Below are 115343 nucleotides of genomic sequence, written 5' to 3'. Positions count from 1 at the left end.
TCTCAGGCCGGCGACCCGCAGCGTTTCCAGGTGGCCAACACCGGGCGAGCGGGGGTGGATGTGGCTGTGACCGCGACATCGCTGGAGCAGCATCCCGACGGGTCGCTGTCCTACCCGCCCGCCGCGCCGTATTCGGCCGCGCACTGGGTCGGCATGGCTCCGCGGCACTTCCACCTGGCCCCGGGTGCCGCGCGCACGGTGACGGTCCGCCTGACCATACCCGCCCAGCCCGAACCCGGCGAGCACGCGGTGGCGTTGCTGTCCCTGGTGCCCGCCGAGCAGCAACAGGGGCACGTGCGGCTCAACCGGGGGGTCGCGGTGCCCTTGCTGGTCACCGTGCCCGGAGCGGTGAGCGACACCGTCACCCTGGCCGGGCTGCACACCCAAGGGTTCAGCCCCGGCGGGCCGATCACCCTCACCGCGGTGGTCAAAGACAGCGGCACCGTGCACCACGACTTCTTCGCCCCCGACCACAACCTGCTCGCCGACGCCGAAGGCCATGCGATCGCCTTCCCGGACTTCACCGTCCTTCGCGGCTCCACCCGCGCCGTGACCACCCAGTGGGCCGACCCGCCGCCGGCATGCATCTGCCACATCACGGTGGCCATCACACGCAAAGGGCTCCCGCCGCACGCCCTGCAGGCCACCGTGGTCCGCTTTCCCGTCTATCCGGTCGGCGGGCTCATCGCGGCGCTGGCCACGCTGTACCTCATGTGGCGCTTCATGGCCTCCCGGTTCACCCTGCAACGCCGCCCACCACGACGACCGGCCTGACTGTGACAGCAGCGGCATCGCGGCCCTGCAGGCGGCGCTCGCCTCCCCCGCGCGGCACCCTGGAGGCCACCTGCGACACCATCATCGCCGCCCTCCCCCGCCAGGACGACGACGTAGCCCTCCTCCTCACCCGCACCGCCCCCGCCCTCCCCTGAACGGAGCCACCTCGCCCCGCCCCCGCCGGCGGCACTGGCCGCCGGTCGTCGCCCCACACTGCGAGATCAGATCCGGCCTAGGCCGGTACGCATGGCGGGCGACTCGCTGTCGAGCGAGGCCCCGGCCGGGTGGAGACGCTCGGCGACGACACGCACCTCGTCGTGGAGGGCACGCAACTCGTCGGCCGTCGGGTTCAGCTCGTAGCCGTGGTAGTGGCAGGCTGCGCTGAGCGCGGCCCACGCTCCGAAGGCACGCCGGGCGGTGGCCCCATCGACATACTGAGCCAGGCACAGCAGTTGCGTCCGCATCCGGCAGCATTCCATCCCCGGCTGGGTGCGACGCCAGAATTCGCGTACGCAGCTCTCCAGTGCCTTGCGAAGCAGGAACGCGCTTGTCCGCGACCACGGCCCCCGGCTCGCGGAGCGAAGCACCGTGTCCGCGTCGTCGAGCAGATGGGTGTAGGCCGTCGTCATCTCAGCCCACCTCCCGCAGGCGCCTGGCCAGCTTGGTCACGTATCCGATCGGGTCGTCCCCGTTGCCGCGCAGGTCGGCCTGGAAGTCCCCCTCTTCATGGGCACCCCTGTTGCAGGCGCGGAACACCTTCCCGGCCCAGCCGCCGAAGTCGCGGTTGAGCCGGCCGACCACCTCACCGGACTCGACTCCGAGGGCCAGCGCGGCGATGTCCGACGACTTGCGCGCCTCGGAGATGCGCCGCTCGACCGTGTCGTGGTCGGTGTCGGCGGTCAGCAGCCGCCGCCGTGCTACCTCGACGAAGGCACTCTCCAGCGCCACCCGGCACATGCCGGGCAGCACGGCCGGCGCCACCCCCGGGGGAAGCCGGATGTCGGCGAGAACGGACCTGGCCTCTTTCAACGCCCGCTCGACCGGGTCGTCGGAGACCTGGACCTCGACCTCGGAACGTTCCTTGCGCAGCAATTCCAGGATCGTCGCCGGGATGCGCAGGCGGCGGACTGCCTCCGCCAGGCGGGTGTCGTGGGTGAAAACGACCACCTGCCGACGCTCCGCCACCGCCTCCAGGACCTGCGCCAGGCCGTCGACCTTGCTGGGGTCCATCGACTGCACCGGGTCGTCGATGACCAGAAACCGGAAGGGGCTCTCGTTCGCCAGCGCCCGCGGCAGGAACAGCGAGAGCGCCAGCGCGTGCAACTCCCCCTGGCTCATCACGCCGAGCGCCGCGCCGGACACATCGTCCACGGTCACGTCGAGCTCGACCTTGCGCTGCGTGCGGTTGCCCGCCAGCCGGACCTCCCCCAGGCTCACGTTGCTCTGCCGGCGCATGATCGCCCAGTACATCCGGGCATCCTGCCCCTGGGCGGACATCCGGGCGGCGCGAAGGTCGTCGTGCACGTCATGCAGCCACGCGTCGGCAGCCTTGATCAGCGGCAGCCGCACCTTGGCCGCCGCGGCCTCGCGCGCCTGCCGGCACCATGCCACCACCGCCCCGGCCGGCTCGCTCCACCGGTCGTCATGGTCGGCGAGGCGCTTGGCGGCCTCCTCCTTGTTCAGCCGGTACTCCTCCGCCAGCCGCAGGCCGACCTCCGCGAACCGCTCGACGTCCGAGCCTTCCCGGCAGGCCTGCCACTCCTGCCACGACGCGGCGAGCGACTCCGGCAGTCCCGCGGGCGGATCTCCGATCAGACGGTGTGCCGCGGCCCAAGCGGACCTCGACTCGTCGCGGGCGGCCTCGGCCGTGGCGGCCTCCCGCCGCAAGCGCGTGACCTCCTCCTGTGCGCGTACGGCCCAGGCCTCATCGAGGCGGTCCGGCGCCTCGCAGACCGGACACGCCCGGTCATCTTGATGGCGCCGATGATGCGTCAACGCCATGTCCAGCAGTTCGGCACGCTCACGGGCGTCCTCCGCCGAACCGCGCCGCACCTCCGCCAGCGCACGCGAGGCCGAACGAACCCGCTCCGCCGCCGCGCGTACGGCCTCCGGATCGGGACCCACCAGCTCCGCCACCCGGCGCAGCGCCCGCAGCGCTCCGTGGGCCTCATCACCGGCGGCGAGGGTCTCCACCCGGGCGAGGTCGGGATCCTTTTCGCTCAGCTCGGTATGAACTGCTCGCGCCCTCGGGTCGTCGAAATCGGCCAGCACGCCGAGCAGCGGGAGAAGGTCCTGGCGGGACGCCGTCACCTTCTTGTCGAGGACGTTCCGCTCATTGCGAAGCGCCGCGCACGCCTCGGCGAGCGGGCCCAGCCCGAGGATCGCGGAGACCTTGTCGTACAGGTCGGAGGGCTTGTCCAGAGCGCTACCGAGTTCGGCGTAGGGCAGGAAGGGGCGGTACGCCGTCAGCGCGTTGACCAGGTTCAAGGAGCTCAGCGGCGCGAGCTCCTGTCCCGGCCGGCGTACGAACGCCGCCGAGTCCTCCACCTTGGCCCCGGTCCATTCCCGGCGGACGATGGTCGGCTCGGACTCACCCGATACCAGCAGGTCCACCTCGATCTCGGGGTTCACCTGGCTGTGGAGATTCCGGAAGCTACTCGTCCAGACCTGCGACCTGGCGTTCCAGCGTGAGTTCTGACCGGTCAGCGCCATCTCGACGGCTTCGGCGAAGCTGGACTTGCCCGAGCCGTTGCGTCCGGTGACGACGACGAGCCCGTTGCCATGAGGCAGCTCAAGCCGGACGGGCCGGCCGATGCCCCGGAAGCCCGCGACCGTGATCGCGCGCAAGTAGATCCCGGCGAGTGAACCGGCCGCCTCCGGCGGCGGGTCGCCAAGGGCCGCCAACACCGCCTCCTGGGCCTCGGCAGGAAGACCGGATTCGGCCAGCCGGGCCTTGACGATGTCGTGGAGCGTTACATGGGCCGGGGAAGAGGCCATGGTGATCTCCTGGAGAAGCGGGGGGAGACCGATCGGATCGCCGGTCGATGAGACCTAGTGAAGCACGCGTGACTGCCATTCACAACCGAATCACGCTCAACTTGGCCACATCAGGTCCCAGGATCGCCTGACGAAGCGAGACCGAATGAGCACCCGCGTCGAGCGAGTCCGTCTCAGGCGATGCCGGCCTCCCAACGGCCGCGCTTCAGGTGGCAGACGCCATCGGGGGTGATGGAGACCCGGGCACCGTGGACAGGGAGGCTGCCGGTCATGACCCAGCGGTGGCGGATCGAGTCGAGAGCATCCCACAGCCGCCGGGGACCTCCTTGGTGGACGATCGGGGCCTCGCCCTTGATGCCGGTGGCCCGGGCCCACGAGCCGTCCTTGTGCGACATCCACGCACTGCGCCGGCCGTCGTCGTACTCCTCATAGTGGTGCTCGATGCCAGGGACGGTCACGTCCAGCATCGAGCGCACCTCCCATGCCTCGACCACGTCCAGCACGGGGTACCGGCCTTCGGAGATGTGGTCACCCTCGCGATCGCGGAGCTCGCCCGGCAACGCGTGCGGGGACGACGGGTAGTCCCCGGCGTCGTGGCGCGCGGCCATGAAGCCCGCCCGATCCCACTCGACGCGGCCGACCGCTCCGCCGTCCTCGCTCTTGTCGGCAGTGATGATCAAGGTGGTGCCGGTGATGGTAGTGACGAGCCGCCCGCCCGGTCGCAGGGCGGCGAGCCAGCTCGCCGGGATGGGACGGACCGACACCGTGGCCACGATCCGGTCGTAGTCACCGGGAAGCGGACCTGTCGCGTCGATCGTCGCCACCTCGGGCCGTAGGCCGGCCTGCTCCAGGCGGTGGACGGCGGCGGCCGTCAGGTACGGATCCACGTCCACGCTGGTCACGTGCTCGCCACCGAGTCGCGCGGCGAGCAGGGCGCAGCCGTACCCGGAACCGGTGCCGACGTCTAGTACGTCAGCCCCGTCGTACACCCGGAGGTGACGCAACATCTGCACCACCAGGCCGGGGAGAGTGGAGGAGGAGGTGGGACGGCCTGCCGGCCGGTCGCTCTCCTGGGCCTGGTCGGCATGCGCCCCCGCCACGCTGGTCACCAGCGTCCGATCGGAGTAGGCCGCCCGCATCCACGTCTCGACGTCGGCCTGGCCATCGTTGAACACCCAACCGTCCTTGGACGGTGACCACCAGCGGGGCACGAACAGATGGCGCGGCGCGGCGGCGACCGGACCACGCCAGCGCGACGACGCATGCGTCACGGCCTCAGAAAGCCGCTCAGCGTGGCGCTCCCAATCCATGGTCATGCCTTTCGGGTATCAGTCGTCGTACGCGGGGTTGCACACCTCGGTGGAGGCCGGGGCGCAGTCGTCACTGTCGCTGCCAGGATTGCACCCAGAGCCGGCACGCCGGGACACCTGCGCAACGGCGCCCTGCCACGTCTCCCCGGTGAGGATCTCGGCGAGAGACCGGTCGCGCAGGTTGCCCGCCGTGATCCACCGCGACATTACACACGGCGTGACGTCCCCCTGTGCGGAGACGGCGAACTGCCTCTGTCCGCAGCGCCCGCACAGCTGCGACACGTCGGGCCGATCCCGGGCGCCCCGGCCGATCCCTCGCAGGTGATCGACGCGCACCCGGGTCACGCCAAGGGCGGCCAGTTGGGTGCGGGCCTCCTCGACGCGCTGCCCGTCCAGGATCTCGACGATGGACGCCCGCATCGGGATGCTGAGGTTCACCGCCCTGATGATGTTGGCCCGCGTGCGGCCATGACCGTCCGGACGGCCGGTGATCCGCGCGTGCTCGGCCGGCCGGTCGCTGTAGTAGCTGGTCGCCAGGGACACACCGGGCCGGGCGAACAGGTCCCACCAGGTGTCACGGACACGGTAGAGGTTGGTGAAGATCTCCACCGTCTGGCCCGCGTCGATCGCGTGGCGCAGGATCTCCTCGAAGTTCGGGTGGAGCGTCGGCTCGCCACCGATGAACTGGACCCTGGTCACGCCCAAGGCGCGCGCGTCGGTGAGGAGGTCGCGCCAGTCGGCCAGGGACATCACGCCGTGGTCGCCCGTCGGGCCGGACTCGGCGTAGCAGTGGGCGCAGGCGAGCTGGCATCGTCCGGTGAGTTCCAGCGCGAGGAACCATCCGGAGAGCAGGGGCGGCGTCGCCGGTACGGCGTGCTGCTCGTGAAGCAGGGTCATCGATCTTCCTTCCGGTTCGGGGCGCCGGCGGCTGTGTTGCCGTCCACGCCGGCATGGAGGTGGGGTGGCCGCCCTGTGGCGGCGGATGCCGGATGCGCCGCCGGTGTGCGGGACGACAGCGGGCGGGCGTTCGACGGGGCCGGGAGGGCGAAGGCGACGGCCTTGCCCGGAGCGCCGGTGGTCGAGGTCGTCACGGAATGGACGTGGCAGTTCCCGCCGGAGAGCCGATGGGCCAGCAGCAGGCCGCGGCCGTTCTCGGCGAGCAACGGCAGGCCGATTTCCCGGACCGAGCGCAGCAGGTCAAGGACGATCGCGACCTCGTGGGTGTCGGGGTCACCATCGACGATCTCGCACCAGATCGGCACGCCGTCCTCGCTGAAGACGCGCAGCTCGTACGGCGGGCGGGCGTGCCACTCGGCGTTGGCCGCCAGTTCGGCCACGATCAGCTCGGCGTCGGCGATGGCCTCGTCGTCCGCGCCGGCCCGCCGGAGCACCTCCCGGATCACTTCTCGGGCACGGCGGGACGCCGAGCCGGGCTGGAGCAGCCTCACCAGCGTCCGCGTGCGGACCGGCCCTGCCACGGCTCTGGACCGCCCTCCCTCGGGCCCGGGCCACAGAGGCAGAGCCGGTGCGGACTCTTCGGGGGTGCCTGGGGGGACGCTGCCGACCGGCCGCATTGGGGCGCTCCATTCGCTGTCGATTGCCGTGACAGCAGGAAACGGCCCGGGGCGATGGATATGAACGCCGATGCCTGTCCGTGCGCGGCGACCTGGATGATCAGCCCACCCAGGTGGTCGCCTGCTGAACGCCCTCCCGATGAGGGCGCCGGGAAGGGCTCGCCGAACGACCGACGGCCGTGCACTCGGACAAGGGAAGGGCAATCGGCTCGGCTGGTCGCTTGCTGGTCGTTTTCCCGGGATGGTGGCGGCGGCAGAGTCGTGATAGTCACAATGTGTAGTCATCCGATCACAAGGAGGCGACCGTGGGCGAGGCGCGGCGGTGTGCGGGGCGGCCGGAACTGGCGCGGGCGCGCAGGCGGCTCGGCATGAGCCAGGAGGAGGCAGCCGAGGCGGTCGGGGTGGCCACGACGACGTGGGCCCGCTGGGAGCGTGGAGAGCAAGGGGTGCGGGCCTGCTACCGGGCCCGCATCGCCACCGCGTTCGGGGTCGAACCGGTGCGCGTCGAGGAGTGGATAGAAGGGTGGGCCTTCGGAGCGACATCATCCTGGCCGGCCGCCGACAGCGCGGGCGAGGCGCTGGTGGCTACCGTGAAGGCCGCCGCGCATCTGTGGAGGTTGGAGATGGACCCGTCCCGGCGCCACCTGCTGGCCGCTCTGCCGTTCGTGCCCTCGGCGCTGGCCGAGTGGCTGGTGTCGTGGAACTACGGCAGCCCGGCGGCGTCGGCCGCACACGAGGGTCCGGGGCGGGCCGTGGGGCTGGCGGACGTGGCGCGCATCAACGAGGCCCGCAAGGCGTTCAGCCAGATGGACCAGCGGTTCGGGGCCGGGCTAGTGCGACCGGTGGTGCTCCGCTACCTGAACGAGAACGTCTCACCGCTGCTGCGCGGGCGGTACGACGACCGGGTGGGCGCGGAGCTGATGAGCGCGGCAGCAGGGATGAGCTGGATGGCCGGGTGGACCGCCTTCGACGTCAACCAGCACGGCCAGGCCCAGCAACACTTCGGCCAGGCGCTCCAGCTGGCCAAGGCGGGCAACGACCCTATGACCGGTGTCTGGGTGCTCGCAACGCTCACCCGGCAAGCGATCCATCTGGAGCAGCACACCTGGGCGGTCTGGCTTGCGCGAGCGGCGGTCGACACCGCGCGCAAGGTTGAGGCGCCACCGCGCGTACTGGCGACGATCCTCGTCAAGGAGGCCTGGGCGACAGCCCTTGAGGCGCGACCGGCAGATACTGCGGACCGACACAGTGCTATCCAGGTCGAGCGTCTAGTCGCCGAGGCCGAGCGCGCCTATGCGCGAGGCACCACCGACCGGGATCCGGAGTGGACCAGCAGGTTCGAGGAAGCGGAGCTCAGCGCCGAGACGGGTAACTGCTGGCGCTTGCTGGGCGAGCACCGGCGCGCGGCAGAGTGCGCGGAGACCGCTGTGACCGCGTTCGGTGACCGTGTTCCCCGGTCAGTTCAGTTCAACCGGATACACGCCGCTGAGGCGTACCTCGAGATGGGCGAACTGGAGCAGGCACTCGCGAGTGCGCGATCCGCCATTCCATTGACAAAGACCCTTACCTCTGCCCGGCCTGTGGATCTCATCCGGCGGTTCACCGGGCGGCTGGAGCCCTATGCCGACAGCGTGATGGTCCGGGAGTTCCGTGACCACCTGAACGCCGAACTCGCCGCCTGACCAAGCGCGAGCCGGGGGGATGATGGATCGCCACTACCCCCGGCGGAGGCGTGAGCCCTCCTTCGGGCGGTCCGCGCTGGTCGCGACCCCAGGGCCAAAGCCGGCCGACCGCTGAGCGGCAGATCGCGTAACAGGTCGGAGGCAGGGGCGAAAGCGGCGAGCGACGCGGCGCTTGGGCAGCTCAGCACGTGTACCAGACACCCAGACACCCACCTCTTCCGGGAGAATGGCGCGATTCGTCCACGATCCTAAGTTGAGGGCACACATGAAACGCTGGATCGCCTTGTTGGCGGCAACCTTGGTCTCCACCTCTCTGCTGACTCCCCCGGCCACCGCGCAGGCCGCGATGGACCCGGTGAAAGCGCTGAAAGCGCAGATCGCCGGTCGCCTGGCGGTGGAGGTGGCCGAGAGCAGCGGCGTGTCCTACAAGGGGCACCCCATCTGGTCGACGGTCCGCCGGGGCGTGCTGCGGCTCGGCGGCTCCGGTGTCGGGGCGGCCGACATCACCCGGACCTTCACCCCCAGCCGTCTGATGCGCGACCAGTTGGACGACGGCCGCTGGGACGCCGACAAGGTGAACGCCGAGACCGGCTCGAACCGCTCGATCAGCGTGAACGGCGTGCTCTACCGTTCGGGGCCGCTCTACCAGCCCGTGCTGCCGGACGGGAAGACGTGGGCCCTGGCGGGCCGAAGCGGCGGCGTCTCAGCGGCGTACGGCGACCAGATCATCAACATCTTCGAGCCCAGCACCCTGAAAGCGCTGGTCACCACGGCGACCAGTAAGAAACCGTCCAAGTACGGCATCAGGAAGAAGGCCACCGAATACGCCGGCGCGATGACCTTCCGCCAGTTGTACGCGGTGTCGCCGACCTTCCGCTCTCTGATCGGCAAGCGCTCCCTCACGCCGGTCGCCGACACGAAGATCACCTGGTGGCTACGACTCAACGACCTGGGTCAGGCCCTCACCCTCGGCACCACCTGGAAGGTCGCCGATGGGTATGTAGCGGGCGTCTTCAGCCAGTACCCGGGGCGTGGCCTCCCCCGGCCCCTCAAGAAGAACGTCCCCACGCCCCGCGCCGCCCTGGTGGCCACGACGTCAGACCTCACCGGCCCCCTGCCCCGCCCGAGCGCTCTCATCGACAGCACGTTCTCCATCGGCTGAGCTGGAACGCGCCGACGTGACCCGCCACTCGACCGGAGCCAAACACACGAGCCCCGCCCCTTGCCCCCTACGCAGAGGCGGGTCTTGCGTTGTCCACTCCAAGGCAACCGAGGACGTGACTGGGATTCACGGACAGAAGGCATAGAAAACCGGCACTCGCAGCTGTAGGGTTGCGGGCGTTCGGGAAGCCTGATGTTCAGGTGTCCCGCGTGGCTAGCCTGAGTCCTTCGGGATCCCCTGTCAGAAAGGCCGCCAGTGGCGAAGCTGACCCTGCCGCAACTCGAACTGCACCTGTTCGGTGCGGCGGACATCCTCCGCGGCAAGATGGACGCCGCCGAGTACGGGCGCTACATCTTCGGGATGCTCTTCCTCAAGCGCTGCTCCGATCAGTTCGACGAGATGCGCGAGCAGGTCGTCGAGGAGCAGCAGGCCAAGGGGAAGACCCGGGAGCAGGCCGAGCAGGCCGCCGAGCTGCCGTTCCTCTACCAGGGCGCCTTCTTCGTGCCCGATCGGGCGCGCTGGACCCACATCAAGAACGAGTCCCGGAAGAAGGCGCCGGGCGATCTCCTCAACAAGGCGCTTGAGGCGCTGGAGGAGGAGAACACCGCGCTGAAGGATGTGCTCGGGCACATCGACTTCACCCGGCGGATCGGCAACACCACGATCCCGGACAAGAAGATCCAGCAGTTCATCGACCACTTCGACCGCTACCGCCTGCGCAACGACGACTTCGAGTTCCCCGACCTGCTCGGTGCCGCCTACGAGTACCTGATCGGCGAGTTCGCCGACGAAGGCGGCAAGAAGGGCGGCCAGTTCTACACCCCGCGCGGCGTGGTCCGCATGATGAACCGCCTGGTGAAGCCGCAGCAGGGCATGCGGATCTACGACCCTTGCTCAGGGTCGGGCGGCATGCTCATCTTCGCCAAGGAGTACATCGCCGAGCACGGCCAGGACGTCCGCGACCTTTCCCTCTACGGGCAGGAGAACGACGGCGGCTCCTGGTCCATCTCGAAGATGAACATGATCCTGCACGGTGTCGCCAACGCCGACATCCGCAACGAGGACACGCTCGCCGCGCCCCAGCATGTCGACGGCGGCGAGTTGATGCGCTTCGACCGGGTACTGACCAACCCGCCGTTCTCGCAGAACTACGACCCGGCGACGCTGGAGCACAAGGAGCGCTTCCACTACGGCTACACGCCGCCCTCGGGCAAGAAGGCGGATCTGATGTTCGCCCAGCACGTGCTGGCCGTACTCACCCCCACCGGGGTCGGCGCCTCCGTCATGCCGCACGGTGTGCTCTTCCGGGGTGGGGACGAGAAGAAGATCCGCCAGGGCATCATCGAGGACGACCGCCTGGAAGCGGTCATCGGCCTCGCCGCCAACCTGTTCTACGGCACCGGCATCCCCGCCTGCATCCTGATCCTGCGGGGTACGGCCCGGCGACCTGAGGAGCGGCGCGGCAAGGTGCTGTTCATCAACGCCGACCGGGAGTACACCTCCGGCCGTGCGCAGAACTACCTCGACCCCCAGCACGCAGAGAAGATCGTCTCCGCCTTCGAGGACTACCGCGACATCCCGGGCTTCGCCCGCGTGGTGGACATCGAGGAGCTGCGGGAGAACGAGTTCAACCTCAACATCCGCCGCTACGTCGACAACACCCCGCCGCCCGAGCCCCAGGACGTACGCGCGCACCTGCACGGTGGCGTCCCCAAGGCCGAAGTCCGCGCGTTCGAGCCGCTGTTCGCCGCCTTCGACGTCGACCCGCACGCGCTTTTCGCCGAGCGGGACGCCGACTACTACGACTTCCTCCCCGAGGGCTGGGAGGCCACCGCCGAGCGCATCCCATCGTTGACCAAGGCGGCGGAAGACCGGCTGCGTGCGGCGTTCGACGAGTGGTGGGAGCGCCACAGCAAGCGCCTCGTCGAACTCCCCGCGACGAAGAAGGTCATGGAAGTCCGGGCCGAGCTGCTGGAGTCGTTCGTCGCCGAGCTGTCACCGCTCGGTCTGCTCGACCGCTTCGAACTGGCCGGCGTGATCGCCGCCTGGTGGGGCGAGGCCCAGTACGACATCCGAACCCTGTCCTACAACCAGTTCAGCGGCGTCGTCAGGGGTTGGCTCTCCACCATCGAGTCCGCCTTCGAGACCGACGTAGAAGACAGCCGCGACAAGGCCCGCCTCGCCACCCAACGCCGCAGGGCCCGCGAACACCGCGTGGTCCCCCTCCTGCTACCCGACTACCTGGCCCAGCTAGAGGAGGCCGAAGCCCGCCGAGCCGAGCTCGACGCCCAGGTCAAGGCGGCCACCCCGACCCCAAGCGATGACGAGGAAATCGACGAGCCGGAGGAGACGCTGAGCCCGGTCGAGCTAAAGAAGCTCAAGGCTGACCTCACCGCAGCCAAGAAGGCCGTCAAGGAGCTGGAACAGGCGTTTCTCTCCAAGTTGCATACGGCCTGTGCCCCCATGCTCAAAGACATCCAGAATGCAGCAGAGGCGGGACAACTGGGCCTACTGCTGGAAGATCCAATATCCTACCTAGTCGACCAGCAACCCGGCGAGACGGCCGATGAACAGACAAAAAGTCTGGTGCTCCGCATCGTCAAGACCGATCTGACTGGCCGACTTGACGAGCAGGTGGCCCTTAATCGCCGAAAAATTACGGTCCGCTACCGCACCTGGATAGACAAATATGCGGTAACTCTTCGCCATCTTGAATCAGAACAGAAGGCTACTGCCACTCGATTTGACTCATTCCTAAAGGAGCTCGGCTATGGTTAGCCCGCCATGGAATACAATTATGTTGCGCACAGACGTCACCCTTTCGAGTGGCCTTCCAGTAAGCCATGACACCGGAAGCTCTTTGCTGGCGGAAATTCCAGTATATGGAGGGAATGGCATAACAGGACGCACAACTAGACCACTGACCAATCGGCCGACTTTTACGATTGGTAGAGTCGGCGAATATTGCGGATCCGTCCATCTTGTCGAGGAAGATGCGTGGGTAACGGATAACGCTCTATGGGCTACCCATATAGCTCCAGGATGGAACCTTCATTTTCTGGTTTACTACCTGAACTGGCTTGGTCTCGGCAGACTCCGAAGCCAAACCGGTCAACCTCTGGTTACACAAGGGGAAATAGGACAACTTAAGCTTCCTAAACCACCTATCGGAGAGCAACGGCGGATTATGGAGATCTTTGACTCCCTCGACGCTCAGCTCACATCTACTGGCCGACTCGCAAATAAGCTTCATCTTCGCCAAATAGGACTGACGGATGCGCTACTACGGTCAGTAACAGTCCAAGAAAGTTCTCTACGAGATTACTTGACTCAGAACCCCAAAAATGGCTACTCGCCGCAAGCGGTCGATTCTTGGACTGGCCTGCTCGCACTCGGATTAGGTTGCCTTACCACTTCGGGGTTTCGGCCATTGCAGCTGAAAAACGTCCCTGTCGGAGCTACGCGAAACGTTTCAGCTATGCTCACGGATGGCGATCTTCTTATGAGCCGAGCAAATACCAGGGATCTTGTCGGTCTAGTAGGCAGGTACCAGGGTGTCGGATGGCCCTGCATCTATCCTGATCTTATGATGCGCCTTTCTCCACGCCCGACATGTAGGGCCGAGTACCTAGAGATTGTCTTGCGAAGCTCTCCACTGCGCCGTCAAATTCAATCGATCTCCCAGGGGACATCGGAGAGTATGGCAAAGATCAGCGGATCCACCGTAGGAAGACTCAGGGTAGCCGTTCCCGATCTCGCCACACAGGATCGAATTGCCAGAATTCTGAAGTGCGGCGATGCCGAATTGCGGGACACCCTTAAGGAACGCGAGAAACTCAAGTCGTTGAAGCATGGCTTGATGGACGACCTGCTTTCTGGGCGGGTTCGGGCGAAAGACGTGGAAGACGCCCTGTAAGGCGCAGTTCGAGGTAATCCTTTGCAGAGAAAGACTAGATCACCAATTTCGCTCGGGGATATTTCTCAGCACGCATCAGTTCGCGCAACGAGCCAACACCTGGCGGTGGTCGGGTGGGACGACGATGAGGGGAGAGGAGTCCGGTGAGTGAGTACAGCGAGGTCGAGGCGCCCCTCATCAACCAGTTTAAAAAGATGGGGTGGACCCACTTACCCGGGGCCGAGGTGGGGGCGTTGGCCGTGCTGGACCCGGAGCGGTCGGAGCGGGGCTCGTTCGACGAGGTCTTTCTGGAGCGTAGGCTTCGGGCGGCTATTCATCGCATCAACCTCGGCCCTGACGGTAAACCATGGCTGGACGAGCATCGGATCAGCCAGGCGGTCAACGCGCTACGCCGGCCCGGTCCATCCAGCCTGCTGGAGGCCAACCAGAAGGCCACCGAGCGCCTGATCAACGGCATCCCCATCGCCGGGCTGGACGGCTGGAACCAGGGCCGTGACCAGCAGATCCACTTCATCGACTGGCACCCGGCCGGTTTACCGGCCAACGACTTCACTGTGGTCAGCCAGTTCCGGGTGAACATCCCCGGCAAGCATGGGCCGAAGAATTACGTCGTCCTAGACCTGGTGCTGTTCGTGAACGGCATCCCACTCGTGGTGGTCGAGTGCAAGCGCCCCGGAAACGACGCCACGGCGCAGGCCGTCAAGCAACTCCGTCGTTACGCCGAGTGCCCGCCGTTCAGCCCCGGGCAGGGCGTGCCGAAGCTCTTCACCACCGTGCAGCTCACCGTCGCCGCCTCCGGAGAGGACGCGCGCCTCGGCACCTTCACCGCCGAGGCTGAGCACTACGTACCGTGGCGGGACCCCTTCCCCCTCTCCAAGGAGGAACTGGCCGACCAGGTGGGTGGCACGGTGCGCGGCCAGGAGATCCTGGCGGGAGTCGTCCTGCACCCGAGAAGGCTGCTCGACATCGCGCACAACTATGTGACGTTCCTGCCCACCAAGGACGGGATCACGGTCAAGGCCGCGCCGCGCTACCAGCAGTACCGCGCGGTGGAGAAGTCGGTCCGGAACCTGCGCACCCAGCCGTCCAGGAAGCGCGATGGCCGGCAGGACCGGCGGGGCGGCATCATCTGGCACACCCAGGGCTCCGGCAAGAGCCTGACCATGACCTTCCTGGTCCGCAAGCTCCGGATGACGCCAGGACTGGACGACATGAAGGTCGTGCTGGTCACCGACCGGACCCAGCTGCAGACCCAGCTCAGCGAGACGATGCGGCTGACCGGCGAAAAGGTTGACATCGCGAAGAGCGTCGAGGAGGCCAAGGCGGACCTCGCCAAGCACGGTCCCGGCGTCGTCTTCGTGATGATCCAGAAGCAGCAGGACGTACGGGGCCGCGGCACCGGCGTGAGCGACCGGAACTCGGCCTTCGGCGGGGAGTTGAACACCGACGAGTCGATCCTGGTGCTCATCGACGAGGCGCACCGCTCGCACGGCTCGGCCCTGCACGCCAACCTCCTGGAAGCGCTCCCCAACTGCGCCCGCATCGGGTTCACCGGCACGCCGATCATCAAGGAGCGCCGGGCGAGGAAGACCACGATGGAGATTTTCGGCGACTTCATCGACAAGTACCGGCTCAAGGAGGCCGAGGAGGACGGCGTCATCGTGCCGATCTTCTACGAGGGGTACGCCACCAAGGGCGCGGTACGCGACGGCCGGGACCTCGACGAGGTCTTCGAGGACATGTTCGACCTCACCGACGAGCAGCGTGAGCAGCTGCAGAAGCGCTACGCGACCAAGGGCGACGTGCTGGAGGCCGAGAAGCTCATCGCGGCCAAGGCCCGGAGCATGCTGCGGCACTACGTCGAGACCGTGCTGCCCGGCGGGTACAAGGCACAGCTGGTGGCCTCCAGTCGGCTCGCCACCCTGCGGTACCGTACGGCGCTGATCGCGGCCAGGGACGAGCTGGTCAGAGAGATCGAGGGCCTGCCCGCCCACCTGCTCAAGGTGGACCCGAACGAGCTGAAGAGTCGCAGAAAGTTCCTGGTCACGGCGGCCAGGCGTCTCGACCTGATCCGGCGGATGGACTTCACGCCGGTGATCTCGGCGGACGGCAACGACACGGCCGACTACCACGAGTGGACCGACCCGGCCGGGCAGGATCGGCGGATCGAGGCGTTCACCCACCCGTTCGGCGAGGATGAGGAACGCCCGATCGCCTTCCTGATCGTCAAGTCGATGCTGCTCACCGGGTTCGACGCCCCGATCGAGCAGGTCATGTACATCGACCGCTCGCTGAGGGAGGCCGAGCTGCTCCAGGCGATCGCCCGGGTCAACCGCGTGGACGGTCCGCAGAAGAAGTGCGGTTACGTGGTCGACTACTTCGGCGTCGCCAACCATCTCAACGAGGCGTTGAAGGCCTACGCGGAGGAGGACATCCGCGGGGCGCTGAAGGACATCACCGACGAGGCCCTCAAGCTGGAACCGCAGCGGGCCAGGCTCCGGATGCTCTTCACCGACCGCGGGATCCGGCTGGCGGACGCCGACGACCCCGGGCTTCGGGACCGCGTAGTCGAGGACTGCGTCGAGCTGCTGGCGGACCTGCAACTGCGCGACCGGTTCGAGGTGGAGCTGAAGGGGTTCCTCACCACGGTCGACGCGGTGCTGCCCAATCCTGAGGCGAAGCCGTACCTGGCGGACGTGAAGCTGTTCGCGCTGATCAAGCTGCGCACCGCGCGCCGGTACCGGGTCGCTGACGGTGAGTTCGACCCGAGCCTGTACGGGGCGAAGATCCGCGACCTGATCGACCAGCATGTGGAGTCGCTCGGCGTGGAGCAGAATCTGCCACCGGTCGCGCTCACCTCCCCCGACTTCGACACCAAAGTGGCGGCCATGGCGGGAGGTTCCCGGGCCAAGGCCTCGGAGATGGAGCACGCGCTCCGGCACCACATCGACGTGCACCTGGCCGAGGACCCGGAGCGCTACCGCAGGCTCAGCGAGCGGCTGGAGCGGATCCTTGAGGAGTTCAAGGAGAACTTCGAGCAGCAGGTGCTCGCCTTCGCCACGCTCATCAGCGAGGCCCGCGACGAGCGTCCGGAGTATCCGCACGGGCTCGGCCCGGTGGAGGGCCCGCTCTACGGGGTGCTGCTGGCCGAGACCCACCACGACGGGGTGCTGCCCGCGGATGCCGGGGCCGCGCTGGCCGACGTGGCGCGGACGGTCCACGGGCTCGCCGTCGAGGTGACGACCCGGCGGGACTTCTGGCACAAGGAGACCGACAAGGAGGCGTTCCGCAACCAGATCGCCCGGGAGTTGCTGGACGTCTGCGGCTACCAGCAGATCGCCGAGCTGGCCGACAAGCTGTTCGACGTCATCGAGCACAACCGGAACAAGATCGTCCGGGGCTGACCTGGATGGCTGGCATGCTGGTGAGCGTGGCAACTCCCGATTCGCTGACCGTTGGAGATCTCGATGTGACCGTCGAGGTCTCCGACCGGCGGCGCTCGGTCCGGCTCACCGTCGAACGGGACGCCTCGGTGACGGCCGTGGTCCCCCCGGAGACCGACCGCGACACCCTGGTCAAGATCATCACCTCCCGCCGTCGCTGGCTGTACGGCAAGCTCGCTGAGCGCAGGTCTCTCGGCGACCCGAGGCCCGAGCGGGAGTACGTCTCCGGCGAGGGCTTCCCCTACCTCGGCCGCTCCTACCGGCTGCTGCTGGTGGACGAGGGGCCGGTGCGGCTCGTACGCGGCCGGCTGGAGCTCGCCAAGGCCAATACGGCTGATGCCCCCCGCCATCTCGTCCGCTGGTACCAAAAGGTCGGCGATCCCTGGCTGCGCCGCCGGATCACCCCATGGGCCGAGCGCGTCGGGGTGGCCGTCTCGGGGCTGCGGGTGATGCCGCTCGGCTACCGCTGGGGCTCCTGCTCGGCGGACGGCCAGGTCAACATCCACTGGGCGACCATGCAGCTGTCTCCCGACCTGATCGACTACGTCCTGCTCCACGAGCTGGCGCACCTCCGCCACCGTGATCACGGTCCGGGGTTCTGGAAGATCGTCTCGCTGGCGATGCCCGGTTACGAGATCCGGCGTGACCGTCTCAAGCGGGCGGGAGTCGACCTGTGGCTCCCCGAGGACACCCGATGAGCGGCGACGATGCCACGGTCAACGTCGGCGACATCGCCCGCCTGGCGAACGTCGGCAGGCCCGCGGTCAGCAACTGGCGAAAACGCTTCGACGACTTCCCCCGGCCTGTCGGCGGGACGGCGTCCAACCCGTTGTTCTCGCTGCGCGACGTCGAAGCCTGGGCCAGGCGGCGCGACAAGGCCTTCACCGCTTCTCCCGCCGACCGGATCTGGCAGCGGCTCCGCGGCACCGGTGACGATCTGCACCTGCTCGAACTGGTCAGCCAGGTCGGCGCCTTCCTGCTGGCTCGCCAGAGTGGAGCGGACCTTTCCGGGCTCGCCGGTGCGGTCGACGCCGATCTGCTCCGGGACATCGGCGCGTGGGCGGATCAGGCCGGCGAGGCGGAGGCTTTCGGCTTCCTGTGCGAGCGCTACATCGAGGCGCATTCACGCCGCCTGCTCGACACCCCGCCGGAAGTCGCCCGGGTGATGGCGGGCCTGGTGGACGGCGACACGGTTCTCGACCCGGCGTGCGGCATCGGCACGCTGCTGCTGGCCTGCGGCGCGACGCGCGTCCTCGGCCAGGACATGGACGTGGCGTCAGCCCGGTTGGGGGCCGCCCGGCTAGGGTTCGCCGGGAAAGAAGCGACCGTCCGGGCCGGAGACGCGTTGCGCGCCGACGCCTTCCCCGAGCGGCAGGTCGACGCGGTGCTGTGCAACCCGCCGTTCGGCGACCGGAACTGGGGCTACGAGGAGCTGGCCGGCGACCATCGCTGGGAGTACGGCCTGCCGCCGCGTGGAGAGTCCGAGCTGGCCTGGGTGCAGCACTGCCTGGCCCATGTCCGGCCCGGCGGCCTGGTCGTCATCATGATGCCTCCCAGCGCGGCCGGACGCCGTTCGGGCCGCCGCGTCCGGAGCAACCTGCTCCGCTCCGGGGCGCTGCGGGCGATCATCACCCTGCCGCCTGGCGCGACTCCCGGCTCCGGCTCGGCTCCGGACCTGTGGGTACTCCGCAGGCCGACGCCAGGGCGGGAACCTCCGTCCAGTGTGCTCATGATGGACGCCACCGACGACCTCTCCCCGATCGAATCGGCCTGGCGGCGTTTCGACAGCGACCCCCAAGCGGAACTTCCCGGCGTCAGCCGTGCCGTCCGCATCATCGATCTGCTCGACCACGAGGTCGATCTGTCCACCCCACGTCATCTCGTGGCGTCCGGCGAGGCCGCTCCAGGCTTCCCCCACGTACGGCAGCAACTCGCCACAACCGTCGAGACGCTCGCCGGGGCGATCCCCGACCTCGCCGTGCCTGCGGATCGCAGGGACCTGCCGATGACCACCGTCGGCGAACTGCTCCGGGCCGGGGTGATCGCGGTGCACCAGGCACCGCTGAGGATGGCGACCGACAATGGTGGTCTTCCGGTGCTGACCGTACGGGACGTCATGAAGGGCAGAGGTCCCACGGGCCGGACGATCCGGGAACCCGGCATGGTCGTCACCGAGCCGGGGGACGTGGTGACCCCGCTGACACCGAGCGGCCCGGCCGCTCGGGTGATGACCACTGCGGGATCGGTGCTCGGCCCTCAACTGTTGCTGTTCCGCGCAGACCCGAAGCGCATCGACCCCTATTTCCTGGCCGGTTTTCTCCGTGTCGCGAGCGGTGCCGGTTCGGCCCGCGCGTCGGCCGCCTCCACCCGGCTGGACGCCCGGCGGGTGCGGATCCCCCGGTTGCCCGTCGACGAGCAGCGGGTCTACGGTGCGGCGTTCCGCAGGCTGATCGAGTTCGAGGAAGCCGCGCGCGAAACGGCCGCCCTGGCGGAGAACGTCGTCCGGCTCGGGTTCGACGGGCTTGTCGACGGCGCGCTTCGTCCGTAGCGTTTCCCCGTGATCAGGGTCATCGGCGACCGTTACCAGCTGGATCCGCTGCCGCTCGGCGCGGGCGGCATGGGCGAGGTCTGGGGCGGTTACGACCGGCAACTGGAGCGGAGGGTGGCGGTCAAGGTCATCCGGTTCCCCGACGGTAAGTACGACGAGCAGTTGCGACGTAGGTTCCTCACCGAGTCGAAGGTACTGGCCCGGCTCGCCCATCCGGGCGCGCCTGTCGTCTACGACGCCGGCACCTTCGAGGATCCGCTCGCCGCCCAGCCACGGCTGTTCATGGTGATGGAGTTCGTCCAGGGCCAGAACGTCGACATCCTCATCGGCGAGCAGCATCCGCTGCCCGTCGGCTGGGCCGCGGGCATCGCGGCCCAGGTGTGCGCCGTGCTCGCCGCCGCCCACGAGCTGTCCATCTATCATCGCGACCTGAAACCGGCGAACCTGCTGTTCTGCGTCGACGGAACCATCAAGGTGATCGACTTCGGGCTCGCGCTGCTCACGGACCCCGGCTACACCCGCCTCACGGTGACAGGGCAGTTGCTGGGCACGGCCGAGTACATGTCGCCGGAGCAGGTCCGGCACGAGCCGATCGACGCCCGCAGCGATCTGTACTCACTGGGCTGCGTCCTGCACGAACTCCTGACCGGCCACCGGCTGTTCGGCGGGGGGAACACGTTCACCGTGATGACCCGGCAGATCCAGGACGCTCCCGAACCGGTGACCCGGTTCCGCCGCGTCCCCCCCGAGCTGGAGCGGCTGGTGCTCCGGCTGCTGGAGAAGCGGCCCGCGGACCGGCCGGGCTCGGCGGAGGAGGTCTACGATGCGCTTCTGCCCTTCGTGACCGGGCTCGGACCGCTGGGTGATTTCCTCCGTGCCGGGTCGAGTCCCACCCGGATGTACGCCGGCGTGGTCAGCCGCGTGCTCGCCCCGCAGACGTCTCCGCCGACGGTGGCGGAGGAGCCGGAGGAGTTCGGTGAGGCGGATCTCGGCCTGGCCAGGAGGCAGGCCGAGTCTTTGATCCGAGAGTCCCGGTTCGACCAGGCCGCCGACATCCTGTCCGGCCTGGTCGAACCGGCGAACGCGATACTCGGCCCGGACAACTCCGAAGTGATCGACCTGCGGTCACGGCTCGCCGGAGCGCGCTACGAAGGCAGGAGATACGCGGACGCCGCCGAGGACTACGCGGGACTCGCGCGCGACCTCGCCAGGTTGCACGGCGCCGACGACGAGCGCGTACTGCACTGCAGGCTCCGGGAGGCCACCTGCCGTGCGCACGCGGACGACCTGGTGACAGCCTTGGAAAAGCTCGGGAACCTGCTCCAGGACGAACTGCGGATCTTCGGCGCCGACGACCCGCGCACGCTGGAACTCCGGCGTCAGATCGGCCTGCTGCAAAGCCGCCGCGGCGATGGCGCCGCGGCCAGGAGGACTCTCACCGAGCTGCATGATGACCTGGTCCAACTCCACGGCGACGACCACCCGGCCCCCGAAGGGATCCGTACTCTGCTCAAGGACATCTGAACTTGGTCCCGCTGTTGGAGACCCACACCGCACTGGTAATAGGGACGTCACCATTGCCGCGGTCCCCGGCAGGACGACGACGTCACCACCCTTACCACCCGCACCCCTGCCCTTCCCTGAACGCCGCCGGATTGTCGGTGGCGGCGGTTAGTGTACGGCGCGTGACGAACGAGACCGAGCAGACGATCACCGTTGAGGATGTGCGCCGGCTGGCGCTGTCGCTGCCGCGCACCGAGGAGGCGCTCGTTCGCGACCGCATCAAGTTCCGGGTCGGGCGCATCGTCTACCTCTCCTTCTCCCCCGACGAGACGCTGATGGGCTTCGGCTTTCCCAAGGAGGAGCGCGCGGCCCTGGTCGCGGCGGAGCCGGAGAAGTTCCTCATGCCCGTCCCGTCCGACGAGCGCTACAACTGGGTGCGCGTCCGCCTCGCGGCGCTCAGCGAGGCGGAGATGCGGGAGCTCGTCGTGGACTCCTGGCGGATGTGCGTCCCCAAACGCGTCGCCGCCGCCTACGCCGAGAGCGTGACAGGCCACTGAAAACGATTCGTCAACCATCGGGTGAGCTGCTTCGATGTGGGCATGGATTCCTCCCGCATGCTCAGCTGCCTCGCAGATGACTTCTCCTTGCTCCGCGGCGCCGTCGCCGCCGCCGGCCCCGACGCGAAGGTGCCCTCCTGCCCCGAGTGGACCGTGGCCGATCTCGCTCGGCACGTCGCCGAGGTCTACCTGCACAAGGCCGAGTGCATCCGGCTCGGCGCCTTTCCCGACGACTGGCCGGAGGCCATCCCCGCGGACCCGTTCACCGCGCTCGACAGGTACTACGACAGGCTGACCTCCACCTTCGCCGCGCACTCTCCCGCCGACCCCGCGGCCACCTGGCATGATCCCGACCAGACGGTGGGCTTCTGGATCCGCCGCATGGCCCAGGAGACCGTCGTCCACCGCGTCGACGCCGAGCTCGCCGCAGGAGTCCCTGTCTCCCCGATCGCGGACGATCTCGCCTTCGACGGGGTGGACGAGGTGCTGAAGCTCTTCCTCGCCTACGGCAGCACCCGCTGGAAGGACGACATCGGCTCCCTGCTGGACGCGCCGGACCAGCGCCCCCTCTCCGTCGCCACCGGCCACCACGCCTGGACCGTCCTGCCCACCCCCTCGGGCGTGGAGGTGCAGGACGCCGCCACGGGCTTCGCCGGTGAGGCCCTGGTGAGCGGTGAGCCCGCGGCGCTGCTGCTGTGGCTGTGGAACCGCGCGGGCGACGACGCCGTACGCCTGTCCGGCGACCAGGCCCTGCTCGGCCAGTTCCGCGCCCTGCGCACCGCCGTCACCCAGTGACGTCCAGGTAGCCCTTGGGGTGGACCGTCTCCTGCGATGCGGGGGCGAGGGCGCGCGGAATTGTCGGTGGCCGCGTTCACACTCGTCGGTGTGACCACCTCATCCCAAGGAGGTTCCCGATGGCGCGACGACGGTCTGCCCGCCGCGGAGGGCGCGGCTCCGGTGGCGAGGGCATCATGTGGGCGGTGGCGGGGCTGGTGGCGGCCGTCCCCCTGGTCAACGCGGCGGTGAAGTTCGTGCAGGCGTCATGGCCGGGGCTGCTGGTCGCGACCGTCAGCGCAGGCGTCGTGATCAGCGGCGTCGCGTTCCTGGCCGCCCGCCGGGCGCGGCGCCACCGCGACCATTATCCTGCTCGGCCACCAGCGCCTCAGCGTCTGAGTGCGGGCGGTCAGAGGGAGTAGGTGGGGAAGAGGTCGGTGGTCGGCCAGGTTTTGACGGCGTCCGCGGCCTTGTGCAGTTGCGGGTCGATGTCGCCGTACGTGAGCCCTGAGGGGTCGTCGCGCTGGTCGAACAGCACGACCCAGCTCAGCCCGTCGTACCTGCGGACCATGAGGGTGGAGGTGCCGGGCAGCGACCCGTCGTGCCAGGTGTTCCTGCCGGTCCCTCCGGTGACCGGGCGGACCATCCAGCCGAGACCGTAGTACCAGCCGGTCGAGTTGACGCCGATGGAGGGCTTCGCGAACACCTTGGAGATGGACGCCGAGGTGAGCACCCCGGCGGCGTCGAAGATCCTGGTGAACTTGGCGAGGTCGACGGCCGAGGAGAGCCAGCCGCCGTGGGCCGCCATGTTCTCGAGGTTGAAGCTCCCGTAGGGGGCGGGCATGGACGTGCCGGAGGTGTCGAGCACGCTCGTCCCGGTCTTGGTGGAGAAGTACGGGGCTTCGGTGGAGCGCCGCAGGCTCTTGGCGGACCGGCCGAGCACCATCCGCTTGATCTTGACCGGGGTCAGGATCTTCTGCTGCACGTAGGAGGCGTACGGCTGGCCGCTGATCTTCTCGATGATCTTTTCCAGCAGCAGGTAGCCGTAGTTGGAGTATGCGTACTTCGTGCCGGGGGCGAAGTCCAGCTTGCTGCCGGTCGCGTACTTGATGATCTGGGCCTGCGTGACGGGCAGGGACGCGCCGGCGGCGGCGGCGACGGCGCGGTCGGCGAACATCGGGTCGGGCGAGACCGCGCGGTCCCATCCGCCGAGATGCTGCAGCAGGTGGAGCACGGTGACACCGCCGAGGCGGGCGTCGGCGGCGGTGCTCAGCCCTAGCAGGGAGGCCACCTTCGCCGACAGGCTCAGCTTGCCGTCCTGCACGAGCTTCATCACGGCCGCCGCCGTCACGGGCTTGCTGAGGCTGGCGACGCGGAACAGCGAGGTGGGGCCGGCGGAGAAGGAGGTGTCCGCCGTCCAGTTGTAGCCGCGGGCCAGCACGAGCTTGCCCTTGCGCACCACGGCGAGCGAGGCGTGCGAGACGCCCCGCGCCTGCATGAAGGCCTTGAGGGTGCTGTCGAACGGCGCCAGCCCCGACGCGCTCTTGCCGGTGACGCTCCAGACGCGCCCCCCGGCTCCGGCCCGCTCGTACGCGGTGGCGCCGGCCGGGATGGCGTGGGCGGTGGCGACTCCGGTCGCGGCGGCGCCCGCGAGCAGCCGCAGCGTGTCCCTGCGCGTCAGCATCCTGATCCCCGTTCACAGTGCGATCTGACAAGAGCAAGGATCTTACGGGAATCGGGCCGTCGGCGCGCTATATACCGGTAAGACCGGAATATCGTCAGGCCGCGGGTACCTGGCGATCAGGTGCTCCGTCACCGGCGAGTCGCCGGACGGCGCCTACGGCCTCGCGCGTCCCTGGCGTCCGAGCTGCGCCATAACTCCCCGTTCGGCCGCCAGTTGTATCGCGGCCGGAAAATCCTTTCATACGCGATCGGGCGATTCCTGGAAAAGCACCGCACCGCGCGGCATACTGGCCTGGCAATCAGCCGTCCAGTGGGGAACGCGTCGCAGACGAAGGAGTTTGCGTGATGGACCCCGCCCTGGCCGGCCTCGCCGGCGCCGCCGCAGCGGCCCTGGTCCAGGCCATGACCAGAGACACCTGGGAGGCCACCAAGGCCCGCCTGGCGAAGATCTTCAGCCGTCACGGCGCCGACGGCGAGCCCGATCTGGCCCTCGAACTCGACACCACCGAGCGGCGGCTGTGCGAATCCCCCGGGCCCCTGGAGCCGATCGTGGCCGAGGAGGGACGGCGCTGGGCCGCCCTGTTCGCCGCCTTCCTGGCCGAGCACCGCGAGGCCGCCCCCGAGCTCCAGGATCTCCTCCGCGACGCGCGGCAACTCACCGCACGCGACTCCTCCACGGTCGCGCAGCGGGTGACCGCCGGACGCGACGCCTACACCGCCGGCCGGGACCTGCGTGTGTTCTCGCGCGTGGACGACGATGACCGCTGACCGGGGCCGCACGACCACGACCGGCCGGGACCACGCGACCGCGATGACCACGGGACGAGACCGTACGGCCGTGATGATCGCGTGCCGGGGACACGCGGCGACGGGGGCGGCCGAGCGTGGGCCGCGGGAGCGGCCTGGGCAGCGCGTCGTGGCGCGGCGGGACGCCTTCGCGGCGGCACGCGACCTCTACGTGAACGTCGTGAACGACAAGCCGGCCCGCGAGCCCCGGTGGGCCGTCCCGGACGGCGGGAACGCCTACCGGCGCGAGCGGTCGCTGTTCATCCAGTACGTCAACCCCGAGATCTTGGCCTGCTACGGCAAGGACGTCACCGGGGGCGACACCGCGCAGATCCTCGCGCAGGCGCTCCGAGCGACCCGGCTGGCGGTGCTCCTGACGGACGCCTATCTCATCTTCCCGTCGTCCTACATGTTCGAGCTGCCCTGGTTCGATGTCTTCCTGGAACGGATCCAACCGCTCGTCCACGAAGGCCTGGTCCGCCACACCTCCTCCACACCGGAGCTGACGGCGTATCGCGAGATGAAGGTCCGGGAGTATCGCCGTGACGAGCGCAACCCCTACTCGGCGCCACAGCGGCTCCGGGTCGAGCCGGACCTCACCTGGTATCCCCACTTCGGGATCCCGACGGCCGCCGGTATCGGCGACCTGTGGAGTCGCGCCCTCGCGCCGGGGGGCGAGCTGTCCGGTGTCGTCCACGCCGTCGCGCGCGCGTGGCACCGCCCGTACAGCCGGGTGGAGAGCATCCTGGCCAAGTCGCCCGAGCGGCTCGAAGGCCAGGCGTTCGTCAAGCGCTTCGTCGCCAAGACCCTGCCCGGACCCGTGCCCGGCGACGCCGATGGCCTGCTCGCGCTCTTCCTGTCGGCGGCCTACTTGCGCTGCTATGTCCGCGATCTCGACACGGCCATTCTGACCGATCTTCCGATCGGGCCGCTTTCCTGCCGGATCGACGATTCCGAGGAGGACATGAAAGGGCGGGTGCTCTCGTCTCGCCGTCTCGATCTCGCACTCCAATGGTTGCGAGTGGATCATTTCGTCCATGGTTCGGCAACCTGGAAGGAGCTCATTCTTCTGAGATCCAGCCCTGAGTTCGGCATGATTACGTCGATGCTGTTCGGGAGCGGCTCGGCGAACGCGTTCAGGCTCGCGATCATCGGTGCCAGTAGGTCACGACACTTCGGTCCCGCCGTCACCTGTGGGGATGCGCTGTCCAACGTGGCGGCGGTGGCGGACCGGCTGGCGCGAATGCTCGGCTGACCCGCTCCCGGCATCCCGCGCGTGATCCGCCGCGGGCCGGGTTGTCCCGCGCGAGGTTCGTCGCGGGCGGAGCGATCAGGGCGAGGGAACACCAGTGAAGATTTCGGTGTACTGCTCCGGGTCGATCACCAAGGGCGCTTCCGACCACGGGAAGCTCACCTGGTCCGACACGGAGAGAATGGAGGTCGCCAAAGGAGCCGCGCCACACGAGGTCGTCTTCCTGAACCCCGACGACCCCATCACCGACCCTGGCAACACCCTCGGGCAGTTCGGCCGGGACATGTACCAGGTCATGATCGCGACGGCGGTCGTGGTGGACGCGCGCGAGCGGCGCGGCCTCGGCATCGGGGTCGAGATGGCCGCCGCGGGCACCTTCGGCACGCCCGTCATCGTCGTGGCGCCGCCCAACTCCAAATACCGGGCCGACGTGCTCGAATATCGCGGGGTCACCGTCCACGACTACGTGCACCCGCACGTGGCGGCCCTCTCCGAGGCCGTCGTCGACGACTTCCTGGCCGCCGGCGAAGCGCTGGCGCGGCTCGTGGAGGCCGGTGCCCTGCCCGAGAAGACATACGTTCCCGGCTGGCTCGAACGAGCGATCGGCGAGTACCGCGACAACGTCCTCGAGGCCGACATCCCGATGCTGGAGGCGTTGAGACAGCTCGATCGAATCCCCGGATGACCGGATGGGAGAACCTGGTGATCCTCGATGCGGAAGGCAGCACCGCGGAACTCCTCAAGTCGGGACCTTTCGGGTCCCGGTTGTACGTCGTGCGCAACAGCGCCCTTGAGCGCCTGCTGTTCGACCGGAACCTCGTCGGAGCGGATTTCCGCCGCGCGTGCCTGGAGTCGAGCCGCCATTTCATCGGCCACCTGACCGACGAGTGCCACCCCGGCGAGACTGCCGAACTCATGATCCTCAGCAAGGGGCTGGTGTACCAGCTCGGCGACGCGGTCATCCGGCAGAGCGGGCACAACCTGCCGGTCAACCTCGTCGCCACCTCACGGGTGGCCGTGTCGCAGGACTCCGCCCGGGTGGAGGTGTCGTACGCCCAGTTGGAGGCGCCCGCGGACACGCTGCTGGTCGGCGACACCGTCGCGTCCGGCGCGACGATCGTCGCGGCCGTCGGCCGCTACCTGCGGAGCCACCCGCTGAAACGGCTGTACGTCCTGTCCTGCGCCGGGGCGCTGGGCGGAGCCGAGCACATCGCCGCCTTCTGCGCGAGGAGAGGCGTCCGGACGACGTTCCTGTACGGCCTGGCCGCCTTCGGGCTCGGCCTCAACGGGTTCGACCTGTCCTTCCTGCATCCGCGGACGGTCACCCGGCGGGCGTACGTCGAGAGGGCCGCGAGGCAGTTCTCGGGGAAGCCCGTCTCCGCCGTGGGCTGGGATTTCGGCTCCCAGGTCATCTCGCCGCGCAAGTACCGGCGGTTGTGCTGGGTGGAGGCCGAGGTGTGGGGCCTGCACGGCAGCGACTGCCTGGCGGTGGCGGAGAAGCCGGAGAGCTGGGCCGAGCTCGTCCATGAGCGCGCCGCGTACGTCGACGCCCTCGGCCCCGGCTGGAAGCACCTCATCGAATCTCCTTAAGCGTGGAGACCTCCGCCTTCAGGCGTGGGAGGAAACGCGGCACGGTGTGGAACGGTGTCGTCGCACGGTGTCGGAAAGTGTGGAGTCGAATCGGTGTTCGCATCCGGTTGATCGTGCCTAGAGTGCCGGCTGTGGCGCGCATCGTGAGGTGGGCGTTCAGCGCTGCTATCCGACTCCCGGGCAGGCTGAGGAGCTTGCCCGGAGACCAGCACACGCCGACCCGCGTAGCCCAGGTGCTCAGGCTTGTGCGCCTTGCCCCTGCACCGGCCTGGAGCCATGCCCGCCTTGGCCGCATCCTGCCGCCGCTTCGTCGACCAAGACCGCTTGCCACTCGTACGGCCGAGGACGTTGCCGCGCATCCCCGCGTTGTTGATAACCCGAGGCGAACAGGTCTTACGTCAGGCGGCGCCGCGTCTTGTCGATTCCCGCGCGATGAGCTCTGGCTTCAACTTCTCGGATTTCACGGCTTCACCGCGCATCACGCAAAGCAGCATCTCCAGTGCGCGACGTCCCATCTGATGCATGGGCGACCGCACCGTGGTGAGCGGAACGGACAGTTCCGCCGCGAGCAGTGTGTCGTTGAATCCGACGAGCGCGACATCCGTCGGAACATGGAGGCCGTGATCACGGAGCACCCCGAGGGCACCGATCGCGGCGAAGTCGTTGGTGGCGAAGATGGCGTCGGGTGGTCGCCCAGACGCGAGTAGCCGCTCGGTGGCTTTGCGTCCGCCCGGTGCGTCGAAGTCTCCGTAGACGATCCGGTGCTCGGGGATGTCCAGTCCCGCTTCACGAAAGACGTCGATGACGCCGCGGGTGCGGTCCTGTCCCGTGGACGCGAAACGCTGACCGGCGAGCACGGCCACGTCGCGGCGCCCAACGGAGAGGAGGTGGGTAGCGACCAGCCTGCCACCGTAGTAATCGTCACAGGTGGCGGCCACATGATCGCCCGCATAGCGGTTTACCAATACGAAGGGCATGTTATGTGCGGCGAGTTCGTCGAGGAACGGCTCGTCGAGGTGCGCATCGCCGAAGATGAGTCCCTCAACCCGCCGTTTGAGCATGGTCTGCGCGCGGAGGCGCTGGTTCTCGGGCACGTCCAGGGAGTTGGTGACGAAGGTGGAGAGGTTGTTCTCGGTCGCGGCCTCCTCAATGCCCTCATAGATGGTCGCGAGGACGAAGTCCTGGAGGCGCGGCACGATGACTCCGACGAAGCTGGACCGCGCCGTGCGCAGGCTCGCCGCGTACGGATTGGGGTGATAGTTCAGTTCACGCGCGAGAGTGCGCACGCGATCGACGGTTTCGGGTGAGGCCCACTTGTCGACATCACGGCCGATCGAGTTGAGGATGCGAGACACTGTCGACGGGTGGATGCTGAGCCTGTCGGCGATCATACGTAACGTTGTCGGGGGCTTTCCCGCGCTCCCGGCTCCAGTCATTCGTGAACGCACTTCCCGCTCCGCCCATGGGTCCGTTGCCCGGCCATCATAGTCGCACGGTCCCCAGCACTCTGATGAGTCTTTGTAGCTTCCTAGATCATCTTAGCTGGTTGCGTCGAGAACGCGATCAGGCACGACCCCAGGGGCGGCGAGGTCTGGGTGACCACCCGCCCGAGCTGCCGCATCCGGGCGTGGGACCCGACCGGGACGGCCGGCCTCACGGATCGATGTCGGCGGCCGACCGCTCGGCGAACGTCTCCATGGCCGCCCGTGTGACGGGCCCGGGGGCCTGCGGCAGCGCGGTGCCGTCCACCAGGCGGATCGGCTGGATGTCGCGCGTGGTGGAGGCGAGGAACGCCTCCTCGGCCTCGTAGAGCGCGGAGATCGGGACGTCGGCCTCCTCGCCGCCGTACCACTCGAGCATGAGCGCGCGGGTGACCCCGGCCAGGCACCCGGAGGCCAGCGTCGGCGTGATCAGCCGCCCGCCGGTCACGATGAAGATGTTGCTTCCCGTGCCCTCACACAGGTTGCCCGCCAGATTCTCGAAGATCGCCTCGCCTGCGCCGCGCTCCTTGGCGTACGCGAGGGCCTTGGCGTTCTCGCCATAGGAGGTGCTCTTGACACCCGCGAGCGCGCCGCGCTCGTTACGGGGCCACGGCACGACGGTGACGTCAACGGTCGCGGGGAACGGCTGCTGCTCGCCGACGATGACGACCACGGTCGGCCCGTCCGAGCCGCGGTCGGAGCCCAGCGGGCCAGGCCCGCTCGTGTAGGTGATCCTGATCTTGGCCAGCGGCCACGTGGGCGCGGCGGCGAGGCACCGGCGGGCTCCGTCGGCGATCGCGGCGACGTCGGGCTCGGGGAGGTCCATGCGTTTGGCCGACAGGGCGAGCCGGTCGAGGTGACGGGTGAGCGCGAACGCCTCCCCCTCGACGCTCTTGACCGTCTCGAACACGCCGTCGCCGACCACGAGCCCGTGGTCGAACACCGAGACCACGGCCTTCTCGGGATCCACGAGGTCCCCGTTGACCCAGATGGGTACAGCCATCTCCAACTCCATCTCTATGGTTCCGGCTCGTCCTGTGACGCGAGTCCGATGAGCCGGGCGGCCTTCATCTCGGTCTCTCCGCGAGACCTCTATGCCGCTGAGTCGGCCAGACCGACCAGACGAACCAGTTCGTCGCCGACCGCATCGGTTCCGTCCGCGCCTCCGCGGTCAGGCGTCCTGACTTTCGCGTCCGAGAACAGCGTCTCGACAGCCCGATCGATTCGGTCGGCCGACGCGCCTTCGCCGAGGTGCCTGAGCATCATCGCGCCAGAGAGCACCTGCGCGACAGGATTGGCGATGCCACGCCCAGCGATGTCAGGCGCGGATCCGTGCACTGACTCGAACATCGACGGGAACTCGGAGGAAGGATTTACGTTCCCCGACGGGGCGAATCCGAGCCCTCCACAGATCGCGGCCGCGAGATCGCTCAAGATGTCGCCAAAGAGGTTGGACCCGACGACGACGTCGATGCTGTGGGGCGCAAGAACCATCCGTGCGGCCAGAGCGTCGATGTGGGCACGCTCATAGCGCACGTCGGCATACTCGTCCGCGACCGACTGGGCGACCTCATCCCAGAACGGCATGGTGTGCACGATGCCGTTCGACTTGGTCGCGGCCACGACGGACCGGCCTCTCGTGCGGGCCAGATCGAAGGCGAAGCGCACGATCCTCTCGATCCCCTGCCTGGTGAAGACCGATTCCTGCACGGCGAATTCCGCGGGCGTGCCGACGTTGTGGCGTCCACCGATCTGCGAATACTCTCCTTCGGAGTTCTCTCGGACGATCACCATGTCGATGTCCTCGGGTCCACGATCACGCAGGGGCGAGGTGACTCCGGCGAACAAACGCGCCGGCCTCAGGTTCACGTACTGCTGGAAGGCACGGCGAATCGGGATGAGCAGCCCCCACAGTGACACGTGATCGGGAACCGAGGGATGCCCTACCGCGCCGAGGAAGATGCTGTCGAAACCGGAAAGCGTCTGAATACCGTCGTCGGGCATCATCGATCCGGTCTCGAGGTAGCGGGCGCAACTCCAATCGAGCGTCGTCCACTCGAGGGAGAACCCACCCAACGTCGCGGTCGCGTCCAGCACCTTCCGCGCGACCGCCGTGACCTCGACTCCGATTCCGTCTCCCGGAATCGATGCGATGCGGTAGCTCCGGTCTTCTCCGGCTTTCATATGTCTACGCCTTCCTTATCGTTCGCGCGCCGCGGGGAGCGTCTGCAAGCCGAAGATCTGGCCCCACGGTTGGAGCGCCGCGGTGGAATGTCCTGCCAGGAGCAGCGAGTGCCACAGGGTGACCGCGACACTGTCGAGCACTGGAATTCCACGTTCCCGCTCGACCGAGGGCGCGACCCGGCCTCCCCAGAAGTTGGTGCACACCACCGCAAGCGCGTCTGCGCCCGGCACCGCGACCTGCCTCAGCAACTCCGCTATGCGTTCCCCGGGAACGGCGCCGATCTCGGTGTTCACCCGGATGTCGAGATGCGCTTCCGCCACGCACTCGAGGCCTTCTTCGCGGTACACGGACATGATCTGCTGTGTGACATCAAGCGTGTAGGGCACGGCCAACCCATAACGTTTCGTGCCCAGGGCGGCGAACGCGTCGAAGAACGCGAGCGTGCTCGTTGTGGCGGGCACACCCGTCGCCTCCGTGATCGCCGAGGCGATCGCGCGGTCGTGGTCGAGTCCGAGCCAGGAACCCGCTGTTCCGTTCCAGGCGATGACATCGACCTCCGCGTCGGCAAGTAGTCGCGCCGACGCGACCATCGTGTCGATTTCGAACTGCACGGTTTCCTGTGCGCTCAAGCCGATGGTGACGACTGGTACGCGTGAGTAGTGCACGGAAAGATCGGGCAGCCCGCTGACCATTTCTTGTGTCAGCGGCTCGAGGCAGGTGTTCGACGAGGGAGTCAGCATGCCCAGTTTCGTAACGCCCATCAGTTCTGACCTTTCGTTGATTCCGGCGAGCGGCGGACGGCCCCCGGTCTGTCCGTCGCAACCGGTGCGAGCACAAGGATCCGCATCTAGCCCTCTGCCAGAGCGGTGAGGAGACGCGCGCCGCCGTCGTGGAAGATGTCCAGGTCGAGGACCGCGGAGACGCTCACGTTCGGCACGTCCACCACCTGGCTGACCTTCAGATCAGCGGCAACGCTCGCGATCACGTACGCCTGCTCCGCGGAGTAACCAGAGCGCTGCAAGTACGCGATCAACGACTGGACGGCACGGCGCGCGGCTACTGTGAGATCCTCACTGTGGTTCTCGCCGGCCTCGACGGAGAGCCCGATCGTCCCGACCTGACGCGCCGCCGGCCGAGACGGCTGAACGGTGGTGGTGAACACCGGGGCGAAGTCATGCTTCTGCGCGACACCACCATGGTGCACCCGAAATCGCAGGGTGACCCTCGCGCGCATCTCGATCGCGGACCCGCAACTCTCTCCGTCGCCCTGCGCGAAATGCACGTCCCCTACTGAGAAGAGTGCTCCCTTGACATAGACCGGCAGAAAGATGCTGGATCCCGGAGTGAGCTGCTTGACGTCGAGATTTCCGCCATTTTCCCTGGGCGGGATGGTTCGCAGTCCCTCGGCTCCGATGACGGCATCGGCCGGGACGGCCTCACGTGCGTCGGGCAGCATGACCGTCGCACCTCTGCCGGCCAGTTCCATCTCGCGGCGTGTCACCTCGAGACGGAACCGAGAATCGGGGGCGACCCCCATGATCCCGCAGAACGGCGCGAAAGGGATGCGCACACCCGGCACCTGGGGCGACTCGGCATATTCGCGGCCCACGAGATTCCAGTGGGCGATGAACGGATCGGGGAACTGCTCGTGCAGCAGTCCGAAGCCGGGCGCGATCACCGTGAACCCGTAGTGGTCGAACGGGTCCGGCTCGATGTCGACGACCTGCACTTCGAGCACGTCTCCGGCTTCAGCCCCACGAATATAGACAGGCCCGGTCATCGGGTGATTCGGTAGGAAGCTGAGCCGGTCGAACGTTCCCGGAGTGAGATCCGATGTCACCTGGCCGTCGAAGCCGTCGCGGGTGTCGAGCACCACGGTCTCGCCGTCCGCCACCACGATCGCGGGCGGTACGGATTCGTGCCACCTGTTGTGCCCGGTCCGCGGCTCGTCCCTCAGCCGCAGCTCGGGGTCGATCGCGATCTGTATCGTATCCGTCATCTCACTCCTCGGCATATATCGGGCCGGCTTGCAGCCGGATCAATCTTCGTCATTGCGCGCGTGGCGCCGGCGTGCCAACTGCGCGAAGACGACCGCGATGATGAGCGCACCACCGTAGAAGAGGTTCTGCACGAACGAGGAGACACCGAGCAATTGCAGGCCGGTAATTCCCGAGGACAGGAAATACACCGCAATGAACGTGCCCCACGGATTGAACCGGCCGGAACTGATCGCCGTCGAGCCCAGGAACACCGCGGCGAACGCAGGCAGCAGAAGCGGTTCGCCGGCCCCCGGGTTCGCGGCCCCGCTGGTGCCCGCGTACAGCAGACCTGAGACGGATGCCAGCACGCCGGAGGTGACCAGGGCACCGAAACGGATGCGGCTCACGTTGACACCGCTGAGTCGCGCCACCTTACGGCCTCGGCCGGTGAACAGCATCCTGCGGCCGAGCGAGGTGTGATCGAAGACGTACCAAAGCGCGACGCAGACAATGAGTCCGTAGTAGAACTCGATGGGGATACCGAAGAGCCGGAAGCCGACGACCGCGTTGATGAGCGCGTCCGAGACACCGCTGATGGTCTGCGAGTCGCTCACCCACAGAGTGATGCCGGCGGCGACGGTCCCCATGCCCAGAGTCGCGATGAGGGAGTCGATCCGCAGAGCGACCGTGAGTGTCGCGTTCACCAGCCCGACCACCAGGCCGATCGCGATTCCCACCAGCACCGCGAGACCGACCGGCCAATGGTGTTGAGCGTTGAGGACCGCGACGACCATCGCCGACAGCGACAGGACGCTCCCGATCGACAGGTCGAAATCACCTGTCGTCAGAGGGACCATCAACCCCAACGTGAGAAGGAGCAGGATCGCCTGTGAACCGAGCAGCGACTGGAAGTTCTGCATGCTCAGGAACGTGTTGGGTTCGATCACACTGAAGACGATGATCAGGACGACCCAAACACCGAGCAAGGCCCAGCGCTGAATGAAGTTCGCGCGGTTCCGACTCTTGGTATGGCTGCGAGCCCCGCCTTCGCGCGTGCGGGTCGTTGGCTTCCGTGGCCCGCCCAGGTCAATATCGCTCGTCATCAGGCAACCTCTTCCAGTCCCGACGGCGCCCCACGCAGGCATGCTGCCGTGACCGCATCTTCTGTGATGTCCGCACCAACGATCTCCGTGGTGATTACTCCGTCGCTCACGACGATGACCCTGTCGGCCACTGCCGCCACTTCCTCATAGTTCGCACTGGCGTAGAGGACTGCCATCCCCGCTCGGGCGGCGCGCCAGACGATGTCCTGAATACGTTCACGCGCGCTCACGTCGACGCCCTGTGTCGGGTCCTGCAGCAACAGCAGCCTCGGCTTGATGTTGAGCCACTTCGCAACTACGGCCTTCTGCTGATTGCCGCCGCTCAGCGCCTGGATCTCCAGCTCAGGATCCGGTGGGACGACACGGTAGCCGTCGAGCACGGCTCGGATGCGGGCGCGTTCCTCGCGCGCGACGAGCCGGCCCTTCGCCATGAACGTGCTGAGGACGGGGAGCGACACATTGGCCCTGACCGAAAGGTCACTCACCACGCCGTCCTCCTGCCGGTTGGCCGGAACCAGGCCTATCCCATGGCTGATGGCATTGCCTGGCGACATGCGCGCGACGTCGAACGTCTCCCCGTCAAGGGTCAGAGTGCCCGCTTCAGCGCGTCGGGCTCCGAAGAGCAGAGCCGGAATCTCCTCCCAACCCGCCCCGACGAGGCCCGTGACGGCCAGCACCTCTCCCTCGTGCAACTCGGCGGAGAACTTGCGTGCGAGACTTCCGGTGAGGTCTGAAATCGCCGCCACGACCCGGTCCCCCGGCGGGGTGGCTCGCCGCTCGACATTGATCGCCCCGTTGTCACGGCGATTGCCGGTCATCAACTCGATAAGGGACTCGATGCCGCTGGGGTTCTCGTATTCCGCCGCATCGACCGTTGCGATGAGAGAGCCGTCGCGCAGCATCGTGATGCGGTTCGCGACATCGACCATCTCCTTCAGATCGTGCGACACCACGACCACGCCGGCACCGTCGGCGACGATGCGACGCACAAGCGCACCCACGCGATTCTTGCCCGCCCGGTCGAGAACGGCCGTGACCTCATCGAGGAAGAGCACGCCCCCCTCCGCGGCGCCGGCCGACCCCTTCCAACGACGCAGTTCGTCGACGGCGCGCACGAGGGCGATCAGCGCCCGATCCACGGGGCGCAGCGTCTCGACCGCGTCCCGCGGATCGATGTCGATCTCGAATTCGTCGAGCAGCGCCTTCGCGATGCGGTATTGCTCACGCCACCTGATCCTCGACAGGCCACCGGCGACGATCACGCCCGCCCGCAGATTCTCGGTGATGGACAGGCTCGGAACCAGACCGAGGTCCTGGTGCACGAAGCTCATACCGAGTTGACGGAACTCACCCGGATGCAGAGGACGTTCGATTTTCGTCCCATTGATGGTGAGGCGCCAGCCGGGCTCCGGAGAATGGTATCCAGAAAGGCACTTGATGAGCGTGGACTTTCCGCTGCCGTTCTGCCCGAGAAGTGCATGAACCTCACCCGCCTGCACGTCGAAGGACACATCATCGAGCGCGATCACGCCCCCGAAATGCTTCGATGCGTGCTCGACAGACAAAACGTGTCGCATCAGGTCACCTCACTCCTTCGCGTACCGGCGCACTACTGCAGGCCCCAGGTCTTGAGGTATCCGGCCTTCCAGGCCTCGCCGTACCCTTGGCCCAGCATCGCGGGGACTCCCGCTTCCTTGACGTTGTTCGTATCGAAAACCCTCAAGACAAGGTGCTCGTCAGGCGACGGCGGCAACTTGCCGAGGACACGCAGGGTCTGGTCGAGACCGGCCGCTCCGACGTAGGCGGGGTTCTCACCGATATCCATCGTGACGACATCGCCGGCGCGCACGAGGTCGAGGATCGCAGGAGAACCGTTGAAGCTCGCGGCCTTGACCCTGCCAACGGCTGCGGCAGAGCGCACACCGGGCACGACATAGGTCAGCATGCTGTCGAAAACCGGAAGGACGTAGTTCAGCTTCGGGTCACGGGTGATCGCGGTCTGCACGGCCGACTGGATCTTCGTGGGCCAGTCCGGAGCGTCCACGTTGACGGTCGTCACCTTGCAGGAAGGGCAGTCGGCCTTGAACTCACTCTGGATGCCCTCGGCCACCGGCGGGGAGTTCACGAAATTGTTCGACGTGACCACCAGGACGTTCGCGTCGCCCTTGGTCTGCGTGATCGCCCAGGCCGCCAGGAGTTGCCCGGCGGTCGCGAAATGGCCCGACACGAATGCGGCCACGTTCGGCGGCGTCGGCTGGCTCATGTCCAGGTCGTGCACATCGACCACCGGGATGCCTGCGTTCTTCGCCGCGGTGACCTGCGGCATGATGAGCCTGGGGTCGGTTCCGTCGATAAGCGAGATGACATCGCTCTTCGCGGAAACGGCGGTCTGCATGCCCTGGACCCACTGCGAGGTCTGCCCCTGGTTGGGCCAGCTGGTGACGGACGCGCCCGCCTGCTTCGCGTACGTCTCGAACGCATCCTCGGTTGCCTGCATGAAGGCTGCCGTCGTGGTCGATGGAATGCTGAAGATCTTCTTGCCCGCCGCGATGCTCTTCGCGTCGATGTTGGGGCCGGGGGACTGGAACGCGGGAACGCCGGTGTACTGATCCACCAGGGACTGGGCGTGCGCGACGTTACTGTTCGAAGGAGTGGAACTCCCTCCGGACGAGGTGCTGCCACATCCCGCGATTGACAACGCAACCACCGCCAGCAGGGCGCCGACTTTACCGTATGCTCGCAATGCGAATTCCTTATCGTTTCTGTTGAGTCGGGAGGCTGAAAAGCGAACTGCGCTGGGACGATTCTTTTGCCTGAGGGCTACGGCCTGCCCCGGTCTCGTCACGGCCGGGACCGTAGGAGGAAAGTCCGTTCGAGGAGGTCAGGTCGTTGCGACACTGCGAGTCATAGGCGGCTCGCCCTGCGCCGCAATTCCGCCCGGACCAGCGCGGGGTCGCGCACTGAAGAGAGCAGGGCGAAGAGGAGCATGCGGGCCTGCGGCGATCGCAGCGCGCCGACGGAAACCGCGCCCGCCTCGACGAGGTCGATGCCTCCGCCGGCGCCATAGAGCGCGGTCACCGGCCCTAGCGGCACGCGGGATGAAAGCCCGACGACGATTCCAGATTGGGTGAGGTGTGCGACCTCGCGGCAGAACTCAGGATTCGCGTTGCCCGCACCGGTCGCTTCAAGGATGATGCCGGTCGCCCCGTCGTCGACGACGGCGCGCAATGCGACGGTCGACGCGCCCGGGTAGTACGGGACTATGTCCACTCTCACGCCGTCGATGTCGAGGGAGTCGAGCGCGAGCGGGGCCAGTCGACGAGGCGTCGAGTTGATCGCGAGGTTTCCTTCGCGCACCCTTCCCACCGGGCCCGAGATGGTGGAGGCGAATGCGGCCGAGGCGAGGGTGTGGATTTTGGAGGTGCCGGCCGCGGCGTAGATCTGTCCGTCGAAGACGATGAGAGCCCCGAGGCGCCTGGCATCGGCGTGGCCGGCAACCGTCAGGGAGTCTCCGAGGTTCCTGGGCCCGTCCGTGTCGGGCGCATCCGCCGCGCGCTGAGCCCCCGTGAAGACGACCGGTCGCTCGTCCGTGTGCACGAGGTCAGCGAGGTACGCGGTCTCCTCCATGGTGTCGGTTCCGTGCGTCACAACGACACCCACGACATCGTCGGAGGACAGGACTTCGCTGATCCGCCGAGCGATCTCGACCATGCCCCGCGGTTCGAGCCGGTAACTGCCCAGGTTCATGATGTCCTGAGCTTCGACTTCGACGGCGCCAAGGGAAGCGAGTTCCGGTCTTCCGGTCAGCCGCTCGACGATCTTCCGAGCATCGTCTGCCGCGACGAGGGCGCCGCTGGGGACCTGCCGCGACGAGATGGTGCCTCCCGTGGAAAGCACGAGCACCTTAGGAATTGCCTTGACCTTTCAGCAAGCTGCTTGTGTCTGGGGAAGCGGCTGCGGATCGGTCCGCGCGGCCACTGAGTGTGCAGGCTAACAGCCAGAACCGCAGGACACAATCGTTTGTGTGAAGTGTGGAGATTCTGACGACCCGGTCCCCCGGGACGCAGCGTGAGTTGGAGGCCTCACCCGCCGATTCGATCAAACTCAGGGGCGCCGGCCTGGAGCTGTGGTGTCCGTGAACGTCCGCTGAGGTCCAACGTCGTTGGCCCCCTTGGCTGTACTCCCTATACAGCCAGCACCAATCATCAATTTCGGTTTCGGCTTCTCGTTGCCCGAGAATCAAGATCACGAGGCTGGCGTCTTGCGGCACGAGTTCGGGCACGACCGACCAGGTCCACGGCGGGAGCAGCAAGGTGCCGCTCGCGGTGATGGGGCGCCGTGCTGTCGCGGCCGGAGACGGTCGCGCCTTGGCACCCCGACCTACAATCGGCCTATGGCGGCGGCGCGGGTTCTGGTGGTGGAGGACGATCCGGGCATCGGTTCGGAGCTCGTCGAGGCGCTCGCGGTGCATGGTTACGAGCCGGTCCTGGCCGCGACGGGCCAGGCCGCGCTGGAGGGCGCGCACGCGACGGCACCGGACCTGGTGCTGCTGGATCTCGGCCTCCCCGACATCGACGGGGTGATGGTGTGCCGCAGGCTGCGCATGGCGGTGCCCGAGGCGGTGATCGTGGTGCTGACGGCGCGCACGCAGGAGCTGGAGGTCGTGGTCGCGCTGGATGCCGGAGCCGACGACTACCTCACCAAACCGTTCCGGCTGACCGAGCTGATGGCCCGGCTGCGGGCGCACCTGCGCAGGCGGACGGTCGTGCCCGAGGAGCGGGCGCTGACCGTCGGGCGGTTGCGCCTGGACCTGCTCGCCCGCCGCGCGTATCTGGGAGAGCAGGAAGTCATGCTGCGGCCCAAGGAGTTCGATCTGCTGGCCGCTCTGGCCGGGCGGGCGGGGGAGGTCGTCACCCGCGAGCAGTTGATGGACGAGGTCTGGGATGAGAACTGGTTCGGGCCCACCAAGACCTTGGACGTGCACGTGTTCGCGCTGCGCCGCAAGCTCGGCGAGGACGCCACCTCGATCACCACGGTCAGAGGCGTGGGCTACCGCTACGAGGTGTAGCTCAGCAGCAGGCTGAACAGCGGCGGCGCGTGGCGGCGCAGCACCAGGCGGCCGTCCTCGGCCTCGGCGAGCGAACGGGCCAGGGCCAGTCCGATCCCGTGGCCCTCACCCGAGGAGCGGGCGAAGACATCCTCTCCCTCGGTGACTCCTTCGCCCTGGTCGCCCACCACTATCGCCAGTCCGGGCCCGACGTCGGAGATGGTGAGCGTGACCTCGCCCCGGCCGTGGACCGTGGCGTTGTCCAGGAGCACCCGCAGGATCTGGCGCACGGCCGCGGGCGAGGCGGCGGCAGGGGGAAGCCCGGGTTCGATGGTGATGGTCAGCCGCCGGCCCTGTTCGGCCAGCGGGCCGTGCCAGTCGTGGCGGACCTGTTCGGCCAGCGCGGGCAGGTCCAGGGACTCGCCGGCCGCGTCGCTGTGGCGGGACAGCCTGACCAGGTCGTCGATGATCGTGTGCAGGCGCTCGCCGCGGGCCAGGGCCGTACGCAACGAAGCGGTTTGATCGCCGTCGGAGCGGGCCAGCGCGCTCTCCAGGCCGAGCAGCAGGCCGGTGAGGCCGGTGCGCAGCTGGTGGGAGACGTCGGCGCTGAAGGCTCGCTCGCGGGACAGCACCTCGCCGAGCCGCCGAGCGGTCGTCTCCAGCGCCTGGCCCGCCTGGTCCGCCTCACGCAGTCCCGAGTGCGGGGGGCGGATGCTGAAGTCGCCGGCGCCCAACGCCTGGGCCGCGGCGGTCAGTCGCTCCAGCGGGGCGGCCAGCCGCGCGGACAAGTAGATCGCGATCCCGGCTCCGAGGACGATCGCGACCAGCGCGAGCACGGCCATCAGCAGCCAGGCCCGGTGGACGCGGTCCTGCACCACATCCAGCGGCGTGGCCACCCGCACGGTCAGCCTGATGCCCTCGTCTGAGGGGATCGGGGCCGCCACGGCGACGAACCCGTCCCCGGCCCTGTCGTGCGTGTGCCCGTCGCGGCTGGCGGCGGCGAAGGCCGAGGTGCTCGGTCCGGCGCCGAACAGGCGCGCTCCCTTGACGGTGTAGACGCCGACCGTCAGATCGGCCGAGATGTCCTGCGGGAGGGCCAGCGGCAGGCGAGGATCGCGCCCGACGTCGTCGGGGATCGCGGCGGCGATCCAGGTGGCATCGCGCTGCAACGCGGCGACGGTCTCGTCCTGGTACAGCTGGTTGATCGCGACGGCCAGCGGGATCGCGAACAGTGCGACGACCAGGGCCGTGACCGCGACGATCGCCGAGAGCAACCGCCGCCGCAGTGGCGCCCCTTCAACCCTCATCTCCGTATCGTCGCAGGTCAAAGTTAAGCGTCTCGCTAATCTCCGCCTACCCGGACGCCGATACGCCGGCCCGTAATGTCTCCGCTACACAGAGTCACTATCAGGGGGTGTCGCGTGACGGGTTCCTGGCGAAGGCTGAGGTCCTTCAATGGGCGGGTGCAGCTCCTGCTGCTCAACCAGTTCACCATCAAGCTGAGCTTCAACCTGCTCATGCCCTACCTGGCCGGACATCTCACCCGAGGTCTCGGCTACGCGGCCTGGGCGGTCGGCCTGGTACTGAGCGTGCGCAACACCAGCCAGCGGGGCCTGTGCCTGGTCGGGGGGCACCTGGCCGACCGGCTCGGGTACAGGCAGGCCATCGTGGCCGGATGCGCGCTGCGGACGGCGGGTTTCGCGCTGCTGGGGGTGGTCTGCTCGCTGCCCGCCCTGCTCGCCGCTTCCGTGCTGACCGGGTTCGCGGGGGCCTTGTTCGAACCGGGGGTGCGGGCCTACCTGGCGGCCGAGGCGGGCGACCGCAGGGCCGAGGCGTTCGGGCTGTTCAACGTGGCCGGGCAGGTCGGGCTGCTGCTGGGGCCGCCGGCCGGTCTCGCGCTGGTGAGTGTGAACTTCCAGGCCGTCTCGATCGCCGCGGCGGCGCTGTTCGCGGTGATCACTCTGGTGCAGGCCAGGGCGCTGCCCGCCCGGGCCCCGGTGGCGCGTGAGCCGGGCGAGGGCTGGCGTCCTGTCCTGCGCGACCGCCGGTTCCTGGCCTTCTCCGTGGTGATGACCACCTTCTACGTGCTGTCCTTCCAGCTCTACCTGGCCCTGCCGCTGGTGATGCGGCAGGCGGTCGGGGAGGAGCAGGACGCCGGGATGGGGCAGATGTTCGCACTCTCGGCGATCGTCGTCATCGCCGGCCAGCGGCGGGTGACCGCCTGGGTGAGCCGCCGCTGGTCGCCCACCCGCAGCCTCACGATCGGGCTGGCCGTGGCCGGAGCCGCGTTCCTGCCACTGGTGATCATCTCCGACCCTGTCCCCGTGCGGGTGGGTCCAGAAGAGCTGGGTGAGATCCTCGGCATCGCGCCGATCCTGCTCACCGCGGTCCTGCTGGCGCTGAGCACGATGCTGATCTGCCCGTTCGAGATGGACGTGATCGTCGGCCTGGCCCGCGGCCGCCTCGTGGCCACCCACTACGGCCTGTACGCCACCATCTCAGGTCTGGTCGTCACGCTGGGCGGCCTGCTCACCGGCTCTCTGTGGGACTTCGCGGCCGGCCACGGGATCCACTGGTTGCCCTGGACCGCCATGACGCTGGTCGGCTGCTGCGGCGCGCTCGGTCTGGCGGCGCTGGAACGCGCCGGGCGCCTGCTGCCCCGACCGCCTGCCGGCGAAGGTGAACGCCGCGCTAACCGCGGGCTGAGGGAACGCTGATGCACCATTTCTTACGGTGCCTCCATGAATGTGCGGCACAGCGTACTGATCCTCTTCGCGGCCGGCCTGGTGAGCTCCTGCGGAGGGGTGCCGCCGGCCGCCGTTCCCCCCACGACGGCCCCGGCCACACCCCTCGTACACCTGACCGAGTCCAACCCGCCGGGCGACATTCCTGACGACACCGTCTACGTCGTCTACCGGCATCCGGGCCGGCCGTACGAGCTGAAGGTCCCCGAGGGCTGGGCGCGGACGGACCTGCCGACGGGGGCGGGCTTCACCGACAAGCTCAACAGCGTCCGGGTCGAGATCGGCGCTCCGGCCGATCCGCCCGGAGCCGAGATCCGCAAGCGCGCGACGGTGAACAGGAAGGGCGGCAAGGCCGAACTGACGGTCTACCGTATCGACAGCGCGCCCGACCCGGTGACCGGCAAGGTGATCCGGGACGAGGTGGAGCGCTATGTGTTCTCCCGTAACGGCCGGCAGGCCGTACTGACCCTGACGGGACCGGTAGGCGCCGACAACGTCGACCCGTGGCGCACGGTGTCGGACTCCTTGCGGTGGCTCTCGTGATGCTCGAAGCCGAGGAGCTCTACCGCTTCTACCGGTCGGGCGAGGAGGAGACGCGCGCCCTGCGAGGCATCTCGCTGAAGGTGGCCCCCGGAGAGGTGGTCGCGATCAGCGGCCCCTCCGGTTCCGGCAAGTCGACCCTGCTCAGCTGCGTGGCCGGGCTGGACGACCCCGACGGCGGCATCGTCAGGATCGCCGGGCAGCGGATCAGTCACCGGCCGGAAGCCGACAAGGCCCGCCTGCGGGCGCGGCTGGTCGGCGTGCTCTTCCAGAGCGGCAACCTGATCGAGCACCTCACCCTGGCCCAGAACGTGGAGCTGGCCCAGCGGGTCGGCGGCCGGCGCGACCCTGCCCATCGCGCGGAGCTCCTCGACCGCCTGGGGTTGTCCGCCAGGGCCGGCGCATGGCCGAGCCGGCTGTCAGGCGGCGAGGCGGCGCGCGCCGGGCTGGCCGTGGCGCTGGCCAACCGTCCGTCACTGCTGGTGGCCGACGAGCCCACCGGTGAGCTGGACAGGCGCAGCGAGGGGCCGGTGCTGGACCTGATCCGCGACCAGGCCCGGTCGCACACCGCGGTGGTGATCGCCTCGCACAGCCCCGCCGTGCGGCGCATGGCCGACCGCGTCGTCCAGCTCAGGGACGGGCGGGTGGCATGACCGAGGTCGTGCGCTGCCGGGATGTGGCCCGCACCTACGGCAGGGGCGTCGAGGCGGTGGTGGCCGTGCACGGCATCACCTGCGCCCTGCGCCCCGGTGACCAGGTCGCGATCACCGGCCCCTCGGGGTCGGGCAAGACCACGCTGCTGCACCTGCTGGCCGGGCTGGATCGTCCCACGGCCGGGACGATCGGCTGGCCCGCCCTCGACGATCGGCCCCGGGGCCGGATCGGCGTCATCTTCCAGGGGCCCAGTCTGCTGGCTCCGCTGGACGCCGCGGAGAACGTGGCGCTTCCGCTGGTCATCGCCGGACGCCCGGACGGCGAGGCCAGGCGAGAGGCCCTGCGCGCCCTGAACACCGTCGGCGTCGCCGCCCTGGCGGCCAAGCTGCCCCAGCAGCTATCGGGCGGGCAGGCTCAGCGGGTCGCGGTGGCCCGCGTGCTGGCGGGCAGCCCGTCCCTGATCATCGCCGACGAGCCGACGGGGCAGCTCGACTCCGCCCTCGCCCTCCACGTCGTCGAACTGCTCACCGATGTCGCCGGACGACTCGGGGCGGCCCTGGTGGTCGCCACCCACGACCCGCTCGTCGCGGAACTCCTGCCGCTGCGCTGGGAAATGCGTGATGGGGCATTGGCATGCTGACACTGATCTGGCTCCGCGGCCTGCTGACCCGCCGTACGGGCAGGCTCGCCGCCGCGGCGGCGGGCGTGGCGATGGCCGTGGCGCTGCCGGCCGCGCTGGGGATGTTCCTCGCCTCGGCCAAGGCGACCATGACCGCCCGCTCCGTCCAGCGGGTGGCGGTCGACTGGCAGGTCGAGATGCAGCCCGGCGCGGCCACTCCCGGCCGGCTGCCCGGCGTCTCGCGCCGGGTGGACTTCGCCGCCGTCGGCGGGTTCGAGGCCCGGCAGGCGGGCCAGACGCTGACCACCGGAGCCGGGCAGGCGCTCGGCCTGCCCGCCGACTACACCACCACCTTCCCCGGCGAGCTGCGCCTGCTCACCGGGACCCTCGCGGGCCCGCTGCTGGCCCAGCAGACCGCCGCCAACCTGCACGCGACCCCCGGTTCCACCGTCATCCTGCACCGCCCCGGGCTGCCGGACGCCCAAGTGCGGGTCACCGGGATCGTGGAGCTGCCCGAGGCCGACTCCCTGTTCCAGAAGGTCGGCGCGCCCGCCACCGCGCAGCCCCAGGCGCCGCCGGACAACGTGCTCCTGCTCCCGGCCGCCGATTGGCACCACCTGTTCGACACCTCGCCCCCTGACAAGGTGCGCACCCAGTTCCATGTGCGCCTGGACCATGCCCTGCCACCCGACCCCGCCGCCGCCTACACCAAGGTCACCGGGGCGGCCCGAAACCTGGAGGCCGGCCTGGCCGGCACCGGGCTGGTCGGTGACAACCTGGGCGCGGCGCTGGGCGCGGCCCGCGAGGACGCCCTGTACTCCCAGTTGTTGTTCCTGTTCCTCGGCGTGCCGGGAGCCGTGCTCGCGATCCTCCTCACCGCGACGGTCACCCGATCCGGCGCTGTGCGGCGCTCGGCCGAGCAGGCTTTGCTGCGCACCCGGGGCGCCTCCCGCACCACCTTCCTCCGGCTCGCACTGGCCGAGACACTGGCGGTCGGCGTCACCGGAGCGCTGTCCGGACTGGCCGTGGCGGCGCTGACCGGGTGGGCGCTGTACGGCTCACCCGGGTTCGGCGGTGCCGCGGGGTGGGCTGTGGCGGCCGCCGCCCTCGGGCTGCTGGTGGCCTGCGCCACGGTCCTGCCGTCCGCGCTGGGCTCCGCCACCGTGACCGCCGCCCGCCGCCCGGTCGCCACCGGCACCCGCTCGCCCGCGTGGCTGCGCTACGGGCTCGACCTGTGGCTGGTCGCCGCCGCCCTGGTGGTGTTCCGGCTCACCAGCGGCAACGGCTACCACCTTGTCCTGGTCCCCGAAGGGCTGCCGCAGATCTCCGTCGACTACTGGGCGTTCACCGGACCGGCCCTGCTGTGGGCCGGCGCCGGGCTGCTCATCTGGCGCCTGACCCGGCTACTGCTCGGCCCTGGGCGACCGATCGTCACCCGGCTGGCCAGGCCCCTGGCCGCGGGCCTGGCGGGCACGGTGACGGCGACCCTGGCCAGGCAGCGCGGCCCGCTCAGCCGCACGATGACGCTGGCCGCGCTCGCCGTCGCCTTCGCCGTCTCCACCGCCGTCTTCGACGCCACCTACCGCCAGCAGGCGCAGGTCGACGCCGAACTCACCAACGGGGCCGACGTGACCGCCACTCAGACCACGGCCAGTGAGCGGCAACTCGCCGCGGTGCCCGGCGTGTCCCGCGTGGAGCCGCTTCAGCACGGCTTCGCCTACGTCGGGGCCGACCTGCAGGACGTGTACGGCATCCGCCCCTCCACCATCCTTTCCGCCACCCATCTGCAGGACACCTACTTCCCCGGCGGCACCGCCCGCCAGGTCGTCGACCGGCTGGCCCGCAGCCCCGACGCCCTGCTGGTCAGCCAGGAGACCGTCAACGACTTCCAGCTGCACCTCGGGGACATGATCCGGCTGCGCATGCAGGACGGCCGCACCGTGCCCTTCCACTACGCGGGCATCGTCACCGAGTTCCCGACCGCCCCGCGCGACAGCTTCCTGGTCGCCAACGCCTCCTACCTGGCCGCCTCCGACACCACCTACCTGATCGCCACCGACGGCACGGCACCGCACCTGGTCGCCGACCGGCTGCGCGCCCGCCTCGGGCCCGGGGCGAAGGTCTCCGACGTGGAGACCACCCGCCGGGTCGTCGGGTCCAGCCTCACCGCGGTCGACCTCACCGGCCTCACCGCCATCGAGCTCGGCTACGGCCTGGCGCTGGCCGCCGCGGCGACCGGCCTGCTGCTGATCCTGGGGTTCACCGAGCGCCGCCGTACCTTCGCCCTCGCCCGGGTGCTCGGCGCCCGGCCCCGCCAGCTCGGCGCGTTCATCTGGACCGAGGTCACCCTGGCCGGCCTGGGGGCCGCCGTCCTGGGCGGAGCGACCGGATGGGCGCTGGCGCAGATGCTCGTCACGGTCCTGACCGGCGTCTTCGACCCGGCCCCCGACCACCTGGCCGTGCCCTGGCCCTACCTCGGCGCCGTCACCGGGCTCGGCCTGACCGCCCTGCTCGCCGCCGGGACGGTGGCCGTACGCGCTGCGAGCCGCCCGCCCCTGACCGTTCTGCGCGACCTGTGATGCACCCTCTACCGCCCACCCGTGATCGGAACCCATAGGTGATCGTCAAAGCCCCGCGGACGCCACTGCTGCTCCTGCTCTCCCTCACACTCCTGACCCTCGCCGCCCTCATGGGCTTCACCGCGCGCACACCCGGCTGGACCGCGGCCGACATGAACGTGAGCCAGGCGATCCAGGCGACCCGCACCCCATGGCTGACCGTCGTGGCGCAGGTGCTGAACGTCGGCTTCGGCACCTTGGTCGGCGCGGCCCTCGTCGCCGCTCTCACCGGGGCGCTCGCCATCTCGGGGCGACCCCGCGCCGCCGGGCGCACGCTGGTGGTGATCGCCGCGGGGTGGGGCGTCAGCCTGCTGTTCAAGACCGTCATCGCCCGGCCCCGGCCCCCCGCCGCCCACTTCCTGCTGGTCCAGGAGCTCGGCAAGGACAGCTTTCCCAGCGGCCACGTGTGCCTGACCCTGTCGATCGTCATCGCCCTCGCCCTGCTGGCCGGCGGCAGCGCCTACTTCCTGCCCGTCGTGGTGGCCGGCTGCCTGCTGGTGGCGGCCCAGATGCTCGCCAGGGTCTACCTCGGCGCCCACTACCCCACCGACACCGTCGGCTCGATCATGGTGACCCCCGCCGCCATCTACCTGGTGACGACCGTCAAGCGCCTGCCCGCGCTCGGCGTGCTCCTCCTCCAGGCGGACAACCGCCGCAGGGCACGCCGCGCCGCACCACCCGACACCCGGAAGATCAAGATCCTCCTGTTGCACGCCTACGGCATGGGCGGCACCATCCGCACCGTCTTCAACATCGCGGGCACGCTGGCGGCCGACCACGACGTCGAGATCGTCAGCGTCGTCCGGACCAAAGAGCATCCCTTCTTTCCCGTGCCGCCCGGCGTCCGCGTCACCTTCCTGGACGACCGCCGGCACCGCCGCCCCACCCGCTTCCCCAGGCTCGCCCCCCTTCGCCGCAGCAGGCTCATCCCGCGCGAGGAGGCGGCCTACGCCACCTTCAACCTGCGCACCGACCTGAAACTCCTGCGCTTCCTGCGTGGGCTGCGCACCGGCGTCCTGATCACCACCCGCCCCGGGCTCAACCTGGCGGCCGCCCTGCTGGCCCCGCCCGGCGTGATCACCATCGGCCAGGAGCACGTCGGCTTCGCCTCGCACCAGCCCCCCCTGCGGAAAATGATCGCCCGTAGGTACGGAAGGCTCGACGCCGTCGTCACCTTGACGGAGGCCGACCTGCAGGCATACCGCACGGCCCTCGGGACACGCGCCCCCCACCACCTGCTGCGCATCCCCAACGCGCTCTCGCCTCTCACCGGCGGCCCATCCCCGTTGACCGCCAAGACCGTCCTCGCGATCGGCCGCCTCACCAAGGTCAAGGGCTTCGACCTGCTCATCAGGGCCTGGGAGCAGGTGCAAGCCGCCAACCCCGGCTGGACGCTGCGCATCCTCGGCGCCGGGCCACAGCGTGCCCGGCTGGAAGCCGCCGTCGAGAAACGCGGCCTGACCGGCTCGGTCGAGCTGCCCGGCGCCCGTTCCGACATCGGCGCCGAACTCGACGACGCCTCCGTCTTCGCGCTCAGCTCCCGTCACGAGGGTTTCTCGATGACCATCTTGGAGGCACTGAGCAAGGGGGTGCCCGTGGCGAGCTTCGACTGCCCGCACGGCCCCCGGGAGATCCTCACCCACGAGCACGACGGGCTCCTGGTGCCGCGGCGCGACGTCGACGCGCTGGCCGCCACGATCAGCCACCTCATCGGGGACGAAGCGTCGCGGCGCCGCATAGGGGCCGAAGGACTGCACACGTCGCGGCGTTACGACCCCGCGGCCATCGGCGACCGGTGGAGAGTCCTGCTGGCGGACCTGGAAACCGATCGACAAAGCGGATCGGCCGGGCGATGACCTACGTCTCGTTACCACCTGCCCCCGTGGATGCGACCGTGGCCATCGTGGAGGACGACGTCCAGCTCCGGACCCTGGTGTCCCGGGGGCTCGCCGAGGAGGGCTTTGACGTGCGGGTCAGCGTGCCCACCGGAGAGAAGTTCCTGCGGGCGATAGAGGGCGACCCTCCCGACCTGCTGGTCGTGGACATCGGCCTGCCCGACGCCGACGGGCGCGACGTGCTGATGGCGCTGCGCGCACGCGGCGTAGGAGTCCCGGCGCTGCTGCTCACCGCCCGGAGCAGCCTGCCCGACCTGCTGTCGGGGTTCCGGGCGGGCGCCGACGACTACCTGGTCAAACCCTTCGCCTTCGCCGAACTCGTCGTCCGGCTCGGCGCGCTGGCCAGACGCGGCGCCCCGCGACGCCCGGCCCAGGGACTTCGCCTGGACCCCGCCCGGCACGCGGTCGCCGAGGGCGACCTGGTGGTCGAGCTCACGCCCACCGAGTTCCGGCTGCTGGCGGCGCTCGCCGCCCGGCCCGGCGTGGTCGTGCGCCGGCGCGCGCTCGTCGCCGCGGCATGGCCGGACGGGGCCATCGTGCACGACAACACCCTCGACGCCTACCTGACCCGGCTGCGCCGCAAGCTCGACCGGCTCGGCAAGGCGGACGTGATCTCCACCGTCCGCGGCGTCGGCTACCGGATGGCGTGATGCGCCGCCGCCTCGTCCTCGTCTCCACCGCGTCGGTCGCCGTCGCACTGCTGCTGCTCACGCTCGGCTTCGGCACGGTGCTGTCACGCAGCCTGGACCGGGACGCCGACCTCGTGCTGCGCTCTCGCGCCGAGGCCACGCTGACCACCTTGGAGGTCGGCGCCCGGGGTCTCGTCGTGGAGGATCTGCCACTGGACGAGGCCGTCGACGCCCACGCCTGGGTCTTCGACGCCTCAGGGCGGGTGGTCGCCCAGCCCCGGGCCGCCCCCGGCGTGGCCGGGGCCGCCCGGTCGCTGTGGCCCGCTCAGGCCGACCGGTTCCTGGACGTGGGCGACGTCCGCCTGCTGGCCGTACCGGCGCTGGACCGGTCGACGGTCGTGGTGAGCGTCTCGCGCGTGCCTTACCTGCACAGTGAGTGGCTCGCGCTGCTGGCGGCCCTGCTGCTGGACGCGGTCGTGCTGGTGCTGGTCGTGATCCTGACTCGGCGCGTCGTCATCGCCGCCCTGAGGCCGGTGGCGGCGATGACCCGGCAGGCGCTGGACTGGAGCGAACACGACCTCGACCACCGGTTCGCGCTCGGGCCCCCGCGCGACGAACTCACCGGCCTCGCCGCCAACCTGGATCTCCTGCTCGAGCGGGTCGCCGCCAACCTCCGCCACGAGCGGCGGCTGAGCGCGGAGATCGCGCACGAGCTGCGCACCCCGCTGGCCAGGCTGCGCGCCGAGGCGGAGATCGCGTTGAGCAGAAAGCGCCCGTACACCGAACTACGCGCGGCACTGCTGGCCGTCACCGCCGACGCCGACGATCTCACCCGAGTGGTCGACACGCTCCTCGGTTTCTCCCGCACCGAGGTCCGATCCACCGGGTGCCAGGTCGGCGACGTGCTGGCGGCGATGGAGAGCCAGGCGATCATCGAACCCACGGCCGGCCCCCTGCCGCGTGTCGGCTGCGAGACCGACCTGGTCGCGCGCACCCTGGCCCCGCTCGTGCACAACGCCCGTACCTACGGCACCACCGCGACCCTCTCGGTGCGCCAGGACGATGCCATGGTGGTCTTCACCGTCACCGACGACGGCCCCGGCGTCCAGCCGGGCGAGGAAGAGGCGATCTTCGAGCCGGCCCGCCGAGGCAGCGCCGCCCACCTGCGCCAAGGATCGGGCCTGGGGCTGTCCTTGTCCCGACGGTTGGCCCAGGCCGCCGGAGGCGACGTCCTGGCCATCGCCGACGCCGGTGGAGGGCTGTTTCAACTCCGCCTGCCCCGCGCCTGAGCCGGGCGCGCACAGCGGTCAGGTTACGTTCAGGCAGGTTATGCCAGCCTTCGGCGCATGATGACCACCCCAAGCCTCTCCGGCGGCATCTCACCCGGCCGTCAGATGCTCAACAAGGTTCCAGAGGTCACCATCTACTTCTGGATCATCAAGGTGCTGTGCACGACCGTGGGCGAGACCGCCGCGGACTTCCTCAACACCAACCTGAATCTCGGCCTGGCCAACACGAGCTACGTGATGGGCGCCTTGCTGGCCATCACACTGGTCTTCCAGTTCCGGGCCAGGAGGTACATCCCGGGGCTGTACTGGCTCGCCGTCGTTCTGATCAGCGTCGTCGGCACGCTGATCACCGACAACCTCACCGACAATCTCGGGGTCTCCCTGCAGGTCACCACCCTCGCATTCGGCCTCCTCCTGGCGGCGGCCTTCGGCGCCTGGTACGCCAGTGAGAAGACCCTGTCGATCCACACCATCTACACCACCCGCCGCGAAGCCTTCTACTGGGCGGCCATCTTGTTCACCTTCGCGCTTGGCACCGCGGCCGGCGACCTGATCGCCGAAAGCCTCGACCTGGGCTACGCCCTGTCCTTGCTCGCCTTCGCCGTTCTCATCGCGGTCGTGACCGTCGGCCGCTTCGGCCTCAAGATCAACGCGGTCCTGGCCTTCTGGATCGCCTACATCCTGACCCGGCCGCTGGGCGCCTCCCTCGGCGACTACCTCTCGCAGCCATCCGACGAGGGTGGCCTCGGCTTCGGCACGATCGTCACCAGCGCGCTCTTCCTGGCCGCCATCCTCGGCTTCGTCCTCTACCTGGCCATCAGCCGAAAGGACCACATCGCCGCCCATTCGACGCCCGGAAGGGAAAAGGCGAGGCCCTCCACTGTTCGGGGCCGCTAGCGGTTCGGGCCTGGCAGGTCCTTCCGTGCGGACGATCATGCAATGGTCTTTTCATCTGGACGGAGTGGCGTGAAGGCGTCCCAGGAAGTCCTTGAGCGCCCGGTAGTACGGCGTGATCGTGGTGAGGTCGGCGTACTCGTCCGGGCCGTGCTGGCCGTCGCCGCCGACGCCGAAGATGACGGCGTCGATGCCCCGGTCGTAGTAGAAACGCCCGTCCGCGGCGCCGTGCTTGCGCAGGAAATCGGCGCGGTAGCCCTGGTCCCGCGCCGCCTGCTGGAGGGCGAGCACCTCCGCGCCGCTCTGGTCGGCGTGGTGCGGCCGGTCGACGTGATCGACGAACGCGGTGACGCCCGGCTCGCAGAAGGCGTCCAGGTGCGCGGTGATCTCCTCGGCGGTCCTGCCGTCCAGGTCCGTGTCCTGCGGCGGGAAGCGGATGTCCAGCCACGCCTCCGCGAACGCCGGGACCTGGTTGCGGAACGCGCCAGGGGTCTCGACGCGCGCGACGTTGACGGTCGTGCGCCACACCTCCTCGGTGGCCACCGGGTACCGGGCGAGGACCCTGTCCAGGGTGCGCTGCAGCTTGAGCAGGGCGTTGTCGCCGAGCCAGGGGTAGGCGCCGTGGGCGCTGCGGCCGGTGGCCCGGAGGTTCGCCCCGACCATCCCCTTGGAGTCGGTGACGACGCGCAGCCCGCTCTGCTCGCCGATGACGACGAATTCGGCGCTGACGCCCTGCTCGAGCTGGTGCAGCGTGCCGTTCCGGCCGCCGACCTCCTCGTCGGTGACCAGTTGCAGCGCGATCGGGTACGGCAGCAGGCCCGCCAGTTCGCGGAAGACCTGCGCCTGCACCAGCGCCGACACCTTCATGTCCTGGGCGCCGCGGGCGTAGAGGCGCGTGCCGTCGCGGTTGGGCCGGAACTGGTGCGGCGGAGCCGGCACGACGTCCAGGTGCGCGTTGAGGACGACCCGGAAGCGCGGCCGCGCCGCAGTTCCGTGGTAGAGCAGCGCGCTCGGTTTGCCGCCCGACTCGAACCTCTCCACCGTGAAACCCGGTCCGACGAAGCCGAGCACCAGGTCCAGCGCGCGATGCAGCTCGCCGGGCCGGTCGGCGGTGGACGGCACCGCGAGCAGTTCCTCCAACGCGCGCAGGAAGGACTCGGGCGGTTCCCCGGCCGCGGCCGGGAATGGTTCGGTGGCCATGGGACGATCGTCCCGCCCGCGACCCGCCGCTGTCATGCCCCGGGCGCGCTCAGTGTGATGCAGGTCACACGCTGTCCGGTTTACATCCATGTAATCGATTACATACTCTCATGAAATCGATTACATGGAGGACCGATGGCTCGTATCAAGGATGTCGCCGCACACGCGGGCGTGTCCGTCGCCACGGTCTCCCGCGTGCTCAACGACAACCCCTCGGTCACCGAGGAGACCAGGACCCGCGTGTACGCGGCGATGACCGCGCTGAACTACGTGCCGAACGCGGTGGCGCGCTCGCTCCGCACCGAGGCCACCAGAACGCTCGGACTGGTCATCGGGGACATCCTCAACCCGTTCTTCACCGAGCTGGCGAGGGCCGTCGAGGACGAGGCGCGGGCGGCCGGGTACACCGTCGTCATCGGCAACGCCGACGAGCGGGCCGACCAGCAGGACCACTACGTGCGCACCCTCCTGGAGCAGCGCGTCGACGGGCTGCTCATCTGCCCGACCGCCGAGGTCACGCCGTTGATCGAGGAGGTGACGCGGAACGGCAGGCCGCTGGTCTTCCTGGACCGGACGATTCCCGGGCTGGAGGTCCCGTCGGTCCGGGCGGACGGCACGCGGGCGATCGGGGAGCTGATCCGCCACCTGCGCGACCTCGGGCACCGCCGGGTCGCGTTCGTCTCGGGCCCGGGCACGCTGTCCACCGGGCGCGAACGCACGAAGGCGTTCCTCGCGGCGGCGGCCGAGAACGGCCTCACGGTCCCGCCCGAGTATGTGCGGGTGGGCGACTTCCGGGCCGGCAGCGGCCAGGCGCACACCTCCGCGCTGCTGGACCTGCCCGAGCCGCCTGAAGTGATCTTCCTGGGCGACAACCTCATGGCGCTGGGCGCGCTGGACGAGATCCGGAAGCGGGGGCTCCGGATCCCGGCCGACATCGCGCTGGCGTCCTTCGACGACGTGCCATGGTTCGCCCACACCCACCCGCCGATCACCGCGATCGCCCAGCCGACGGCCGAGCTCGGACGGCGCGCGGTGCGGGTGATCCTCGACATCCTGCACGGGAGCACCCCCGATTCGGTGGTGCTCCCGGCCGTGCTCGTGGTCCGCGAGTCATGCGGAGAGGTGACGAGGGACCGGTCGCGGGAAGGCGGCGACGAGGCGGACACGGCAGGAAGGGACAGGTCGTGAGCGGACCGGACGAGCAGGACACGCCACCGGCACCGGAACCGGGCAGGCCGGAGATCCTGCGGGTCGAGGGGCTCGGCAAGCGGTTCCCCGGTGTGGTGGCGCTGGACGGCGTCGACTTCGGCCTGCGGGCGGGCGAGGTGCACGTGCTGCTGGGTGAGAACGGCGCGGGCAAGAGCACCCTCATCAAGATGCTCTCCGGGGCCTACCACCCCGATTCGGGCCGGATCCTGCTGGACGGCGCGCCCGTCGAGATCCGTACGGCCACCGACGCGCAACGGCTCGGCATCGCCACCATCTACCAGGAGTTCAACCTGGTCCCCCAGCTCACCGTCGGGGAGAACCTCGCCCTCGGGCGGCCCCCTCGCCGGTTCGGCCTGGTGGACACCCGGCGCATGCACGAGCAGGCCCGTGAGCTGCTGGCACGCGTGGGGATCGACGTCGACCCGCGCACCAAGGTGGCCGAGCTGGGCATCGCCCGAATGCAGATGGTCGAGATCGCCAAGGCGCTGGCCCTGAACGCCCGCGTCCTGATCATGGACGAGCCGACCGCCGTGCTGACGACGACCGAGGTCCAGCGGCTGTTCGCCATCGTGCGGCAGCTTCGCGACCAGGGGGTGGCGGTGGTCTTCATCACCCACCACCTGGAGGAGATCGCCCAGATCGGCGACCGGGTGACCGTCCTGCGCGACGGCCGGTCGGTGGCGGAGGTGCCGGCGAGGACGCCGGAGGAGGAACTGGTCCGCCTCATGGTCGGTCGGCCGATCGACCAGCAGTACCCGCGCGAGGCGTCGTCCCCGGGCGCGCCCCTGCTCCAGGTCAGAGGCCTGAGCAGGGCGGGCGCCTTCACGGACGTCTCCTTCGAGCTGCGGGCCGGCGAGGTCGTCGGCGTGGCCGGGCTGGTCGGCGCCGGCCGTACCGAGATCGCGCGGGCGGTGTTCGGGGCCGATCGCTACGACTCCGGCGAGGTGCTGGTGGACGGCCACCGGCTGCCCGGCGGGGACGTCAACGCCGCGATGGCCGCCGGCCTGGGGCTCGTCCCTGAGGACCGGAAGGGCCAGGGCCTGGTCCTCGGCGCCGACGTCGGGGAGAACCTGGGGCTGGTCACCCTCCGCCGCGCCACGCGTGGCGGCTTCGTCGACCGAGCTGGGCAGCGCAAGGCCGCCGGACGGGTGGCGGCTCAGCTCGGCGTGCGGATGAGCCACCTCGGCCAGGAGGTCCGCACGCTGTCGGGCGGCAACCAGCAGAAGATCGTGATCGGCAAGTGGCTGCTGGCCGACGCCCGCGTGCTCATCCTGGACGAGCCCACGCGCGGCATCGACGTCGGCGCCAAGGTCGAGATCTACCAGTTGATCAATTCGCTCACCGCCTCTGGACACGCGGTGCTCATGATCTCCAGCGATCTGCCCGAGATCCTCGGGATGAGCGACCGCGTCCTGGTGATGGCCAGGGGCAGGCTCGTCGGGGAGCTCGACGCGGCCGAAGCGACACAGGACTCCGTGATGGCCCTCGCCGTCACCGAGGTGGAGGATGCTCGTGTCCACTAACGTGCTCAGCAGGCAGCCGGCGCTGCGGAGCCTGCTCGCCGAGAACGGCGCGCTCGCCGCGCTGGTCGTGCTCGCGGTCGCCCTGTCGCTGCTCTCAGGTGACTTCCTGAGCGTGACGAACCTGCTCAACGTGGGCGTGCAGGCGGCGGTCACCGCGATCCTCGCGTTCGGCGCGACGTACGTCATCATCACCGGCGGCATCGACCTGTCCGTCGGAGCCGTCGCCGCGCTGTCGGCGATCGTGCTGGCCTGGAGCGCGACCTCGGCCGGCCTGCCCTGGCCGGTGGCGATGGTGATCGCGCTGGTCGTGGGCCTGGCCTGCGGCCTGATCAACGCCGCGCTGATCGCCTACGGCAAGCTGCCGCCCTTCATCGCGACGCTCGCCATGCTGGGGGTCGCGCGAGGGCTGGCCCTGGTCGTCTCACAGGGCAGCCCGATCGCGATGCCGGACGCCGTCTCTCACCTCGGCGACACGATCGGCGGATACCTGCCCGTCCCGGTCCTCGTCATGGCCGTCATGGGCGTGATCACGGCGGTCGTCCTGAACCGCACGTACTCCGGGCGCGCGATGTACGCCCTCGGCGGCAACGAGGAGGCCGCCCGGCTGTCGGGCATCAAGGTCGGCCGGCAGAAACTCGTCACCTATGCCCTGTCCGGCGCGTTCGCCGCGGTCGCCGGCATCGTCCTGGCCAGCCGGCTGGCCTCGGCGCAGCCCCAGGCGGCGTCGGGGTACGAGCTGGACGCCATCGCGGCCGTCGTCATCGGCGGCGCGAGCCTCTCCGGCGGCAAAGGGCGGGCGTTCGGCACGCTCGTCGGCGCGCTGATCCTCGCCGTACTGCGCAACGGCCTGAACCTGCTGTCGGTCTCCGCCTTCTGGCAGCAGGTCGTGATCGGCGTGGTGATCGCGCTGGCGGTCCTGCTCGACACGCTCCGCCGCCGCGGCTCCGGCTGACCGCCCGCCCACGTTCCACGCGCAACACCTACGTCCCCCATCAACCGCAGATCAACGCTAGACCAACGAGGTAGACCATCATGCGAATCCCCGCCCTTGTCCTGGCCGGCGCGGCGCTCACCCTGGGGCTCACCGCCTGCGGCTCCGGCTCCTCCTCGGAGGGCACGTCCGGCGGCTCGGCAGGCGCCGGCGGCGGCGTGAAGATCGGGATGTCGATCTCCACGCTGAACAACCCGTACTTCGTGCAGCTGCGTGACGGCGCCGAGGCGGAGGCCAAGAAGCTCGGCGCCACGCTGACCGTCACGGACGCGCAGAACGACGCCTCGCAGCAGGTGAACCAGGTGCAGAACTTCACCAGCCAGAGCATGAAGGCGATCATCATCAACCCGGTGGACTCCGACGCCGCCGCCCCGGCCGTGAAGGTGGCGGAACGCTCCAGCATTCCCGTGCTGGCCGTCGACCGAGGCGTGAACAACGCCGAGGTGGCGCAGACCGTGGCCTCCGACAACGTGGCCGGCGGCAGGCTCGCGGCGCAGGAGCTGGCCAAGCAGATCTCCGAGAAGGGCAAGGTCGTGGTCCTCCAGGGCGTCGCCGGTACCTCGGCCTCCCGGGACAGGGGCCAGGGCTTCACCGAGGGCATCAAGGCCTACCCCGGCATCGAGGTGGTCGCGCGGCAGCCCGCCGACTTCGACCGCACCAAGGGCCTGGACGTCATGACCAACCTGCTGCAGTCGAACCCGGACATCGCCGGCGTCTTCGCCGAGAACGACGAGATGGCGCTCGGCGCGATCAAGGCCCTCGGCGACAAGGCCGGCAAAGCGGTCAAGGTGGTGGGCTTCGACGGCACCCCCGACGGCCTGAAGGCCATCGAGGCCGGGACGCTGGCCGGCAGCGTCGCCCAGCAGCCGCAGCTACTGGGCCAGCAGGCCGTGCAGAACGCCGTGAAGGCGGCGAACGGCGAGAAGCTGCAGGCCAAGCTGGACGTGCCGGTGAAGATCGCGACCAAGGACAACGTCTCCGAGTTCACGACCTCCTGACCGCCGTCCGCACGCGTTATGCAAGAACACAGTGACGATCCGATGAGGTGATGATGAGCCAGCCCGCGAACGACGCCGGCGGCCGGGGGGCCGCCGGCCCGGCGGGGCCGTACGACCTGGTGGTCGTGGGATCGGTCAACGTGGACCTAGTCGTCCGCGTCGACCGGCGCCCCGCCCCGGGCGAGACCGTCCTCGGCTCGGACCTGTCGACCTATCCAGGCGGCAAGGGCGCCAACCAGGCCGTCGCGGCCGCCCGCCTCGGCGCGCGCGTGTCGCTGCTCGGCAGGATCGGGATGGACGCGCACGGCCGGCTGCTGCGCGAGTCGCTCGAACGCGACAAGGTCGATCTCGGCCACCTGCGCGAGAGCGCCGCGCCGAGCGGAGTGGCGCTGATCTCGGTGGGGCCAAGGGGTGACAACAGCATCATCGTCTCCCCCGGCGCCAACGCGCGGCTGAGCGAGCAGGACGTGGCGGAGGCCGCCGAGCTGCTCCGCTCGGCCCCGGTCGTCTCCCTCCAGCTCGAGACCCCGCTCCCCACGGTGCTCGCGGCGGCGCGGGCGGCCCGCCGTGTCGTGTTCAACCTCTCCCCGCCTGCCCCGGTGCCGGACGAGCTGCTGGCCCTCTGCGATCCGCTCGTGGTCAACGAGCACGAAGCCGCGATGGTCCTCGGGGTGCCCGCGCCACCGGCCCGCCAGGCCAAGGCGCTGCTCGAGCTCGGCCCCCGGTCGGTGGTGGTCACCGCCGGGGCCGAGGGCGCCGTGGTCGCCGACCGTTCGGGCGTCACCTCGATCCCGAGCCCCCGGGTGGAGGTGATGGACACCACGGGCGCCGGCGACGCGTTCACCGGCGCGCTCGCCTGGCGGCTGGCGATGGGCGACGACCTCGCCACCGCCGCGGGCTTCGCGGTGCGGGTGGGCGCCGCCACGGTGCGCAGGGCGGGCGCCCAGAGTTCGTACCCGACCCTGGCGGAGGTGGAGGGGCCGTGAAGCGGTCGGGCATCCTCAACGCGGCACTGTCCGGCGCCATCGCGCGGCTGGGGCACACCGACGAGCTGCTGATCTGCGACAGCGGGATGCCGCTGCCGCCGGGGGCGCAGGTCGTGGACCTGGCCTTCCTGCCGGGGATCCCCTCGTTCGCCGACGTGCTGGACGGACTCCTGGCGGAGATCGTCGTCGAGGGCGCGACGGCCGCCGAGGAGGTCCGCACGGGTAACCCGGACTGCGACGCGCTGCTGAGAGAGCGGCTGCCGCGCCTGTCGTACGTGCCGCACGAGCGGCTCAAGAGCCTGACCGCCTCCAGCAGGCTGATCGTCCGCACCGGCGAGGCCCGGCCGTACGCGAACGTGATCCTGCGCTGCGGCGTCGCCTTCTGAAGCCCCGAAGCCGCCCCGCCCGGGAACCCGCCTGCTAAAGGGCCGCCTTGGACAGCCAGTTGTGCAGGGGCGCGGGGTCGCCGAAGAGCTCGAAGCGCTCCTCCTCCGGCTTGAAGCGGCCGTAGAGGAGGAGCAGGAGGTCGCCCGCGGTTCCACGGACGGCGACATCGCCCTTGCCGTGGCCGCGTTCCCAGGTGAAGCCGTCGGCTCCCACCGTCACCGTCCACTCTCCCGCGGCGTCGGTCGCGTGGAAGTGCAGCCTCTCGCCGCTCCCGCCCAGCCCCGCCAGCCGCCCGGCGAGCCAGTCGGCCGCCGACAGGTTGCCGAGGAACTCCTCGACCCCGTCCGTCGCGGTCGCCACGTCGACGCGCGGCTCGAGCCCGAGCGTGATCTCGGCGTCGGCCCGGTGCACCGCGGTCTCGTGGAGCATCCGCCGGGACCAGAAGCCCGCGGTGTGGTCCGCGCCCCAGGACCACACCGGGGTGCCGGACTCGGCTGCGCGTAGCGTGGCCACCAGGGTCTGCCCCCCTTCCGCCAGCCAGCCCGGGTAGCCCTTGTCGTCCGGCGGCAGCGTCACCGGGACGTCGCGGGGCCTGACAGGCTCCTGGAGGCGGTGCCGCACGATGTGCTCCACCCATCGGCGCGTGACGCCGACGTGCTTCAGCAGCTTGGCCGTCGTCCACCCGGGACAGGTGGGCACGTCCGCCGCGGGGTCGGCGCCTTCGACGATCCCGGCGAACCGCCGCACCTCCTCGTCGAGGGCCGAACAGTACTTCTCGTGCGACCGGTCGCCTGCGCTATGAGAGGTCATGACCCGTGAGCGTAGACCGCCACAGCGCCATACCGAAGAGGCGGCCGTTCAATGATGACAAGGACATTGACGGGCCGATCGACGGCGGGTAGGTTCGCAGCTAATTAAAAGGAAAGCTTCCTATAAGTTACCTGGTAACTTCGAGGTGGGAAGGTGTCCCCGTGCCGCGAGCGCCGCCGGTCTGTCCTTGCTCCCATCGCCGTGAACGTCCGGCGACCGGCCGGCACGAGCGCCCGCTGGGTACCAGCGGCATGCCGGCTCCGTACATACGTCCAGATCGACCCCCCTTTCGCATCCGCCCGATGGACGTGGAGCACCGTATGAAACACAAGTTCGTCAAAGTTCTGATAGCAGCGGGGGCACTGCTCCTCCCGCTCGGCACATCGGTCGCGGTCGGCCCCAGCGCGTCCGCCACGGCGGCCGCACCGAGCCGCGTCGCTCTGGCGGCGCCCGCCTGGGCCCCGTACACCGCGTACGCCACGGGCAGCGTGGTGTCCTACAACGGCGTGGACTACAAGTGCATCCAGGGCCACACCTCCCTGCCCGGCTGGGAGCCGCCGAACGTCCCCGCGCTCTGGGGCCCGGTGACCGGCGGCGGCGGTGACACCACCGCGCCCAGCGCGCCCGCCAACCTGCGGTCCACGGCGACCACCTCCACCAGCGTCTCGCTGGCGTGGGACGCCTCCACCGACAACGTCGGCGTCACCGGGTACAACATCTACCGGGGCGGCACCCAGGTCGGCACCGCCACCGGCACGACCTACACCGACAGCGGCCTGGCCGCGTCCACGGCGTACAGCTACACCGTCCGGGCACGCGACGCCGCCGGCAACCTCTCGGCGGCCGGCAACACCCTGAACGTCACCACCCCGGGCGCCGGCGGTGACACCACCGCACCGAGCGTCCCCGGCAACCTCAGGTCCACCGGGACCACGTCCTCCAGCGTCTCGCTGGCGTGGGACGCCTCCACCGACAACGTCGGCGTCACCGGGTACAACGTCTACCGGGGCGGCACCCAGGTCGGCACCGCCACCGGCACGACCTACACCGACAGCGGCCTGGCCGCGTCCACGGCGTACAGCTACACCGTCCGGGCGCGCGACGCCGCCGGCAACCTCTCCGCCAACAGCAACCAGATCAGCGCCACCACCCAGAGCGACGGTGGCGGAGGCGGCGGGAACAAGCTGCTCGGCTACTTCGCCGAGTGGGGCATCTACCAGCGCAACTACCACGTCAAGAACATCGAGACCAGCGGGTCGGCCGCCAAGCTCGGCTACATCAACTACGCGTTCGGCAACGTGACCAACGGCCAGTGCGCCATCGGCGACAGCTATGCCGACTACGACCGCGCCTACAGCGCGGCCGAGAGCGTCGACGGCGTGGCGGACACCTGGGACGCCGGCGCGCTGCGCGGCAGCTTCAACCAGCTGCGCAAGCTCAAGGCCAAGCACCCCGGCCTGAAGATCCTCTGGTCCTTCGGCGGCTGGACCTGGTCCGGCGGCTTCACCCAGGCCGCGGCCAACCCGACCGCCTTCGCCAACTCCTGCTACAACCTGGTCGAGGACCCGCGCTGGGCCGACGTGTTCGACGGCATCGACATCGACTGGGAGTACCCCAACGCCTGCGGCCTGAGCTGCGACACCAGCGGGGCGGCCGCGTTCAAGAACCTCATGTCGGCCCTGCGCTCCCGCTTCGGGTCGAGCTACCTGGTGACCGCCGCCATCACGGCCGACGGCACCTCCGGTGGCAAGATCGACGCGGCGGACTACGGAGGCGCCGCGCAGTACATCGACTGGTACAACGTCATGACCTACGACTACTTCGGCGCCTGGGCGGCGAGCGGCCCGACCGCTCCGCACTCGCCGCTGAACTCCTACAGCGGCATCCCGACCCCCGGTTTCTACTCCGACAACGCCATCCAGAAGCTCAAGAGCAAGGGCGTCCCCGCGAGCAAGCTGCTGCTCGGCATCGGCTTCTACGGCCGGGGATGGACCGGGGTCACCCAGAGCGCTCCGGGCGGCACGGCGAGCGGCCCCGCGCCGGGCACCTACGAGCAGGGCATCGAGGACTACAAGGTGCTCAAGGGCACGTGCCCGTCGACCGGCACGGTGGCCGGCACGGCCTACGCCTTCTGCGGCGGCCAGTGGTGGAGCTACGACACCCCGAGCACCATCTCGGGGAAGATGAGCTACTCCAAGAACCAGGGTCTCGGCGGCTCCTTCTTCTGGGAGCTCAGCGGGGACACCACCAACGGTGAGCTGATCACCGCCATGAAGAACGGGCTGGGCTGAGCCCGGACACCCGCCGGGGAGCCGGGCACTGACCGGCACCCCGGCCACGGTCCGGCAGGACCGGCGCGGGGGGCGCCCGGGCCGCGGGGGGGGGGGGCCGCCCCGGCCGGCCCGCGCGCCCGGCGCGGCCGGCCGCCCGCGGCCCCCCGCGGGCGCGGGGGGGCGCCCCCCCCGCCGCCGCGTCCGGCCGGATCGCGCGCGGTCAGGTGGATGCCATGCCGATCAGGCGTGGTAGCTCCGCCAGCCGCACCTCGCGGCAGGCGGCCTCCAGGAGCAGGCGCTCGAGCCCGCCGGCCGGAGCGACCGCGAGCCGGCGAACGCGCACCCCACGGGGTGAGGTGACGCTACGAGTCCCGCGAGACGTGGCGCACGCCGATCGGGAGATGCGACCCTGGCAACCCTGCGAGAGGTGGCGCTACCAGTCCTGGGAGAGGCCGGACATCCGCCGTAGATACTCGTCCTCGTCGATCTCCCCCGCCGCGTAGCGCCGCTTGAGGATCTCCTTGGGATTGTCGGCCGCGCGGACCTGCTCGGTGCGCCTGGGCGTCCAGGTGCGCACCAGCATCAGCACGCAGGAGATGATGACGATAAGCCCGACGAGCAGTAGAACGGTTCTCACACCGACCTCCGATTTCCCTGCGACAGCAGGACCGTCGCGGCGCTGCTCGACGCGCCGAGCGAGGGATCGCCGCGATGCCCGGGTGGCGCACCTCCAGTCTCGCAGCTCCGACGACGTACGGTGACGCCAGACCGGCGGCCGAAATCGCCGGAAAGGAGTAAGTCCGCTGCCCGCACGGAGGGTCACGGCGCGACAATCGGGGTGCGGAGCATGCACAATCTTCCCCGAACCTCAAAGCGAAGGCGGACCAGGATCGTGACGATCTCCATCCATCAGAAGATCGCCGAAGAGCTCGGCGTGCGCGAACGGCAGGTGAAGGCGGCCGTCGAGCTGCTCGACGGCGGTGCCACCGTGCCGTTCATCGCCCGCTACCGCAAAGAGGCGACCGAGATGCTCGACGACGCGCAGCTGCGCGCGCTCGAAGATCGGTTGCGTTACCTGCGCGAGCTGGAGGAGCGGCGCGCGGCGATCCTGGAGTCGATCCGCTCGCAGGGCAAGCTCGACGAGGCGCTCGAAGCGCAGATCATGGCGGCCGACTCCAAGGCCCGGCTCGAGGACATCTACCTGCCCTACAAGCCCAAGCGGCGCACCAAGGCGCAGATCGCCCGGGAGGCCGGGCTGGAGCCGCTCGCCGACGGGCTCCTCGCCGACCCCTCGCGCGAGCCGCTGGCCGCCGCGGCGGTCTTCGTGGACGCCGACAAGGGCGTCGCGGACGCCGCCGCCGCGCTGGAGGGCGCGCGGGCGATCCTGATCGAGCGTTTCGCCGAGGACGCCGACCTCATCGGCGCCCTGCGCGAGCAGATGTGGACGCGCGGGCGCCTGGTGGCCCGGGTGCGGGAGGGCAAGCAGGAGGCCGGCGCCAAGTTCTCCGACTACTTCGACTTCGCCGAGCCGTTCACCAAGCTGCCGTCGCACCGCATCCTGGCGATGTTCCGGGGCGAGAAGGAGGAGGTCCTCGGCCTCACCCTGGAGCCCGAGGAGGCGCCGGCGCAGGACGGCCCGAGCGGCTACGAGCTGCGCATCGCCCGCCGCTTCGAGGTCTCCGACCAGGGCAGGCCGGCCGACCGGTGGCTGATGGACACGGTGCGCTGGGCCTGGCGCACGCGCGTCCTGGTCCACCTCGGCATCGACCTGCGCATGCGCCTGTGGCAGGCGGCCGAGGACGAGGCGGTCCGCGTCTTCGCCACCAACCTGCGCGACCTGCTGCTCGCCGCGCCCGCCGGCACCCGCCCGACCATGGGCCTGGACCCGGGCCTGCGCACGGGCGTGAAGGTCGCCGTCGTGGACGCGACCGGCAAGGTCGTCGCCACCGAGACGATCTACCCGCACGAGCCGAGGCGCCGCTGGGACGAATCGATCGACGTCCTCGCGCGGCTGGCCCGCGAGCACCGCGTCGAGCTGATCGCGATCGGCAACGGCACCGCCTCCCGCGAGACCGACAAGCTCGCCGGCGACCTGATCAAGCTGCATCCCGATCTCAAGCTCACCAAGATCGTGGTGTCGGAGGCCGGGGCCTCGGTGTACTCCGCCTCCGCCTTCGCCTCGCAGGAGCTTCCCGGCCTGGACGTGTCGCTGCGCGGCGCCGTGTCCATCGCGCGACGGCTGCAGGATCCGCTGGCCGAGCTGGTCAAGATCGACCCCAAGTCGATCGGCGTCGGGCAGTACCAGCACGACCTCGCCGAGACCAAGCTGTCGCGCTCGCTGGACGCGGTGGTCGAAGACTGCGTGAACGCCGTGGGCGTCGACGTCAACACCGCTTCGGCGCCGCTGCTGACCCGCGTGTCGGGCATCGGCACGGGGCTGGCCGAGAACATCGTCCTGCACCGCGACGCCAACGGCCCGTTCCGGTCCCGCCGGGCGCTGAAGGAGGTGCCCCGGCTCGGCCCGAAGGCGTTCGAGCAGTGCGCGGGCTTCCTGCGCATCCCCGGCGGCGACGACCCCCTCGACGCCTCCAGCGTGCACCCGGAGGCGTACCCGGTGGTGCGGCGCATCATCGACGCCACCAGCGGCGACCTGAAGACCCTGATCGGCAACGGCACGGTGCTGCGCTCGCTGAAGCCGGCCGATTTCGCCGACGACACCTTCGGCCTGCCGACCGTCACCGACATCCTCAAGGAGCTGGAGAAGCCGGGCCGCGACCCGCGCCCCGCCTTCAAGGCCGCGGCCTTCAAGGAGGGCGTGGACAAGATCTCCGACCTGGAGCCGGGCATGCTGCTGGAGGGCGTGGTCACCAACGTCGCCGCCTTCGGCGCCTTCGTCGACGTCGGCGTCCACCAGGACGGCCTGGTGCACGTCTCGGCGATGTCCAGGACCTTCGTGAAGGACCCGCGCGAGGTGGTGAAGCCGGGCGACATCGTGCGGGTGAAGGTGCTCGACGTCGACATCCCGCGCAAGCGCATCTCCCTCACCCTGCGGCTGGACGACGAGACCCAGGCCAAGGGCGGCCAGGGCTCGGGCCAGGGCGGGCAGGGCGCCGGCCGGGGCGGCCAGGAGACACCCGCCGGTGCCGGGAACCGCGACCGCAAGGGCGGCGGCGGCCGGTCCGGTCAGCGCGGCGGCACGGGCCGTCCCGCGCAGGACCGCGGCGCATCGGGCGGCGGCGCGCTCGCCGAGGCCCTCCGCAAGGCGGGCCTCGACAAGGGCCTGAAGTAAGAGTGCCGGTCGTCAGGAGAAGTAGCGGCGGGGGTTGTCGACGAGCATCTGGTCGATCTGGGCGTCGGTGACGCCCTTTTCGCGGAGCGCCGGGAGCACGTCGTCGTGGATGTGGTGGTAGTTCCAGTTCGGGGTGACCTGCCCCTGCAGCTCGTCCCACGCTCCGCCGAAGTAGTCCATGAAGCAGGCGCTGTCGTGGCTGAGGACCATGCGGTCGGCATAGCCGCGGGCGCAGAGGGCGGCGATCGTCTCGACGCGGGCCGGGGTCGGGTTGTACACGTCCAGCCCGAACCGGTCCATGCCCAGCGTGGCCCCGCGGTCGGCGAGCCGCATCAGATAGTCCAGGTCGTTGCTGTCGCCTGAATGGCCGAGGACGACCTTGGTCAGGTCGACACCCTCCTTGGCGAGCAGGTCGAGCGCGGGCACCCCGGCCTGGGTGAACGCGTTGGTGTGGACGGTGATCGGCGCGCCCGTCCGGACGTGCGCCTGCGCGACGGCCCGGCAGATGCGCTCGACACCCGGCGTGAGGCCCCGGTGCTCGACGACGCATTTGAGGAACGCGGCCCTGACGCCCGTGTCGGCGATGCCCACGGTGAGGTCCCGCACGAAGTCGTCCACCATCGGCTCGGGCATGTCCAGCAGCAGCCCCGGGCCGCGATGCTCGTACTGGTGGGGCACCTCGTCGAAGCAGTAGAGGCCGGTGGCCACGATGATGTTGAGCTCGGGCACCTCGGCGGCGATCCGCTGGATGCGCGGGATGTACCTGCCGAGCCCCCAGACGGTGGGGTCGACGATGGTGGAGACCCCCGCCGCCCGCATCGCGCGCAGCTTGGTGATCGCGTCGGCGACGCGGTGCTCCTCGTCCCACCAGGCGCCGATGCCGTAGTTGTCGAGGTGTTCGGTGGCGAGGACGAAGATGTGCTCGTGCATCAGCGTCTGGCCGAGGCCGGCGACGTCGGCGGGACCGCTCACGGTCTCGACCACTGGCATTGGGACCTCCCGGGCTCCGACGAGACGAGTGTCCGTACCGTAGGACCGGCCGGAGCGGACGTCAACGGTCTCCCGGAAGGGACCTGAGTGCAGATGGCGGGGAATCGAACGGATAGCCTTCGGCTGTTCGGAAAACCGTCAACAGCCCATGTAGGGGAACGTCATGACGCAGGCTCCCGTCAAGGTCACCGTCACCGGCGCCGCCGGCCAGATCGGCTACGCGCTGCTCTTCCGCATCGCCTCAGGCCAGCTGCTCGGCCCTGATGTGCCGGTGCGCCTGAGCCTGCTGGAGATCCCGCAGGCCGTCAAGTCCGCCGAGGGCACCGCCATGGAACTCGACGACTGCGCGTTCCCGCTGCTCCAGGGCATCGACATCAGCGACGACGTCAACCGCGCCTTCGAGGGCGCCAACATCGCGCTCCTGGTGGGCGCCCGCCCGCGCACCGCCGGCATGGAGCGGGGCGACCTGCTCCAGGCCAACGGCGGCATCTTCGGGCCGCAGGGCAAGGCCATCAACGACCACGCGGCCGACGACGTACGCGTCCTGGTCGTGGGCAACCCGGCCAACACCAACGCGCTGATCGCCCAGTCGCACGCCCCTGACGTGCCCGCCGAGCGGTTCACCGCGATGACCCGGCTCGACCACAACCGCGCGCTGTCGCAGCTCGCCGCCAAGCTCGAGGTCCCGGTGACGGCCATCACCAAGATGACGATCTGGGGCAACCACTCCGCCACGCAGTACCCCGACCTGTACAACACCGAGGTCAACGGCAAGATCGCCGCTGAGCAGGTGGACGAGGGCTGGCTGCGCGACACCTTCATCCCCACGGTCGCCAAGCGGGGCGCCGCCATCATCGAGGCGCGGGGCGCGTCCTCGGCGGCCTCGGCCGCGAACGCGGCGATCGACCACGTCCACGACTGGGTGAACGGCACGCCCGAGGGCGACTGGACCTCCGTGGCCCTCCCGTCCGACGGGTCGTACGGCGTGCCGGAAGGCCTGATCTCCTCGTTCCCCGCGGTCTCCCGCGGTGGCCGCTGGGAGATCGTCCAGGGCGTGTCGATCAACCCGTTCTCCCGGGAGCGCATCGACGCCTCGGTCGCCGAGCTCGGCGAGGAGCGCGACGCGGTGCGGCAGCTCAGCCTCATCTGAGCGGGCGGCTCACGCTCAGCCGACCAGGCGACGCCGGCCACGCGAGATCACGCACGGTCCCTGGATCACCACCCGGCCGATCCAGGGACCGGCGGCGGGCTTTCGCACGACGGCGAACTTCTTCCTCGCGGCGGTGGTCTAATCCCTGCGAAGGGAGAAAACATGAGGGTCTTAACACTGGGTGCACTGGTCCTGGGCTGCCTGGCGGCGGCCGTACCGCCGGCCGGCGCCACCACCACCGGAACCGCCGCCACCTCGTCCACCGCTGCCGGGGTGAGCGGAACGACGACGGCCGCCGCCGCCGGACACGGGCACGGCGCGCACGCCGACTCCGTCCGCTACGCCTCGCTCAAGAGGTGCGTGGTCAAGAAGGAGGAGATGCCCTGCGGTCCCTGGCAGCTCACCCTGCACAGCGGCGGGAAGCGGGCGCTGACCGACGCGCGGGTCTTCCCTCGGAACGCCCGCGGCAAGGTGACCAAGGACGTTCCCGCCCCGATCGCCGTCAGCGGGGACGGCAGGTACATCGCCTATGTGCGCGAGCGCGACGATCGCCTGGTGGTACGGGAGCTCACCGGGAAGGTCCACGTGATGCCGGCGGACACGCTGCCCAAGGGGACGGACATGGCCGGCGTGACGCTGAGCCTGTCGCTCACGGGTGCCAGGCTCGCCGTTGTAGACGGCGCCGGCCAGAAGTTCATCCGCCTGTTCGACGTCGCGGCGGGCGAGTTGCTGGGCTCCATCCCGGGAGACCGCGGCTTCAAGGGGTTCAGCGGGGACGAGGACGAGGTGCTCACCACCCTGGGGACCGACGAGAACACCACGCAGATCATCACCTACGACCTCACGGGCGACGAGGTCGCGCGCCAGGTGCCGCCGCAGATCGCGGCGCAGGGGACCCCGGCCGCGCTGCACGCCGACGGCCGGTCCGTCGCCTTCTACTCACAGGGCACGCACACCCTCAAGGTGTACGACCTCGCGTCCGACACCGTGGTGAACAGCGTCCGGGTGCGGTTCCCGGGTGGCGAGGCGCCCGAGATGGTGGACTGGACCGGGACTCGCGAGGTCACCGCGCACGTCTTCCACGGCGACGGCGGTTCGGGCACCATGACCGTCCTGCGGGTCGACGTCGGGTCCGGGGCCGTCAAGGTGCGCGACTCCTACCGGATCAAGAACACGTTCACGTTCGCGGCCTGCGGCGGCTGACAGCCCGATCAAGGCGAGGACCAGGACCTCGGTGACCACGACCAGGCGCTGGGTCAGCCCGGCGGGCAGGGCGCCGGGGTCCAGGCCCATCATGCGCACCGCATAGGGCACCACCACGAGCACGAGGAAGCACGCGGCGGCGAGGCTCAGGCCCCGCAGCGCCGCCGCGTGCCTGCCCCCGCGTGCCGCGACCACCAGCCCCGCCACCGGCATGCACAGGAAGGCGGCGAAGGCGGCGTAGCGGTGGATACCCCCGGACATCGACAGCGACATCCCCGGCTGGTCGGTGGGGAACGCCGCGATCAGCAACATGCAACAGCTCCACGCGCCCACGAGCAGCACTGCTGAGCGCTCGGCTCCCCGCCCGGACATCTCCACGGCGATCACGGCGGAGCCGACCGCGAACAAGGTCAGCGAGGCCGCGAGCAACCAGCCGTGCGGGTGGAACGCGTACTCGCTGATCATGTCCCGGAGCGGATCCAGATCCGAGGTCACATGCAGCGCTGTCATGGCGCCGGCGCCCCCGGCGAGGGCGGCGTACCCGCCGGCCGTCAAACGACTCGTCATGCCCTTGACTGTCGCGTCCGGCCTGCCGCGCGGGCATCGGAGATCGGCCGGAGCGAGCCCTGGAGCATCCCGGAGGCGACCCCGACCTCACCCGGCCGCGCCGGGGCTCCGGATCAGGGTCGGCACCGGCCCGGCGGCCAGGGTCCGCACCCGCCTAGCAGCGGTGACGACCCTGACCCCTGATCTCCTCAGGGACGACCGGCGGCTCCGGGGCCTCCCCGGAGCGTCCGGCCGTCACGCCCCCTGCTCCCCCGTCCTCGGGGGGCCGATCACCCGTTCTGCCGGGCCTCGGACTCGGCGATGTCCCCCGCGTCAGCCGGCGCCAGCTCGGGCTCGGAGGCGCGCATCCAGCGGGAGCCGTAGGGCTCGAGCTCGATCGCGACGCGGCCCTCCGGGGATATCTTCACGGTGCCGTCGATCAGCAGGTCGGTCAGCACCTTGCCGTCGTCGAGCCCCTCGAGGGTGAGCTCGCACGAGACGTCCTCGTCGGCGAAGTTGTGCAGCGCCAGCACGGTCTCGCCGTCGATGTCGGCGCGGTGGGCGAGCACTGCGGGCGAGCCGGTCTCCAGCACCTGGTACCGCCCCCAGGCCAGCTCCGGGCACCCCCGGTACTGCTCGATGAGCTTGGTGATCCACATGAGCAGGGAGCCGGGGTCGCGACGCTGGGCGCTCACGTTGATGTGCTCGGGCCCGAAGGCGCCCTCGACCATGGGGTTGCGGAACGACCCGGGGTCGGCGGTGGAGAATCCGGCGTTCTCGTGCGGCGTCCACTGCATCGGCGTCCGCACGGCCTCCCGGCCCGGGACCGTGAGGTTCTCGCCCATGCCGATCTCCTCGCCGTAGAAGAGCACGGGGGTGCCCGGCAGCGAGAACAGCAGGCTGTACACCATCTTGATCTTGCGCAGGTCGCCGTCGAGCATGGTCGGCAGGCGGCGGCGCAGCCCCCGGCCGTAGAGCTGCATCTCCTTGTCGGGGCCGAAGGCGGCGAACACCTCCTGGCGTTCGGCCTCGGTCAGCTTGTCCAGCGTGAGCTCGTCGTGGTTGCGGACGAACGAGGCCCACTGGCAGTCCTTGGGCGGGAGCGGCCGTTCCCGCAGCGCCGCGCCGAGCGGGCGGGCGTCGCCGCGCGCGAGCGAGAGGTACATGCGCTGCATGCCGATGAAGTCGAAGCACATCGTGACCTCGTTGCCCAGGTCGTTGCCGAAGTACTTCCGCAGGTCGGGGTAGGGCAGGTTGACCTCGCCGAGGAGCATCGCGCCGCCGTCCCTGCGGTTCATGAACGCCCGCATGTCGCGGAGGAACTCGTGCACGTCGGGCAGGCCGGCCTTCTGCGCCTTGCGGTCCACCGCCTTCCCCTCGTTCTCGCCGCCGGACTTCCCCGAGGGCGCCTCCTTGGCGGCCTCCTCCCGCTGGCCGACGTCCTCGACGAGGAAGGGCACGGCGTCGACGCGGAAGCCGGAAAGGCCGAGCTCCATCCAGAACCCCAGGATGCGGGCGATCTCGTCGCGCACCTCGGGGTTGGCGACGTTGAGGTCCGGCTGGAACCGGTAGAACCGGTGGTAGTAGTACTGGCCGCTGTCCTCGTCGTACTCCCAGAGGGAGTTCTCCGCGTCGGGGAACACGACGCCCTTGGGGTCGTCCGGCTCGGGGGTGTCCGACCAGATGTACCAGTCGCGGTGGCGCGAGTCCCGGCCTGACCTCGCGTCCTTGAACCACGGATGTTCGTCGGAGGTGTGGTTGACGACCAGGTCGGCGATGACGCGGATGCCGCGGTCGCGGGCCACGCGCATGAACTCGACGAACTCCCCGAGCGTGCCGAGCCGTGGATCCACGCCGTAGAAGTCGGTGATGTCGTATCCGTCGTCACGGTCGGGGGTGGGGAAGAACGGCATCAGCCAGATGCACGTCACGCCGAGCCGTTCGAGGTGGTCGATGTGCTCGGCGGCGCCGCGGAAGTCACCGATCCCGTCACCGTTGCCGTCGGCGAACGTCTCGACATCGAGGCAGTAGACGACGGCGTTCTTCCACCACAGGTCTGAGGTATAGGTGAGTCTCACCCGCCCGCCTCTACCCCAAGAAAACGCAAAATATCGGGCGGGCTGCGCCCCCCGACCACCTGACCCGAGAAAAACTCAGGGCCCGTACCGACTAAGCGGTACGGGCCCAGATGAGAATCGCCACGTCAGATGACGGTAACCTGCTCCGCCTGAGGACCCTTGGCCCCCTGAACGGTCACGTAGGTGACCCGCTGGTTCTCATCCAGGCTGCGGTAGCCACCAGAGGTGATCGCCGAGTAGTGCACGAACACGTCGGCACTACCGTCGTCCGGAGCGATGAAACCAAAGCCCTTTTCGGCGTTGAACCACTTGACGGTGCCTTCAGACAACTCTGCTTCTCCTTGTATGGAGCTTCACCGAGCCGCCAAGTCGACGGCTCGGGGCTGCGTAGCGGACCATACCCTGCATCCACAGAAGAAGCAGAACGACCGCTGTCAGGAAACTTCCCGCGGCCGCTTTTAGGAAAAAGACGTTCGAGGAAACTACGACTGCAACGCCATCGACCCTACCCGCTGGACCGCACAATCACAAACGCATCACGTGTGTCACGCGCTGTTATCTGCCGGCACGATGTTATCCGGCCGCGCCGGCGTGGCGCCGGCCGGGCCCGCACCCTGGCCGGCACGCAGGTCTCAGGCCGGTTCCGCGAGGTACCAGCGGGCCTGGCCGTCCCCGCGGGTGAGCGAGTCGAGCCTGCGTGGCAGCTCCTTGCGGGAGAACGGGTCGCGCGTCGCGTTGCGGATGTGGATGCCGACGGCGTACATGTCCCTGATCTCCATGAGCGTCGGATAGCCGTGCCAGGCGCGGAGGTCCGAACCATAGGCCCCGGCGAAGTCGTCGACGTCGGCCGCCGTCAGCCCGAAGCGGCGCTGCCCGTGGTAGGTGTGCACGAGATCCCACTCGCGGGGACCTACGGCGACCCCGTCCCAGTCGCAGAGCACGGCGTGGCCGTCCTGGCAGCGCAGCAGGTTGTCGATCCAGGCGTCCCCGTGCAGCAGCACCGGGGGGCCCGTGGTGTCCAGGTCGGCCCAGCGCGAGGTCAGCTCGGCCACCCGGTCGCGCAGCCAGGCGCGCTGGCAGGGGGTCAGCGCCTCCTTGCGGTGCTCCACCGACTCGCGTACCTCGGCCAGCGGGTCGGCGAGCCGCTTCAGCGGGAACGGCGGCACCGGCAGCAGGTGGAGGTTGCGCAGGATGTCCCCGAGCTGGGTGGTGGTGGGCCGCCCGCTCGCCGGAACGTAGTGCCAGAACGTCACCACCCGCCCGTCGTACACCAGGGGCTGGTCGCAGAGCTCGTCGGCCGGGCGGACCGTCGGGAAGCCCTGGTCGGCGAGCCACCGGGCCACGGCGAGCACGACCGGCAGCCGGGTCGTGGCGTCCGGCGCGGTGGCGATGCGCACCACGATCTGATCACGAAGCTTGAACACCGCGTTGCTCCGCACGCGGAGCAGCTGCGCTTCCCTGGCGTCGAGGCCGACGCTCTCGCACACCTCCCGCAGGATCGCGGCGGCCTCGTCCGCCAGCATGCTCATGGGCGCTCCAGCGCGAGCTGCGGACCCGCTTCCGCGAGCAGGTCGTGTAAATGTCGCGCGGCCGGAGTGCGGCGCCGGCCGCTCGGGACGATCGACAGCAGGGCGCGGGCCCGGGTGACGACGATGGAGGTGCGATGCTCGGGCGGCACATGCGTCAGGGCCTGCTCGGCCAGCCGGCACGCCTCGTCGTAGCCGCCGTCGCGGGCGACGTGCGCCGCCTGGTCGAGCAGGACCAGCGCGGGGTCGATGGTGTAGGGGCTGGAGGACCGCGAGATCCACTCTTGCACCTGCTCGGCCTCGCCCAGCTCGATGAGCGTGCCCATGCGGTAGAACTGCAGCCGCCGCTCGGAGAAGCGGAACGCCAGGTGGTCGGCGCCTTCCCGGGGCATCCGCGAGAAGATGCGCTCGGCCTCGGCCAGCGCGACGCGGGCCGCCTGGTGCTCGCCCATGCGCGCCAGCGCGCGCGCCTCGGCCGCCGCGCCGAGGGCGGCGGGCGAACTTGGAGCGCTCCCGGCCAGCATCCGCGCCTCCCTCGCCAGCCGCACGGTCTCGGTGAGGTCGCCGTAGTAGTAGGGCAGCATGGACTCCTGCGCCCGCACGAGGGCGCGCAGCCTGACCTCGCCCATGTCGTCGGAGGCGGAGCGCGCCGTGCCGTACCAGGCGTGGGCCTGACGCGTGTCGCCGAGTTTCATGAGCGCGTCGGCCGAGAGCAGGGCGAGCATCGTGGTGGCGTTGAGCAGGCGGCGCTGGGCGGCTGCGGGCTGCCGGGCCGAGACGAGCCTGCGGACGTCGGCGATCTCCAGCATCAGGCGGTAGAGCATCGGGAGCGGCGCGCTCTTGATGTACTCGCGGCGATAGCGCAGGACCTGCTCGTCCAGGCGGTCGAGCTGGTCTTCGGTGACCGTGCCGCAGGCGAGCGTGCGGTCCATGTCCTGGCGGGTGCGCTCCACCTCGGCGAGCAGGCGTCCGTTGAGCGGGAGGCCGGAGCTCAGCAGCGCGTGGTGGAACAGCGCGCGGCGCTCGGCCTCGTCGTCGAGGTCGGTGGCGGCGGCGCGCGAGTGCGGCGCGGCGGCGTCCTCGGTGGCGTGGCCGGAGACGGGATTGCCGGAGACCGCGTGGCCTGGGGTGACGACCACGACGTTCGGGCCGTCGCCGTCGTCGCAGTAGTCGGCGGCGAGGCCCAGGCGCACGGCGTTGGCGGAGTAGAGCCGGGCGATCTGGTCGATGGTCTGCGGCCGGGGGCGCGCCCGGTTGTTCTCCCAGGCGTTCAGCAGGTCGATGCTGGCACGTGGCAGGCCGAGGGAATGGGCCTCGCAGAGGCGCTCGAGCTCCTCGATGGCCTGGCGCGCCGACCACCCGCGCGCGAGCCGGTGGGCCTTGAGCAGGCTGACCCCGCAGCAGCTGTTGATGGCTTGGGCGGTCTGCCAGGGGCTCCACTGTCGCGACACGGCCTGCTCTCGCCAGCGTCGCGCGCACGCCGGAGAGTGCTCTCCACGGGCCATTTCTTGCCTCCGCCACTGGAGTGTTCGGCCTTACGGATGTTTCCCCGATGTTAACCAGGCGGCACCTATTGCCCGACAGCGTTATGGGACTGATGCCTGAGCATCCGCGTGGTTTCCACGGAAACCCCGCCCCCATCCGACGGTATTCCACTTATCAGTGGATTTGCTCCGATTGCCGGTAGGCGCGAGCCGGTTCAGTCTTGTCCCCAACAGGTCACCGATGTCCCCGCTGGAGACCATGATGAAGACGGCAGAAGTGAACATCCAGTCGGCAGAGGCCATCGATCACCTGGAGCGGCTCGCCGCCCAGTTGGAGGCGCACGCCTTCCAAGTGCGCCTGACCGCCCGCACCGGGCTCTATCCGCGCCTCCGCGTGATCAACCCCATGGCCCCGGCCGTCACCGAGGATGTCCTCGCCGCCAACGCGGCGGACGGCGAATGGTGGTTCTGGCTCTCGTGGGCCGGCCGCATCGGCCACGCCTCCGACATCGTCACGGCCGCGGAGCGGATCGCCAGCGTCCTGCACGTCATCCGGCGCTGACCCCACGCCGTACGGCTCGCGCGTCCACGTCCCGCGCGAGCCGTACACGGCGCGGCGGATCGTTCCCGCGAGCCGTACACACGGCCCCACGGATCATTCCGCGCGAGCCGTTAACGATTTGGCGGGCCGGGAGGCGTCCAGCAAGCTACAGGTGTGGCCCCAAAGAAGATCATCATCGACTGCGATCCCGGCATCGACGACGCCCTCGCCATCACCCTGGCGCACGGAAGCCCCGCCCTCTCGATCCTCGGCGTCACCACGGTCGGCGGCAACGTCGACCTCGCCTACACGACCGGCAACGCGCTGCGGCTGCGCGAGTTCCTCGGGTTCCCGGGCGTCCCGGTCATCCCCGGCAGCGCGGGCGCGCTCCTGCGCAGCCGGGTGAACGCCGCGAGCGTCCACGGCGAGCACGGCCTCGGCGGGGCGCGCCTGCCCGAGGCGACACTCCCGGTGGGCGAGGGCCACGCTGCCGACTTCATCATCGAGACCCTCAAAGCCGCCCCGGGCGAGGTCACCCTGGTCGCGATCGGCCCGCTGACCAACATCGCGCTCGCCCTGCTCAAGGAGCCGAGGATCGTCGACTGGGCGCGCGAGTTCGCGATCCTCGGCGGCTCCTACACCCGGGGCAACTTCTCCCCCGCCGCCGAGTTCAATATCGCCGCCGACCCCGAGGCCGCCGCCATCGTGTTCGACGCCGGCTGGACGGTGACCATGATCGGCCTGGACGTGAGCCGCCAGGCGCTGGCGGTCGGCAAGGTGGTCGACCGCATGCGCACGATGGGCCGGCTCGGCGCCGACCTGCTCGTACCGTGCGTCGAGTTCTACGGCATGGTCACCGCCGAGGAGGGGCCCGCCGTCCACGACGCCTGCGCGATCGCCTACCTGATCGACCCCACGCTGGTCACGGTGGAGCCGGCGGTGGTCCAGGTGGAGACGGCGGGCCGGTTCACCTCCGGGATGACCGTGACCGACTTCGACCTCGGCGACCGCGCGCCGAACGCCCTGGTCGGCACCTCGCTGGACGTGCCCCGCTTCTGGGACCTGGTCCTGGACGTGTACGGCGACGTCGGCCGCGGCATCGGCTGAGGACGGCGAGCCGCGCCACTCGACACGCTCCAGGCGGAACGGTGGCGTGGCCGCGACGCTTCCTGGGAGCATGCCGTCCATGGGGACAACGTGCCGGTGGCCGATCGCGATGGCCTGCCTGGCTCTGGCGGCCGCCTGCGGCGGCGGTCCCGCGGGCACACCCGCCACGCGGCCGGCCGCTAACCCGGCCACGCCCGCCTCCACGGCGCCTCCTGGAGGACCCTCCGCCGGTGGGACGTCTCCGGTCGGCGCGAGCCCCGCCGCCACCGGCGAGATCGCCGCCTCACCCGACTGGAAGACCGTCCCGGGCGCGCGGCTCGAAGGCAGCGCGGCCCTGCTCGACGTCGCCGCGGCCGGCCCGGGCAACGCGTGGGCCGTCGGGTACAAGGAGAGCGCCGAGGACCGTGAGGGCACCCCCGCCCTCCAGCACTGGGACGGCGCCCGCTGGACCCAGACGGCCGTGAGCTCCTCGGACGCCTGGCATCTGGTCGGCGTCAGTGCGGGCGGCCCCGACGACGTGTGGATCGTCGGCAACGGCGAGAGCCCCTACGCCGCGCACTGGAACGGCGCCCGCTGGACGGGGTCGCATCCCTACGGCGTCGCCGAGGACTACTTCCTGTCCGACGTGGCGACCAGCGGCGGCCACGCCTGGCTGGTCGGCCGCAACGCCTCGCAGGGCGTCATCACGGAATGGCGGCCGCAGGGCTTCCGGCAAGCGCTGAGCGCCGACGGGTACTTGCTGGCGGTCACCGCCAAGCGGGGTCATGTGTGGGCGGTCGGCAGCGACGCCGCGGCATCGTCGGGCACGTCGGGCACGCCGGGCACCCCGATGGTCTGGCACGGCACCGCCGTGTCCGGCACGGAGATCCAGTCCTGGCAACGCGAGCCGACGCCGCAGATCACCGGTGGAGTGCTGCGCAGGGTCTGGATGGTCTCACCCTCCGACGTGTGGGCGGTGGGGAGCGTGTCGCCGTCCGCCGACCGGCCCGAGACCCCGCTGGTCCTGCACTACAACGGCGCCTCCTGGCAGAAGGTCGAGGCCCCGATCCCGCGTGGCAGGCTCGACGGCGTCACGGCCTTCGGCCCCGCCGACGTCTGGATCAGCGGGATCGACGCCGACCATTCCGGCCAGGCCCTGTTCCTGCACTACGACGGGCAGAAGTGGACGCCGTCGTACGGCCCGCTGCTGCGGGAACACGACGACGGCCAGCAGTACGAGGAGTCCGACGACATCGCCAGAACCGGCATCGCCCGCATCCCGGGCACCTCGAGCCTGTGGGCGGTCGGATCGGTGGGCGGAGGAGACGCGGAGGACGACTTCGTCCTCCGTCACGGCTGAGCCCGTCGCCCTGATCACGGGAAGGGTCATTCGACCTGCGGCGAACCCCGGCGGACGCGGTCGCCCTCCTCCAGATCGGCGTCCTGCGGCGTTCACGGGACGCGCGGTCAGGTCAGCAGCGCGGATACGAGGCCGAGACGCACTCCCAGCGCGAGAACCAGCAGCCCGGCGCCGATGAAGACGCCCCCGAGGAGCATCCCGCCACCCATCGCGCTGTCGATGCGGACCTGGGCCGGGTCCGCCGGGTCGTACAGGATCCGGACCCGCTCGCCGGCCCGGGCCGGCGGCGGGTTGCTGCCGACGGGGGACTCGGCTTCGACGCGCTCGCCCTCGGCGGTCGTGAAGCGAAGGACCGGGTGGTAGACGGCGCTGTTCCGCCGCTCTCGCCGCGACGCGCCGGTCCGGTACGCCCGCAACCGGACCACCTGCGCCTGCGCTCGCCGGGCGCGTCTACGGAAGTCGCGGGTGTGCAGGACCACCGCGCTCCCGAGGACGGCCAGGACCGTACCGATGATTCCGAGAATGAGCGGGACATCTCCCTTGTCTGACACGCCCCGAAGGTACGGCAAAGCGGTTGATCACCGCTTGCATCCTGCGGCGCACGGGGACCGGCCCGCATGGGCCGGTACGCCAGTCGGCGCCGGCTTCGATCCGGTGGACTCGACGATGTCAGGCCCTTGGATTCGGCGGCCTCGTCCTCCGCCATGACCGATCATCGACCTCTGGCCTGGAGGTTACAAGGTCATTACCACTGGGTACGATCATGTCAATAACTCGCGCGTGCGCCTGACGTGGGGAAACGTCTCCATTCGAGTAGGCGCTTCGTGTCGGCCGACACCGTGGGCGCGCGCGATGCCACTATTGACGCGCCCGGCATGGTTGCACCCCGGAACGGCTTCCGGACCAGCCCCCCGGTCTCCGGCCAGGAGTCCATCCACCCCGCGCGGACGCTCGACGAGAGCGGGCTTGGGGCGTGCCCATCACGCGGATGTCCCCGCCTCGCAGGACCGGGCGATGGAAAGGGGGGCCAAGATGGCCGACAGAAGGAAGAGACACCAACGTCGCCACGGGAACCGCGAGCGGCGGGAATGGCTGCGACTCGGAGTCGAGTTCACCCTGCTCGCGTGGCGGACGGCGATCACCGTGTGGAACGCGGTCCACTGACACGCCCAGGCCGTGGCCGGCCGCGATCACCGCATGGAACGCGGCCCACTGACACGCCCAGGCCGTGGCCGGCCGCGATCACCGCATGGAACGTGGCCCACTGACACGCCCAGGCCGTGGCCGGCCGCGATCACCGCATGGAACGCGGCCCACTGACCACGCTCAGGCCGTGGCGCCCGTCACGCTCCAGCCAGGGACCATGAAGCGGATGCCGGAGGAGCCGTTCTCGGCGGCCTGCCCGCAGGAGCGGCAGACGACGACCGCCTCGAGGTCGGCACCGCAGGAGTGTTCGACGACCACGGGGGGCCGATCGGCCAGATGGCGGTCGCCCCACTGCCGTAGCAGGTGGAGTACGTCGCCCAGTTCCCGGCCCGCCTCGGTGGCGCGGTATTCGAACCGCGGGGGCCGCTCGCTGTAGGGGATCTTCTCAAGGACCCCGGCCTCGACCAGGTGGCGCAGGCGCGCGGCCAGGATGTCGCGCGGAGCGGCCGTGCTCGTCACGACCAGCGAGACGGCGGCCAGGCTCGGCCTGCGCCCGCTGGCGCGCCTGCACAGCTTCGCGGTCACCGGATCCGATCCGCTGCTCATGCTGACCGGGGTCATCCCGGCCACCGAGAAGGTTCTGCGCCGCGCGGGCCTTCGCCTCGCCGACATCGACCTGTTCGAGGTGAACGAGGCAGGGCCGCGGCGAGACTCCCGCTCCAGCCCTTACTCCAACCCCGCCCCGGGTGACCGAGCCCCGGCCTCTTAGCCCTCAACAGACGCTGATGAGTAGATCTCGATCATGCTTGCTACACTCTGTGATCGGGATGTTCCCTCGCCGGGACATGAGCCCGTCGCGTCGGTAACATCTCGTGACAGACGAGCAGCGGAGACGGGAGGTGGCGCATGGCCATTGATCGGTTCTCGACACCGCTGTACGGCGTAGCAGAGGCCGCGTCCTATCTAGCTGTGCCACCATCGACGCTGAGCACCTGGGCTTATGGCTACGAGCGCGGGACCGTCCGCGGCAGGCCTGTGATCACGGCGAAGTCTCCTAGCCGACGCCACGAGCCGGCGCTTCCTTTCGTCGGGCTGGCGGAAGGATACGCGCTTGCCGCCTTCCGCCACTCCGGAGTGCCTCTCCAGCGGATCCGGCCGGCGATCGACGCCTTGGAACGAGAGCTCGGTGTCGAATACGCACTTGCCAGCCGCCGCCTCTACACCGACGGCGCAGAGGTCCTGTACGACTTCGCCGAACACGCTGGAGACACCCCGGAAGGTGAGTCAGCAAGAGAACTGGTCGTCGTTCGGAACAACCAGCGGGTTTTCTCCCAGATCGTCGAAGATTACCTGCGGCGCGTCGAATTCGCCGCTGACGGCTACGCACAGGTCATCCGACTGCCGCAGTACCGCGTTGCCGAAGTCACCGTCGATCCCGATCACGCGTTCGGTCGACCCAGATTCGCACACGGGGGTGCGCGACTGGAGGACGTCATCGATTTGTTCCGCGCGGGCGAACCACTGGACACCGTCGCGGAGGAATACGGTCTCAGCCGCGCAGAAGTCGAGGACGCCGTCCGTGTCGCAACCCGAACAGCCGCCTAAGTTCTACAAGCGCATTCGCTATCGTCGCGCCGAGATCGACGCGGTCACCGAGCACTCTGCCCGTTGTTTCGTCGTCACCCGGGGAGACCTCACCTCTATTGAATGTGCTCAGCGGTTCTTGTTCAACCAACGCGCTATCTTCAGCGCGGCGCAGGATCCCGGTCCATTCATTTACGCGGCGCACGTCGATCGTCTGGAACACATCTATCCGCCGCGGCTTTGAAGGTGCGCGGTAGGTCGTATGTCGCTCTTCCGGCAGTGGCTCGGTGGCGGCGCGGGTCTGGTGGTTTGTGATTGATCATTGGGGTGGTGGGCGCTCAGGCCTGGAGGATCTCGACAGGGTGTCCGATCACCTGTGACAGGTCGGCCGCGAATCCGGGGGCGAGCGGCGGCCAGTTCCAGAAGCGGACGGCCAGGTGGCCGAACACCACGCGCGGCTCGAACCTCCAGTCGCGCAGCCGTCCGGCGCACTCGCACGCGGTGCAACGGTGCGCCGGATCGGCGCCGTCCACCCATTCCGAGACGAGGCCGGCGACCTCGTACCAGCGCGCGGCGGGGCGGTCGTGCTCGATCAACGGCGCCTCGGCCCCGCAGTTCGGGCAGATCAGCGAGGCCGGCCTTCCGGAGTGGCTCGCGGTGTGCCCGATCAGCACCTGCACACCGTTGCGCGCCCGCGCGTGAAGGCCGGCGTCCGGCGACGCCAGCGCCGAGGCGTACCGGTCGCCCGGAGCGTGAGCCCGCCGCTCTCCGGCCACGCAGGCCGTGCGCTCGGCCGCGATCACCCCCCGCTCGACGAGCCACCGCGTCACGATGCCGCCGAGCCGCCATGCCTCCGTAAGGGGCACGCCCACCGCCGCCAGCGTCCCGAGCTCATCCGCTCCGGCGCCGCAGGTCATCGCCAGATCGAGGAGGTGGTCGTCGTCGGGCTTCAGTTCCACGGCCCGCCGCAGGTCGGCACAGGCGGCCTGGTGATCTCCAAGAGCCCGGTGCACGCGCCCTCGGACCTCGAAGGCCCACGCGTTCTCCGTGTCGATCTCGAGGGCGCGGTCGCAGTCGCGTCGCGCGTCCTGGTATCGCCCGGCTGACAAGCAGGTCTGCGCGCGGCCGCCGATCGTCCAGGCGTCCGCGCCGTCGATCTCCAGGGCCCGGTCGAAGTCGGCGATCGCCTCCTCGTACCGGCGCATGAGGCGGTAGGTCTCACCTCTGAGGGCGAGGGCCCACGCGTACCGGCCGTCCAGCTCGATGGCCCGGTCGAAGTCCGCCAGCGCCTCGCCGTATCGCCCGAGCGCCGTGTACGCCTGCCCCCGGCTACCCAGAACGCCGGCGGCGTCCACCTCGCCGAGCTCGAGGGCGCGGTCGAGGTCGGCGATCGCCTCAAGGTGCCGGTGCATCAGATCGTAGGTCTCACCCCTGTTGCAGACGGACCATGCGTCCTCGCCGTCCAGCTCGATGGCCCGGTCGAGGTCCGCCAGCGCCTCCGCGTATCGTCCCAGCGCCGAGTACGCCCGGCCCCGGCCGGCGAGTGCCCAGCGGTAATCGGGGTCGATCGTGATGACGCGCCCGTAGTCGGCGATCGCTTCTTCGTACCGCCGCATCGCCTGGTAGGTCGCGCCGCGACTGGCGATGGCCCAGATGTAGTCGCCCCGGAGCTCGATGGCGCGGTCGAAGTCGGCCAGCGCCTCGGTGTACCGCTCCAGAGAGTGATAGGTCTGGGCCCGGCTGGCGATGGCCCAGGCGTGCTCGCCGTCGAGGTCGATGGCCCGGTCGAAGTCCGCCAGCGCCTCCTGGTAGCGGTCTGTGACGCGGTAGGCCTCACCCCTGTTCGCCATGGCCCAGTCGTACTCGCCGTCGAGGTCGATGGCGATGTCGAAGTCGGCGACCGCCTGGTCGTGATTCCCCATTTCTGAGTGGACGGCTCCGCGTGCGGCGATGGAGATGGCGGCCGTCGGGTTCAGCTCGTAGGCGCGGGTGAAGTCGGCCAGCGCCTCGTCGTAGCGCTTCAGGGCCCAGTACACGCGTCCGCGGCTGTCGATGGTCCAGTCGTCCTCAGGATCGATCTCGATGGCCCGGTCGAAGTCCCGTAGTGCTTCCTCGAACCGGTCGTGGAGCCGGTAGGTCTCACCGCGGCCGCTGAGCGCCTGCGCATGGTCGGGGTTGATCTCCAGGGAACGGTCGAAGTCGGCCAGCGCCAGGTCGAGACGGTCGTTGACGCGGTGGTACCGGCCGCGCACGCGGAACGCCTCGGCCCGGTCGGTCCAGGAGAGCCGGGCCTGGCGGAGGAGCAGGTCGAGAAAGGGAACACCGTCGTCGAGGTCCCCCTCGACGGCGGACCGCAGGGCCGCGCCCAGCTCGGAGAGGGACGCCGTCGGGCCGTCCTCTCCGGCTTGGGCGACGGCGTCGGCCCAGCGCCGTCCGAGCGACACCGACGCGTGGCACGCCGCGATGCCGCCGGCGAACAGGTCGGGAAGCACCCGCGCCCCGTCCGCGCAGAGGCGATGGTAGGTCTCCTCCAGCATGTGCTCCTGCCAGGCCGGCTCGTACCAGCCGTCCTCGTCGGTCAGGTCCAGTTCGTCGCGCCATGCCCGGTGCGCCGCGGCGAGGCGCCGGTGCCCGGACTTCCACTCCCTGAGGGACCTCCCCCGGTGTACCCGGACCATCGCGCCGCGGACGATGGAGTGGTATTCGAACCCGCCGTCCTGCGGAGTGACGAACGCCTGCGCGCGCAGCCACTCGTACAGCTCTTTCGCCCTGCCCTCGGCGAGCAGGGCCACCACGTCCTGGTCGATCCGCCGGGCCAGAGAGCAGACCAGCGCGCACTCGCGGCGGTCGTCGTCGGTCTCCCACTGGAGGATCCGCTCGAACAGGTCGTCGTAGGGCTCGCCCATCGCGGCGGGGTCGTCAGGGCAGTTCTGCGCGACGATCGCCAGGGCGAGGGGGAAACCGCCCGTGCGGCTGAGTGCCGCGGCGACCCTCGGCTCATCGGTCACTCCCCGCGAGGCGAGCAGCCGGCGGCTCTCCACCTCGGTGAACGGCGCCAGCGGGACGTCGGCGATCCGGCCAAGGCAGTCGGACCAGACGTTGAGGTTCAGCCGATGGCGTCCGGCGATGGTCACCAGAGTGGCGGCCGGGAGGCCGTCCGGCTTGCCACGCACGAGATCGCGCACCAGGTCGCGGAGCCATCCTTGCAGGTAGGCGGCGGTGTACTCGAAGGTGTCGAAGAACAGGGCGATGGGCTGGCCCGCTTGGCGCAGGTCATCGAGGAAGATCCGGGTACCCTCCTCCAGCGGGGACGAGCCGTGCGGGCGGCCGTTGCCCGCGAGCAACCGCTGGATGGGCTTGGCCAGCGCCTTCGGATCCACGGCCTCCGCGGCGAAGCCTACGACGGGGACCGTCTTCGCCATGCCGAGCCCCGCCCGCACCGCGGTCTCGGCGAGAGCCTGCCCCGGTGATTCCTGGTCGGCCGGGGATTCGCGGCGCTGCCGCAGGTACGAGGCGTGCCACTGCTCGAACCGCCTCAGCCGTACCCCCTGGGCCCGCAGGTCATCGGCGATGCTCCGCATGACGTCCGGCACGTCGTACTGCTTCTCGTTCGCCCCTGCCGTCAGCCGGCCTTGTACGGCCGCGATCTCGCGTAATCGTGCCAGCAGGAACGACTTGCCGATGCCCCCGTCCCCGTGCAGAGCGAAGACCGAACGCCGATCCACGTCGTCCGGCCTGCGCACGAGATTCTCGCGGAAAAGGGCTAGCCACTCGGCCCTGCCGACGAACGACGGACCCGACATGAACGTATCGACCACCGGCGACCGCCTTGAATACGGGGAGAGTTCACATCAAGCTTGACCTCCTCCCCGGCGTGAACGCCAGGGCGGTCTGGAGAGCACCTTCGAACTGGCTGTCCTGCTCGACCAGCCAAGGCACCTCGTCGAGAACAACGATGGAGGAGGTCTGCTCCCCTATCGCTACCGCCAAGGAACGAAGCGTGTCCCCCAAAGCATGATCGCCTCTTACTAGAAGCTGATCATACTAAGAAGCTCTCGACCTGGGTGCGAGAGGGAGGCCGGCCTAGGGCCGGGCCTCCCTTCGCTCAGGACAGGCTGTCGAGCCAGGCGCGGTGCAGGCCGGCGAAGCGGCCGGCTTCGGCGATGAGGCGGTCCGGGGGGCCGTCCTCGACGACGCGGCCGGCGTCCATGACGAGCACCCGTTCGGCGATCTCGACGGTGGACAGGCGGTGGGCGATGATCAGGGCGGTGCGGCCGGCGAGGACGGTGCGCAGGGCACGCTGGACGAGACGTTCGCTGGGGACGTCCAGGCTGGAGGTCGCCTCGTCGAGGATCACCAGAGCCGGGTCGGCGAGGAAGACCCTGGCGAACGCCACCAGTTGCCGCTGCCCGGCCGACATGCGGCCGCCGCGCTTGCCGACCTGGGTCAGGTACCCGTCCGGCAGCGCCGCGATGAACTCGTGCGCGCCGAGCGCGCGGGCCGCCTCCTCGATCTCGGCCGGGGTGGCGTCCGGGCGGCCGAACCTGATGTTGTCCGCCACCGTGCCGGTGAACAGGAAGTTCTCCTGCGTCACCATCACCACGGCCCGGCGCAGCGTGGCCTCGTCGAGGTCGCGCAGATCGACGCCGTCGAGCAGGACGCGGCCCGCCGTCGGGTCGTAGAAGCGGGCGATCAGTTTCGCCACCGTCGTCTTGCCCGCGCCGGTCGCGCCCACCACCGCGACGATCTGCCCGGGGGGTATCTCCAGGTCCAGCCGGGGCAGGACCGGCACGCCGTCGATGTAGGAGAACTCGGCCCCCTCGAACCGCACCGCCCCGCGCGGGCCCGGAAGGGGCGCCGGACGCTCGGGTTCGGCCACCTCGGGCCGCTCCTCCAGCACGCCGGAGAGGTTCGACAGCGCCGCGCCGGCCGACTGGAGCGTGTTGTAGAACTGGGAGATCTCCTGCATCGGCTCGTAGAACTGCCGCAGGTACAGCAGGAACGCGGCGAGCACGCCCACCGTGACCGCGTGGTGGAGCGCGAGCCAGCCGCCGTACACCAGGACGGCCGCGACCGTGACGTTGCCGATCAGTTTGATGCCCGGCATGAACACCGCGACGAGATGCATGCTGCTCGCGTTGGCGTCCCGGTAGCCGGTGTTGAGCTCCTCGAAGATCTCCTGGTTGCGCGGCTCCCTGCGGAACGCCTGGACCGCCCTGATCCCGGTCATCGACTCCACGAAGTGGACGATGACCAGCGCCACCGCCTCGCGGGTCCGGCGGTAGACGATGCTCGACTCACGCCGGAACCACCGGGTGAACAGCAACAGGATCGGCAGCGGCACCAGCGCGACCGCGCCCAGCGGGAGGTCGAGCACGAGGAGCAGGACCGCGGTGCCGAACAGGCTGAGGATGGCGGTGACGATGCTGTCGAAGCCCGACTGCAGCATCTCGGCGATCGCGTCGATGTCGGAGGTGAGCCGGGCGATGACCCGCCCCGAGGTGTACCGCTCGTGGAACCCCAGCGACAGCCGCTGGAAGTGGTCGAAGACGCGGCGGCGCAGATCCAGCAGGATGTCCTGCCCGATCCGTCCGGATATCTGGAGGAACGCCTGACGGGTGAACGCCTGGGTCAGCGCCACGGCCAGGATCGCCGCGACGGACGTGAGCAGCGTCCCCGCGCCCTCGTGCCGCAGCATCGGCGGGATGCCGGCGTCGATGCCGACCTTCACCAGGTACGGGATCGCGAGGCCGGCCGCGCTCGAGACCACGATGACCGCGATCAGCAAGGTGATGGCCCGCCGGTGCGGGCGCAGCAGGTCGCCGAGCAGCCGCCGGGACCGCGCCCGCAGCAGCACCGACACCTTGTCCGGCAGCTCGTCCTGCTTCTCGGCGCCGACGCCGCGCCAGCGTCCCGGTTCGGCGGCCGCGCTCGCTCGCGCGGCGTCCTTCGCGCCGGAGGCCGTGCCACTCATCGCAGCGCCTCCTCGTGGTCGAGGTCGGCGTCCTGCGCGAGCAGTTCCCGGTACTCGGGGACCTTCGACAGCAGCTCGTGGTGCAGGCCGAGGTGCGTGATGGTGCCGTCGCGGAGCAGCGCGACCTTGTCGGCGAGCAGCACGGTGGACGCGCGGTGCGCCACGACGAGGCCGGTCGCCTCCGCGAGCACCCCGCGCAGCGCTTGCTCGACCAGGGCCTCGGTCTCGACGTCGAGGGCCGAAAGGGTGTCGTCCAGCACGAGGATCCTCGGCTTGCTGAGCACCGCGCGGGCCAGGGCGAGCCGTTGCCGCTGGCCGCCCGACAGCGACATGCCCTGCTCGCCGATCCGGGTGTCGAGCCCCCACGGAAGGTCGTAGACGAAGTTGGCCTGGGCGATTTCGAGCGCCTCCCGCAGTTCCTCCTCGGTCGCCTCGCCCCGGCCGAGTGTGAGGTTCTCCCGCACGCTCATCGAAAACAGCGTCGGCTCCTCGAAGGCGGTGGCGACCACCGACCGCAGCGCCGGCAGCGTCAGGTCGCGGACGTCCTGCCCGTCGATCGTGACCCGGCCCGCGGTGACGTCGGCCAGCCTCGGCACCAGCGCGGTCAACGTCGTCTTGCCCGAGCCGGTGGCCCCGACGATCGCGACCGTCTCACCCGGCCGCACCTCCAGCCAGACGTCCCGCAGCACCGGCCGGTCGGCGCCGGGGAACCGGAAGCCGACGCCCTCGAACCGCAGGTGCCCGCGCGGCCGCTCGATCACCTCGGTGCCGCCGACGATCTCCGGCTCGGTGTCGAGTACCTCCACGACGCGGTCGGCGGAGGTCATCGCCTCCTGCGCCATCGCCAGGATGTAGCCGAGCGACGCGATCGGCCACACGAGCTGGAGCGTCAGCGTGATGAAGGCCACCATGGTGCCGAGCGTCAGCGAGCCCGCGCCGACGGCCAGCGCGCCGAGCAGGAGCACCATGGCCAGGGTGACGTTCGGGATCACCTCCAGGAAGGTGAAGAAGCGGGACGCCAGCCGCACCTTGTCCATCGAGACCCGGTAGACCTTGCGCGCGGCGGCGTCGAACTCGGCGAACACGTGCGGCCTGCGCCCGAACGCCTTGACCGTGCGGATCCCGATCGCCGCCTCCTCGACGTAGGTGGCGATGTCGCCCTGCATGTCCTGCACCTCGCGGGAGATGCGGCGGTACTTCTTCTCGAACCGCAGCGACACGGCGAAGATGGGCACCGCGCTCGCCACGATGAGCAGGCCGAGCGGCCAGTACATCCGCAGGAGAAGCACCGTCACGGTGATCAACTGCACGATGTTCATGACGAGGAACAGCAGGCCGAACCCGGAGAACCGGCGGATCGTGGACAGGTCGGTCGTCGCGCGGGACAGCAACTGCCCTGACTGCCAGTCGCCATGGAAGCTCATCGGCAGCCGCTGCAGGTGCCGGTAGAGATCGTCGCGGATCGCCGTCTCCAGTCCGAGCACGGCCTTGGTCTGCATCCACCGGCGGACGAAGGTCAGGAACGCCTCGGTGACGCCGAGGGCCAGCGCGAGGAGTCCGAGTGGGAGGAGGGCGTCGCCGCGGCCATGGCCGACCGGGCCGTCGATGATGTCCTTGCCCACCAGCGGGATCGCGGTGCTGGTGGCGATGCCCGCCATGGTGGCGAGCCAGATGAGGATCAGGCGGGCGATGTAGGGGCGGAGGTACGGCGTGAGCCGCCGCAGCGACCGCGACCTCCCGCTACGGGGCTTTTCTGGGGAGTCGGGGGCAGGGCCGGAGTCTTTACCGTCGGAAGGCATGAGGAAGCAGGGCACTCCTTACGAGTCGGCGCGGGTCGGCGCGATGGACGGAGCGGAGGACGCCGAGATGTCGCGGCGGGAACGGGGACGCACGAGAAGCCACAACCGCAGGCGTCGCCTTTACCTTCCAAGCCTGTTGCTCCCCGATCAACCGATTTTGCGGCACGGGACGCTCGACGCCCCGGCGAACGGCCCCGAGTCGGCACACCGACTGCGCGGACGCGGCCCACATGAGCCGCGGTTCTGCGATCGACAGATGCTCATGCGACGCGCATTCATACCTGTACGGCCCACGAGGGGGCATGGCATGCTCGCCCGCAATGAGCGGGGTTCGTTCACTCGCCTGTCGCCGTCCGGAGGGGTGGAGCCTGAGCGTGCTACGTCGTCTAGGGAGTCGCCGGAGAGCGCGGGCGTCGGCCGTGGCCCGGTCCGCCGGGCGGGAGGAGGCGGAGGCCGTTGCCTGCGCGTACGCGGCGAGGCTGCTCGCCGACACGCGCGAGGAGGTCAACAGGGCCGACGCCAAGGCTCAGGTGCTGCTCGGGGTCGCCGGGATCGGGCTCGGCGCCGTCGCGGGTGGCATCATCGCGCAGAGCTGGTCGCCGTTCGCCCTGTCGAACTCGGTCGAGTGGCTCTGGTGGGCCGGCGTGGCCGCGGCGCTCGCCGCCCTGGGCTGCCTGTCGGGAGCGGTCTACCCGCGGACCGGCACGTCCGAAGCGAAGGACCCGAGGATCATCGCGTACTACGGCGACGTCGTGCGGTTCGGCTCGGTGCAGGCCCTGGCCGACGCGATGATCATCGCCTCACGCCCGGACCTGCTGCGGATCTCCGACCAGGTGCGCAGGATGAGCGGCATCGTGCACCGCAAGTACCGCATGATCCGGTGGGGGTTCTGGCTGCTTTGCGCGGCCGTCCTGGCGACGGTCTGCTCGGTCGTCATCGACCTCGTCCTGTCACCTCCGTGAACCTCTACCCCACCAAGCGGTTGTTCGGCAACGGCCAGGCGTGGCACGATACCTGCGCCGGGAGGGATGCGACCATGAACGTGCGGCCATGAGGATCGCGTACACGCCAGAGCAGGAGAAGCTGCGCGCGCAGCTTCGGAGTTACTTCGCCGAGATCACGACGCCCGCCCTCCGCGAGGAGATGTCGGGGGGCGAGTCCAGCGCGATGGGCAAGGACAGCGCCTACTGCAGGATCATCCGCCGGCTGGGCCGGGACGGCTGGCTCGGCATCGGCTGGCCCGAGGAGTACGGCGGGCAGGACCGTACGATGGTCGAGCAGCTGATCTTCGCGGACGAGGCCACGGCCGCCGGGGTGCCCATCCCGCTGCTCACCCTGGGCAGCGTCGGGCCGGCCCTAATGGAGTACGGCACCCAGGAGCAGAAGGACTTCTTCCTGCCGAGGATCCTCGCCGGGGAGCTGCACTTCTCCATCGGCTACTCCGAGCCGGAGGCCGGCACCGACCTCGCGGCGCTCCGCACGCGAGCGGAGCGGGACGGCGACGAGTGGGTGATCAACGGGCAGAAGATGTGGACGAGCGTGATCAGCGCGGCGGACTACGTGTGGCTCGCCGTGCGCACCGATCCGTCGGCGCCGAGGCACAAGGGCCTGTCGGTGTTCCTCGTGCCGACCGACGCCACCGGTTTCAGCTGGTCGCCGGTGCCGACGATGGCGGGCCAGGTGACCAGCCAGACCTTCTACGACAACGTGCGGGTTCCGGACTCCGCCCTGGTCGGCAGGCCGGGCGACGGCTGGAAGCTGATCACCGGCCAGCTCAACCACGAACGCGTCGCCCTGTGCTCGGCGGCCGGGATCCAGGCGGTCCTCGCGGGCACGCGCGACTGGGCGGCGTCGACCCGCCTCGCCGACGGCCGCAGGGTCATCGACCAGGAGTGGGTACGGGCCAACCTCGGCCGGGTGCACGCCAAGGTCGAGTTCCTGAAGCTCGTCAACTGGAAGATCGCGTGGGGGCTCGACCAAGGGGTGCGGGTCGGCCCGGCGGACGCCTCGGTCACCAAGATCTTCGGAACCGAGTTCGCGATCGAGGCGTACCGACTGCTGATGGAGTGCTTCGGCGAGGACGCCTGCCTGCCCGACACCCCCGGCGCCGTGCTGCACGGACGGATCGAGCGGATGTACCGCACGATCCTGATGCTCACCTTCGGCGGCGGTACGAACGAGATCCAGCGGGACGTGATCGCGACGATCGGTCTCGGCATGCCACGCGCGCCACGCTGAGGGAGACATGGACTTCGCCTACACCGAGGACCAGCGGGAGCTCGTGCGGCTCGCGCGGCGCATCCTCACCGACCGGGTCACCCACGAGTCCCTCACCGAGCTGGAGAGCCGCGGCACCGGCCGCTTCGACCGCGAGCTCTGGGCGACCCTGGCCGAGGCCGGGCTGATCGGCATCGCGCTGCCCGCCGATCTCGGCGGCGGCGGGTACGGCCCCCTGGAGCAGTGCCTGGTGCTGGAGGAGGCCGGGCGCGTCCTCGCACCGGTGCCGCTGTACGCCACCGCCGTGCTGGGCGCCTGGCCCATCGCGACCTTCGGCACGCCGGAGCAGCGCGAGACGTGGGTCGGCCCGGCCGTACGAGGGGAGCGCGTCCTCACCGCCGCCCTGGCCGGGCCGGCCGGCGCGCCCGAGGTGACGGCGCGCAGGACGCGGGACGGCTGGCGGCTGCGAGGGGTACGGACGGGGGTCCCGGCCGCGACGGTCGCCGACCTCGTGCTGGTGCCCGCCGGCGAGCGGCTCTTCCTCGTCCCCGCGGGCACGGAGGGCATGTCGATCACCCCGCAGCGGACCACCGCCAAGGAGATCACCGGCCTGGTCCACCTGGACGTCAGCCTGCCGTACGACGCGGTGCTGGGCGAGCCGGGGGACGAGGCCCCGGGCGGCCCGGCCGGCATGGTGGCCCGGTCGCGGGACATGGCCATGCTCGGCCTGTGCGCGCTGCAACTCGGCGTCACCTCCCGGGCCCTTGCGGCCGCCGCCGAGTACACCGGCAGGCGTCACCAGTTCAACCGCCCGATCGGGTCGTTCCAGGCCGTCGGCCACCGGCTCGCCGACTGCCACATCGACGTGGAGGCCATCCGGCTCACGATGTGGCAGGCCGCCTGGCTGCTGTCGGCCGAGGACGGCCTGGCGGGGAGGGCGGCGGAGGCGGTGGCCACCGCGAAGTTCTGGGCCGCCGACGGCGGTCACCGTGTGGCGCACGCGGTCGTGCACGTACACGGCGGCATGGGCATCGCCGAGGAGTACTTCGTGCACCGCTACTTCCTGCACGCCAAGCAGATCGAGTTCGCCTTGGGCGGCGCCACGGCACAGGCGCTCCGCCTCGGGGACATGCTGGCGTCCGATCCCGCGCCGGCCGCACCGGGGCCCGGCCGGTCCGCGAAGACGTCAGGAACATGAGTTTGCAATAAACGATGCCATCGCCCGAAACATACGGTTTTTAGCCTCAGAACATGTCGAAGCGACCGCACCGCGCCGGACGCCGGTCCATCACGCCGCACCCGCCCCGCCTGGGGGGCGCTAGGGGTTTCACGGCAGATCAAGATCGGAGAAACTGAGGATGAAAGCGTCTGCGGCAGCCCCAGAGAGGGTAAACAGGAGGTGAGGTCGGGTCCAACGCACCTCGCCCGACCGCGGAGACACCAGTGAGGAACAGGACCTGTCCGCCGACGAGTGACGAGGGAAGTGTGAGCCCGTACCGAAGGAGAAGCACATGAAGCGGATTCTCATCACACCACGGCCCAAGCCCGTACGCCGTCCCGCACCCCTGGACCTCCGCAGCCCGTCAGGCCGGGTGCTCCCCTTCTAGCGCCTCCTCCGAGTTCGCTCGCATCTCTGAGTTCATCGCCACAAGCTCCCGGTTTCCAGCGCCTCCTCCGCACGCGGAACCCGTCGAAGCAGTCCATCCCGCCGTGCAGGCGGAGTGAAAGTGATCCGCAAGGTGTCGTTCCTAGGTTGTCCATCGCGACAGATCACTAGGAAAGGCACTTAATGAACCTCACCATTGCCCGCCAGGCCCTCGCCGTCTCCGCGGCGGCCGCCCTGATCTCGCTCACCTCGGCGTGCGGCGGCGGGAGCACCAAGGCCGTCTGCGACGACGCCGTCAAGGCATTCCAGGACTACAGCACCCAGGCGGCGGCCGGCGCGGGCGACCTCGCCGGGTTCAACAAGGCGACCGCCGACCTCGCCGTCAAGCTCAAGGACCTCTCCGGCAAGGCCGACGGCGAACTGAAGACCACGCTCACCGACCTCTCGACGTCGTGGGGCGGCTTCAAGATCGACCCGTCCAACCCGGCCGCGGCGGCCGGCGAGCTGCAGCAGTTCGCCACCAAGGCGACCGAAGCGACCCAGAAGCTCGCCGTCTACTGCTCCTGAGCCTCGGCGGGGTTCCCGCCGCCGGGCGCTCGGCGCACGGCGGCGGCCGCCAGTTCGTAGCAGCTCTCGAAACCCTCCAGGACCGCCGGCCAGGTGCAGCGGGTCAGCTCGGTCTCCCTGTTGTGCAGGGCGATCTGCTCCCGCAGCTCCCGGTCGCGGGCCAGCCGCGCCACCGAACGGACCAGTTCGTCGAAGGTGCGGCCGAGCAGCCCCTCCTTGCCAGGGCGTACGAAGTCGGCCACGCCGCTCTGCGCCCTGGCGACGACGGGCACCCCTGCGGCCCGCGCCTCCAGGGCCGCGATGCCGAACGACTCCCTGGGCGCCGGCGCCACGAAGACGTCCGCCGAGGCCAGCAGCTCGCGGATCCGGTCACGCGAGTAGCGGCCGGGCAGCGACACCCACTCCTGCATGCCATGCGTGCGCAGGAACCGCTCCATCGAGCCGCGCGCGGGACCGTCCCCCACGAGCGTGGCCCGCATCGCGATCTCCGCGGGGACCTGCCGCCTCGCCTCCCGCAGAAGCCTGAGCAATTGCACGGGCTGCTTGCGCGGGGCCAGCCGGCCCACGGCCACGATGTGCACCTCGTCGCGCTCCGCTCGCCGAAGGTCGCCGGTGGGGCGCCACGCGGAGACGTCCAGGCCGTTGGAGACCACGTCCACCGGGACGCGCCCGGCCGTGACCGCGCGGATCGGGCGGGCCGCGGCGTGGCTCACCGTGGTGCCCACCACGCTCCAGCCGGTCCAGCCGAACAGCCGGTCGAGCCCCCTGTACATGGTGCGCGTCACCGGATCCCACATGCTGTGCACGGTGACCACGACCGGCAGGCCCGCGCGGACCGCCGCCCGGACCCCCATCCACGCGAACGGCGAGGCCGCGCCGGTGTGGACGTGCACCACGTCCGGACGGCGCGCCGCCATCAGGCGCAGCAGGTGCGTGCCGCCACGGGGGTGGACGGGCAGGTCGAACGGCATCCGGGCGACGATCCGGTGGACGCCGGAGATGGGCTCGCCGGGGGTCGCGGTGGCCACCTCGACCTCGTGGCCGGCCTCGGACTGCGCCCGTACCAGGTCGGCCACCTGTACCTCGATGCCGCCGAGCCGGGGCAGGTAACAGTCGCTGACGTGAAGGATCCGCACCCCGCCAGACTGGCAGAGCCCGCCACCCGCATCAAACGGAACCGTCACCGATCCAGGGCACCCGGCGGAGGGCGCGCACGTCACGAGAGGTTCTTGAAGAGTTGCGGAGGGCTTCTGGAACCACCGCTTGGGAGGGGCCTTCGACCTGAAGGAACGGCTCCGTGGAATCATGGCCGCGTGGCACGTACCGCGGTGTTCTTCCACGCCCATCCCGACGACGAGGCTCTGCTCACGGCCGGGACCATGGCGATGCTGGCGGCCGAGGGCCACCGGGTCGTCCTCGTCGTGGCGACCGCCGGCGAGCGCGGCCTTGCAGACCTGCCCCACGGCGACGAGCTCGCCGAGGCGCGCACCGCCGAGCTGTACGCGTCGGCCGCCGTCCTCGGTGTGGCCCGCGTGGTGCTGCTCGGCTACGGCGACTCCGGCCTCGGCGAGGACGGCGCGGTCGGCGACGACCGTCCCGACAACGCCTTCATCGACGCCGACATCGAGGAGGCGGCCCAGCGGCTGGCGGCGGTGCTCAAGGAGGAGAGCGCCGACCTGCTGACGATCTACGACCCGGCCGGCGGGTACGGCCATCCGGACCACGTGCAGGTGTACCGGGTGGGGCAGCGCGCCGCCGGCAGCGCGGGCACGCCGATCCTGCTGGAGGCCACGGTCAACCGCGACCCGCTCCTCAAGGGGCTCCGGCTCGCCCGGCGCTTCTACCGGTTTCCGCCGGAGTTCGACGTGCGCTCCTTCGAGCGGGCCTACTCCCCCGGCGAGGTCATCACCCACCGGGTCAACGTCCGCAGGTTCGCCAAGGCCAAACGCGCCAGCATGGCCGCCCACGCGACCCAGGCGACGGGCGGCGACGGCGACCGTACGCTCGGAGTGATGCTGAGGATCCCCGGCCCGCTGTACCGTCTGATCTTCGGCACCGAGTGGTACGTCCGGCGCGACCTGCCGCCGGGCACGCGGCTCAGGCATCCCTTCGACGAGCTCCCGGACGCACTGGACGGCACGGACCGTCCGGACCTCGCGGAGGAGACCGGGTAGGCAGCGATTTCGTTCTCGAGGAGGAGATCGCGCCCGCGGCGTCCCGGCAGACTGGGGGGCGGCCCGCGGCAGAGGGCCACGGCGACGGGAGACCGGGCGGGCGGCGGAGACGAGCGCCCGCGAGCGGACATGGGGGGGCACCGATGAGGAACAAATGGGTCCAGGCCGGCCTTTCGGTGGCCTCCCTGGCCCTGGCGGTCCTGCTCGTGGTGTACCTGCCGCAGATCGTGCACGCGCTCACCGGGGCCAAAGTCAGCTGGAGCGAGATCGGGGCGCAGTTCCGCGCGCTCAGCTGGCCGATGATCGCGCTGATGGCCGTGCTGTGGCTCGCCAGCCTGTACGCCTACACCTTCGTGATGACCTCGGCGCTGCCCGGCCTGACCCACCTGCAGGCGCTGACGCTGAACGGCGCCGGGAGCGCGGTCAGCAACCTGCTGCCCTTCGGCGGCGCGGCCGGTGTGGCCCTGACCTTCGGCATGACCAAGGGCTGGGGCTTCGCCACCCGCCCCGTCGTGGTGTACACGCTGGTCACCGGCATCTGGAACACGATGTTCCGGTTCATCCTGCCGGCGGTCGGCATCATCGCGCTGCTCATCGCCGGGCGCATCCCCGACCCCAGGGTCACCAGCGCCGCCTGGGGCGGCGCGCTCTCGATCCTCGTGCTGGTGGCCGTGGTCGCCGCCGCCCTCTACTGGGAGCGGGCCGCCACCCTCCTCGGCCGCGCCGTGGACGGGCTGCTCCGGTTCCTGCCGCGCGGTGTCCGCCCGCCGGCGCGGTACGCCTCCGACGCCATCCACCGGCTGCGCGCCGACACCGCCGAGATCGTGCACCGGCGGTGGCCCGGCCTGTCCCTCGGCATGCTGGCCTTCCTGGTCCTCCAGTGCCTGATCATGGCGGCCTGCGAGGTGGCCACCGGCGCCTACCCCGGGCCCGCAGAGACCGTGGCCGTCTTCGCGGTCAGCCGGGTGCTCACCAGCGCGCTGATCACGCCGAGCGGCGCGGGGATCATGGAGGGCGGCACGGCGGCGCTGCTGATCGCCTTCGGCCAGCCTCCCGGCCCGGCGACCGCCTCCGCGATCCTGTTCGGCTTCTGGACTTACACCATCGAGATCCCCTGGGGCGGCCTCGCCCTCGGCGCGTGGTCCCTGTTGCGGCGGCGCGGCCCCGCGAACGACCGCCGCTCCCCGGAACCCGCCTCCCGCGCCTGATCCCCCGTCGTTATCTCGCCTATGCCTGAGGCCTGTAGCCTCGTGACACCCGTGGCCGCCTTGAGGCATCCGTTACGGGTGGCAAGAGAAGGAAGGCGGGCCTTGGCGAATAGCTTGTGCGTGCTTGACGGGCCCGCATAGCGTGGCGGCTGACATGGTGACGTTCCGCGTTCTTGGGCCGGTCGAGGCGTACGACGACGGCGACGGCGAGGTCGACCTCGGCGGTCTACGGCAACGCGCGGTGCTGGCGCGATTACTCGTGGCCCGTGGTCAGGTCGTCCCGGTCGACACACTGCTGTTCGACCTGTGGACCGACGAGACCGCCAAAGGCGCACAATCCGGCCTGCAGGTCTACATCTCGCGGCTGCGCCGCGTCCTCGAGCCCGGCCGCCCGCGCGGCGGCCCCAACCGCCTGCTGGTCACCGTCGCCTCCGGGTACGCGCTGCGCACCGCGCCCGACCAGGTCGACGCGCTGCGCTTCGAGGCCATGGTCCGGTCGGCGGGCAAGTACCTGGAGAACGACGACCCCGAGCCGGCGCGCACGGGCCTTGAGACGGCGCTCGGCCTGTGGCGCGGCACTCCCTACTCCGACTTCGCCGAGCAGCAGTGGGCCGAGGCCGAAGTGAGCCGGCTCGCCGAGCTGCGGCTGGTGGCGCGCGAACGTCACGCCGACGCGGGCCTGCGCCTCGGCCTGCACGCCGAGACCGTGCCCGACCTCGAGGCCCTCACCGGGGAGCACCCGCTGCGGGAGGAGGGCTGGCGGCTGCTGGCCCTCGGCCTCTACCGCTGCGGCAGGCAGGGCGACGCCCTGGCCGCCCTGCGGCGCGCCCGCGCGACCCTGGCCGACGAGCTCGGCATCGACCCGGGTCCCGCGCTGCGGAAGATGGAGTCCGACATCCTCTCCCAGGATCCGGGCCTGGAGCTCACGATCCCGCAGCGTCCCCGCTTCACCGAGCCCGGCGGCACCTGGCCGCCGCGCGCCGAGAGCCCGGCCGCCGACGTGCCGCCCCTGCCCGCCGAGCCGTTCGTCGGCCGGGACGCCGAGCTGGCCCGGCTGACCGGCGCCGCGCCGCACGCCCTGTCCGGGCGCTTCACCGCGGCCGTCGTCGGCGGCGACCCGGGCGCGGGCAAGACCACGCTGGTACGCCAGCTCGGGCTGGAGCTGGCCCGGCAGGGCTGGATCACCGCCTCCGGCGGCTGCCCGGACAGCAGCGCCACCCCGCCCGGCTGGGCCTGGGTGGAGGTCCTGCGCGCCCTGGTCTCCGTCCGCGGCACCGGCGAGTACGGCCAGCTGCTGGCGCCCCTGCTGGACGACGCGGACCCCGCCGACGAGGACGACCAGGCGTCGGGCGGCTTCCGCCTGCACCGCGCGGTCGGCGGCTACATCGCGGGGATCGCCCGCGAGGCTCCCGTGCTGCTCACCCTGGAAGACCTGCACTGGGCCGACGACCAGACCCTGGCCCTGCTGCGCGCCCTGCCCAGCCTGCTGGCGGCCAGCCGCGTGCTGCTCGTCGTGACCTGCCGCGACAGCGAGCTGAACGACCAGCAGTCGGACGTGCTGGCGGCGCTCGCGCGGCTCGGCCCGGTGCGCGTCGGCCTGGAAGGGCTCGATGAGGGGGCGGTGGCCGAGCTCGTCCGGGCCACCTGCGTCCGCGAGGTCGACGAGGAGGCCGTCAGCAGGATCATCGAGCGCACCGGCGGCAACCCGTTCTTCGTCCGCGAGACCGTCCGGCTCCTGGACTCCGAGTCCCCCGGAGTGCGGGCCACCGCCGCGGAGGTCATCTCCGAGGTGCCGTCGGGAGTGCGCGACGTGCTGCGCCGGCGCATCGCGCGGCTCCCCGTGACCGCCCAGCAGATCCTGCTGCAGGCCGCGGTCATCGGCCGTGACGTCGACATCGACGTGCTCGTCGACATCTCGGGCGACGAGGACGCCGTCGTCGACGCCGTGGAAGCCGGGCTGCTCGCGGGGCTGGTCACCGAGCCCGGCCCGGGCATGCTCCGCTTCGACCACGACCTGGTCCGCGACACGCTGTACTCCGACGCCTCACGCCTGCGCAGGTCGCGCCTGCACGCGGCCGTCGCCTCGGTCATCGAGAGCCGGTCGCCGTCGGACGTGGCCGCGCTCGCCCACCACTACGACTCCGCGGGCACGGCCGAGACCGCGGCGAAGGCCGTCCACTACGCGGGGCTCGCCGCCGAGCAGGCGGAGCGCCGCTTCGCGCACCGGGAGGCGGCGACACTGTGGGAGCGCGCCATCGCCGCGTTCGACCGCGCCCACCCCGTCGGCGGACCGCCCAAGGAACGACTGCAGCTGCAACTGCGGCTGATCAAGGCGCTCGCCCTCTGCGGCGACATGACGGCGGCGCGGGCCCGCCGCCGCGAGGCGATGGACGCCGCCCTGCCGCTCGGCGACCTTGAGATGACCGCGCGCATCGCCGCGTCGGTGGCCGTGCCGCACAAGGGCATCGCCCGCGACTTCACCCGCACGGCCTGGGAGATCGTCGACGTCACCGAGCGGGCGCTGATCGAGCTGCCGCCGGGAGAGCAGTCCCTGCGCGCCAGCCTGCTGGCCACCCTCGCCCTGGAGCTGGAAGGTTCGGCGACCGGCCGGGGCTACGAGGCGTCGCTGGAGGCCGAGGAGCTGGCCAGGCAGAGCGGCGACCCCGCCCTGCTCGCCGTCGCGCTGAGCGGGCGGCTGCGCCAGTCGTACGTCATCACGGTCGTCGACGAGCGCGAGGCCATCGGCCGGGAGCTGCTGGAGGTCGGCGCCGCGTCCGGGCAGATCGCGGTGCAGGCGCTGGCCCATCTGGTGCTGATGGAGTGCGCCGCCGCGCGCGGCGAGTTCGCCGAGGCGGACGCGCAGATGAGCGCGGCCGAGCGGCTGGCCCGGCAGTACGACCTGCCGGCGCCGTCAGCGGTGGGCGCCTGGTACGCCGGCATGCGCATGATGATCACCGGTGACTACGCCGGGGCGGAGCGCGCGTACCGCAACGCCGCGCGGCTCACGGCGCGGGCCGGGATGCTGGAAGGCCGCCAGGACCTGCCGATGATCACCACCTTCTGCCTGCACCTGGTCGACGGCAGGGCCGCCGACATGGTGGAGGCGCTGGAGGAGGCGCACCGGCGCGGGGCCAAGTGGACGCTCGACGCCTACGCCGTCGCCCTGGCCTCCGCGGGTCACCTCAAGGACGCGCGGGCGGTCGCCGCCACCCGGCCTCCCGTCCGCGCCGACTTCCTGTACGAGCTGGCCATGACGTGGCGGGCGCTCGCCGGGATGCTGCTCGGCGACCGCGACCGCATGCAGGACGCCTACTCGACGCTCGGGCCGCTGTCGGACCGCATCGCGGGCGCCGGCACCGGGGTCGTGGCCCTGTGGCCGGTGGCCCAGACGCTCGGCGACCTCGCCATGCACCTCGGGCAGCCGGAGGACGCGCTCAGGCACTACGAGAAGGCGCTGGCGGTGGCCGAGCGGGTGGGCGTCCCCCGATGGGTCGCGGCGGCACGCCAGGGCCTCGACGGCGCCTGACGCCGCACGCGCGGGTCTTCGGTCCGGGGCGGGGCGGCGGCCACCGCGGCGCGGGTGGTTCCGGCTGCGGGGCGTGGTCTGCCTCAGCAGCTGACCTGGAACTTCTCGCCGGTGATGACGCCGCTGCCGGACACGGTCAGCTCGACGCGGTACCAGCCGGGGTTGTCGATGATGCGGGGGTGCCATCCCACGGTGCGCTGCCGGCCGATGAAGCCTTCCGTACCGGAGACCTGGTGGGTCTTCCAGGTGCGCGAGACGGGGCTCCAGCGCAGCAGACGCCAGTCGTAGACGACGGGGTCGCCGGAGGGGCCGGGGTCCAGGACGCTCTGCGCGTGGTAGGTCCGCAGGCAGCCGGCGCCCGCCTCGCTGATGCCGACCGTCACCGTGCCGGGCCGCGGCGCGCGGCTCACCTCGACGGGCATCGCCTGGGCGGACAGGACCACGGTCCTCACGGGCGCGGTGGAACCGTGCGTGCCCGCTCCCTGGGCGGCGGACCCCTGCGTGCCGTGCGCGGCCGACACTCCGAAGTAGGCGCCGGAGAAGGCAAGCGTCGCGACCAGCAGCTTGAAGGCACTGGCCGTGCCGCTTGCCATGATCGGCATCACGCGGCGTACCGGCTTCCTGCTGCTTCGCGCTCCCATGACCCTCCCCTTTCGCTCACCCTCAGGTGTACGCGGGGATGGTTGCTCCTTACTTGCCGTCCGCTTGCAGTCGGCAAGGGCCGCCCGACAGGGCGGGCGTCACCGGGACGCGACGGCTTCCGCGATCACCGCCGCGCGCGTCTCGCGGCATACCGACAATGGCGGACATGGGATCATTACCGGATGCGCATGGCGGCGATCTCTCTCCTGGCAGCGGTTCTGGTCTCGGTCGGCCTGGTCGACCCGGCCCTCGCCCGGTCCGCCTCGCGGGCCACGGTCACGGTCACCGCCAAGGAGGCGTACCTGGTCGACGTCACGTCGGGAACGATCCAGTTCGCCAAGCGCGAGTCCCGGCGGGTGCCGGTGGCCAGCCTCACGAAGATCATGACCGCGTACGTGGTGCGCCGCTCGGCGTCGCTGGACGACGTCGTCACGATCTCCAAGGCGGACGTGCGGCACGCCGCGTCCAACGGCGCGACCCACGCCGGCCTGCGGGCCGGAGAGCGGCTCACCGTACGGGACCTCCTCTACGCGCTGCTGCTGCCGTCCGGGGCCGACGCCTCCAACGCCCTCGCCCGGCGGTACGGGCCGGGGGTGACGCGTTTCGTGGACAAGATGAACCGCGCGGCCCGCACCCTCGGGCTGCGCGACACCTACTACACCAACCCCGACGGGCTCCCGCAGACCGGCGGCGACCACTCCACCGCCAAGGACCAGGTCGCGCTGGCCCAGGCCGTCCTGAAGGACCCGGTCATCGCCACGGTCGTCCGCACCGAGAAGCACGCGACCGGCAAGACCTCCGTGCACCGCGCCCACGTGTGGCGCAACACCAACCGGCTGCTGCCCACCGAGGCGCAGGGCCTGAAGACCGGCTACACGCGGCCGGCCGGTTACTGCCTGATGTTCACCTCGGTCCGGGACGGACACACTCTGATCGGCGTGCTCCTCGGCGACAAGAGTGACGCCGCCCGCTACCGCACGGCCCGCAGGCTGCTCGATGAGACGGCGGTCCGCACCGACGTGTGACCCGTCGCGGGGAAGAATCCCGGCAGGAGCCGAGCCGAGCCGCCATGCCGCGGGCAGGCCGGACCTCTGAGAGAGTTCTTTCAGGTGGCGAGAGGAGGCGCGCGGGTGGAACCGGATGGGCTGCTGGAGTCCCCCAGCCTCGTCGAGCTGTCGATGCGGCGGCTACGCCACGAGATCCTCAGCGGTGCCCTGGCACCCGGCGAGCGGCTGATCGAGGAGCAGCTCACCCAGCGCTTCGGCACCAGCAGGGCGCCCCTGCGCGAGGCGCTGCGCTCGCTCGGGCAGCAGGGCCTGGTGGAGCACCTCCCGAGGCGCGGCGTCCGGGTCGCCGAGCTGTCCAGGAAGGACGTGGACGAGCTGTTCGGGCTGCGGGACGTGCTGGAGCGGTACGCGGTCGAGACGGCGCTGCCGCCCTCCGGCGCGCAGGACCTGTCAGGGCTGGCCGAAGCGCTGGAGGGCATGGGCACGGCGGTGGACGCCGGCGACGCGCTCGCCGAGAACGAGGCGCACAGGCGGTTCCACGTCGCGCTCGTGGCGCTCGCGGGTCACCGCCAGCTGCTGCTGGCGTACGAGCCGGTGATCTCCAAGCTCCAGCTGTACATGGCCGCCAACCTGCGCGGGGAGGCCGAGCAGCGGACCCCCTCCGAAGGGGTGGTGCGCCACCGCCGCCTCTTCGAGGCCGTCGCCTCCGGCGATCCGGCCACCGCCGTCGAGGCCCTCGCCGCGCACGGCGCGCGGGCCTACATCGGCTGAGGTACCGAGCTAACAGCAGCGTAACGGGATGGAACGGCCATCGAAATAATTCTGTCGACAATCGACGAAAGGAGGATCCGAAGAACGGAGAACAATGTGGCCGATCAGCTTCTCGTCGAGGCCGATCCCTACACCTACGGGTTCGACCCCGCGCACACCGCACTGCTGGTCATCGACATGCAACGCGACTTCGTCGAGCCCGGAGGCTTCGGGGAGACCCTGGGCAACGACGTGACCATGCTCAGGCAGGTGATCGCGCCCCTGCGCGAGGTGCTCACCGCCACCCGGAACGCCGGGATGACCGTCATCCACACCCGCGAAGGCCACCTGCCCGACCTGTCCGACTGCCCGCCCGCCAAGCTCCGCCGCGGCGCGCCCTCACTGCGCATCGGAGATCCCGGCCCGAAGGGGCGGATACTCGTCCGCGGCGAGTACGGTCACGACATCATCGACGAGCTGGCCCCGACCGGGGATGAGCTCGTCATCGACAAACCCGGCAAAGGCGCCTTCTACGCCACCGATCTCGATCGCGTCCTGCGCGACAAGGACGTCCGCAGCCTGATCGTCACCGGCGTCACGACCGAGGTGTGCGTGCACACCACCGTCAGGGAGGCCAACGACCGGGGTTACGAGTGCCTGGTGCTGTCGGACTGCGTGGGCTCCTACTTCCCCGAGTTCCAGCGCCACGGGCTCCAGATGATCGCCGCCCAGGGCGGCATCTTCGGATGGGTCGCCCCCTCCGGCCACTACCTCAAGGCACTAGAAGCGCGGAGCTGACCGACGACCACGACGACCGCCCCCGCCCAGCCGAAGATCCCCTGGTCCTGACCGTCGACGGCGTGCCCCACCTCTCGCTGGATATTTGGCCTCAGTGGATGCGAGAGCCCGCCGCGCCCGCGCCTCTCATGAGGCCATGGCAGGCGATCGCGGCGGCGGCGACGACGTTGAGGGAGTCGACACCGAGACCCATCGCCGTGGGGCTCATCGGGATGCACACCGGCTCGTCCGCCTCGCGCAGCCACCGCGACGACAGGCCGTCCCCTTCGGAGCCGAGCAGCAGGGCCACCCGCTCGCTCATGGCGACCGCGTCCATAGGGGTCGCCGACTGGTCGGGGGTGAGGGCCAGGGTCTGGAACCCGGCCTCGCGAAGCTCGGCCAGCCCTGCGTGCCAGTTGGTCATCCGTGCGTAGGGCACGGCGAAGACCGCGCCCATGGACACCTTGACCGACCGCCGGTAGAGGGGATCGGCGCAGCGCGGCGACAGAACGACGGCCTCGACACCCAGGGCGGCCCCACACCGGAAGATCGCGCCCACATTGCCATGGTCCACCAGATCCTCAAGGACGAGCACCCGGCGAGGCGGGCGCGCATTGGAGCCGATGGCGGCCCCGCCCTTCCCGGCCGTGGACCGGGGGGCCCTGGGGACCGCCTGAGGGTCCTTCGTTCCCGTACCGCCGGACTCCCCCGCGAGGAGGCTCTTCACCGACGGGAGTTCCAGGCGGGCCATGGAGGCGAGGGCGCCGCGGTGGACCGCGAACCCGGCGATGCCCTCCATCACCTCGTCGGCGGCCAGGTATACGCGGGCGTCGCCCAGCACGTCCTCCAGCCCGGGGAGCCACCGCCGCGTGGTCAGCACCGACCTGACGGGGTACCCGGCGGCCACGGCCCGCCGGACGACCTTCTCGCCCTCCGCGATGAACAGGCCGCGCTCGGCCTCCAGGCTCTTGCGAAGCTCCACGTCGCGCAGGCGCACGTAGTCCGCAAGCCGGGGGTCGGCGGGGTCCTCCACGGGGATGAGCTCAGGCACGGGACAAGCGTATGACCCTGGCGAGCTGCCACGACAAGACGTAGAGGGTCAGCACGGCGCACAGGCCGACCACCAGACCGACGCCCGTCTTGGTGATGATCCCGGCCCAGCCGTAGACCGGGTTGGGCGGGTCCACAAGGGTCCACAGACCGGCGGAGACGCAGGCTCCCACGCCTGTGGCTGCCAGCACCCCCCACCGCACCCGAACCGGGAGCGCCGGGTGGGAGGCCACGTCAGCCGCAACCGCGAGCCGCGAGAACGCGGCTGAGATCGGCGCGGACGGCCCGGATGGCGGGGATGGGGCCGGCGTGGACGACGTGCTTGATGTGGGCGGTCGGGTGGAGGCGCGTAGTGCTCGGGCGAGCCACCAGGCGACCACCGCGAGGCCTGCCGCCGACGACACGTACTGGAGCAGCCGGTACCCGTTCACCCAGCCGAAGACCGGCTCGGTCAGCCATGCCCAGCCCCAGAAGGCGGCGCCCCAGTCGTGGGTGAAGGAGTCCCAGAACACATGGGTGGCGGCGCCCACCGCCGCGCCGAGCGCGATGGTGGGAAACCTGCGCCAGGCCGGTCCCGGCAGGGCTGCGGCCCATGCCGCGAGCGGCCCCGGCAGCAGCGCGGTCAGCGGGTCCCGGAAGACGAACTGCAGGAGCGCCAGCAGCACGAACACCGCCGCGACGTCATCGGTGACGATCCCCAGCGGAGAGTGCCACCGGCTGTAGTCCTCGAGGTAGGGCAGGAACATCGGCAGGTCGGGCACCATCGCTCCCACGCCGACTGCCCACGGGTCCAGCACCTTCCGCACCCGCGCCGAGTGGATCAAGGGGATCACCGCGGCGACATGGCTCAGGGTGAAAGGCAACGGGATCTCCTCCATACGGCACAACGGCCCGCAGGCCTGTCAGTGAACCGGCCTCGGGGCCGTCCACAGCGGCGAACCAACGCACATCTGTCCACAGCCACAGAACGGCTTACACGTCCCCACCGGGCAAACCGCCCGGCAGCACACCGTCCACCGCCGCAGACGAGCCGCACACCCGACCACGACCACGGGCCGGCCGCATGCCTGTCCACAGCCAGGGACCAGTCCTTGAGCCTGTCCACAGCCGTGGACGGGCGAGGACATGACACCATGAGTGACGGATAGACTACGCAGCGCAGTCAGGGCCGGATTCTAGTGATCGGGGGCCATGGTGCCAGATCAGAGTACGGATGTGCGCCCTCCGGCCCTGCCGGAGTCGTTTCTGCGCGACGCGCGCCTGGCCAGGAGCCTGTCGATCGCCACGCTGGTCTGGCTCGGCGCCGAGAGCTCGCTGGGCCTGGCGGCGGGTCTGTCGGCGCACTCGGTGGCACTGATCGGCTGGGGCTGGTCATCCCTCGTCGAGGCACTGGCGAGCCTGATCGTGATCTGGCGCTTCACCGGGCACCGGCTCCACTCGCCCACCGCCGAGCGTCGCGCGCAGAGGGCGGTGGCGGTCAGCTTCTGGTTGCTCGCGCCTTATCTGGTGGCCCATGTGGCTTACGACCTGCGGGCGGGCGAGCGATCCGTTCCCACGGCGCTGGGCATAGCGGTGACCACGATCAGCCTGGTCAGCATGCCCCTGCTCGGGCTCGCCAAGCGCCGGCTGGGTGCGCGCCTGGGCTCGGCCGCCACTACCGGCGAGGGCACCCAGAACGTGCTGTGCGCCCTGATGGCCGCGGGAGTGCTCGCGGGGCTGACCGCGACGTCCCTCGGCTGCTGGTGGCTGGACCCCGCCGTGGCGCTCGCGCTGGCGGCGGTGGCGGTGCGCGAGGGCGGCAAGGCGTGGCACGGCCACTCCTGCCGCCATTGAACGATCACCACGGCGAGTTCGAGTCCCTGATCGCGCAGCGCGCCGACCACCAGGGGCGCGGTTCCGGAGTCCGCCATCGCCTGGCAGAACCGCCCGGCGATGGCCACCTCACGCACGCACCCCGACTCCCTGAGCGCACGCCGCACCTCATCGGGACAGGCGGGTCCGGCCGCCTCGATGAGCAGCAGATCGGGCCGTCTCCGCGAAACAGCACCCGCCACCTCGCCGCGCGCGACTCCCAAGACGTCCCCTACCTCGGCCCACTCCAGACGCAGAGCGTCTTCCCCGTCACCGCGCGCCGTGTTCTGGGTCGTTTCGGTGTTGCCGGGTGGGTTGTGTGCGGGTTCGGCGTGTTCTGTGGGCAGGCTGTCCGGCGCTTCGATGACCGCCGACACGAGCGTCACCCCCTGCTCGGCCGCCCCCGGCCGCGTACGGTGTTCGCGCCTACTGGGCACGAAATATCGGCATATATGGGGTCACGATACATCGCGTTCTGCACCCGTCAAGATGTATCGCGAATATGTAGCGGAAACAGCGAATCGCCGACACGCTACGTAATCGTCGCAGGAAAAGATCGGTTTTGCTGCAATTGTCCTTGACGCTATGGTTCCGTAAGCATTACCCCGGATCTCCTTATATGGTCGCTGCTAAGCGCGCCACGTTCGGAGAAGATCGACACCCTAAGAGGACACCGTGGGCGGACGCCACCGCACAGACGAGCTTGAGGGCGGCTACAACCCTTATCGCGAGCCCTCGAGCCGCCGTCGCGCGGGCCGGGGCAAGGTGCTGGTGCCCCTGGCGGGCGCCGTGGCACTCGCCGTGCTGCTCGGCGTCGCCGCCTATGTGATCATGAGTCGCGACAAGAGCTGCGGTGACGACAAGGTCGCGCTCCAGGTCGTCGCCTCTCCTGACATCGAACCCGCCATCGCCAAGATCGCCGCCGACTACAACAAGACGGCGGCCTCGGTGAACGGCAAGTGCGTCGCGGTCACGGTCAGCGACAGCGACTCGGCCGGCGTCAGCAACGCCATCGCCGGGTCCGGCGCGACCACCGGCAAGTTCGACGGCGATGTCTGGATCCCCGACTCCAGCCTGTGGGTCGCAAAGCTCCGCTCCAGCCCCAAGGGAGCGGGAGTCCCCGTGCCGGCCGGTTCGATCGCCCGCTCCCCCGTGGTGCTGGCGGCGCCGAAGCCGGTGGTCGAGAAGCTGCAGAGCGCCTTCGGCGAGCCGAGCTGGAGCGGCCTGATGTCGGCCGCGAACGCCGCCACGCCGGACGGCCTGGGACGCAAGATCCGCGTGCTGCCCCTCGACCCCACGCTCAACGCGGCCGGGCTGAGCGCCCTGCTCGCCGGGGCCGGCGTGCTCAAGGCGTCGGGCGCCGGGGACGACCAGCTCGTGGGTGTGCTGAGGCAGCTCTCGGAGAGCGCGGTGAACACCCCCGCCAACATGTTCGCCAGCATGGCCAAGCAGTCCTCCCGCGCCCCGATCGGCATCGCGTCCGAGCAGGGAGTCTGGGCGTACAACGCCAAGAGCAAGCCCGGCGAGGTCGTGGCCATGTATCCGGCCGAGGGGACGATCAGCCTCGACTACCCCGTCGTCGTGACCGCCCAGGACCAGGCCACCAGGGACGCCGCGAAGAACTTCACCGCCGCGCTCTCCGGTCCCGAGGCCAAGAAGACGATCCGGGAGCACGGCTTCCGCACCCCGGACGGCAAGGCCGGGAGCGGGATCAGCCAGGCCAACGGCCTGAACCCCGCGACGCCGCGCGCCATCAAGATCCCGGACGACGCGACGGTGGTCAAGCTCTCGCAGGCCTGGTCCCGGCTCAAGCTGGGCGGCCGGCTCCTGGCCCTGTTGGACATCTCGGGCACCATGGCGCTGCCGGCCGTCGGCGCCCCGGGTGACCGCATGCGCCTGATCGCGCAGACCGCCATCGAGGGCCTGAAGCTCTTCCCGGACAAGACCGAGATCGGCACCTGGATCTTCACCACCAACCTGAACGGCAAGGGCGTCGACTACCGCGAGGCCGTGCCCGTGGGGCCCATCGGGGGCAAGCTCAACGGCGCCACCCGCCGGGAGGTCATCTCCCAGTCCCTCCAGCAGATCAGGGCCAAGCCCACCGGGGACACCGGCCTCAACGACACGCTGGCCGCCGCCTACGACAAGATGAAGGCGGAGTACGAGGCCGACAAGATCAACACTATCCTGGTCTTCACCGACGGAGTCGGCAACGACGACCCCGACGGCGGCATCAGCAACTCGGCGATACTCAAGAAGCTCCGCGAGGAGTTCGACGAGACCCAGCCGATCAGCATCATCATCGTCGCCCTCGGCGCGGACGACGCGGCCGGGCGGCGCCAGATGCAGTCGATCGCCAAGGCCACGCAGGGTCAGGCCTTCTTCCCGAACAACGCCCTGGAGATCCGCAAGGTCTTCCTGGAGGGCATCTCCCGCCGACTCTGCGCACCGAACTGCAATGGCAGCACGCAACAGCAGTAGCAGCCGCGCGCCGCGCGCCCGATCCCGGCCCCTCAAGGGCCCGGGATCGGGCGTTTCTCATTTATCGAGCCCTAGGGAAGATCGCGGACCGTCACCGGGGACGCCTACCGGCGCGACCGTCGCGCGCCACAGTTCTACCGTCGAACCACACCTGTGTCAGCAGCCCCATTCACCCCTGTTTTCCCAGGTCATACCGTGTGATTATCAAACATTTCCGGGTGAACCGCGTGGGGGAAACGAGCGTCCTACGCGTGTGGGGCCTGGCGCGGGCAGGGGAAATTCTCGCGAACATGCGCGACCAGAAGCCAGGTACCCGTCCCGCGGGGAGGAAGATTCGTGCCCGGATGGCCGAGCGTCGGCCGTGCCGACGATCAACGACTGGTAGAGGCCTTGCGCCGAGCGGACGACCGCGCGGCGGACGGCCTCTATGACGCCTATGCCGACCGACTGAACGACTATGCCCATTCGCTCCTTCAGGAGACCGACGCCGCGGCGGACGCCGTGCACGACGCGATCGTCACCGCCCACGGCCGCATCGGCGTGCTGCGGGAGAGTTCGCGCCTGCGCGCATGGCTGTACGCGCTGACGCGCTACCACTGCAGCGCCCGTCGCGGGCGGACGCCGGCGCACGGCGCCGTGACCGAGGCGTTCATGGACGGGGACGAGGAGGATCCCGAGCTCGCGGCGATCGTGCGGGAGTCCCTCGCCGAACTCGGGACCAAGGAGCGGGACGTGCTCGTCCTGGCCGTCCGGCACGAGCTGAGCACCTCCGAGATCGGGGCCGCGCTCGGCCTGACCTCCCGGCAGGCCGGCAGCCGCCTCACCCGCGCCCGCGACCACGTGGAGAACGCCGCCGCCGCCGTGATCCTCGCCAGGACCGGCCGGGCGCACTGTCCCGATCTGTCCGCCTTGCTCGACTCCATCGAGGGGCCGCTCCCGCAGCAGCTGAGGCGGCGCATCACCCGGCACATCATCGGATGCAAGGAGTGCACCGAGGGACGGCACCGCCGGGTGTCCGCCGATCGCCTCCTGGACGCCGTCCCGGTGGCCTTCCCGCCCCTGTCGCTGCGGCGGCGGGTCGCCGAGACCTGCGCCCGGCCTGAGCACGACCCGGCGCGGGCCGCCGTCATGGCGGCGGCGGACGGGTTCGACAAGAACGGCTTCCCGCCGGTGGGCGCCGAGCGCCGTGCCAAAGCGGAGCGCCGGGACGGGCGCCGCCCGGCCCTGGAGCCCGTGGACACGCCCTCCTACGGCACCGGCGTGGCGCACTTGGAGACGCCCCGCCACGGTATGGCCATCGCGCACACGGAGGCGCCCCGGCATGGGACGGGCGCGGGGTACGAACCGGGCGGGAGGGCGCCGAGGACTGGACGCGGCACCCCGCGCAGGCGGGGGGCCGCGGGAGCGCGCAAGGCGTCCCGCAGGACGACCCCGATCTTCGCCACCATCGCCTGCGTGCTGGTGGCGACCGGGGCGATGGTCGTCGCGACCGGACAGAACGCCTCCAACCCCGACGGCGCGACCCAGACCCTGCGCTTCCCCAGCCGCACGCCCGGCGAACTGCAGATCAGTTACGGCCCCGAACCCACCGACGCGGCGACCTCCTCCGAGCCCACGCCCACCTCCAAGGCGACGCCCTCGCCGTCACCGTCCCAGAGCGCGTCCGCCGCCCCGGCGGCCGCACCGCGCACGTCCGCGCCCCCGACCCCGACACGCCGACCGCCCGCCCCGGTGGCCAAGCTCGTGGTCTCGTGCCCGGGAGCGTTCGGCGGGGACGACGCGGGTGAGATCCTTGTCTCAGCAAGGAACGGGAGTGTGTCCTGGACGGCCACCGTCACGGGCGCGCTCAGCGTCTCGCCCGCACAGGGCGCTCTGAAGGCCGGGGTCAAGCAACGGATCTCGGTCGTCGTCTCCGCTCCCGAGCAGGCAGGTCAGGGCACCGTGACCTTGCGTTCCGCGTCCGGCGGCACTACCTGCCAGATCACATGGGAGGCGCAGGACCCGCCTCCGGCCTCCGATCCGCCGCCCGACCCGCAACCTTCACCGGAGCCGTCGAGCACCGACACGCCGACCGAACAATCGAGCGGCGACAACACCTGATTCCGCCCCAGACTCCACACCTAGGGCAAACCACCTGTAACCTTGTGAATACCCCCCAGCCCCTGCAGTCCCAACGGTCTCGGGGGCATCAGTCGTTTGTGCGGTTTGTTGTGATTGACCGCACAACGATTCTTGCCCTTGGCTTTGTAAACCAGTGACGGGGTTGGGGCGTCGGCATTGACGATCGCATAGCGTGGTTGGTCATATGAGAGTAGCGATCAACCATGTCTTTAGTCGGCCTTGACCAGCGGAGCCAGGAGAAATGCGTAGGAACAGGACAGTGCTCACCTGGGTGCTGGTGCTGGCGTGCGCCGCGGGAGCGGTCATCGCCCTCGCCGACATCCGGACACCGGCACGCCTGATCCTGACGCCGCTCTTCCTTCTGGTGGTCCCAGGAGCCTCGGTCGTCGGACTGTTGCGTGATCGTGACCCTCTCGCGGCTCTAACGGTGGGCGCCGCGGCAAGTCTCGTTATAAACGTTCTACTAGCTGAGGCCATGCTGATGTTCGACGCCTGGTCTCCCCGCGCGGGAGTGGCCACCGTTGCGGTGCTCGGTGGATTTATGTGGGTGCTTCGGTCTCTGTACCGGGGGAACGGCAGTGTGCACACCGAACAGGGGGCCGGGTCAAGGTGAAAGTCACGGTCGTCCGGCCCGGGGAGCTGGGAGAGCCGGAGCTCGCACGATGGCGTGAGCTCCAGCGCGCCCTCCCAGCACTCGACAATCCTTTTCTCTCCATCGAATTCACGCTGGCCCTCGGCCGGCTCCGCTCGTACGTCCACGTGGCAGTCATCGAGGACGGCGGCAAAGTGGTCGGGTTCCTGCCGTTCGAGCGGCACGCCTTCGGCATCGGCAAGCCCCTCGGGAGCTGGCTGACCACCTGCCACGGGCTCATCTCGGTCCCCGACCTCGACATCCCGGCGCGGGAGATCCTGCGGGCCTGCGGGCTGTCGGTCTTCGACTTCGACCACATGGTCGCGGGGCAGCCCACCTGGGCTGCGCACGAGTCGGCGGTGCGGCCGGTGCCGATGATGGATCTCACCGGCGGCTTCGACGCCTATATCGACCAGGTCCGGACCAACTCGCCGAAGAACTACAAGACGGTCCGCTACAAGGAGCGCAAGTTCGCCCGCGAGCACGGCGACATCCGCCTGGAGTGGTGCGCCACCGGCCCCGAGTCGATGCGCATCCTGACCAACTGGAAGTCCGACCAGTACCGCCGGACCGGACGGGTCGACCGGTTCGCCCAGCCGTGGATCGTCGAGCTCATCGACGAGATGCACGCCTGTGACGCGCCGTCGTTCGGCGGCGTGCTGACCATGCTGTACGCCGGGGACACCCCCGTGGCCGGTCACTTCGGCTTACGCACTCATCACACGCTGGTCGGATGGTTCCCCGCCTACGACCCCGAGTTCGCCCGGTACTCCCCCGGGATAATGCACCACTTGCACATGGCCGAGCAGGCCGCTTCCCACGGCCTGGGCCAGGTCGACATGGGCAAGGGGGGCCGGGAGTACAAGGCCTGGCTGAAGAACGACGAGATCCACGTCTCCGAGGGGCGGGTCTCCCGCCCATCGGCGGCGGCAGCCGTCCATTGGATAGGGCGGACGCCGGTGAACAAGGCCCGGAACATCGTGGTCGACCGTCCGTCGCTCTACCGGCTGGCCGACAGGCTGCTGAAGGGCTTCGGGCGGGTTCGCACCTCCCTTCAGCCTGAGTCAGTCGAAAAGGAACCATCGGGGGTGCGTTGAAGTCGCCCCCGCAAGTCAGTCCACACCCTCTACTGCTCTGACCGGGACGGAGAAACCCCTCTCCGTCCAGTCGCGCCGGTCCTGTTGGCAGTCGCCGCCGATGTCAGACCGCCCGGAAGGACATCCCTCAAAATGAGTCCCGAGATCACCAAGCACAACGGGAAACCTCAGCTTCACAACCTGAGGCCACTGCCGACAGTGGACCGTTTCACCCCCCTCACCCCGCACCTCGCCATATCGCCGACCGTCAGCGTGGTCGTACCGGCCATGAACGAAGCGGAGAACCTTCCGCACGTTTTCGCCACGCTGCCGCACTGGATCCACGAGATCATCCTCGTGGACGGCAACTCGACCGACGACACGGTGGCGGTCGCCCGCCGCCTGCGTCCGAACCTCCGCGTCGTGCAGCAGCGCGGGAAGGGCAAGGGCGACGCCCTTCGCACCGGATTCGCCGAATGCACCAGCGACATCATCGTCATGATCGACGCCGACGGCTCGACCGACGGTAGGGAGATCATCCACTTCGTCGGGGCGCTGGTCACCGGGGCCGACTTCGTCAAGGGCTCCCGGTACGCCAGCGGCGGGGGCAGTGACGACCTCACCCTCAGCCGCCGCCTCGGCAACAGCGTCCTGCGCACGCTGGTCAACTGGATCTACGGCACCCAGTACACCGACCTGTGCTATGGCTACAACGCCTTCTGGGCGCGCCACCTCGAGGTCCTCGACCTCGACTGCGAAGGGTTCGAGGTCGAGACCCTGCTGAACATCCGGGCGGCCAAGGCCGGCCTGCGCGTGCACGAGGTGCCGAGCCACGAGCGGTGCCGCATCCACGGCGAGAGCAACCTGCGCGCCGTGCGGGACGGCTGGCGCGTGCTCAAGACCATCGTCCGCGAATGGCGGCGTCCCCCGATCGAGGTCCACCCCGCGGCGGCCGCCCAGCAGCCCGCCGCCGACCAGGGCGCGGCATAACCGAAATGAAGATCTCCGTCGTCATCTGCGTCTACACCGAAGACCGGTGGGACGACATCAGGGCCGCCGTGCAATCGGTGCGCAGCCAGAGGCGTCAGCCGCATGAACTGATCCTCGTCGTCGACTACAACCCTGAGCTGCACCTGCGGCTCAAGCGGGAGTACACCGACGCGGTCGTCGTGGAGAACACCCACGAGCGGGGACTGTCCGGCGGCAAGAACACCGGAGTGGCGACCGCCACCGGTGACGTCGTGGCGTTCCTGGACGACGACGCGATCGCGGACGCCGGCTGGCTCGCGGCGTTCGAAGAGGCGATGTCCGCAGCGCCTGACGGCACCGCGGGCGTCGTGGGGGTAGGCGGGCTGACCAAGCCCCTGTGGGACAACGGCGACCGGCCGCGGTGGTTCCCCGAGGAGTTCGACTGGACCATCGGGTGCACCTACCGCGGCCTGCCCGCAGAACGCAAGCCGATCCGCAACGTGATGGGGGGCAACGCCGCCTTCCGCAGAGAGGTCGTGGGCGAGGTCGGAGGCTTCCACTCCGGCATCGGCCGCAGCGTCCAAGGCCGTAAGAGCCGCCCGCTGGGCTGCGAGGAGACCGAGTTCTGCATCAGGCTCTCCCAGCGCAGGCCGGGCTCGATCATGATGTTCGAGCCGCAGGCGATCATCGGCCACCGCGTGCCCGCCTCGCGGGCCACGTTCCGCTATTTCCGCTCCCGGTGCTACGCCGAGGGGCTGTCCAAGGCGCTGGTCGCCCAGAGCGTCGGCGCCGGTGACGGCCTGTCGAGCGAGCGCGCCCACGCCATGAAGACGCTGCCGCTCGGCGTCCTCCGCGGTGTGGGGGACACGCTGCGCGGTGACGTGGCCGGGCTGGCCAGGGCCGGCGCGATCGTCGCCGGCCTGGCCTGGACGACGTGGGGGTACGCCGTGGGCTCCGCCCGGCTGCGCATGCGCGGGAACCGGGCGGGACGAACCATCGAACACGAACGGTGACCACCATGCGCGTACCGATCCTCATGTACCACTCGGTGACCGACCGCCCGAACAGCGCGACCCGCCCGCTGGCGGTCCGCCCGTCGGTGTTCGAGTCCCAGATGACCTACCTGAAGGACCGGGGGTTCACGCCGTTCACCTTGGGTGACCTGGTCGCGACCCTGTACGGCACGCAGGGTGCCCCCATGCCCGAGCGGCCCGTGGTCGTCACCTTCGACGACGGGTACGCCGACTTCCACAGCGAGGCCCTGCCGATCCTGGAGCAGTTCGGGTTCCCCGCGACGGTGTTCCTGACCAGCGGGTGGGTGAGCGACGCGGGGACTGACGCCGCGGGCCGGCCCCTGGACAAGATGCTGACCTGGAGCCAGGCGCGCGAGGCGGTGTCCTGCGGCATCGAGATCGCCGGGCACAGCCACAGCCACCCGCAGCTCGACCAGTTACCCGACGCGGCGCTGCGCCAGGAGCTCCGTCGCAACAAGGCACTGCTCGAGGACAAGGTCGGTCGCCCGGTCGCGACGATGGCCTACCCGTACGGCTACTCCAGCGCACGCGTGCGCAAGGAGGTGCGCAAGGCCGGCTACTGGGCGGCCTGCGCCGTGGCGAACTCGCTCGCCTCCGACGCAGGCGACGTGATGGCGCTGCCCCGGCTCACCGTGGGCCGCTCCACGACCATGAGCCGCTTCAGGCGCGCCGTCGAGGGGCAGGGCGTGCCGATCATCTATCTGAAGGAACACGCGCTGACCAAGGGTTATGCGATGGTGCGCCGCACCCGCTATGGCCTGCGCCACGTGGTCGGGCGTGAGTGAAGTAACCGCGGGGAAGACGCCGCGCGTCGATGAGGGGGGTGACGCGACCATGAAGACAACAGTGACCGGTGCGAAGCCGGAACGGCCGGACGCCGACAAGGGCGCCGGGAGGTTGACCGTTCTCTGGCGCCGCCTCCTTCGTGATCTACGCAACCCTCTCTTCCTCAACGGCTACGCCCTGATGGCCAACACCGGCGTCACGGCGGTGCTGGGCATGGGCTACTGGCTGCTCGCCGCGCGGCTGTACTCCCCGGAGGACTTCGGCCGCAGCCAGGCGCTGATCACCGCGATGCGGCTGTTCGCAGGGCTCATCGCACTCGGCCTGACGGGCGCGCTCGCCCGGTTCATCCCCGTGGCGGGCAGGCGCACCGGCGCGCTGATCGGCCGCGGCTACCTCGTCGCCACGCTCACGGCCGTCGTGGCCGCGTCCGGGTTCCTGCTGACGCTGCCGTTCTGGGGCGAGAACTACGCCACGCTCGCCGGCACCGGCCCCGGCCTGTTCTTCCTCGCGTCCGTGGCCATCTGGTCGGTGTTCACCCTCCAGGACGTCGCGCTCGCGGGGATGCGCAAGGCCGTCTGGGTGCCGGTGAACAGCTTCTGCTTCGGCCTGGTCAAGATGGGCCTGCTGGTGGCGGTGGCCGGAGCGCTGCCCGACGACGGCATCTACGTCTCCTGGATCGTCCCGACGGCCCTCGCGCTGATCCCGATCAACTTCTTCATCTTCGGCGTGCTCGTGCCGCGGCACGCCAAGCTGGCCCCCGAGGGTTCCCGGCCGCCGCGGGCGCGCGAGATCGGGCGCTTCCTGGCCGGCGACTACCCCGGGGCGTTCTCGATCCTGGCCATCGTCTACTTCCTTCCGGTGTACGTGGCCTCGCGGGTCAGCGGTGAGCTGTTCGGCTACTTCGCCATGGCGCAGACCCTGGGCGCGATGATCGAACTGCTGGCCATCAACATGGCCACCTCCCTCACCGTGGAGGGGTCCAGCGACCGCTCGAAGCTCGCCGCCAACTGCCGCCAGGCGTTACGCCGGTCCTACCTGATCATCGGTCCCGTGTCGGCCGTCACGTTCGTCGCCGCTCCGCTGATCCTGTCGGTGTTCGGTCCCGGCTTCTCCCAGCACGGCACGCCGCTGCTCCGGCTGATGGCCATCGCGGTCCTTCCCCGCGTGCTCATCGAGATCTACCTGAGCGCGCTGCGCGCCCGGAGCGAGGCACGCACGCTCGCCCTGGTCCAGATCGGCCTCGCGGTGCTCGTGCTCTCCTCGTCGGTCATCCTGCTGCCGGTGACGGGCATCACCGCGGTCGGGTACGGGCTGCTGTTCAGCGAGCTCCTGGTCGCTTTGCTGATCTTTGTTGGGCTCCGCAAGATTCTTAATCATGTGGAAACGCCGGAGTCGGCGAGCGCGCGGGGAGCCTCCGAGGCCGCATCATGGTCTACGTGAGGCAACGGACGGGCAACGAGGTGACAGAGGAGACGGCGGCCCAGGTCGCCGACGAGGCGGTCGACGGCG

General features: G+C 70.1%; 96 protein-coding genes and 2 pseudogenes (2 of these 98 cut by a window edge). 64 read left to right on the top strand and 34 right to left on the bottom strand.

What is annotated here, in order from left to right; translation table 11 throughout:
• Nucleotides 1-774 carry the 3' portion of a COG1470 family protein gene (locus MYF83_RS07065; protein ID WP_248959369.1) on the top strand. Its footprint begins 183 nt before the window's first position, so only the last 774 of its 957 coding nucleotides appear in the window; the start codon falls outside the window, past its left edge; it ends in the stop codon at nucleotides 772-774.
• A 2-nt stretch (nucleotides 775-776) separates the two neighbouring features.
• Nucleotides 777-929, top strand: a complete 153-nt coding sequence (locus MYF83_RS07060) for a hypothetical protein (protein WP_248959368.1) — start codon at nucleotides 777-779, stop codon at nucleotides 927-929.
• Nucleotides 930-995: 66 nt separating this feature from the next.
• On the opposite strand, the gene MYF83_RS07055 is transcribed toward MYF83_RS07060, so the two are convergent.
• The 5 genes from MYF83_RS07055 to MYF83_RS07035 form a co-directional block, all read right to left on the bottom strand.
• The gene (locus MYF83_RS07055; protein WP_248959367.1) at nucleotides 996-1403 is read right to left on the bottom strand and encodes a hypothetical protein; all 408 of its coding nucleotides are present in this window, start codon (nucleotides 1401-1403) and stop codon (nucleotides 996-998) included.
• Nucleotide 1404: 1 nt separating this feature from the next.
• Complete coding sequence (locus MYF83_RS07050) at nucleotides 1405-3771, bottom strand: ATP-binding protein (RefSeq protein ID WP_248959366.1); 2367 nt, start codon at nucleotides 3769-3771, stop codon at nucleotides 1405-1407.
• Nucleotides 3772-3944: 173 nt separating this feature from the next.
• Complete coding sequence (locus MYF83_RS07045) at nucleotides 3945-4946, bottom strand: methyltransferase domain-containing protein (RefSeq protein WP_248959365.1); 1002 nt, start codon at nucleotides 4944-4946, stop codon at nucleotides 3945-3947.
• Nucleotides 4947-5099: 153 nt separating this feature from the next.
• Nucleotides 5100-5978 (bottom strand): radical SAM/SPASM domain-containing protein, encoded by an 879-nt coding sequence (locus tag MYF83_RS07040; RefSeq protein ID WP_248959364.1) that lies wholly within the window; start codon nucleotides 5976-5978, stop codon nucleotides 5100-5102.
• The gene (locus MYF83_RS07035) at nucleotides 5975-6559 is read right to left on the bottom strand and encodes an ATP-binding protein (protein WP_248959363.1); all 585 of its coding nucleotides are present in this window, start codon (nucleotides 6557-6559) and stop codon (nucleotides 5975-5977) included. The genes MYF83_RS07040 and MYF83_RS07035 overlap by 4 nt, the downstream gene beginning before the upstream one ends.
• 401 nt (nucleotides 6560-6960) lie before the next feature.
• On the opposite strand from MYF83_RS07035, the gene MYF83_RS07030 reads away from it, so the two are divergent.
• From MYF83_RS07030 to MYF83_RS06980, 12 genes and pseudogenes are all read left to right on the top strand, one after another.
• The gene (locus MYF83_RS07030) at nucleotides 6961-8337 is read left to right on the top strand and encodes a helix-turn-helix domain-containing protein (RefSeq protein ID WP_248959362.1); all 1377 of its coding nucleotides are present in this window, start codon (nucleotides 6961-6963) and stop codon (nucleotides 8335-8337) included.
• A gap of 286 nt (nucleotides 8338-8623) precedes the next feature.
• Complete coding sequence (locus MYF83_RS07025; protein WP_248959361.1) at nucleotides 8624-9499, top strand: hypothetical protein; 876 nt, start codon at nucleotides 8624-8626, stop codon at nucleotides 9497-9499.
• 255 nt (nucleotides 9500-9754) lie between these two features.
• Complete coding sequence (locus tag MYF83_RS07020; protein WP_248959360.1) at nucleotides 9755-12277, top strand: type I restriction-modification system subunit M; 2523 nt, start codon at nucleotides 9755-9757, stop codon at nucleotides 12275-12277.
• A pseudogene (locus MYF83_RS44185) lies at nucleotides 12270-12734 on the top strand (restriction endonuclease subunit S); the annotation flags it as partial. The gene MYF83_RS07020 and the pseudogene MYF83_RS44185, both read left to right, overlap by 8 nt.
• A 465-nt stretch (nucleotides 12735-13199) precedes the next feature.
• Entirely contained in the window at nucleotides 13200-13415 is a 216-nt protein-coding gene (locus MYF83_RS07015) for a restriction endonuclease subunit S (RefSeq protein ID WP_248959359.1), read from the top strand.
• A gap of 143 nt (nucleotides 13416-13558) precedes the next feature.
• Nucleotides 13559-16819 (top strand): type I restriction endonuclease subunit R, encoded by a 3261-nt coding sequence (locus MYF83_RS07010; protein ID WP_248959358.1) that lies wholly within the window; start codon nucleotides 13559-13561, stop codon nucleotides 16817-16819.
• 26 nt (nucleotides 16820-16845) lie between these two features.
• Complete coding sequence (locus MYF83_RS07005; RefSeq protein WP_248959357.1) at nucleotides 16846-17556, top strand: M48 family metallopeptidase; 711 nt, start codon at nucleotides 16846-16848, stop codon at nucleotides 17554-17556.
• Nucleotides 17553-19406 (top strand): HsdM family class I SAM-dependent methyltransferase, encoded by a 1854-nt coding sequence (locus tag MYF83_RS07000; protein WP_248959356.1) that lies wholly within the window; start codon nucleotides 17553-17555, stop codon nucleotides 19404-19406. Before MYF83_RS07005 ends, MYF83_RS07000 begins: the two co-directional genes overlap by 4 nt.
• 9 nt (nucleotides 19407-19415) lie before the next feature.
• On the top strand, nucleotides 19416-20930 hold the full coding sequence (locus tag MYF83_RS06995; RefSeq protein WP_248959355.1) for a serine/threonine-protein kinase: 1515 nt from the start codon (nucleotides 19416-19418) through the stop codon (nucleotides 20928-20930).
• Between the two features lie 161 nt (nucleotides 20931-21091).
• Entirely contained in the window at nucleotides 21092-21466 is a 375-nt protein-coding gene (locus MYF83_RS06990; RefSeq protein WP_248959354.1) for an MmcQ/YjbR family DNA-binding protein, read from the top strand.
• Nucleotides 21467-21523: 57 nt separating this feature from the next.
• On the top strand, nucleotides 21524-22261 hold the full coding sequence (locus tag MYF83_RS06985) for a maleylpyruvate isomerase family mycothiol-dependent enzyme (RefSeq protein ID WP_248959353.1): 738 nt from the start codon (nucleotides 21524-21526) through the stop codon (nucleotides 22259-22261).
• A gap of 119 nt (nucleotides 22262-22380) precedes the next feature.
• On the top strand, nucleotides 22381-22662 hold the full coding sequence (locus MYF83_RS06980) for a hypothetical protein (protein WP_248959352.1): 282 nt from the start codon (nucleotides 22381-22383) through the stop codon (nucleotides 22660-22662).
• Here the strand turns inward: MYF83_RS06980 and MYF83_RS06975 are convergent.
• Nucleotides 22650-23924 carry a serine hydrolase domain-containing protein gene (locus MYF83_RS06975; protein ID WP_248959351.1) on the bottom strand — a complete coding sequence of 425 codons (1275 nt, stop codon included), beginning with the start codon at nucleotides 23922-23924 and terminating at the stop codon, nucleotides 22650-22652. The genes MYF83_RS06980 and MYF83_RS06975 overlap by 13 nt on opposite strands.
• A 341-nt stretch (nucleotides 23925-24265) precedes the next feature.
• Between MYF83_RS06975 and MYF83_RS06970 the strand changes: the two genes are divergently transcribed.
• The 4 genes from MYF83_RS06970 (at nucleotide 24266) to MYF83_RS06955 (ending at nucleotide 27551) form a co-directional block, all read left to right on the top strand.
• Nucleotides 24266-24691 (top strand): hypothetical protein, encoded by a 426-nt coding sequence (locus MYF83_RS06970; RefSeq protein WP_248959350.1) that lies wholly within the window; start codon nucleotides 24266-24268, stop codon nucleotides 24689-24691.
• Nucleotides 24681-25964 (top strand): hypothetical protein, encoded by a 1284-nt coding sequence (locus MYF83_RS06965; protein ID WP_248959349.1) that lies wholly within the window; start codon nucleotides 24681-24683, stop codon nucleotides 25962-25964. The genes MYF83_RS06970 and MYF83_RS06965 overlap by 11 nt, the downstream gene beginning before the upstream one ends.
• Nucleotides 25965-26058: 94 nt before the next feature.
• A complete protein-coding gene (locus tag MYF83_RS06960) occupies nucleotides 26059-26646 on the top strand; it encodes a hypothetical protein (RefSeq protein ID WP_248959348.1) in 588 nt (195 codons plus the stop codon).
• A complete protein-coding gene (locus MYF83_RS06955; protein WP_248959347.1) occupies nucleotides 26643-27551 on the top strand; it encodes a hypothetical protein in 909 nt (302 codons plus the stop codon). Before MYF83_RS06960 ends, MYF83_RS06955 begins: the two co-directional genes overlap by 4 nt.
• A 398-nt stretch (nucleotides 27552-27949) precedes the next feature.
• Here the strand turns inward: MYF83_RS06955 and MYF83_RS06950 are convergent, their stop codons facing one another.
• The 9 genes from MYF83_RS06950 to MYF83_RS43625 form a co-directional block, all read right to left on the bottom strand.
• Complete coding sequence (locus MYF83_RS06950) at nucleotides 27950-28942, bottom strand: LacI family DNA-binding transcriptional regulator (RefSeq protein WP_248959346.1); 993 nt, start codon at nucleotides 28940-28942, stop codon at nucleotides 27950-27952.
• Between the two features lie 262 nt (nucleotides 28943-29204).
• Nucleotides 29205-30035, bottom strand: a complete 831-nt coding sequence (locus MYF83_RS06945; protein WP_248959345.1) for an aminotransferase class IV — start codon at nucleotides 30033-30035, stop codon at nucleotides 29205-29207.
• A gap of 89 nt (nucleotides 30036-30124) precedes the next feature.
• Nucleotides 30125-31216, bottom strand: a complete 1092-nt coding sequence (locus MYF83_RS06940; protein ID WP_248959344.1) for a tartrate dehydrogenase — start codon at nucleotides 31214-31216, stop codon at nucleotides 30125-30127.
• A gap of 15 nt (nucleotides 31217-31231) precedes the next feature.
• Nucleotides 31232-31978: a maleate cis-trans isomerase family protein gene (locus tag MYF83_RS06935; protein WP_248959343.1), complete on the bottom strand. Its 747-nt coding sequence runs from the start codon at nucleotides 31976-31978 to the stop codon at nucleotides 31232-31234.
• 86 nt (nucleotides 31979-32064) lie between these two features.
• Nucleotides 32065-33231: an acetamidase/formamidase family protein gene (locus MYF83_RS06930; protein ID WP_248959342.1), complete on the bottom strand. Its 1167-nt coding sequence runs from the start codon at nucleotides 33229-33231 to the stop codon at nucleotides 32065-32067.
• 24 nt (nucleotides 33232-33255) lie between these two features.
• Nucleotides 33256-34299, bottom strand: a complete 1044-nt coding sequence (locus MYF83_RS06925; RefSeq protein ID WP_248959341.1) for an ABC transporter permease — start codon at nucleotides 34297-34299, stop codon at nucleotides 33256-33258.
• Nucleotides 34299-35876 (bottom strand): sugar ABC transporter ATP-binding protein, encoded by a 1578-nt coding sequence (locus MYF83_RS06920; protein ID WP_248959340.1) that lies wholly within the window; start codon nucleotides 35874-35876, stop codon nucleotides 34299-34301. The genes MYF83_RS06925 and MYF83_RS06920 overlap by 1 nt, the downstream gene beginning before the upstream one ends.
• Before the next feature lie 32 nt (nucleotides 35877-35908).
• A complete protein-coding gene (locus MYF83_RS06915; protein ID WP_248959339.1) occupies nucleotides 35909-36913 on the bottom strand; it encodes a sugar ABC transporter substrate-binding protein in 1005 nt (334 codons plus the stop codon).
• 290 nt (nucleotides 36914-37203) lie between these two features.
• Nucleotides 37204-38202 (bottom strand): asparaginase, encoded by a 999-nt coding sequence (locus MYF83_RS43625; RefSeq protein ID WP_248959338.1) that lies wholly within the window; start codon nucleotides 38200-38202, stop codon nucleotides 37204-37206.
• Nucleotides 38203-38692: 490 nt separating this feature from the next.
• Between MYF83_RS43625 and MYF83_RS06905 the strand changes: the two genes are divergently transcribed.
• Nucleotides 38693-39367: a response regulator transcription factor gene (locus MYF83_RS06905; protein WP_248959337.1), complete on the top strand. Its 675-nt coding sequence runs from the start codon at nucleotides 38693-38695 to the stop codon at nucleotides 39365-39367.
• Here MYF83_RS06905 and MYF83_RS06900 read toward each other — a convergent pair.
• A complete protein-coding gene (locus tag MYF83_RS06900) occupies nucleotides 39355-40653 on the bottom strand; it encodes a sensor histidine kinase (RefSeq protein ID WP_248959336.1) in 1299 nt (432 codons plus the stop codon). The genes MYF83_RS06905 and MYF83_RS06900 overlap by 13 nt on opposite strands.
• A 114-nt stretch (nucleotides 40654-40767) precedes the next feature.
• Between MYF83_RS06900 and MYF83_RS06895 the strand changes: the two genes are divergently transcribed.
• Genes MYF83_RS06895 through MYF83_RS06855 form a run of 9 tightly spaced genes read left to right on the top strand, consistent with a single transcriptional unit; the run spans nucleotide 40768 to nucleotide 51231 of the window.
• A complete protein-coding gene (locus MYF83_RS06895; protein WP_248959335.1) occupies nucleotides 40768-42063 on the top strand; it encodes an MFS transporter in 1296 nt (431 codons plus the stop codon).
• 24 nt (nucleotides 42064-42087) lie between these two features.
• Nucleotides 42088-42633 (top strand): hypothetical protein, encoded by a 546-nt coding sequence (locus tag MYF83_RS06890; protein WP_248959334.1) that lies wholly within the window; start codon nucleotides 42088-42090, stop codon nucleotides 42631-42633.
• Complete coding sequence (locus tag MYF83_RS06885) at nucleotides 42633-43283, top strand: ABC transporter ATP-binding protein (protein ID WP_248959391.1); 651 nt, start codon at nucleotides 42633-42635, stop codon at nucleotides 43281-43283. Before MYF83_RS06890 ends, MYF83_RS06885 begins: the two co-directional genes overlap by 1 nt.
• The gene (locus tag MYF83_RS06880; protein ID WP_248959333.1) at nucleotides 43280-43924 is read left to right on the top strand and encodes an ABC transporter ATP-binding protein; all 645 of its coding nucleotides are present in this window, start codon (nucleotides 43280-43282) and stop codon (nucleotides 43922-43924) included. Before MYF83_RS06885 ends, MYF83_RS06880 begins: the two co-directional genes overlap by 4 nt.
• Nucleotides 43918-46482: an ABC transporter permease gene (locus MYF83_RS06875; protein WP_248959332.1), complete on the top strand. Its 2565-nt coding sequence runs from the start codon at nucleotides 43918-43920 to the stop codon at nucleotides 46480-46482. The genes MYF83_RS06880 and MYF83_RS06875 overlap by 7 nt, the downstream gene beginning before the upstream one ends.
• A 38-nt stretch (nucleotides 46483-46520) precedes the next feature.
• On the top strand, nucleotides 46521-48377 hold the full coding sequence (locus MYF83_RS06870; RefSeq protein ID WP_248959331.1) for a glycosyltransferase: 1857 nt from the start codon (nucleotides 46521-46523) through the stop codon (nucleotides 48375-48377).
• Nucleotides 48378-48415: 38 nt separating this feature from the next.
• Nucleotides 48416-49066 (top strand): response regulator transcription factor, encoded by a 651-nt coding sequence (locus MYF83_RS06865; protein ID WP_248959330.1) that lies wholly within the window; start codon nucleotides 48416-48418, stop codon nucleotides 49064-49066.
• A complete protein-coding gene (locus MYF83_RS06860; RefSeq protein WP_248959329.1) occupies nucleotides 49066-50334 on the top strand; it encodes a sensor histidine kinase in 1269 nt (422 codons plus the stop codon). The genes MYF83_RS06865 and MYF83_RS06860 overlap by 1 nt, the downstream gene beginning before the upstream one ends.
• A gap of 57 nt (nucleotides 50335-50391) precedes the next feature.
• Nucleotides 50392-51231 (top strand): COG4705 family protein, encoded by an 840-nt coding sequence (locus MYF83_RS06855; protein ID WP_248959328.1) that lies wholly within the window; start codon nucleotides 50392-50394, stop codon nucleotides 51229-51231.
• A gap of 51 nt (nucleotides 51232-51282) precedes the next feature.
• Here MYF83_RS06855 and MYF83_RS06850 read toward each other — a convergent pair whose 3' ends face one another.
• On the bottom strand, nucleotides 51283-52428 hold the full coding sequence (locus MYF83_RS06850; protein WP_248959327.1) for a M20 family metallopeptidase: 1146 nt from the start codon (nucleotides 52426-52428) through the stop codon (nucleotides 51283-51285).
• A gap of 135 nt (nucleotides 52429-52563) precedes the next feature.
• Here MYF83_RS06850 and MYF83_RS06845 point away from each other — a divergent pair, with 135 nt between their 5' ends.
• From MYF83_RS06845 to rbsD, 6 genes are all read left to right on the top strand, one after another.
• Nucleotides 52564-53616 carry a LacI family DNA-binding transcriptional regulator gene (locus MYF83_RS06845; RefSeq protein WP_248959326.1) on the top strand — a complete coding sequence of 351 codons (1053 nt, stop codon included), beginning with the start codon at nucleotides 52564-52566 and terminating at the stop codon, nucleotides 53614-53616.
• The gene (locus tag MYF83_RS06840; RefSeq protein WP_248959325.1) at nucleotides 53613-55160 is read left to right on the top strand and encodes a sugar ABC transporter ATP-binding protein; all 1548 of its coding nucleotides are present in this window, start codon (nucleotides 53613-53615) and stop codon (nucleotides 55158-55160) included. The genes MYF83_RS06845 and MYF83_RS06840 overlap by 4 nt, the downstream gene beginning before the upstream one ends.
• Entirely contained in the window at nucleotides 55144-56112 is a 969-nt protein-coding gene (locus MYF83_RS06835; protein WP_372500102.1) for an ABC transporter permease, read from the top strand. The genes MYF83_RS06840 and MYF83_RS06835 overlap by 17 nt, the downstream gene beginning before the upstream one ends.
• A gap of 80 nt (nucleotides 56113-56192) precedes the next feature.
• Nucleotides 56193-57149, top strand: a complete 957-nt coding sequence (locus MYF83_RS06830; RefSeq protein ID WP_248959324.1) for a D-ribose ABC transporter substrate-binding protein — start codon at nucleotides 56193-56195, stop codon at nucleotides 57147-57149.
• 53 nt (nucleotides 57150-57202) lie between these two features.
• Nucleotides 57203-58135 carry a ribokinase gene (locus MYF83_RS06825; protein WP_248959323.1) on the top strand — a complete coding sequence of 311 codons (933 nt, stop codon included), beginning with the start codon at nucleotides 57203-57205 and terminating at the stop codon, nucleotides 58133-58135.
• Nucleotides 58132-58521: a D-ribose pyranase gene (gene rbsD / locus MYF83_RS06820; RefSeq protein WP_248959322.1), complete on the top strand. Its 390-nt coding sequence runs from the start codon at nucleotides 58132-58134 to the stop codon at nucleotides 58519-58521. The genes MYF83_RS06825 and rbsD overlap by 4 nt, the downstream gene beginning before the upstream one ends.
• 34 nt (nucleotides 58522-58555) lie before the next feature.
• Here rbsD and MYF83_RS06815 read toward each other — a convergent pair whose 3' ends face one another.
• On the bottom strand, nucleotides 58556-59332 hold the full coding sequence (locus tag MYF83_RS06815) for a maleylpyruvate isomerase family mycothiol-dependent enzyme (RefSeq protein ID WP_248959321.1): 777 nt from the start codon (nucleotides 59330-59332) through the stop codon (nucleotides 58556-58558).
• A gap of 320 nt (nucleotides 59333-59652) precedes the next feature.
• Between MYF83_RS06815 and MYF83_RS06810 the strand changes: the two genes are divergently transcribed.
• Nucleotides 59653-61623 (top strand): glycosyl hydrolase family 18 protein, encoded by a 1971-nt coding sequence (locus MYF83_RS06810; protein WP_248959320.1) that lies wholly within the window; start codon nucleotides 59653-59655, stop codon nucleotides 61621-61623.
• A gap of 415 nt (nucleotides 61624-62038) precedes the next feature.
• Here the strand turns inward: MYF83_RS06810 and MYF83_RS06805 are convergent, their stop codons facing one another.
• On the bottom strand, nucleotides 62039-62242 hold the full coding sequence (locus tag MYF83_RS06805) for an SHOCT domain-containing protein (RefSeq protein ID WP_248959319.1): 204 nt from the start codon (nucleotides 62240-62242) through the stop codon (nucleotides 62039-62041).
• A gap of 255 nt (nucleotides 62243-62497) precedes the next feature.
• Here MYF83_RS06805 and MYF83_RS06800 point away from each other — a divergent pair, with 255 nt between their 5' ends.
• Nucleotides 62498-64894 (top strand): Tex family protein, encoded by a 2397-nt coding sequence (locus MYF83_RS06800; RefSeq protein ID WP_248959318.1) that lies wholly within the window; start codon nucleotides 62498-62500, stop codon nucleotides 64892-64894.
• Nucleotides 64895-64906: 12 nt separating this feature from the next.
• On the opposite strand, the gene MYF83_RS06795 is transcribed toward MYF83_RS06800, so the two are convergent.
• On the bottom strand, nucleotides 64907-65884 hold the full coding sequence (locus MYF83_RS06795) for a phosphotriesterase family protein (protein WP_248959317.1): 978 nt from the start codon (nucleotides 65882-65884) through the stop codon (nucleotides 64907-64909).
• A 163-nt stretch (nucleotides 65885-66047) separates the two neighbouring features.
• On the opposite strand from MYF83_RS06795, the gene MYF83_RS06790 reads away from it, so the two are divergent.
• Nucleotides 66048-67034 carry a malate dehydrogenase gene (locus MYF83_RS06790; protein WP_248959316.1) on the top strand — a complete coding sequence of 329 codons (987 nt, stop codon included), beginning with the start codon at nucleotides 66048-66050 and terminating at the stop codon, nucleotides 67032-67034.
• 162 nt (nucleotides 67035-67196) lie between these two features.
• The gene (locus MYF83_RS06785; RefSeq protein ID WP_248959315.1) at nucleotides 67197-68237 is read left to right on the top strand and encodes a hypothetical protein; all 1041 of its coding nucleotides are present in this window, start codon (nucleotides 67197-67199) and stop codon (nucleotides 68235-68237) included.
• Between the two features lie 12 nt (nucleotides 68238-68249).
• Here the strand turns inward: MYF83_RS06785 and MYF83_RS44180 are convergent.
• The 5 genes and pseudogenes from MYF83_RS44180 to MYF83_RS06765 form a co-directional block, all read right to left on the bottom strand.
• A pseudogene (locus tag MYF83_RS44180) lies at nucleotides 68250-68747 on the bottom strand (DUF998 domain-containing protein); the annotation flags it as partial.
• A gap of 326 nt (nucleotides 68748-69073) precedes the next feature.
• Nucleotides 69074-70861, bottom strand: a complete 1788-nt coding sequence (locus MYF83_RS06780) for an alpha-amylase family protein (RefSeq protein WP_248959314.1) — start codon at nucleotides 70859-70861, stop codon at nucleotides 69074-69076.
• Between the two features lie 125 nt (nucleotides 70862-70986).
• Nucleotides 70987-71190 (bottom strand): cold-shock protein, encoded by a 204-nt coding sequence (locus MYF83_RS06775; RefSeq protein WP_248959313.1) that lies wholly within the window; start codon nucleotides 71188-71190, stop codon nucleotides 70987-70989.
• Nucleotides 71191-71493: 303 nt separating this feature from the next.
• A complete protein-coding gene (locus tag MYF83_RS06770) occupies nucleotides 71494-72390 on the bottom strand; it encodes a phosphotransferase enzyme family protein (RefSeq protein WP_248959312.1) in 897 nt (298 codons plus the stop codon).
• Nucleotides 72387-73838 carry a helix-turn-helix domain-containing protein gene (locus MYF83_RS06765; protein WP_248959311.1) on the bottom strand — a complete coding sequence of 484 codons (1452 nt, stop codon included), beginning with the start codon at nucleotides 73836-73838 and terminating at the stop codon, nucleotides 72387-72389. Before MYF83_RS06765 ends, MYF83_RS06770 begins: the two co-directional genes overlap by 4 nt.
• Before the next feature lie 274 nt (nucleotides 73839-74112).
• Between MYF83_RS06765 and MYF83_RS06760 the strand changes: the two genes are divergently transcribed.
• From MYF83_RS06760 to MYF83_RS06750, 3 genes are all read left to right on the top strand, one after another.
• Nucleotides 74113-74433: a DUF47 domain-containing protein gene (locus MYF83_RS06760; protein WP_248959310.1), complete on the top strand. Its 321-nt coding sequence runs from the start codon at nucleotides 74113-74115 to the stop codon at nucleotides 74431-74433.
• 153 nt (nucleotides 74434-74586) lie between these two features.
• On the top strand, nucleotides 74587-75519 hold the full coding sequence (locus tag MYF83_RS06755; protein ID WP_248959309.1) for a nucleoside hydrolase: 933 nt from the start codon (nucleotides 74587-74589) through the stop codon (nucleotides 75517-75519).
• A 79-nt stretch (nucleotides 75520-75598) separates the two neighbouring features.
• Nucleotides 75599-76858 (top strand): hypothetical protein, encoded by a 1260-nt coding sequence (locus tag MYF83_RS06750; protein ID WP_248959308.1) that lies wholly within the window; start codon nucleotides 75599-75601, stop codon nucleotides 76856-76858.
• 107 nt (nucleotides 76859-76965) lie between these two features.
• Here the strand turns inward: MYF83_RS06750 and MYF83_RS06745 are convergent, their stop codons facing one another.
• The gene (locus MYF83_RS06745) at nucleotides 76966-77409 is read right to left on the bottom strand and encodes a DUF3592 domain-containing protein (RefSeq protein ID WP_248959307.1); all 444 of its coding nucleotides are present in this window, start codon (nucleotides 77407-77409) and stop codon (nucleotides 76966-76968) included.
• Between the two features lie 481 nt (nucleotides 77410-77890).
• Between MYF83_RS06745 and MYF83_RS42465 the strand changes: the two genes are divergently transcribed.
• Nucleotides 77891-78022: a hypothetical protein gene (locus MYF83_RS42465; RefSeq protein ID WP_279339194.1), complete on the top strand. Its 132-nt coding sequence runs from the start codon at nucleotides 77891-77893 to the stop codon at nucleotides 78020-78022.
• Nucleotides 78023-78184: 162 nt separating this feature from the next.
• Here the strand turns inward: MYF83_RS42465 and MYF83_RS06740 are convergent, their stop codons facing one another.
• A complete protein-coding gene (locus tag MYF83_RS06740) occupies nucleotides 78185-78523 on the bottom strand; it encodes a winged helix-turn-helix transcriptional regulator (RefSeq protein WP_248959306.1) in 339 nt (112 codons plus the stop codon).
• Here MYF83_RS06740 and MYF83_RS06735 point away from each other — a divergent pair.
• The 3 genes from MYF83_RS06735 to MYF83_RS06725 all read left to right on the top strand — a co-directional run bounded on the left by MYF83_RS06735 (nucleotide 78513) and on the right by MYF83_RS06725 (nucleotide 79832).
• On the top strand, nucleotides 78513-78773 hold the full coding sequence (locus MYF83_RS06735) for a hypothetical protein (RefSeq protein WP_443729290.1): 261 nt from the start codon (nucleotides 78513-78515) through the stop codon (nucleotides 78771-78773). The genes MYF83_RS06740 and MYF83_RS06735 overlap by 11 nt on opposite strands.
• Before the next feature lie 137 nt (nucleotides 78774-78910).
• Nucleotides 78911-79609 (top strand): DUF433 domain-containing protein, encoded by a 699-nt coding sequence (locus MYF83_RS06730; protein WP_248959305.1) that lies wholly within the window; start codon nucleotides 78911-78913, stop codon nucleotides 79607-79609.
• Nucleotides 79584-79832 carry a hypothetical protein gene (locus MYF83_RS06725; protein WP_248959304.1) on the top strand — a complete coding sequence of 83 codons (249 nt, stop codon included), beginning with the start codon at nucleotides 79584-79586 and terminating at the stop codon, nucleotides 79830-79832. The genes MYF83_RS06730 and MYF83_RS06725 overlap by 26 nt, the downstream gene beginning before the upstream one ends.
• A gap of 94 nt (nucleotides 79833-79926) precedes the next feature.
• Here the strand turns inward: MYF83_RS06725 and MYF83_RS06720 are convergent, their stop codons facing one another.
• From MYF83_RS06720 to MYF83_RS06710, 3 genes are all read right to left on the bottom strand, one after another.
• Nucleotides 79927-83406 (bottom strand): tetratricopeptide repeat protein, encoded by a 3480-nt coding sequence (locus MYF83_RS06720; RefSeq protein ID WP_248959303.1) that lies wholly within the window; start codon nucleotides 83404-83406, stop codon nucleotides 79927-79929.
• A gap of 287 nt (nucleotides 83407-83693) precedes the next feature.
• Complete coding sequence (locus tag MYF83_RS06715; RefSeq protein ID WP_248959302.1) at nucleotides 83694-85562, bottom strand: ABC transporter ATP-binding protein; 1869 nt, start codon at nucleotides 85560-85562, stop codon at nucleotides 83694-83696.
• Nucleotides 85559-87361, bottom strand: a complete 1803-nt coding sequence (locus MYF83_RS06710) for an ABC transporter ATP-binding protein (RefSeq protein ID WP_248959301.1) — start codon at nucleotides 87359-87361, stop codon at nucleotides 85559-85561. Before MYF83_RS06710 ends, MYF83_RS06715 begins: the two co-directional genes overlap by 4 nt.
• A 419-nt stretch (nucleotides 87362-87780) precedes the next feature.
• Between MYF83_RS06710 and MYF83_RS06705 the strand changes: the two genes are divergently transcribed.
• From MYF83_RS06705 to MYF83_RS06690, 4 genes are all read left to right on the top strand, one after another.
• Nucleotides 87781-88323, top strand: coding sequence for a Pycsar system effector family protein (locus MYF83_RS06705; protein WP_248959300.1), 543 nt, complete (start codon nucleotides 87781-87783; stop codon nucleotides 88321-88323).
• A gap of 88 nt (nucleotides 88324-88411) precedes the next feature.
• Nucleotides 88412-89599 (top strand): acyl-CoA dehydrogenase family protein, encoded by a 1188-nt coding sequence (locus MYF83_RS06700; protein ID WP_248959299.1) that lies wholly within the window; start codon nucleotides 88412-88414, stop codon nucleotides 89597-89599.
• 7 nt (nucleotides 89600-89606) lie between these two features.
• Entirely contained in the window at nucleotides 89607-90776 is a 1170-nt protein-coding gene (locus MYF83_RS06695; RefSeq protein WP_248959298.1) for an acyl-CoA dehydrogenase family protein, read from the top strand.
• 591 nt (nucleotides 90777-91367) lie between these two features.
• Entirely contained in the window at nucleotides 91368-91751 is a 384-nt protein-coding gene (locus MYF83_RS06690; protein WP_248959297.1) for a DUF8711 family protein, read from the top strand.
• On the opposite strand, the gene MYF83_RS06685 is transcribed toward MYF83_RS06690, so the two are convergent.
• Nucleotides 91739-92887 carry a glycosyltransferase family 4 protein gene (locus MYF83_RS06685; RefSeq protein ID WP_248959296.1) on the bottom strand — a complete coding sequence of 383 codons (1149 nt, stop codon included), beginning with the start codon at nucleotides 92885-92887 and terminating at the stop codon, nucleotides 91739-91741. The genes MYF83_RS06690 and MYF83_RS06685 overlap by 13 nt on opposite strands.
• A 177-nt stretch (nucleotides 92888-93064) precedes the next feature.
• Between MYF83_RS06685 and MYF83_RS06680 the strand changes: the two genes are divergently transcribed.
• From MYF83_RS06680 to MYF83_RS06670, 3 genes are all read left to right on the top strand, one after another.
• On the top strand, nucleotides 93065-93925 hold the full coding sequence (locus MYF83_RS06680; RefSeq protein WP_248959295.1) for a PIG-L deacetylase family protein: 861 nt from the start codon (nucleotides 93065-93067) through the stop codon (nucleotides 93923-93925).
• Between the two features lie 143 nt (nucleotides 93926-94068).
• Nucleotides 94069-95133, top strand: coding sequence for a lysylphosphatidylglycerol synthase transmembrane domain-containing protein (locus MYF83_RS06675; protein WP_248959294.1), 1065 nt, complete (start codon nucleotides 94069-94071; stop codon nucleotides 95131-95133).
• A gap of 154 nt (nucleotides 95134-95287) precedes the next feature.
• Entirely contained in the window at nucleotides 95288-98659 is a 3372-nt protein-coding gene (locus tag MYF83_RS06670; protein WP_248959293.1) for an ATP-binding protein, read from the top strand.
• 83 nt (nucleotides 98660-98742) lie between these two features.
• On the opposite strand, the gene MYF83_RS06665 is transcribed toward MYF83_RS06670, so the two are convergent.
• Nucleotides 98743-99300, bottom strand: a complete 558-nt coding sequence (locus MYF83_RS06665; RefSeq protein WP_248959292.1) for a hypothetical protein — start codon at nucleotides 99298-99300, stop codon at nucleotides 98743-98745.
• A 189-nt stretch (nucleotides 99301-99489) separates the two neighbouring features.
• Here MYF83_RS06665 and MYF83_RS06660 point away from each other — a divergent pair, with 189 nt between their 5' ends.
• The 3 genes from MYF83_RS06660 to MYF83_RS06650 all read left to right on the top strand — a co-directional run bounded on the left by MYF83_RS06660 (nucleotide 99490) and on the right by MYF83_RS06650 (nucleotide 101856).
• A complete protein-coding gene (locus tag MYF83_RS06660; RefSeq protein WP_248959291.1) occupies nucleotides 99490-100326 on the top strand; it encodes a D-alanyl-D-alanine carboxypeptidase family protein in 837 nt (278 codons plus the stop codon).
• 105 nt (nucleotides 100327-100431) lie between these two features.
• On the top strand, nucleotides 100432-101079 hold the full coding sequence (locus MYF83_RS06655; protein WP_248959290.1) for a GntR family transcriptional regulator: 648 nt from the start codon (nucleotides 100432-100434) through the stop codon (nucleotides 101077-101079).
• Between the two features lie 96 nt (nucleotides 101080-101175).
• Nucleotides 101176-101856, top strand: a complete 681-nt coding sequence (locus MYF83_RS06650; RefSeq protein WP_248959289.1) for a cysteine hydrolase family protein — start codon at nucleotides 101176-101178, stop codon at nucleotides 101854-101856.
• 91 nt (nucleotides 101857-101947) lie between these two features.
• Here the strand turns inward: MYF83_RS06650 and MYF83_RS06645 are convergent, their stop codons facing one another.
• Together MYF83_RS06645 and MYF83_RS06640 are read right to left on the bottom strand one after the other, a co-directional pair.
• On the bottom strand, nucleotides 101948-102886 hold the full coding sequence (locus tag MYF83_RS06645; RefSeq protein WP_248959288.1) for a TrmH family RNA methyltransferase: 939 nt from the start codon (nucleotides 102884-102886) through the stop codon (nucleotides 101948-101950).
• Complete coding sequence (locus tag MYF83_RS06640) at nucleotides 102879-103748, bottom strand: DUF4184 family protein (protein WP_248959287.1); 870 nt, start codon at nucleotides 103746-103748, stop codon at nucleotides 102879-102881. The genes MYF83_RS06645 and MYF83_RS06640 overlap by 8 nt, the downstream gene beginning before the upstream one ends.
• Before the next feature lie 328 nt (nucleotides 103749-104076).
• On the opposite strand from MYF83_RS06640, the gene MYF83_RS06635 reads away from it, so the two are divergent.
• From MYF83_RS06635 to MYF83_RS06595, 9 genes are all read left to right on the top strand, one after another.
• Complete coding sequence (locus tag MYF83_RS06635; protein ID WP_248959286.1) at nucleotides 104077-104718, top strand: cation diffusion facilitator family transporter; 642 nt, start codon at nucleotides 104077-104079, stop codon at nucleotides 104716-104718.
• A gap of 693 nt (nucleotides 104719-105411) precedes the next feature.
• The gene (locus MYF83_RS06630) at nucleotides 105412-107217 is read left to right on the top strand and encodes a substrate-binding and VWA domain-containing protein (RefSeq protein ID WP_248959285.1); all 1806 of its coding nucleotides are present in this window, start codon (nucleotides 105412-105414) and stop codon (nucleotides 107215-107217) included.
• Nucleotides 107218-107553: 336 nt separating this feature from the next.
• Complete coding sequence (locus MYF83_RS06625) at nucleotides 107554-109317, top strand: RNA polymerase sigma factor (RefSeq protein WP_248959284.1); 1764 nt, start codon at nucleotides 107554-107556, stop codon at nucleotides 109315-109317.
• A gap of 630 nt (nucleotides 109318-109947) precedes the next feature.
• On the top strand, nucleotides 109948-111066 hold the full coding sequence (locus MYF83_RS06620) for a GNAT family N-acetyltransferase (protein WP_248959283.1): 1119 nt from the start codon (nucleotides 109948-109950) through the stop codon (nucleotides 111064-111066).
• Between the two features lie 132 nt (nucleotides 111067-111198).
• Entirely contained in the window at nucleotides 111199-112035 is an 837-nt protein-coding gene (locus MYF83_RS06615; RefSeq protein WP_248959282.1) for a glycosyltransferase family 2 protein, read from the top strand.
• Nucleotides 112036-112040: 5 nt separating this feature from the next.
• Nucleotides 112041-113027, top strand: a complete 987-nt coding sequence (locus MYF83_RS06610; RefSeq protein ID WP_248959281.1) for a glycosyltransferase family 2 protein — start codon at nucleotides 112041-112043, stop codon at nucleotides 113025-113027.
• A 5-nt stretch (nucleotides 113028-113032) separates the two neighbouring features.
• Nucleotides 113033-113833, top strand: coding sequence for a polysaccharide deacetylase family protein (locus MYF83_RS06605; protein WP_248959280.1), 801 nt, complete (start codon nucleotides 113033-113035; stop codon nucleotides 113831-113833).
• Between the two features lie 49 nt (nucleotides 113834-113882).
• Nucleotides 113883-115274 carry a lipopolysaccharide biosynthesis protein gene (locus tag MYF83_RS06600; protein WP_248959279.1) on the top strand — a complete coding sequence of 464 codons (1392 nt, stop codon included), beginning with the start codon at nucleotides 113883-113885 and terminating at the stop codon, nucleotides 115272-115274.
• On the top strand, nucleotides 115262-115343 hold the 5' portion of the coding sequence (locus MYF83_RS06595; RefSeq protein ID WP_248959278.1) for a hypothetical protein. 3233 nt of this gene lie beyond the right edge of the window; the window shows 82 of its 3315 coding nt (coding positions 1-82); it begins with the start codon at nucleotides 115262-115264; its stop codon lies off the right edge, out of view. Before MYF83_RS06600 ends, MYF83_RS06595 begins: the two co-directional genes overlap by 13 nt.

Source organism: Sphaerisporangium perillae, assembly GCF_023276435.1.
Lineage (GTDB): Bacteria > Actinomycetota > Actinomycetes > Streptosporangiales > Streptosporangiaceae > Sphaerisporangium > Sphaerisporangium perillae.
Note: the sequence above shows the minus strand (reverse complement) of the source record. Positions and strands in the feature narration are given on the sequence as shown.

Coding starts and splice junctions, on each gene's coding strand:
- MYF83_RS07055 (WP_248959367.1), bottom strand. CDS start 1,403: ATGACGACGGCCTACACCCATCTGCTCGACGACGCGGACACGGTGCTT.
- MYF83_RS07050 (WP_248959366.1), bottom strand. CDS start 3,771: ATGGCCTCTTCCCCGGCCCATGTAACGCTCCACGACATCGTCAAGGCC.
- MYF83_RS07040 (WP_248959364.1), bottom strand. CDS start 5,978: ATGACCCTGCTTCACGAGCAGCACGCCGTACCGGCGACGCCGCCCCTG.
- MYF83_RS07015 (WP_248959359.1), top strand. CDS start 13,200: ATGGCAAAGATCAGCGGATCCACCGTAGGAAGACTCAGGGTAGCCGTT.
- MYF83_RS07000 (WP_248959356.1), top strand. CDS start 17,553: ATGAGCGGCGACGATGCCACGGTCAACGTCGGCGACATCGCCCGCCTG.
- MYF83_RS06985 (WP_248959353.1), top strand. CDS start 21,524: ATGCTCAGCTGCCTCGCAGATGACTTCTCCTTGCTCCGCGGCGCCGTC.
- MYF83_RS06980 (WP_248959352.1), top strand. CDS start 22,381: ATGGCGCGACGACGGTCTGCCCGCCGCGGAGGGCGCGGCTCCGGTGGC.
- MYF83_RS06975 (WP_248959351.1), bottom strand. CDS start 23,924: ATGCTGACGCGCAGGGACACGCTGCGGCTGCTCGCGGGCGCCGCCGCG.
- MYF83_RS06965 (WP_248959349.1), top strand. CDS start 24,681: ATGACCGCTGACCGGGGCCGCACGACCACGACCGGCCGGGACCACGCG.
- MYF83_RS06955 (WP_248959347.1), top strand. CDS start 26,643: ATGACCGGATGGGAGAACCTGGTGATCCTCGATGCGGAAGGCAGCACC.
- MYF83_RS06950 (WP_248959346.1), bottom strand. CDS start 28,942: ATGATCGCCGACAGGCTCAGCATCCACCCGTCGACAGTGTCTCGCATC.
- MYF83_RS06945 (WP_248959345.1), bottom strand. CDS start 30,035: ATGGCTGTACCCATCTGGGTCAACGGGGACCTCGTGGATCCCGAGAAG.
- MYF83_RS06940 (WP_248959344.1), bottom strand. CDS start 31,216: ATGAAAGCCGGAGAAGACCGGAGCTACCGCATCGCATCGATTCCGGGA.
- MYF83_RS06935 (WP_248959343.1), bottom strand. CDS start 31,978: ATGGGCGTTACGAAACTGGGCATGCTGACTCCCTCGTCGAACACCTGC.
- MYF83_RS06930 (WP_248959342.1), bottom strand. CDS start 33,231: ATGCCGAGGAGTGAGATGACGGATACGATACAGATCGCGATCGACCCC.
- MYF83_RS06925 (WP_248959341.1), bottom strand. CDS start 34,299: ATGACGAGCGATATTGACCTGGGCGGGCCACGGAAGCCAACGACCCGC.
- MYF83_RS06920 (WP_248959340.1), bottom strand. CDS start 35,876: ATGCGACACGTTTTGTCTGTCGAGCACGCATCGAAGCATTTCGGGGGC.
- MYF83_RS06905 (WP_248959337.1), top strand. CDS start 38,693: ATGGCGGCGGCGCGGGTTCTGGTGGTGGAGGACGATCCGGGCATCGGT.
- MYF83_RS06900 (WP_248959336.1), bottom strand. CDS start 40,653: ATGAGGGTTGAAGGGGCGCCACTGCGGCGGCGGTTGCTCTCGGCGATC.
- MYF83_RS06890 (WP_248959334.1), top strand. CDS start 42,088: ATGAATGTGCGGCACAGCGTACTGATCCTCTTCGCGGCCGGCCTGGTG.
- MYF83_RS06885 (WP_248959391.1), top strand. CDS start 42,633: ATGCTCGAAGCCGAGGAGCTCTACCGCTTCTACCGGTCGGGCGAGGAG.
- MYF83_RS06880 (WP_248959333.1), top strand. CDS start 43,280: ATGACCGAGGTCGTGCGCTGCCGGGATGTGGCCCGCACCTACGGCAGG.
- MYF83_RS06875 (WP_248959332.1), top strand. CDS start 43,918: ATGCTGACACTGATCTGGCTCCGCGGCCTGCTGACCCGCCGTACGGGC.
- MYF83_RS06860 (WP_248959329.1), top strand. CDS start 49,066: ATGCGCCGCCGCCTCGTCCTCGTCTCCACCGCGTCGGTCGCCGTCGCA.
- MYF83_RS06855 (WP_248959328.1), top strand. CDS start 50,392: ATGATGACCACCCCAAGCCTCTCCGGCGGCATCTCACCCGGCCGTCAG.
- MYF83_RS06850 (WP_248959327.1), bottom strand. CDS start 52,428: ATGGCCACCGAACCATTCCCGGCCGCGGCCGGGGAACCGCCCGAGTCC.
- MYF83_RS06845 (WP_248959326.1), top strand. CDS start 52,564: ATGGCTCGTATCAAGGATGTCGCCGCACACGCGGGCGTGTCCGTCGCC.
- MYF83_RS06835 (WP_372500102.1), top strand. CDS start 55,144: ATGCTCGTGTCCACTAACGTGCTCAGCAGGCAGCCGGCGCTGCGGAGC.
- MYF83_RS06830 (WP_248959324.1), top strand. CDS start 56,193: ATGCGAATCCCCGCCCTTGTCCTGGCCGGCGCGGCGCTCACCCTGGGG.
- MYF83_RS06825 (WP_248959323.1), top strand. CDS start 57,203: ATGAGCCAGCCCGCGAACGACGCCGGCGGCCGGGGGGCCGCCGGCCCG.
- MYF83_RS06815 (WP_248959321.1), bottom strand. CDS start 59,332: ATGACCTCTCATAGCGCAGGCGACCGGTCGCACGAGAAGTACTGTTCG.
- MYF83_RS06810 (WP_248959320.1), top strand. CDS start 59,653: ATGAAACACAAGTTCGTCAAAGTTCTGATAGCAGCGGGGGCACTGCTC.
- MYF83_RS06795 (WP_248959317.1), bottom strand. CDS start 65,884: ATGCCAGTGGTCGAGACCGTGAGCGGTCCCGCCGACGTCGCCGGCCTC.
- MYF83_RS06790 (WP_248959316.1), top strand. CDS start 66,048: ATGACGCAGGCTCCCGTCAAGGTCACCGTCACCGGCGCCGCCGGCCAG.
- MYF83_RS06785 (WP_248959315.1), top strand. CDS start 67,197: ATGAGGGTCTTAACACTGGGTGCACTGGTCCTGGGCTGCCTGGCGGCG.
- MYF83_RS06770 (WP_248959312.1), bottom strand. CDS start 72,390: ATGAGCATGCTGGCGGACGAGGCCGCCGCGATCCTGCGGGAGGTGTGC.
- MYF83_RS06760 (WP_248959310.1), top strand. CDS start 74,113: ATGTCCCCGCTGGAGACCATGATGAAGACGGCAGAAGTGAACATCCAG.
- MYF83_RS06750 (WP_248959308.1), top strand. CDS start 75,599: ATGGGGACAACGTGCCGGTGGCCGATCGCGATGGCCTGCCTGGCTCTG.
- MYF83_RS42465 (WP_279339194.1), top strand. CDS start 77,891: ATGGCCGACAGAAGGAAGAGACACCAACGTCGCCACGGGAACCGCGAG.
- MYF83_RS06730 (WP_248959305.1), top strand. CDS start 78,911: ATGGCCATTGATCGGTTCTCGACACCGCTGTACGGCGTAGCAGAGGCC.
- MYF83_RS06715 (WP_248959302.1), bottom strand. CDS start 85,562: ATGAGTGGCACGGCCTCCGGCGCGAAGGACGCCGCGCGAGCGAGCGCG.
- MYF83_RS06710 (WP_248959301.1), bottom strand. CDS start 87,361: ATGCCTTCCGACGGTAAAGACTCCGGCCCTGCCCCCGACTCCCCAGAA.
- MYF83_RS06700 (WP_248959299.1), top strand. CDS start 88,412: ATGAGGATCGCGTACACGCCAGAGCAGGAGAAGCTGCGCGCGCAGCTT.
- MYF83_RS06695 (WP_248959298.1), top strand. CDS start 89,607: ATGGACTTCGCCTACACCGAGGACCAGCGGGAGCTCGTGCGGCTCGCG.
- MYF83_RS06690 (WP_248959297.1), top strand. CDS start 91,368: ATGAACCTCACCATTGCCCGCCAGGCCCTCGCCGTCTCCGCGGCGGCC.
- MYF83_RS06675 (WP_248959294.1), top strand. CDS start 94,069: ATGAGGAACAAATGGGTCCAGGCCGGCCTTTCGGTGGCCTCCCTGGCC.
- MYF83_RS06670 (WP_248959293.1), top strand. CDS start 95,288: ATGGTGACGTTCCGCGTTCTTGGGCCGGTCGAGGCGTACGACGACGGC.
- MYF83_RS06665 (WP_248959292.1), bottom strand. CDS start 99,300: ATGGGAGCGCGAAGCAGCAGGAAGCCGGTACGCCGCGTGATGCCGATC.
- MYF83_RS06660 (WP_248959291.1), top strand. CDS start 99,490: ATGGCGGCGATCTCTCTCCTGGCAGCGGTTCTGGTCTCGGTCGGCCTG.
- MYF83_RS06635 (WP_248959286.1), top strand. CDS start 104,077: ATGGTGCCAGATCAGAGTACGGATGTGCGCCCTCCGGCCCTGCCGGAG.
- MYF83_RS06615 (WP_248959282.1), top strand. CDS start 111,199: ATGAGTCCCGAGATCACCAAGCACAACGGGAAACCTCAGCTTCACAAC.
- MYF83_RS06610 (WP_248959281.1), top strand. CDS start 112,041: ATGAAGATCTCCGTCGTCATCTGCGTCTACACCGAAGACCGGTGGGAC.
- MYF83_RS06605 (WP_248959280.1), top strand. CDS start 113,033: ATGCGCGTACCGATCCTCATGTACCACTCGGTGACCGACCGCCCGAAC.
- MYF83_RS06600 (WP_248959279.1), top strand. CDS start 113,883: ATGAAGACAACAGTGACCGGTGCGAAGCCGGAACGGCCGGACGCCGAC.